We start from the raw sequence: 113,396 nt of genomic DNA, 5'->3' as shown, positions 1-113,396 counted from the left end.
CGGAATGACACCGAGCTTGATCTCGGGCTGGCCGAACTTCGCGGTATCCGAAGCGATGATGAAATCGCAGAGCATCGCCAGCTCGCAGCCACCACCGAGCGCGTACCCGGAGACAGCCGCGATCAGCGGCTTACGAGCTGCTGCGACGCGGTCCCACGGGGTGAAGAAATCTTCGACGTATGCGTCCATGTACGTCTTGGACTGCATTTCCTTGATGTCGGCGCCGGCGGCGAAGGCGCGCTCGGAACCGGTGATCAGGATGGCTCCGATCCCGTTGTCCGCTTCGAGGTCGGCAACCGCGGCGACGACCTCGTTCATCAGCTCGGAGTTCAGCGCGTTGAGAGCCTTCGGGCGGTTGAGCGTGATGACGCCGACGCGACCCTTACGCTCGAGGATGATGGTGTTGAAGTCGGTCACTACTGTCCTTCGGTCGAACGGTCACGGATGTCGTTGATGATGGCAGAGAAGTCCTGACCGCCACCGCCCGCGGCATGGAAGCGACTGTAGAGTTCGGCGGCCTTGAGCCCGATCTCTGCATCGACGCCGTTGTTGCGCAACGCATTTGCGGCCAGACCCAGGTCCTTGTCCATCAGCGCGACAGCAAAGCCGGGCCGGTAGTCGTTGTTGGCCGGGCTGGTGGGCACCGGTCCCGGAACCGGGCAGTTGGTGGTCAGTGCCCAGCACTGTCCCGAGGCGTTGGACGCCACGTCGAAGAGCGCCTGGTTGCTCAGGCCGAGCTTCTCGCCCAGCACGAAGGCTTCGCTGATCGCGATCATCGAAATGCCGAGGATCATGTTGTTGCAGATCTTGGCTGCCTGGCCGACACCGGCGTCGCCGCAGTGAACGACCTTGCGGCCCATCACGTCCAGCAACGGTGACGCGGTCTGGAAGTCAGCTTCGGAACCGCCGACCATGAATGCCAGCGTGCCTGCGGTAGCCCCGACGACTCCACCGGAGACCGGTGCGTCGACGCTGCGGTGACCGGCCGCTTCGGCTTTGTCGTGTGCCTCGCGGGCGTCGGCGACGTCGATGGTGGAACAGTCGATGAACAGCGTGCCCGGTGTCGCCACCGGCAGCAGTTCCTCGTACAGACCGAGAACGTGCTTACCACTCGGCAGCATCGTGATCACGACGTCGGCACCGCGAACGGCGTCGACAGCCGAATCCGCTACCGATGCACCGTCTTTGACTGCCTGCTCCAGCGCCGCAGGTGCCAGGTCGAAACCGACGACCTTGTGTCCGGCCTTGACGAGGTTGGCCGCCATCGGGCCACCCATGTGACCGAGTCCGATAAATCCAATGGTGCTCATTAGTGATGCTCCTTCGGCGGTGATCAGTTGCCTTGCGGTTGGGGGGTCAGTCCGAGCTCGTTGTCGCCCAGCGGAGCGAAGTAGGCATCGACGGATTCTGCCGTGACCTCGTCGAGAGTTGCCGGCGACCACTTCGGGTTTCGGTCCTTCTCGACGACCTGAGCGCGAATGCCCTCGACCAGATCGTGTGAGGCGAGCGCAGCCGTCGAGACCCGGAACTCCTCGTTGAGGACCTCCTCCAGGCCTGCCGCTTCTTTGGCGTGTCGCAGGGATCGCAGGGTCACCGACAACGCGATCGGGGACTTGCCGAGAACCTGCTCCGCCGCCTTCTCCGCCTCGGGGATTCCACTCGAGCGAAGACGCTCGACGATGGTGGAGACGTCGTCAGCCGAGTACGCGGCGTCGATCCAGCTCTGCTGGGCCAACAGCTCCGACACCGGAGCCGGCTCCGCGTACTGCGCCACGGCGCCGGCAACCGAGGACGACGCGAGAGCGGCGATGAACGTCTCGATGTTCTCCGACGGGATGAAGTGATCCGCGAAGCCCGCTGCGATGGCATCCCCGGCGCTCAGTCGCGCCGTGGTGAGCGCGATGTGCGTTCCGAGTTCACCGGGAGCACGCGAGAGCAGGTACGTTCCGCCCACGTCAGGGATGAAACCGATTCCGGTCTCGGGCATTCCGATCATCGAACGCTCGGTCACGATGCGAATGTCGCCGTGTGCGGACACTCCGACGCCACCACCCATGACGATCCCGTCCATGATCGCGACGTACGGCTTCGGATAGTTCGCGATCTCGGAGTTGAGGATGTACTCCTCACGCCAGAAGTCGAGCGAACCGGTCTTGCCGTCCTTGGCGTCGTGGTAGATCGAGACGATGTCGCCGCCCGCGCACAGACCGCGTTCGCCGGCGCCCGTGAGTACGACTGCCTTGACGTCGTCGTCGGACTTCCATTCCTCGAGTGCCTTGGCCATCGCCTTGACCATCGAATGGTTGAGGGCATTGATCGCCTTGGGCCGGTTGAGGGTGATGAGCCCCAGTCCGTCACGCTTTTCGATCAATACCTCGAGCTCGTCGCTCATGCTGCTCCCTGCTTTCCCTGACCTGATGCGACCACGCTGCGCGCGATGACCACCCTCATGATCTCGTTGCTGCCTTCGAGGATCTGATGAACCCGAAGATCGCGGACGATCTTCTCGATCCCGTACTCAGCAAGATAGCCGTACCCGCCGTGAAGCTGGAGAGCCTTGTTGGCAACGTCGAATCCGGTGTCGGTCGCGAAGCGCTTGGCCATCGCACACAGCTCCACGACGTCGGACGCTCCGTCTTCGAGTGCTGCGGCGGCGCGCCACAGTAGTGTCCTGGCCGCTTCGAGTTCTGTTCGCATGTCGGCGAGCTGGAACTGCAGGGCCTGCGACTCGATCAGCGCCGAACCGAAAGCCTTGCGGTCCACCAGATATGCGACCGCTTTCTCCAGCGCAGCTTGAGCTCCACCCACCGAGCAGGCGGCGATGTTCAGTCGGCCGCCGTTGAGACCCTTCATGGCGATGCGGAATCCACTGCCCTCTTCACCGAGCATGTTGGCAGCGGGAACGCGCACGTCTTCGAAGATCACCTGACGAGTGGGCTGTGCGTTCCAGCCCATCTTGACCTCGTTGGCGCCGAACGACAGTCCGGGTGAATCCTTGGGCACGATGAACGCCGAAATGCCCTTGGCACCCGCAGATCCGGTGCGCGCCATCACGACGTACACGTCGGAAGTGCCTGCGCCGGAAATGAACTGCTTGACGCCGTTGAGGATGTAGTCGTCACCGTCGCGAACGGCCTTGGTACTCAAGCCAGCAGCATCGGAGCCAGCGCCGGGTTCGGTGAGGCAGTAGCTGCCCAGTTGATCCATCGAGCAGAGTCCGGGCACCCACTTGCGGCGCTGGTCGTCGTTGCCGAACTGGTCGATCATCCACGTGACCATGTTGTGGATGGAGATGTACGCGGCGATCGACGGATCGCCCTTGGCCAGCTCTTCGAAGATCCGGGCAGCGTCGACGCGGCTCAGTTCACTGCCACCCACGTCTTCACGAATGTAGATACCGCCCATCCCCAGGGACGCCGCCTTACGGAGGACGTCCACCGGGAAATGCTTGGTCTGATCCCACTCCACTGCGTTGGGCGCCAGATGCTCGGCCGCGAAGTCGCGGGCAGTGTCGCGAATCGCCCGCTCGTCATCGGTCAGAGTAAACATGGAAAGTGTTCCGATCAGTTCATCGTGGGGATGACGAAGTGGTTGTCAGGAGCGGAGTCTACGGAGCGACCCTCCTGACCTGCTTCCTTCTTGCCGGAAGGCCAGCGCTGCGTCACGGTCTTGGTCTTGGTGTAGAAGCGGAAGGAATCGGGACCGTGCTGGTTCAGGTCACCGAATCCGGAGCGCTTCCAGCCACCGAACGTGTGGTAGGCGATCGGGACCGGGATCGGCACGTTGACGCCGACCATGCCGACGTTGACGCGGGCGGTGAAGTCACGTGCGGTGTCGCCGTCGCGGGTGAAGATAGAGACACCGTTGCCGTACTCGTGTTCGGTCGGAAGACGCAGCGCCTCTTCGTAATCGGCAGCGCGGACCACCTGGAGGACGGGTCCGAAGATCTCTTCCTTGTAGATGCGCATGTCCGAGGTGACATTGTCGAACAGGGTTGCGCCGGCGAAGAATCCGCCTTCGTGGCCTTCGAGAGTGAAGCCGCGGCCGTCGACGACTGCCGTTGCGCCCTCGTCGATGCCGATCTGCACGTAGTTGTTGACGCGGTCGAGGGCATCCTGGCAAACGAGCGGGCCGAAATCGACACCTTCGTCGTCACTGCGACCGATCTTGAGCTTCGCGACGCGCTCCTTCAGCTTCGCGACAAGAGCGTCCGCGGTCTCCTCGCCGACAGGAACGGCAACCGAGATGGCCATGCAACGCTCGCCGGCGCTGCCGTAGCCGGCACCGATCAGGGCGTCGGCAACCTCGTCGAGGTCGGCGTCCGGCATGACGATCGCGTGGTTCTTGGCGCCACCGAAGCACTGTGCGCGCTTGCCGTGAGCTGCGGCCGTCTCGTAGATGTACTGAGCGATCGGCGTGGAGCCGACGAAGCCGACAGCCTTGATGCGATCGTCGGTGAGCAGGACGTCGACAACTTCCTTGTCACCGTTGACCACGTTGAACACGCCCGCGGGCAGTCCTGCTTCGAGGAACAGCTCGGCCAGGCGCAGCGGGACGGAAGGGTCACGCTCGGAGGGCTTGAGGATGAAGGCGTTACCGGCGGCGAGGGCGGGACCGGCCTTCCACAGCGGGATCATCGCGGGGAAGTTGAAGGGCGTGATACCGGCGACGACGCCGAGCGGCTGACGCATGGAGTACACGTCGATGCCGGTGCCGGCACTCTCGGTGAATTCACCCTTGAGCAGGTGCGGAGCGCCGACGGCGAATTCGATGACCTCGAGGCCACGCTGAATGTCACCCTTGGCGTCGGCGACGGTCTTGCCGTGCTCGGACGAAAGCAGGCGGGCCAGAGAATCCATCTCGGCCTGGGCGAGCTGCAGGAACTTCATCAGCACGCGGGCGCGCTTCTGCGGGTTGTACGCCGCCCACACCAGCTGCGCCTCTTCGGCATTGGCGATGATGGCTTCGGTCTCGGCCTTGCTCGCGAGGGGGACGCGGGCCTGCACCTTGCCGGTGTTGGGATCGAACACGTCCGCAAATCGATCAGATGTCCCGGGAACACGCTTGCCACCGACGAAGTGCGTCAACTCGTGAACCGTCGCATTTTCAACCATTGTGCTAACCCGTTCCTTGCTCGTATGGACCGCCGAAGAGGCAGCAGTGAATATGTCTACCATCCTATAGTTGGATGTCCATGTATGTCTAGAGCCCAAGGGCCGTGAGTGGTTAAGGAGTCCCAGGGCTCTCTAAGCACTCACAGCGCGGAGCGCTAACGCAGCCTCGCGCGCAATTCCGGCATCGGTGACGTCGTATCCGTCCGATCCTCCGCCCGGGCCCCCGGACGCTGCGACAACCTTGCGTGCCGAGAGATGCACCGCATCGACGCCGACGGCAGTGATTGCCGCGATGTCGTCGACGGTTATTCCGCCACCCGCCATGATCTGGATCCGGCCCGCGGCATGTTCGACCATTCGTCCGATCTCTTCGAGCCCCTCGCTGCAGGTGTCTGCACCCCCGGAGGTCAGCACGCGGGTCACGCCCAGGTCGATCAGTTCGTCCAGCGCGGTCAGACGGTCGGCAACCACATCCATCGCACGATGCACCGTCACCTCGACCCTCGCCCGGTCCACGCATCCGACGATCCGACGCAGCACGACTGTGTCGATCAAATTGTCCTCTGTCAGAGCGCCGATCACGACACCGGAAGCTCCACCGGCCACCGCAGCACGGACGTCGTGCTCCATTACCCACACTTCGTCGGGCGAGAACACGAAACCTCCAGCGCGCGGACGGATCAGCGGGTGAACCGCGATCCCCACTTCTGACGCCGCCTCGATCACTCCGATGCTGGGCGTCACTCCCCCCGTCGGGCCGAGGGCCGCACACACCTCGACTCGAGTCGCTCCTACCGAACGGGCGATCCTCGCCCCCCGCACGTCCTGCACAGCCAGTTCCAAAACGGTCATGTCAGAAGGACTGCCACGACGGCTTGTGTTCGAGAGCGTACCGGTAGTAATCAGCCAGTTTGAGCGAACCGGCCGCGGCTTCGTCGATCACGACGGTGACATGGCGATGCAATTGCATCACCGAAGCCGGGCAGAACGCAGACAACGGACCTTCGACGGCGGCGGCGATCGCATCGGCCTTGCCTTCGCCGGTCGCGATCATCACCAGATGCCTTGCATCGCTGATGGTTCCGAGCCCCTGAGTGAGCACGTGGTGTGGGACGTCGTCCACACCGTCGAAGAACCGTGCGTTGTCGATCCGGGTCTGCTCGGTCAGCGTCTTCACGCGAGTTCTCGAGGTCAACGACGATCCGGGCTCGTTGAAGCCGATGTGGCCGTCGGTGCCGATGCCGAGCAACTGCACGTCCACTCCCCCGGCCGCCGCGATGCTCTGGTCGTACCGGGCGATCTCCTGCTCCGGGCAAGGCGCTTCACCATTGGGGCTGGACACCATCGCCGGATCCAGGTTGACGTGGTCGACGAACTCCGACCGAATCACCGAGTAGTACGACTGCGGATGGCGTTTCGGCAATCCCAGGTACTCGTCGAGCAGGAAGGCACGGGCAAGCGAGAAGTCGAGTTCGGCGTCGCGATGCCTCGCTGCCAGTTCACGATAGGTGCCGATCGGCGACGACCCCGTTGCAAGCCCGAGCGTCGTCGCCCCAGCTCTGAGGTAGCCGTCGACGATGTCCGCGACGGTCGAGTCGACCTCCGCGGGTGTCGGCTGAATTACGATTTCCATGAATGTTCCTTTCCTGCGGCTTTTCCGCCGAGCAGTACACGCCCCAGGCGCAATTGACGATCGGTGACCAGGATGTCGGCTCGGCAGCCCACGGCCAGCGTTCCGATCAGGTCGCCAACCCCGAGCAGACGCGCTGGGCTCCGAGTTGCCGCTGCGACAGCGTCTTCCAGCGCGACGCCGCCTTCGAAGACAGTGCTGCGCAGCACGTCGAGCAACCTCGCGGTCCCTCCGGCGATCGCGCCGGCCGAGCCGTCGGTCGTCGCGAGCCGTGCGACGCCCGCCTGTACGGTGACGTCGAGCGCACCGAGTTGGTAGTCGCCGTCGTCCATTCCCGCGGCGGCCATCGAGTCACTCACCAAGGCGATCTGGTCCGGGCCGACAGCATCGAACACCATCGACACGGTCTCGGGTGCAAGATGCACTCCGTCTGCGATCAGTTCCACCACCATCTCGCCTCGCGCCGCCGCCGCCAGGCACGACGCTACGGGGCCCGGCGATCGATGGTGCAGCGGCGGCATGCCGTTGAAGAGGTGCGTTGCGCTGATCTCACCGCCCCACTCCCCGTGCACTGCAGCATCGATGCGCGCCGACGTCGTTGCCGCGTCGGCATCGGTGTGACCGAAACTCGGCACGATGTTGCGATGACGCATGATCGCGAGCAACTCTTCGAAATTCTCGGTCTCCGGTGCCAGAGTCATGGACCGTACGGTCCCCCGCGCGGCGTCGCACACGGCTTCGAGCAGAACCGGATCACCGGGAATGATCGCCGCCGGATCCTGTGCACCGCAGCGGACGCCGTTGATGAACGGCCCCTCGAGGTGGATACCCAGGAGTTCACCGCGTTCGACCAGATCGGCGAGCATCGCTGCTTGCCGCACCAGATCTGCGCGCGGCGCGGAGACCAGGCTGGCCAACATTCCGGTCGTGCCGTGCTCACAATGATGCGCTGCCGCGCGGCTCGCTCCATCCGCGTCGGTGTTCGGAAAACCAGCACCCGCTGCGCCGTGACTGTGGACATCGATCAGTCCAGGCATGATCAACGAGTCGGAACGTTCCGGAATGGCAAAGACGGGCGCCGACGCGACATAGTCCGCTGCGGAGCCGACCCAGCTGATCTTCTCACCGTCCACGACGACAACACCGTCGTGAATCTTGCCGATCGGTGACCCGATCACCGTTCCCCGCAGAACAATCGGATTGATTACCGTGGCCGAGCCTGGCGTGCTCATGCGGACTCGCGAATCCGCGCGACGGCCGCTCTACCCTCGTTCGGGTTTCGCGCGCCCCGCGCCGCCGCTGCCATGTCCTTGCACACCGCCAGATCGAGTGACGCCAACTGAGCGCGCACGGCGCCCAACGCCGGGACCGACATCGACAGGCTCGTGACGCCCAAACCCACCAGAACCGGAGCCAACAGCGGATCCGACGCGGATTCACCGCACACGCCAACCGGTTTCCCGGCGTCGACGCCCGCCCGACCGACCATCGCGATCAGATCGAGGATCGCCGGCTGCCACGGATCGAGCAGTTGCGCCAGGCCTCCGGCCATACGATCCACGGCGCAGGTGTACTGGCTCAGATCATTGGTACCGATACTGACGAAATCGAGATGTCTCAGGAGGTCCCGCGCCCGCAACGCGGCAGCTGGAATCTCGATCATTGCTCCCACTTTGCCGATGCCCCGCGAACGCGCAAGTTCTGCAAAGCTTTTCGCCTCGTCGGCCGTGGCTACCATCGGCGCCATGACCCACAGATCGGCGCCCGTCGCATTGCCTGCCGCCGCGAGAGCGTCGAGCTGACTGATGAGTGTGTCGGGATAGACGGCGCCGACACGGAGTCCGCGGATACCAAGGGCTGGATTCTCTTCGACCCCGAGATCGAGAAACGGCAACGGCTTGTCCGAACCCGAATCGAGAGTGCGGACCACGACCTTCTGTCCGGCGAAGTGCCCCAGCACCGACGCGTACATCTGCGCTTGCTCCTCCACCGAAGGAGCGTCGTGACGCCCGAGATACGAGAATTCGGTACGGAACAGTCCGACGCCCTCACAATCCGCCGCCCCGGCCCGCGCGGCGTCCTCGAGGGTTCCGATGTTGGCCGACAACCTCACCGCGAACCCGTCACGCGTGCGTCCTGGACCATGCGCCGAAGCCGATTGCTCAGCCACGAACGATGCTTCACGGACAGCGCGCTCGCGCATTTCTTCCGAGGGATCGATGGTGACCGTCCCGGTGGTGCCGTCGAGGATGAGGAGTTTGCCCTCCATCAGCAGGTCGGTTCCCGAGCAGTTGACCACGGCCGGGATTCCGAGCGACTTCGCCAAGATAGCCGTATGGCTGGTCGGGCCTCCTTCCGAAGTCAACAGTCCGACCGCGTCGCTGTCACCCAGCGTCGCCGTATCCGCCGGCGCCAAGTCGCGCGCCACAAGGATGTACGGGTGACCCGGAGTGGGGATTCCGGGCATCGGCTCACCGCGGAGCACGGCAACCGCACGCTGTCCGAGATCACGCAGATCGGTTGCCCGTTCGGCCATGTAACCGCCGAGCGCTGTGAGCTTTTCGCAGAATGCGTCGAAGGCAACTGCGACGGCGTGTGCGGTCGGCAGCCCCGATTCCAGGTTCGCCTTGGCCGCCTTCACGATGCCCGCATCGCGCGCCATCGCAGCCGACGTCGTCAGAATCTCCGCCGAGACGCCCTCGACTGTCTTTGCACGCGAGAGCAGTTCCTCCGCGACGGAGTCCAGTGCCTCACGGATCCTGATCAGCTCCGCCTCGGGACTGCCCGTGATCGGGTCCGACGCCGAAGTCGGCTCAGGCGTGGAGAATCGCAACCACGGCGCACAGACCGAACCCGCGCTCACTCCGATACCCGCGATGCGGTAGTCCACACTCGCCGTCATCAGGCTTCGTCCAGTTCGGATGCGAGAAGCTCTGCGAGCGAACCGACTGCAGCATCGGCGCCGTCACCGTTAGCGCGCAAGGTCACCGAATCCCCGAATGCGGCACCGAGAGTCATGACAGACAACATGCTGGAGGCATCGACAGGTTCGCCGTCGCCGAGCGAGATGGTGACATCTACCGGCAGGTCGGCAGCGGCGCGCGCGAAGAGCGCTGCGGGTCGTGCGTGGAGTCCGACTCGGGATCCGATTGTCGTGGTTGCGATCGCCATGTTCAGCGTCCTTCCAGTTCCTTGTCGAGCTTGTTTTCCAGTTCGGCGACGAGCGGGGCGTCGGTGCGGCTGTCACCTTCGGCAGCAAGTGCCAGTTCGGCCTCGAGCAGCGCGGGGTCGGGCTCACCTGCTGCCACCTCGACCTCTTCTTCTCGTCCTGGCGTGCGCAGATTCCACTTCTTGATGACGAAGCTGAAAAGGAAGTAGTAGATCACGGCGTAGCCGAGTCCGATCGGGATCAACATCCATGCGTTGGTTGCCTTGCCGAAGTTCAACACATAGTCGAAGAAGCCTGCAGAGAACGTGAATCCGTCGTGAATCCCCAGCGCATTGACCAAGGCCATCGACGTTCCGGTCAGGAGCGAGTGGATGACGTACAGGGGCCACGCGACGAACATGAAGGAGAATTCGAGCGGCTCGGTGATACCGGTGAGGAAGGCGGTCAGGCCGGTGGAGAGCATGATGCCGCCGACGAGCTTCTTCTGAGAAGGCTTGGCGTTGCGCCAGATCGCGAAGGCCGCAGCGGGGAGGGCGAACATCATGATCGGGAAGAAGCCGGTCATGAACGTACCGGCGGAGGGGTCACCGGCGAAGAACCGGTTGAGGTCGCCGCGAACGATCTGCCCGCTCCCGTCCTGGTAGTCGCCGATCAAGAACCACACGGCAGAGTTCAAGATGTGGTGCAGGCCGGTGGGGATCAGGAGGCGGTTCGCTGCACCGTAAATGCCGCCGCCCACAACGGTATTGGAAGCAACTGCTTCACCGACCCAGTTGAGGCCGGAGTTGAACAACGGGTACACGAATGCCATCAGGACGCCGACGACGAGACCGGTGATCGCTGTCAGAATGGGAACGAGCCTGCGCCCGTTGAAGAATCCGAGATAATCGGGAAGTTTCGTTCGATAGAACCGCTGCCACAAGATCGCCGACAGCAAGCCCATCACGATGCCGGCGAGCACACCGTAGTTGATCAGGGATTGATCCCCGTTCGGGTCGGTTTTCCCTTCGAGGACGATCGGCGACATCGCCTTGAACACACCGTCGATCACCATGTAGCCGACGACGGCTGCCAAGGCGGTCGAGCCGTCGGCCTTTTTGGCCCAGCCGATCGCGATACCGACGGCGAAGATCAGCGGCAGCCACGTGAAGACTGCTTGCCCTGCCGCAGAGATCACTGCCGCGGCACTGTGCATGGAACTGAATCGTCCGAGCAGGTCGTCCTGGCCGAGGCGGAGCAAGATTCCCGCAGCCGGCAGAACGGCGATCGGAAGCATCAAGCTTCGACCGAGGCGTTGAACCCCGGCGAACACTTTCGATTCCTTCTTCGGGGTGTCTTCGACAGTCATCAAGGACCTTCTTCGTTCGCCGGGCCGCGTCGCGATCGGCCGCTGGTTCTGGAAATTCGGGTGTCGTGCATGTGCAGGTTTCGTGAAAATGCAGGTCACGGTTCATGCTCGGAAGGTGAGGGCAAAACCGTTTTGTCGAAACTGTTGTGGAGCCGGACTTCCAACGGGTACTGTCCGGTCATAACCAGTTGTAGTTTTACCTGGTGGAGGCGAGTTGTCAACACCCGAATGTGACATACGTAACCGGGATAGCCTTGACCAGCAACTAGTCAGCCCACCTGTACGGCCGTTCAACGATCACGACCAACCCGACAATCAGGAGCAGCAAATGTCGAAAGCGGAAGCAATCATCAAGGGCCTCGGCGGCGCAGAGAACATCGTCGAGATCGAGGCTTGCATCACCCGTCTGCGTACCGAGGTCAAGGACGGAGCGAAGGTGAACGAGTCCGCTCTCAAGGCTGCCGGCGCACACGGCGTACTCAAGGCCGGGACAGTTGTGCAGGTCATCGTCGGGCCCGAGGCCGACACCCTTGCCGAGGACATCGAGGACATCCTGTGACGGTCGTCCTCGCCCCGCTCCCCGGTCGGGTCGTCGCACTCGCTGACGTACCGGACCCGGTGTTCGCTCAGCAGATGGTCGGCTCGGGCGTCGCGATCGAACCCGCCCGCGGTCAGGGCCCGCTCACGGTCGTGGCGCCGATCAGCGGAAAGATCCTCAAACTACACCCCCACGCATTTGTAATCTTCGGCGAGAAGGCCACGGGCGTGCTGGTCCATATCGGCATCGACACGGTCAAACTCGAAGGCGACGGATTCACCCTCATCGCCGCCGAGGGTGACACCGTCGATGCGGGTGATCCCATTGTCAGCTTCGATCCAGCGCACATCGACACGACCGGCTACTCGGCGATCTGCCCGGTAGTGGTGATGGATTCCAAACCGGACACCGTCGAATCCCCTTCCGTCGGTGGTGACGTCTCCACAGGCGACACTCTGTTCGACTGGTCGGCGTAACGCAAAGGGCGGGCACACCGGAAGGTGTGCCCGCCCTTTCGCTTCGAACGATTGCTACTGGTCGCCCCGTGTCTTTGGCCGCGCTTGACCCTGGACTTCCATTTGCAACTGGTAGCGGTCGGATCGGTACCAACTGCGAGTGTGCTCGACCGGCGCAACCTCGCTGAACGACACTCGATCGAAGTACAGAACCGGAGCGCCTTTACGAGTGCCGAGGAGAGTCGCGATCTCCGTACTCGCACCGTCAGCACTGACCGTCTGTTCTGCCCGATCGATCGGCCTGTCGTATTTGTCGGCGGTTGCCCGGTAGATCGAACCCGTCAAGTCCATGTCGAGTAAACCCGGCAAGAGTTCGGGATTAAACCAGCCGTCGTCCACGCTCACCGGCTCGCCGTCGGCAAGGCGCAAGCGCTTGACGTGATAACCGTCGGAACCCGGTCGCATATTCAGTGCGGCAGCAGTGTTTTCGGGGACCGGCCCCTGCTCACTGACCAGGACCACTGTCGTGGGATGGTGCCCCTGGGCGCGCATTTCCTCGGTAAAAGACGCAAGGTGCAGCTTGGACTGGACGGCACGGTGCGCCACGAAGGTGCCCTTGCCACGCACACGCACGAGATGTCCGTCATTGACCAGTTGCCCGATTGCCTCACGAACGGTGATCCGACTGACACCGTAGTCCTGCATCAGGTTTCGCTCGCTGGTCATCAAGTCGCCAGGCTGGAGTTCTTGGGTGCACTTACGCAAGAGAATGGTGCGCAACTGCTCATGTTTGGGTATTGCGCTGTCGCGCAAATGAACGGGCATCACAGCGACTGTCCCTCCGAGAAATGAATAGTCGTCTATTCGCCGACGATAACGATGTGAAATCGCAGGCAGGTCCCGACCGGACCGGTCCAATTGACGATACTGGAATTCATGACAGGAAACTAGCACCAGTCCGGAGTTGTCCGTTTTCAACCGTTCATCCGACGGTAGATGGACCGTATTTCCTCCAAGGCGACGTTCTGCTGAGCCATGTCCAATCCCAGCGCCGCGACCGCCTCGCGCAGCCGTCGAACATCCAGATCGTCGATCGCCGCACGAAAAGGCACCCTCGGTAGCGTCGGCAGTGCGGCCGCGATTCCGAACCAATTCTCGACGTCGACCGGAACCGTCGACTCGTCCTCCACTCCCCCGATCAACCGTTCCAGGTCGACCCCCCGAAGTCTCAGCAACCTCAGCGGATCGGTGTCGATCCGCTCGGCGGTCAAGAACGCAACGGCCGCAGCGTGTTTGCATGGCCAACCGACATCAGGGCAGGTGCAGTCGAAGCGAAAAGCCGACGGGCCGTCCGGTATCAGTTGAGCGGCAAGCATGTCCGGGACAACGCCGGACACCAGTGCGGCAAGGCTTCCCGGCACTCGGCGGATCTTGGTGATGATGTCGTCGATATCCGATTGATCAAGGGTGTCGATCGACAGCGTGGAAACGAACGGTTGAAGTTGGCTGCCCTGAACCTCGGCCGTCACCACTCCTGGTTCGATGTCGAGCGCCAAGACCTGACCCGAACGCGCATACGTACGCCCACGCGTGACACGAGGTTTGTCGCCGATCTCTTCGACGACGCGGACAAAAGCCTTGCCCCAGAACGTCCTCCCGAACGCTGGACGGGGCTTGACCGGCGCGGGTGCTCGCCGTCGAGGCCCGGTGTACTCGCTGAAATCGGGGCCCTTACCGCGCGGACTCATTCGCCCACCGCGTCGTCGCCGAGTCGCAACAACTCGTCCAATTGCTCGACGCTCATCTCCGTCACCCAGTTCTCACCGGTCCCGACTGCAAGTTCGGCGAGTTCACTTTTACTCGCGATCATCGTGTCGATTCGCTCTTCCAAGGTTCCGACGCACACCATCTTGCGCACTTGCACGTTCTTTCTCTGACCGATGCGGAAGACACGGTCCGTCGCCTGGTTCTCCACCGCGGGGTTCCACCATCTGTCGAGGTGAACCACATGGTTGGCTGCTGTGAGATTCAGGCCGGTGCCGCCGGCCTTGAGCGAGAGCACCATGATGGGCGGTCCGCCTGCGCCTTGGAATGCCTCGACCATCGCGTCGCGTCCAGCCTTGGACACTCCGCCATGGAGAAACGGAACCTCGGTGGTGAACCGGTCGGCCAGGTACGGCACCACTAATTCCCCGAACTCACGAAACTGTGTGAACAACAGAACCTTCTCGTTGTCGGCCGTGACCGACTCGACGATATCTTCGACCAGGCCAAGTTTTCCCGAACGGTGTTGCCCGCGGCGCATCACCGGCGAACCGTCGCGCAGGAAGTGCGCCGGATGATTGCACACCTGTTTGAGTTTGGTCAGCGCAGACAGGACGGCGCCTTTGCGCTTCATCCCTTCCGTTCCCTTGATCTGCGCCATCATCTCGTCCACCACGGCGCGGTACAACGCCGCCTGTTCCTCACTGAGATTCGCTCGAACCGTCATCTCCAACTTCTCCGGGAGATCCGCGATCACGGAGGGATCGGTCTTGACCCGTCGCAGCACAAAGGGGGACGTGACGGCTCGCAGTCTCGAGACGGCAAGTTGATCTTTTTCCCGCTCGATCGGTACGACAAACCGTTTGCGGAACATCTGCTCCGAGCCGAGTACCCCGCGATTGGCAAAATCGAGGATGGACCGCAACTCGTCCAGCCGGTTCTCCACCGGCGTTCCGGTCAGAGCAACGCGGTGGTCCGCAGGAATGCTGCGAGCAGCGCGGGCCTGAGATGTCTTGGCGTTCTTGATGTGTTGAGCTTCGTCAAGCACCACGCGCCGCCAGTCGAGATCCTTGAGCGCTGCGACGTCGCGGGTCATGAGCGCGTAGGTGGTGATCACCAGATCACTCTCACGAACTGCCTGTTCCAACTCCGCCCCGGTAGCGCGATCCGCACCGTGATGAACGTAGATGCGCAGGCTCGGCACAAATCGCGCCGCTTCACGCTGCCAGTTTCCCACGACCGACATCGGGCACACCAAAAGTGTTGCTGTCTTGGACTTCTCGTGCGCAAGTAACGCCAACAGCTGCAGCGTCTTACCCAGACCCATGTCGTCGGCCAGAACCGCGCCGAGCCCGAGAGCACTCATGTACGCCAACCAGTCGAGACCGCGTCGTTGATACGGACGCAAAGTCGCGTTAACCGTCGACGGTACCGCGACCTGCCGCGGAGCCACCGACTGGTCGAGCAGTGCCGAGGCCCATCCGGTTGCTTTCACTTCCTCGACCGGCAGGTCTTTGAGGTCGTCGGCGATCAAATCCTTGATCAGATCGACAATCGCTCGGTCCCCGCTCGAATGTCGCTGATTGACAAAACGAGCCGCACGGGCCAGGACGTCTTTGTCCGCCTGAACCCACTCGCCTCGCAACTGGACGAGATCGGACTTCGCATCGACGAGTCGGGTCATTTCCTCGGCGGTGAGAACCTTGTCTCCGAGTGCCAATTCCCAATCGTATTCCAACAATTGATCCATACCGACCGTGCGATTCTCCGCCACGATCGGAGATGCCGCCGAGGTCACCCGCACACGCAGTGAGGGAGATACCACGTTCCACGCACGCGGGAGCAGCAGCGTGATCCCTCGCTCCCGCAAGACAATCGCGCCGTGTCCGACCAGGTCCATCACGACCGGAGTCGGCAGCAACAGGTCGAGACTGTCCTCGTCGCGCGGCACGTCGCGAAAACGCGGGTAAGCCTTGATCGCCTCTTCGAGCTTGCGGCTGCCGAGCTGGATACGTTTGGGATCGGCCCGGTGCAGTCGAACACGCTCGGGCGCTTCACCTTCCGGACGCAAACACACTTGCAGACGCCACAGTGCATCGTCGTCCGGATCGGAATTGTCGTCGAGTTCAGGCTCGATCAGCCGCAGAACCAGGTCCGGCTCTCCGGCTGTGAACGTCGACCCCCATTCGGCGAGTCCCTCGGCCGCTCGTACCGACACGTCGTCGAAAGCATCCCCGGACAACACGGCCTGCCACAGCGGGGTCTGCACCACCGGATGCGAGTCACCGAGAACACGACGGACGATCGGGTCCGTGAGTTCGTTCGTGATGTCTTCGATCGTCGCCCGCGGCGAGCCGACCGCCCGCTGCACCGGCGGCATCGCCACTACCAGTTCGCCGATCCAGGCGCGCTGGCGTTCCCCCACCGACAACTGCCACCGCGGCCACCAACTCCCCTCGGCGCGCGTCAGCGCCGGGACCACCCGCCCGGCACGTACCCACCGGTCGATCCCTCGCGCCACGTGCACGAGAAAGCGCAGGTCGCCGGCGATTCGCTGGTCGTCGGCCTTGAACCGCAGCAGGAGATCGACTGCGTCTGGCGGTGCCAACGCAACAGCTGCGTACTCACTCTGCAAAGGCCCGCCAGGCACGGGCGGCATAGCGACATTCACACGATGACGGAATTTGCGATGCAGGACGGCACTGACCGGATCACGGGGATCGTCGGTCCCGGCACCGTCGTGACCGTCGACCCACAGTTTGAGCCCCGATCCCGGCGACCAGAGTCCATGCAGCATCCGACCATCCAATCAGGTGCCACCGACACCACTGCTCCTCCCCACCCTTCCGGGCAATAGGCTGGCAGGCATGACGACCGCATACGGTTTCTACCGTTGCGCTAAGTCTCCCATATCGAGGGAATAGGCAGGTCAATCGCCCTGTTGATTCCGTCACGAACCCAACAGACCCCGGAGGCCCGAGCCATGAGCAGTGACGAGCGAAAGAGCTGCCCTCAGTGCAGAGAGCCGATTCCGAAGGGTAAGCGTGCCTACGAGGATTCACTGCGAACGAGACCGGGTATCACGACGTAATGAGTCCACAAGAAGTCCGAAATCTGCCCTACGACGCTCCGCGTGAGAGGCAGATCGTTCGCTCAAGCGGCGAAATAGTGATGGTTCAGGTGACAGGCCAATTCGTCAAACTGGAAACTGGTCGAGGGAACTCCCACATCGTCGGATTCACATTGTTACACGACGGGAGGGAGACGACACTGAGTCAGCTACAGCTGGATTGGGGCGATGATCGAATCGAACTGGAGAACTGGCCCGAGTTAGAACTCTGACGCGATACACCCAAAACCTCTGCACCCCTGTTGGCTTCGGCTGATGGGGGTGCATCTTTTGTGCGCATATTGAGATGCCGAGGTCGCCCAGGGCACGAAGAAGCCCCCGATGCTGAAAGACACCGAGGGCAATTCCGTGTGGAGGTGACAAGCCTGCCAAGGATGATCAACCCACTATTCTGCGCCCGCATTCGACGTAACGCACTCCCGAGTATATCCGAAATCCGTTGTCGCACTTATGGCACACGGTGCAGGAATGCGGCCCCTTGCATTCTCGGCTTGCCTGTGGCTTACTGCGCCGCCGTCAATTTTAGAAGCCCTAATCCGTTGCCCTGCAAGGCATTCACGACTCCGCGTTAAACGCACCGTGACGGTCTCGTGGTGTAGAACTGTGTTCATAGCCCACGAGGGGCGGCGATCCACAAGGGAGGCACCAATGCCGAAACAAACCAAGACGCATTGCGTCAACGGACACGAACTCACCGACGACAACGTCCTGTGGCGACGACGGGGCGGCATCCCACTTTACAAGCGCTGCAAGGTATGTCAGTACGCGGCCAACGAGCGATCCATACAGCGCAAGGTTGCCGCGTACAAGGCAGAGCACGGAATCGAATCGTGAGAAGCATCGGCCAGTACGGAGGGACTCACTACCCCAACGGATTCGAGTACCCGACCGACGAGCCAGCGAAGGACATTCCGCATTGCGCCGATGCTCAGGGTTGTCACTACAAGATCCATGCAAGCGGACTCTGCCGGAAACATTGGCTCGCCCACAGGAAAGCACGAAAGGAGGAAGAGGAAACATGACATGGACACGCATACCTGACGATTGGATCGAGCGGGTTGACGATGTGGATCTGTCGAGGGACGCCGAGCTACTGCATATCCGCGCGCTACTCGAATGCAACCGCGCGGGCAACGACGGACTACTCAAAGCGCGGGCGCTGGCTCGCATCCTCTCAGGGTTCGAGAACGGCCCCGAGCTGGTGGCCGAGCTAGTCGAGAAGTGGGGGTGGGAACCGAAGGAGGTAGGCGCGCACCAGGTTCCGTGGGACGAGCAGGAGGCAGCCGAAGCCGTACAGAAACGCCGCGCGAATGGCCGCGAACGGAACCGCCGATACCGGAACCGGGGAATCGAGATGGCCGCCGAACGACTCGCGTCACAAGATGCGTCACCTAACGCGTCACAAGACACGAAGAATGGAAAGGGCCAGTTCACAGCACATCCCACAGGGAAGGCCAAAAAGCGTGACGCATCTTGTGACGCGTTAGGTGACGTGACCACTACCCTTCCCGTCCCGTCCCGTCCCAAAGACGGGTTAAGGGACAAGGGAAGCCAGAACCTGGACTCGCCCGCGCCTGGCGGCGCAGCTCGCCCAGAACCTGGCCCGAGCGAAGCGGGTGCTCTTCCTGTGGACGACGAGCCGCTGAGCAAACCGTGGGAGGCGATCATCTGATGTTGAACCTCAAAGTTGCCGCGACCGAGCCGAGGTTCGAGGACGAGACGGTATTGCGCTACGACTTGCAACCACCGCTGAGGTTGTTCACGATCACCCGCACCGTGTGGACCTCGCAACCGCCCGTTGAGTACGACGCCCGCGACTGGTTGCACCCCGACCGGATCGAAGCCCGGATCTTCGCGAGGATGGCCGATTTGCTTCGCACGAGACTGCCGAGCGCAATCGGCGGGTACAACGTGCGGTCGGTTCCCGGTTCGGGAGGTAACGCGCTCACTGTGGGACTCCAGATCTGGCTACCGATCCACCTGGTTGGTTGGCACTACGTACCGACCGAGGAAGCCATGCGGAAGATCACCGAAGCCAAGACCCGAGCTGTGGACGAGCAGCTGAACGCGATTCGGGAGTGGCTGGTTTATCGCGAGGGGGCCGAGAATGCGCACTAGGTCACCGAAGTAAGGGCAGACAGAAAAACAGCCCCCAGAATTGATCTGAGAGCCGTTTCCTGCCAAACTGCCTAGAGCGTGCACATTACGTCGCCCTCGACTTCGCCGGTCTCAGGGTTCACGTACTCGCCCGGTTCGTACCAAGTAACCCCGTCGATCTTGTAGTCGGGGACGAACCAGGTAGTGGTTTCGGGACGAGTTTCGAGTGCAGCAGTCATGGCTGATTCCCTTCGAAGATTGCCAGACGCGGGTAATCCGGCAGCACTAATAACTATACCGGTTAGCGACCGATCGACCAAGTGCGATTCCACAGGGCAGCGGCTTCGCCGCCAACTGCAGCTCACTTCGCTCACCCAAGATAAACGGTTGCATCCCTTGGGATCTCACCGACAACTGAACAGCGCTTGTCCTCCCTGTGGCCGAAATCGGTTGCAGGTCAGCGAATGAAGGAGAAGGCGAATGATCACCAATAACGGCAAGCGCCACTGCAACGATTGCGGCAAGAGGATCGAAACACTGCACGGCATACTACTTTTGGCGCCTAAAGACAGTGAGCACTACTGCCTCAAGTGCTACCGAAAACACTTCGCTCCGATCGAACTCGAATACCTCGACACACGCATGACCGAAGTCTTTCGAGCCAAGATCCTGGGTATCCCTACGCCTCAGGATGTGAAGAACGGTGGCCCGCTGGTCGAGTCGGTGCCGACAATCGCAGACCGATCGTGACCAGATCCCCTGTGGCCGAGGCGCTCCGCGTGATCGTGGCACTGAAGGCCGCGCCGGGAGCCTTAACAGCGTCCGAACTGGCATCCCGGACCCAATTACCCTTGCCGATCGTTCTCGACGCTCTGGCGGCAAGCGAGGCAGCGGAACTGGTTGCCCGAGTGCCGGACAGCCGCCGAGGGTTTGCGAGTCGGTGGCGCACTACGGAATCGGTCTGGCTGTGACGGCGACCTGGAATGACCCGAGGTACGGCGACATAACCAAGCTGGACGTGACCGCCGAGACCAGACGACGCCGATCGAAGAAACTCGACAAGGCAGCAGACCGTCGCCGCAAGCTCGAATTCGCGATCGTGGAAACACTACGGCGACACCCGAACCTGACACGCGGAGAGATTCACAAGCAATTGGCTACGGATCGAGTACGCGCAAGCCTAGCGGGAGTTGTTGCAGCCGTAGAGAGACTGAGCGTGCAGCTACGCATCACCTACGAAGTGCAAGGCACTCCAGCGGTACAGGTCTACCGATTGAACGAAAACTACTACTTCCAGTGAAAGGGAAGGCAAGACAATGAGCGATCTGGAAACTGACCACAATTACACCGACAGTGGGGCCGATCTCTTCGGCTGGAAGATACGAAAGTTGTTGACTCATGCACTCGACCGGCTACCGGAAGAGGATCGTGCAGTCATCGCGGCAAAACCGGGAATGCGCGCCTACCCGCAAGGCGAATCGGTGGAGTTTCGCGCCGACGCGATGCCCGATCGAATCATCGCCGTTGCGAGTGCTGTCTGGCTGTACGACGACACCGATTGCAGCTTCGAGGCGGAGTGGGTGCCGACCGACGACATAACGCCCGACATGTTCGATTGACCGATTACCTGTGGCCCCCAACGCAGCCCGCACTGCCGAGGGGGCCACTTCTCTCGCGCAATTCCAAATCCTTAGCTATGCTAAAGAGGCTAGGTCGAGCGGCCCCTGAGCCGAAACCGCCAGCACGAGCAGATCGAACGCCGGAATCCATTGCGGATCACCACGTAAAACGTCCTGCAGAGGTTCTGGAGTGGCCTGGTTCCCTCCCTCTGTTAAGCGACGAAAGACACTGCCATCATGAGAAATACATACACTCGCGCACTTTCCAGCGATCTCGAAATCCGCAGTACCGGCGACGGTCGCACGGTGCACGGGATCGTGGTTCCCTACGATTCTCCGACCATTATCCGTGACGTTGACGGAGAGTATGAAGAGACATTCAAGCGCGGGGCCTTCGCCAGATCCATTGCCGAGCGCGGCGACCGGATCAAATTCCTTTCCCAGCATCAACGCGCCAACAACCCTCTGGGCCGCGCGGTATTGCTCAGGGAAGACGAAAATGGTCTGTACGGCGAATTCCGAGTCAGCGCCACTCAGGCTGGAGACGAAGCCTTGGAGCTGATCAAAGATGGCGCGTTGGATTCGTTCTCAATAGGCTTCCAGGCGATCCGCGAACAATGGACCCGGAACCGCTCGGAGCGCACACATTACGAGTCGAAACTCCTGGAAGTATCCGTGGTGTCGTTCCCTGCGTACGAACAGGCGCACATCGCGGGCGTACGGGCAGCTCAGCTCTCACAGCTCGACTCAGCACAACTAGCGGCCCGACTAGGGCTACTCAAAGCAACGTACGGGCTGTAAAGCCCTCTCTCTCAAAGGAACAGTTATGAACGTCGACTTCAAAGACAAGAAATTCGACCATCTTCGCGGACTCAGCAATGAAGCCCGCGCAGCGAAGCTCACCGAGCTGAAGGAATTCATCGAGCCGTACACCACGCGCTCCGAGGGCATCAACGCCGAGGAATCCGAGCGACTCGCCACTGCCCTAGACGAACTGGAGTTTCTGGGCCATCTGAAGGAACAGCGCGAACGCCTGTTGAACCTCCACGATTCGGGCAGCCGCGAGAAAGGCACAACCTTCGAGACCACCAAGGTACGCAAGGACACCGATCCCACGAGGGACGCCGCACTGACGAATATCGAGCGCTCTCATAAGGCCGGACGACTCACCGACGCCGCTGCAACGCTTTCCGAGGCACTGGTAGGCACCGATTCCACTGTGGCCCGATTGGCAGCTGTGACCGGCAGCGAGGCATACCGCAGTGCGTTCGCAAAGCTGGTAGTCAACCCCGAGCGTGGTCACTTGCTCTGGGATGGGGCCGAGTCTCAGGCTTACCGTGACGCCGACCAGGTTCGCGGACTCATCGAGGGTGCAGCAGGTACCGGAAAGCACTTGGTGCCCTTCGATCTGGACCCCAGCATCATCCTCACCAACGCGGGCAGCGTCTCTCCGCTCCGCGCAATTTCGCGGGTAGTGCAGACGACTTCCAACGCGTGGAATGGTGTTTCGAGTGCTGGTGTCAGCTCCGAGTGGTTAGCCGAAGCAGCCGAGGCCGCCGACGCAACGCCGACGCTGGCACCCGAGCCGATCCCGGTTCACAAGGCCGCATCGTGGGTGCCGTTCTCTATCGAACTGGAAGAGGATGGTTTGCAGTTGCTCAGCCAGTTGCAGGCATTGCTCGCTGATTCGGCGTTGCAGCTCGAAAACGCGGCCTTTGCAACGGGATCGGGTACCGGGCAGCCCACAGGTCTCATCACTGCCCTTGTGGCCGCTGGTGGATCTGTGATCGTTCCAGCAGCTGGTGAAGCACTCACGAGCGCAGACATCTACACCTTGCAGGGCGCTCTGGGATCTCGCTGGCAGCCCAGCGCATCGTTCGCGGGCAACCTGGCGATCCTGAACACCATTCGGCAGTTCGAAACCACCAACGGCGCGCTGAAGTTCCCAGGGGCGCAGGCAGTACCGGCGAACCTGTTGAGTCGCCCTCTGTACGAAATTTCGGGTATGGACGGCACGATCAATGCAGCAGTGACGGCAGCCAATTACGCGCTGGTCTACGGCGACTTCTCGAACTTCGTGATCGTGGATCGCATCGGCACGACCGTCGAACTGGTACCGCACCTCTTCGGGGCCAATCGTCGCCCGACCGGTGAACGCGGACTTTGGATGCACCGCCGTGTTGGTTCCGATGTGTTGAACGCCAACGCATTCCGGCTCTTGAATGTGGCGACCACGGCCTGATGAAAGCTACCGGGTCGGTCATCTGGACTTCCTCGCACGGAGTTCACCAGTTTGATCGGCCCGGTTAGGTAGTGGCGGCCCCTCGTCTCCATATCAGCCGAGGGGCGCGGCATCATCTACCCACCAAAGGCTCTGGCTCTTTCACAATGGGAGCCAGAGCCTTTGGCGTATCGAAACCTATAACGTCCTCACTACAAAACCTGCTACACATATTGAAACCTGTTGGAAGGCTGGGAATATCATGTCGGACTCGTGGTGGTTGAAAGATGCACGTTGGGTCGCCATACGCAAGTGGTACAAGGACAACACACCTGCCGGGGGCTGGACGTGTCATCTCTGCAAGGAACCCATCAACCCAAATGTCAGTGGCCGCACCAGGTTCGGGCTTTCAATTGATCACATCGTGCCGGTCAGTCGTGGTGGTGCTTTGTTCGATCTAGCAAACACCGCTCCCGCACACGGTAAATGCAACTCAGGCAAGCGTGAGGGACGCAACCTGGTTGCCACCGTGGCCGCGCCGTATCAAGCCCCGTTCCGACGCCGAGCACGCCGTGCACCAGGTACAACACCGAAGGCCAAGGCCGTAACAACGCAGCCGATATTTGTGGAACCTGTTGGCCCCGACGACGTGACTGGTAGCCAGATCTGGTAGCCCACAGTGCATCTCACTGCATCACAAACCATCACACAACCAACTAACTTGCATTGCTTCACATCACACACATTGCTTCACTACTGACTGACACCATGCTGCATGCCTTGCCTACTGCACACCATGCATGCTACTCAGATCCCTTGCACCTCAAGATGTCTTGCACCTTCTGTCACTGCACTGATGCATGACCACACTGCATGCTATGCCTTGCTGCTACCTACCACCCAACGATGCACTGCCATCAGCACGTTGCCCAACGCATGCCAACCACCAACGCAACGCATGTCTCTGTATCGCAACTGCCTTGCATCACACTGCACTCCATTGCCCACGATCGCTGGACCATTGCGCACCAAGCTGCCGACGACGACGAGCACAGCCAGCAGCAGTGCAGCAGCGACCGCGAACGATACGACTGTGAGACCAACGCACGCTCGAAGTGCCATCCATGCGAACCGCTGTGCCGCAGCTGCGCTCGGTAGCTCCTGCCGTACTAATGCAGTCCAATCGCCTACCGCTGATGTAGTAGTCATTGGTCGCTCACCTCTTCCAGTTGGTGATATCCGAATGAATAACGCTGCAATGAATGAGGTTATTCCTTACCGATAACTCGACACTAATACCTATTCGAGAATAGCGCGAGCGACACAAAAAGAATGGTGTAGGTAGGCCGCAGTGGGCCGAGGGTAGGGGGGCATTCGTTTGCCGTGGTTCCCACATGCCTAGCGAGACCCTGCCTCCGATCGCTTCTCCCTCTAAGTTGAAATTTTCAACGATGTTGCATAACCGCAGGTCAGGACCTTTTTCATGCGCTGCATGTGGCTTGCGGGAGGGTCCAAAAGAGAATCTGCCATGGGATCGCGAGAATCGACCCGAGAAGTTAGCCGGGAAACGCCATTAAAAGAATCCAATTTTCTTATAGGCATCCTGGGTGAATTATCAAACTCTCACCGAACTCCACCATTTCGATGTGTGGTTATCACCGTCTCTGTGGTCCGAAGCATATTGCGCTTCGTTTTCGGATATTTGCGGATTGGTTTAAACCGCTGTGCATATCCAACTATTGCCGTTCCATGCGGAATTGGGCTCAGCTTTTCGTCTCGAATTGTCCACACGAGGCACCCGTGAGCTTCGACGCGTGCCGGGAGGTCCGGGCCGTCAAATACATCGCGATGCCCTTCGTAGTTCAGATTGACCGAACGATCCTCCGAGCGAATACCGATGTTCGCGACAGTCGTCGCTTCGGCTCCCTGATTGAGAACGACGAACGTAAATTCATCTTCCACCGTTCCCGTGGCTGGAGTCGGTGGGGGGCCATCACTTTGCGCGGAAGATCCCATGCTCACGATTGAGACAATGGTCGGCACATTGATAATTGCCGATTGCCGGATGACTACTGCAATCCTTGGCCACTTAAGCCATGTCAGGGCGAAGCCCCAGACCAACGCGATTATCGACAACACAAGGGCGGCAACTGACATGCGCGAGAGCCTACCGCCTAGTCCGTCTTCCACCAGTCAGAGTCAATCGAAATCATCTTCTTCGGCACGATTTCCACAGTGTCGGGGTCGAATACTCGACGCGGATTGCGCACCTTCACTCTCAGAATCGTCACCTTCAAGCACTCTCTGACGACCTCGCGCCTGTCCAGAATGTCGAGAGAATCCCACACGGCTTTTGTGTCTCCATCAGCGAATTTCTGCAGTACCGGATTACCTACCTGGCGCGCTCTCGCTTCGGCGGCTTCGATCTTCGGCAGTAGTGACTGCTCCATATGCTCTGCCATACGTGCCCGTGTGGACGCCGAGATATTGGCGTTGGTCAGCTCCAGAATTTCGGCGTCGAGTTGCTGCCTGAGTTCGCGGGCAAGTTCGGCAGCTTCCCTGGCAGCTTTGTCGTCGCCGTACATAGCGGCAGCAGCCCGCACATGATCCGAAAAGAACTCCACTACAGCCGATTCCACATGCTTGTCCAGCTCGTCGGCAGCGCGCTTCACGTGACTGTCTGGGCAACGGTATCGAGGCCGAAGGTCTGACTTCATATTGGAATGCTTGACTCCCTGGCCGCACACTTCACAGGTAGCTATGCCCGAAAGTAAATGCGTTACTTGACTTCCCCAGGTACGGGACCGAGAGGGGTCGGTGAGCATGGCAACCAGCCGAGTGTGTTCGCCTTCGGTTATAAGCGGTTCCCAATCGCCCCGTGTACGTGAGATCTCGACCCGTTCGCCGGTTTGCTTGTCGTGCCGCCGACGTACGTGGATTCCGGCATAGGTCGGACTCAGGACCATCGAACGCAAACCCTTCCCGCCGATCTTGGCCCAACCACTCCCTTGCCTACCGACACCACGACTAGGCGCGGGCACTCCGCGCTCTGCGAACTCTTTTGCCAGGCTTCGCAGTGAATCACCCGCCAGCAGTCGGCGCACCGCCTCTTGGACGATCGGCGCGGCTTCCGGGTCCACAGTCCAACCATCGGGGCCGCGCACATATCCGAAGGGCATCCACCCGTTGTGTGTCCCTGTGGCAGCGGTCCGATCCTTCGCCCGCATGATTCGCTTGCGTGACAGCGCTACCTCTAGTTCGGCATTCTGAGCCGCGATACCGAGCATGTAGTTGTCGTTCGGATCGTTCAAGTCGTACAGCCGCCCGCCGACGAACCACTGCACGCCGAGGTCTGCGCAGAAATCCCGTAGCTCTGCGAACTCACCGAGCTTGCGCGTGATCCGAGACGACTCCCAGGACACCAGGACAACGCCACGCCGCAGTAGAGCACGCAGACGTAGAAACCCCGGACGAGTGCCCTGGGAGTATCGAGACGCGCCTATGTCGTTGTCGACCACCACGTCAATGACCGGCCACCCTTCGACCTCGCACGTGCGCCTGCAATCGGCTTCCTGCTCCGACACCGACCTCGCACGGCCTGACTGGTCACTGGACACGCGGCAGTAGATGACCGCGCCTTCGATCGTTGCCATGACTGACGCCTTCCCAATCGTTGCGAATGCCCTGGTCACATGGTAGTTCTATATGGGTGACTTTCGCATACGGATTCACCGAGTACGGCGGACCGGACACACAGTCCTACTTCGACGTCACCCTGCCTCCGCCGGGTGCCGGCCAACTGTTGGTGTCGGTCCGAGCGGCGGGAGTCAACCCAGCCGATTGGAAGGTTCGCGCTGGTACGCGAAAAGACACCGTCCCGGTGACGCTGCCTGCGGTTCTGGGCCGCGAAGTGTCCGGTGTTGTCATCGGAGTAGGTCCGCGGGTCACCGAGTTCAAGGTCGGCGACGACGTGTTCGGCGCTACCGCCACCGGCTTCGGCGGCTACGCCCAATCGACCATGCTGAACGTCTCGTCGACAGCGCACAAGCCACCTACTGTGTCGTGGGCGGATGCCGCGGTGCTGACCGTTGCGGCAGGAACGGCCTACGACGCTCTCCACGATCTCGGGCTGAAGCCCGGGGCGACACTCCTGCTCCTCGGCGCCGGCGGCGGCGTGGGTCGCAGCACGATCGCGCTTGCACTGGCGCGGGGTATCAACGTGATCGGTGTCGCGAGTGAGTCCAAGAGAACCGCAATCGAGGAAGCGGGAGCACGTTGGGTTGCGTCGGGGGACGGATGCGCAGACGACGTGTCCGCGTTGTCCTCAGTCGGAGTGGACGCGGTTTTCGACCTGGTCGGCGGGGACACTCTCACCCGCGGTGCCGCGCTCGCGCGATCAGGCGCGCCGATCCTGAGCATCGCCGATCCGCTGGCGGCGAGCCGACTCGGCGGCGGCGGAGTCGAACGCCGAAGGACTACAGCAGTATTCACAGAGGTGGCGGCACTCGTGGCCGATGGGACCCTGAACCCGTCAGTGTCGGGTCGCTACCCCTTCTCCCGCGCTGGGGAAGCGCTCGCTGCAGTCGAAGACGGCCATGCCGCAGGCAAGGTGGTGATCGAGTTCGGGTGACGAAGTGCTTCCACAATCTCCGCGATCAATCGAACTGCCCCATCAATCCTTCCATCGTCGCGGCCTTGATACTCGCTTGCACATCGGGACAACGACTCAAGGCCGGATGCGAGTCCATGGAAGCTGTCAAGGACGGGCACGACCGGGAGGTCATACCGCTCCACTGGACTGAAGTCTGGTGCCAACTCGATTTCTCCACCGCCACCGATGCCCGGCACCGACGACACTCGACGTGTGTCAACGTGACACCTCTGCCGATCGGAGCGCAAGACCCTCCGACACAACTTCGCGCCAGGTGTCGACCGGCGTGGTCATGTCGAGTTCGAACTCGAAGCGTTCGACCATGTCAGCACTGATGTCAGAGACATCGACGTAAAACTGTTCGTACCAGCGGCGTAGTTGATAGACGGGACCGTCGCCATCGCACAGTAGCGGATTCTCGATTCGGGTTTTGTTCTTCCAAATCTCGATGTCCTGTTCGAAGCCTTTGGTGATGTATCTCCCCATACTCTCGGCCATGTGCTCGCTGGCGCGCCGATCCAACAGCGGGGAGTGCTTGACGAGTACCCCGTAGATGAGAACAAAGCTGTCTACGTCGATCGGATAGTGGCAGTTGATCAGGACAGACTCCATGTCGAATTGGTCGTAGTGATAAGTCAATTCGTCGATCATGAAAGCGGGGCCGTAGTAGGCGGCCTTCGACGTGTTACCGATCAATAGCGGCGCCCCTCCGGCGGCAACCGGTCGAATATCCTCTCGTGCAAGACCGTTCATGTACTGCGCAGCAATATGCCCCTCGAAGACGTTCCGGAAGTGCGTCGGGAACGATCCGTGAACATAAAAGAAGTGGGCCATATCCACGTTGTTGTCGATAAGTTCACGACAATTTGTCTGTACAACTATCTGCCTGAACCCCTTCCAATCGGTCCAATCGTCGGATGCAACTCCGGGAATTCGAGGAGGCGTGATCTCGACCGGAGGCATGTTGCCTTCCGGATCGTTGTAGACGAACAACATTCCGTCCTGGTCGAGAATGCTCCAAGAACGAGTTTTCGCAATCGGGGGCACTCGACGGGCATAAGGAATTTTCGTACACCGTCCGTTCCCACCCCAGCGCCAATCATGAAACGGGCAGGCGATCGAATTGCCCTTGACCTCACCCTGACTCAGATCGCCGCCCATGTGACGGCAGTATGCGTCCAAGACGGAAAGCTCGCCCTCCTCGCCTGCAAAAACGACGAGCTTCGTTCCGAAGGCACGGACCGAATGCGGCTTGCCGTCCTTGTACGGGGCGGACAAGCCCAGACAATGCCACCCTCGGGCGTATCGATCACGCGGTGCAACAGAGTCGATTACACGGTATCCACTGTTCTCGATATGCTCCATGACCACAGTTAAGCGAAATCGCTTAACTGTGTCAAGGGTAGATTCCGTCGCATGGCTGTCGACTCACTTCTCTCCGCCGCCGAACGTGTGTTTGCCGAGCGAGGCGCTGACGTGTCGCTCAGAGACATCGCGATCGCCGCGGGTCAACGCAATAATTCCGCTGTGAACTACTACTTCGGCGACCGACAGGGTTTGATCGACGCGGTCGTTCGTCGTCGCTTGGCGGCCGTGGAGGGCTCGGCAACTCGACTACTCGAGGCTGCCGACACGCAAGACAACAGGCACTTGACCGGCATTCTGGTGGGTGCACTCCTGGAAGCAACCGAGCAGCAAGGGGCAACTCACTACTTCCGGTTCCTCGAGGTCATGCGCCACCAAGTCAAGATCTGGCCTGCCGACGAAGGATCCTCCTGGTCTACCATCACGCAGGCGCTGTCCGAACAGCTGAGCGAAGGAACGGTATACGAACGTACGAGCAGGATTTCGTCGATGGCCACGACGCTTTTTGCACTTCTTGCCGATTACGAGCGCTCCAAAGACGGCGAAGGAGTCCTGGCGTCACTCGGACCAACGCCCGCTCAGATCGTGGAAATGGTCGTGGCACTACTTCAAGCGCCGATGCATCCGAGGTAAATCCCGCAGGTGGCCAAGTTCGGCTGATCTCTGTCGGGCTCCGATGGTTCAATCACCGTCTACGACGGGCGGGGGCACAGGTGATTGCACGGCTATCTGCGATGCTGTCGACGCTCGTGCTCGCATGTCTTGTCGCGTCCTGCGGATGGTTCGGAGACGAGCGTCTCGATTCGGCCCCTGGCAGCCCGACGCGATCGGAACTCGAAGAGTTGCTGTCCCGTACCGCAATCGTGAACAACCGCCCACGTCCGGGTGGATACGAGCGCGGCTGCGGTAACGGCGAGGCCTGCGTCTTCGGACCCGCTTGGTCCGACGACCAGGACGCGCCAGGTGGCCACGACGGGTGCGATACCCGCAACAACGTTCTGGCCCACGATCTCTCGGACGTAGTGTTCAAACCGGGAACACGTGACTGCGTCGTATTGTCCGGCGTGATGACCGACCCGTACTCCGGTGACCGCGTCGAATTCGAACGAAGCCGGGCCAAGTCCGTCCAGATCGACCACGTCTTCCCACTCGCCGCGGCCTGGGACTTCGGCGCGAACTCCTGGACGCCCGCGCTTCGGATGAGGTTCGCGAACGACACGTCATTGAACCTGTTGGCCGTCAACGGCCCCGACAACCAGTCGAAAGGCGACAGCACGCCCAGCGACTGGTTGCCGCCCAATCCTGCGTACCGATGTTTCTACGCAGGCAAGTACTTGACCGTCGCGATTTCCTATGGCTTACCGGTAAGCCGAGCAGATCATTCAGCGCTGACGGATCTTGCCACTCGCTGTTGATCTACCGACGGTCCTTCACCACTCGACCGCTCTGAACGACGAGTGCGATGAGCTCACGATCGGCGAAGATGGACGGATCCGTCAACGGATCGCCGCGGAAGGCAACGAGGTCGGCGAACTTACCGACTTCGATTGTGCCGACCTCCTCGGCGATGCCGAGAATGTCGGCGTTGATCCGGGTAGCGGAAACCAATGCGTCCATCGGGGTTTCGACCTGGGCACGCAGGACCAACTCCATTCCCCGGCCCGTTTGATCGGTACCGATGAGGTCCGATCCCAATCCCACTCTGACGCCGGCATTTCGAGCGGCGAGGAGTCCGTCGATCTGACCCTGCATCATCTGGCCGATGCGCGCCGAAATCGATTCGGGTAGACCCGCTGACGCCGCGCTGTCCGAGAGCGCCTGCACCACAGCCAAGGTCGGTACCAAAGCGACGTCGTGCTCGGCCATCAACTTGGCCGTCTCGTCGTCGATGTCGGAACCGTGCTCGACGCATTTCGCGCCGGCGGTAACCGCGTTCCGGATTCCCTCGTTGTTGTGAGCGTGCACCGTGACATACGTACCGCGCGCATTGGCTTCCTCGACGGCAACTCCGATCTCGTCGACCGTGAACTGCGTGTCGGTGAGCTTGTCATGAGTGGATACCACTCCCCCGGTAACGCACAGTTTGAGGAAGTCGGCACCTCTGCGGAACGTCTCACGAACGTTCTTTCGCATTTCGTGCGGGCCGTCGGAAAGCAGAGACATACAACGCAATCCGGGGATGTCGTGATCGGACCAGTCCGAAGTCGGCTCCCACTCGGCCGCCAGGTGTCCGTGTCCGCCGGTCTGGCATTGGATCGGGCCACACTGAATGATCCGCGGCCCCGGAATCTTGCCAGAGGCGACAACTCCGGCGAGTCCACCGTCGATTCCGCCGCAGTCACGAACCGTGGTGAATCCCCCGTCGAGAGTAGACGCGCAGGTCGCGAACATGTCTGCGGCCAGTTCGGCTACCGATATCTGACGCCGCAGGCTCGGGGCGAGATCACTCGATCCACCGAGATGAACGTGTGCGTCGATCAGTCCGGGCGTGATCGTCAACCCGGTGCAGTCCAACACCTCCACCCCCTCGGGCGGCGTGCCACCGATCGCACTGATGCGTCCGCTTTCCACAGCAACAGGGCAGTTCTCGATGGGGTCGGCGCCCGTACCGTCGATGATCGTTGCACCGGTCAGCCATACGACAGACATATTGAATGTTCCTCCGACGTGTACCGATCGCCGGAAGATTCCGCCGACATACCGAATAGGGTTCGGTTAGTATGGTGCATATCGGCTCCTGAAATCAAGGAGTCGTCATCAATCGATCCAATCCAAGATTGCCGACGAATCCCTCACCAGGAGAATCGATGCCGCGTCCCACCCAGCCGATACTGTCCACGGGCAACATCACCGACGCCGCCCTGGATGCTGTCGACGCGACCGGTGACTTCACCATGCCCGGAATCGCCAAGCAATTGAACGTGACTCCGTCTTCGCTCTACACACACGTTTCGGGTCGATCCGAGATCGTCGAACTCATGCGCATCCGCGTGATGTCGTCGATCTCGGTCCCGCAACCACCCGCAGGGTGGAGCGAGCGGGTCAGCGCATGGGGGTGGGCCTATCGCCGAGCTGCGGTCGAGCATTGGCGTCTCATCCCGCTGCTCATGACGCGAAGCGTCCGCACCGAGGTGACTTTCGACATCGATACCGCACTGGTCCAAGCATTTTCGGATGGCGGGTTCGATCCGATCGACACTCGTCACGCAATTTCCACGCTGGACAGTTTGGTCCTCGGATCAGTCGTCAAGCTGTCGACGCCGGATGTCGCGTGGACTCTATCCTCGAACCCGAGCGAGATCACCCGTGAGGCCACGACCCCACTGCGAACCGACGACACCTTCGACTTCGGCCTGAGAACCCTGATCGCCGGATGGATGGCCCAGTGCGTCGTCCGCCTGTATACCGAATCCCATTCGGATCTACCTGTCACTTCACCGTGAACGACCTCGTGTGCCATCCCGTGGCGCCACCGGGAATCGGCGGAGTGCGCTCTTCCACCTGAACGTTCCCGTCCAAATCCGTCGCCCTGACCTGCACGGTGTGCAAACCCGAGCCTGCATCCCACATCCACGACCATTGCCGCCAGGTGTCGATCGAGTACTCCTGCGCCAGTGTCGCGGGTTGCCATTCGCCGTTGTCCACGCGAACCTCGACCTTCTCGATCCCACGATGCTGGGCCCAGGCAGTTCCCGCCACCAGCACCTGGCCCGGCTCGATCGGCGCCAGAGCTGCCGGTACCTCGATACGCGACGACGTCTTGATCGGTGCCTGCGCACCCCAACCGCGCTGGGTCCAATAGGCCTCGACCTTGTCGAAACGCGTGAGTTCCCACTCCGTCACCCATTTGGTGGCGGAGACGAAACCGTAGAGGCCGGGAACCACCTGCCGAACGGGGTAACCGTGCTCGAACGGCAACGGCTCACCGTTCATCGCCACGGCGAGAATCGCGTCACGACCATCGGTGACTATCTCGACGGGAGTGCCGACCGTGAAGCCGTCGACGCTGGTCGAGAGAAGCATGTCCGCGTCGGGATGGACACCGACTTCGTCGAGCAGGTCTTTCATGGGATAACCGATCCACTTCGCGTTCCCAGCCAGAACGCCACCCACCTCGTTGGAAACACACGTCAGCGTGATCACCCGCTCGATGGGCGTTCGCGCCACCAGATCGTCGAACGACAACGTCATCTCGCGGTCGACCATGCCGTGAATCCGCAGTTCCCATGAGTCCGTCGTCAATTGCGGAACGAGGAGAGCGGTGTCGATGCGATAGAAGTCGTCGTTGGGCGTGATGTACGTCGACGCGCCCGCAATCCCGATGTCCGCACCCGCCGGAATCGGCGGCGCCGGTTCGGCGGCGGTGGGTACGACGAAGTCTTCACGATTCGCCACTGCGCCGGCGATTCTCTGCCCCACGAACTTTCCGGCTGCGCCCGCTGCCGCAGCCACTGCCAACGCCGCACCTGCCAGCAGAAGGAACTGGCGACGAGGCAACCACGAGTCGGCGACGCCCGGCGAGAGCGGCACCTCCAGTTGCGTGATCAGCAACCGCAGAGTCGCGACACCCGCGACCACGCCGACCAGCGTCGGGAACACGTACATCGCGTCGGCAGTCGGGCGTTGCAACGCCGCATACACGCCAACCGCACCGAGCAGAATGAGGATGAGGCTGCCGATCGGGCGGCGTCGCCGTTCCAGGAGCCCGGCCACCGCGCCGAGCAGAACGATCAAGATCGACATTCCGATAAACAGCGCCGGCTTGTCGTTGGTACCGAAGGTGTCGATCGCGAACTCGCGAGCCCAGGCCGGCGTTCGGTCGACGGTAGTTGCACCGACTGCGTAGAAGGGCGACGCGTCCGGGTTGATCGGCAGGGCCACCAGTTCACCGACGCCCAGGACGACAGCGGCGGCCAACACGCCGGAGATCGCGTGTGCTGCCCACCTACGACGCGGTGGGCGAGATTCGGTGCTCGGGTGCTCGTCGATGTTCTGTGTGACCATGTCGTCTCGGCTCTGTCGGTGCGAGTGGTGCTTCGATCGGGTACCCGGCATTCGGCGCTGCGCGACGTCCGGATGGGTGCACTCCTCCATCAAGAACTACTCCAGACACGCGATTAGAGTGGGAACGATGACCGTCGACCTCAACAAGGACACGCTCCTGTGCATGTCGCTCTCCGGGCGACCGAGCAACATCGGCACCAGGTTTCACAATTACCTCTACGAGGAATTGGGCCTGAACTTCGTCTACAAAGCCTTCACGACCGAAGACGTACCCGCGGCGATCGGCGGCATACGAGCACTCGGGATTCGAGGCTGTGGGGTGTCGATGCCGTTCAAGGAACAGGTCATCGAGCACATCGACGTCATGCACGATTCGGCCAGCGCCATCGACTCCGTCAACACGATCGTCAACGAGTCCGGAGTGCTGCACGCCTACAACACCGACTATCAGGCGGTGGCCGATCTGCTGCGTGACAACGACGTCGATACGAGCCTGTCCGTCGCTGTCGCCGGCAGCGGCGGCATGGCCAAAGCAGTCGTCGCCGCGGTACGCGACACCGGATTCACCGACGTCACCGTGATCGCCCGAAACCAGGAAGTAGGGTCGGCGCTCGCCGAGCAGTACGGCTTCGACTGGCAGGCCGAACTCGGTGCGCTTCGTCCCGGTGTGCTGATCAATGCGACCCCGATCGGAATGTCCGGCGGCGCTGAAGCCGATGCACTGTCGTTCCCCGAAAAAGCAGTTCGCGCAGCGGAAGTTGTCTTCGACGTCGTCGCGATGCCCGCGAACACTCCTCTGATCGCGTTGGCCACCGAACTCGGCAAGACGGCGATCACGGGAGCGTCGGTCATTGCCCTTCAGGCCGCCGAGCAGTTCGTTCTCTACACCGGTGTGCGTCCGAGCGCGGAGCAGATCCACCGAGCGTCGGAATACTCACGGGCCTAGGACCACGCCACAGTGAACGAGACCGGGGAGACTCCGCCTCAACAACTGGCGCAAAACTTCACGCAACCACTTGATGACCGTGATACTTGTGGCCATCTCGTTCGGGTTCCTGATGGCGCCCGCTGTCTGGCACCGTGCGCCGCGATCATGTTCACGGCCCTGTGGTTCCTCGTGCCGTCCTTCATCGATCGCACCAAGAGCTGACTCAGGCTCCGGTTTCGACGGCGCGAGTGCTGTCGTTCGACCACTGTGACCACGAGCCCGGGAACAACGTCGCGTCGTAACCTGCGATCGTGAGCGCTGCAATCTCGTGCGCTGCAGTCACTCCGGATCCGCAGTACACCGCCACCTTGTCTCCGACGCCCAGTCCGGCGAATCGCTCACGCAGGTGGGTTGCATCCAGGAACCGCCCGTCGCCGGTGATGTTCTCGGCGGTCGGCGCGCTCACCGCACCGGGGATGTGCCCTGCGACGGGATCCATCGGCTCGACCTGTCCGCGGTACCGCTCCCCGGCTCGGGCGTCGAGAAGGACACCGCCCTCGCTCGTCCAGTTGCCGACGCCGTCGATGTCGACAGTCGGCATGTTGCCTCCGGTGAAAGTCACGTTGCCCGGAGTGACGGACTCACCTATACCGGCCGCCAACGGCAGTCCCGCGGACTCCCAGGCCTGCAACCCGCCGTCGAGGAGTCGGACGTCCGAGAGTCCGGCCCACCGCAGAAGCCACCAACCGCGGGCAGCGGCAGTATTGCCGGTGGCGTCGTAAAGCACCACCGAATCACCGTCGTCGATTCCCCAACTACGCGCAGCCTCCTGCAGGTCTTCGAGACTCGGCAGCGGATGCCTTCCCTTGTCCGGCGACGGCGGCGAAGCAAGTTCCTCGTCGAGGTTCACGAATACCGCGCCGGGAATATGGCCGTCGCGAAAATGCTGCTCGCCGTTCGAATCACCCAGCGCCCATCGGACATCGAGCAATCGCGGCGCAGCGCCGGCCTCGATGAGAGCGGACAGTTCTTCGACGTCGATCAGCACGGGAAGTGTCATGAGCTCATCCTGACACGACCTCTCACGCAACCCCGAAGAAGGCACCGAGACCCACCAACAACACTCCAGTCACGACATCGATGCGCTTGCCGACGCCAGGACGACGCAGCTTCTTGCCGGCTCCGGCCGCCATCACCACCACGATCGCCCACCACAGTGCCGCGGCGACCACCGTCGCTCCCGCCAACATCAGTGTCCGCAGCCCTGCTCCTTCACCGGGCTCGATGAATTGTGGGAGTAGCCCGAGAAAGAACAACAACGCCTTCGGGTTCAGCAAGTTCGAGAGGAAGCCGTAACGAAACGCCGTGGTGACCGCGATCGGTTCTTTCGCTGCCGGAAGTCCCTCGTCCGAGGCGCGGGCCTTGAATGCACTTCGAATCGCGGAGATACCGAGCCAGGTCAGATATGCCGCCCCGGCGTATGTGAGCGCGGAGAGCAACTGCGGACGCGTCGCGACGAGGGCGGAGAGACCCAGTGACGCGGCCGCAGTGTGAACGAAGAGCCCGGAAATCACGCCGGCGGCCACCACCGCGCCGGTCCGTCGATCTGCCAGAGAATGACGCAGGATCAGGACAAAATCCGGTCCCGGCGTGAACAGGACGATGGATAGCAGGGAGCCGAAAGCAAGCCATTGACCAACACTCATCCGAAATACCTCACACCCGAGCTGATTCGAGACACAAATTCATGCCAGGAGTGTGCAACTGGATCCGGGAACTTCAAAACGACTCCGGATATAGTTCGGCAGATGACAAAGAATGAGCCTCTGGATCCGGTGGACTGGAAGATTTTGGCCGAATTGCAGAACGACGCGTCGATCACCAACAAGGTTTTAGCCGATCGTGTCGGCTTGGCGACGTCCTCGTGCCACGAGCGCGTACGACGCCTCCGTGCCAACGGGACGATCAGCGGCATCCATGCGGTTGTCGACCCGGCTGCCGTGGGTCGGTCGATGCAGGCGATCATCGCCGTGCAATTGCGCCCGCATCGACGCGACCTCGTCGACCGCTTCACGGCCGACGCGCTCGCGCTGCCGGAAACCCTTGCACTCTTCAACGTCTCAGGCCCTGAGGACTTCTTCCTCCACGTCGCCGTCCGTGACAGTGCGCATCTACAACGGGTATTGATCGACCACCTCGCCGCGCATCCCGAGGTCTGGCACGCCCAAACACACCTCATCTACGGCAAAGCGGTCACCTCACCCATCCGACCGGACAGGTAAATCGGGCCTCGAGCGGGTCGGGCAGAATCACTGACCATGTCGGACTCCACAGATACCACCGAACCGGAAGCCGTTCGCAGCAACTCGCAGCCAATGAGTGCAGGCATCGTCACGGCCCTCGTCGGCTTCACCAGTTCGTTCGCGGTGGTGCTCACCGGCCTCGCAGCTGTCGGTGCAGACGCGACCGAGGCGGCGTCCGGACTGCTGGTTCTGTGTGTGACCCAAGCGTTGGGAATGCTCTGGCTCTCACGCCGGTACCGGATGCCGATCACCCTCGCCTGGTCGACGCCCGGTGCCGCTCTGCTCGCCGGCGCGGGTGCGGTCGAGGGTGGGTGGCCGGCCGCGGTCGGCGCCTTCGTCGTCGTCGGAATCGCGATCGTGCTGACCGGACTGTGGCCGACGCTCGGAAGGGTCATTTCGGCAATCCCGACGCCCCTCGCGCAGGCGATGCTTGCCGGAGTTCTGATGCCGTTGTGCCTGGCGCCGATCATCGCCGTCCGGGACGCACCGGCAGCGGTCGCGCCGGTCATCCTGGTTTGGCTTGCGGCGCAGCGCTTCTCCAAGCGATGGGCGGTTCCGCTCGCATTTCTCACCGCAGCGGTCGTGATCGGGATCAGCCTCGTCACGTCGGATCGAGTGCTCGACGCCGGCGCCATGATTCCCCGCATCGATCTCACCGCGCCGTCGTGGACCTGGCAGGCGATGATCGGCATCGCCGTTCCGCTCTACATCGTCACGATGGCTTCGCAGAACATTCCCGGTGTGGCGGTGATGAATTCGTTCGGATACACCGTTCCCTGGCGACCGTCGATGATCGTGACGGGTATCGGCACCATCGTCGGCGCTCCGGCCGGTGGCCATGCGATCAACCTTGCGGCGATCAGCGCAGCCCTGGCCGCCGCCCCCACCGCGCATCCGGATCCCAAACGTCGATGGATCGCTGCCTTCACCGCAGGCTGGGCGTATCTCGTTCTCGCTGCGGGCGCGGCCGCCGTGGCCGCCTTGGTAGCTGCCGCTCCGGCCGGCGTCGTGGAAACTGTTGCCGGACTGGCACTCCTGGCGACACTGGCCGGTGCCCTCACTTCGGCACTGAGCGAGGCGAGTGAGCGTGAAGGCGCAGTGGTCACGTTTCTGATCGCCGCATCCGGTGTCAGTATCCTGGGAATCGGTTCGGCATTCTGGGCACTGTTGGTGGGACTGATCGTGCGCGCCGTCCTGCAGGGCACCACCCTGCCCTCACTCTTGCGAAAGTCCTCACTACAGTCGAAGCCGTGAGCACAGCGCAGATGCCCCCGTCGATCAGCGAGTTTCCCGTCCTCTGGCCCGTCCCGACGCGGTGGGACGACAACGATCACTACGGCCACGTCAACAACGTAACCTACTACTCGTACTTCGACACCGCGGTCAACGCCTGGCTGATGTCGTCCACGGGAACCGACATCCGCAACCTGCCTGCTATCGGCGTCGTCGCCGAGACGTCGTGCCGGTACCTGAGCGAACTGTCGTTCCCCGAGCAGTTGCAGGTGGGTATCTCCGTCGAAAAGCTGGGCACCAAGAGCATCGTCTACTCGCTCGCGATTTTCCACGAGGTCGACGGCGGCAATTGGGAACCCGCTGCCAGCGGACGCTTTGTCCACGTCTACGTCGACGCCGACACCCGCAAGCCGGTGGAGATCCCGGCCGCCATCAGAGCGGCAGCCGGGACCTTGATCGAAAACTAGCTCAGACCGAGCTGATCTGCCGTCAAGACGGCGCGTGCAACGATTCCGTCGATCAGCGCGACCGTCGGCCCGCCGTGCTCAGCCTTGTTGCGCGGATCGTCGAGGATACGGCGCAGCACGCCCTCGGCGATGATCGAGAGCTTCCACAGAGCGAGTACATGCCAGTATCCGACGGCTGACACGTCGCGGCCAGTCGCCTCGACGTAGGCAGCGACCAGCTCGTCACGGTTCGGGAAGCCTTCCAGCGTGGACGCCATGAACGGGCCGGCAACCTTGTCACCGGCTTCCGGCCAGTACGCGAGTAGCGCACCGAGATCCGCGAGCGGCTCCCCCAGCGTGCACAGCTCCCAGTCGACAACGGCAACGATGCGCCCCTCGGCCGGATCGGTGATGACGTTGTTGAGGTGGAAGTCGCCGTGAACCAAGGTCACTTCGTTCTGTTCCGGAATGTTTCGGTGCAGAATCTCGGCCAACCTGTCGACGTCCGGAACATCGCGGGTCTTCGACTTCTCCCATTGCGCCGACCACCGCTTGAGCTGACGCTCGGCAAACGGCGTCCGGCTGGCCAGATCATCCAGCCCGGTCTCTTCCAGGTCAACCCCGTGGATGCCTGCGAGGGTTTTCGGCATCGCCAATCCGACCGCGCGACGCTCGTCCTCGGTCAACTTCTGAGCCACCTGAACGCCGTCGATCACAACGCCGTCGATGTAGCTCATGAGGACCAGCGGAGCGTCCGTGATCTCCGGATCTTCCGTGATGCCGAGGATCTTCGGAACCGGCACTTTGGTTCCCTGGAGCGAGGACAGGATGCGGTGCTCGCGAACGACGTCGTGCGCGGACGCCAACAATGTTCCCAGTGGAGGTCTGCGCAGTACCCACCGTCCTCCGCCCGCATCCGTCACGGAGTAGGTCAGGTTCGATTGCCCGTTACCGATCCTCTCGAAAGTCAGTGGTGTCGTGGCGCCGACCCCCAGTTCGGCGATCCACGCGGAAACAGCTTCTTCGTTCAAACCGACTGCAGTCACCGCACCGATGCTAGCGGTTGAAGTCCGATCGGTTGGCCGTACCGACACGTTTGTTACTCGCCAGTTCACAATTCCGGCCCTGATACGGCGGCGAAAACACTTGCGGATTTCCCAATCAGGGGGATCCTGAGGGTAGAGCGACAACTGCATACAACACATCGGGATTGTGCGGCGTACTCACGAGGCGCGCCGGGCATGAGCAGAAACCGAGGTGAGCGAAGATGGTCGACAACCTCGATTATCCGGTCCAACTCATTCAACCGAACGGCGCACGTGTGTGCCGTCCCGAATTCGACCGTCTGATAACAGACATCGGGCCTGACGAACTGCTGTCGTTGTATCGCGATCTCGTCGTGAGTCGCCGAATCGACACCGAAGCTGTTGCCCTGCAGCGCCAAGGCGAAATAGGGTTGTGGGCTCCGATGCTCGGCCAGGAAGCCGCGCAGGTCGGTTCCGCGAGAGCACTTGCCGCCGACGACTTCGCCTTCACCAGCTATCGCGAACATGCCGTCGCGTACTGCCGCGGAGTTCCACCCGAATTGCTGACCACAATGTGGCGCGGAATCTCCCATTCCGGTTGGGATCCAAAACAATTCAACGTCACCAACCCGGCGATCGTCGTCGGCTCCCAAGGTCTGCACGCCACCGGATATGCGCTCGGCGCCCACCTGGACGGCGCCGAGATCGCAACGATCGCCTACTTCGGTGACGGCGCCTCGAGCCAAGGCGATATCGCCGAGGCGATGGGCTTTGCCGCCAGTTTCCGTGTCGGCGTTGTCTTTTTCTGCCAGAACAACCAGTGGGCCATCAGTGAACCGGTATCCCTCCAGTCACGCACACCCATCTCACATCGGGCGATCGGTTACGGCATCCCCGCGATCCGCGTCGACGGTAACGACGTCCTCGCCGTTCTCGCAGTCACGCGCTCGGCGCTCAATCGCGCACGGGAAGGCAGCGGCCCGACGTTCATCGAGGCGATCACCTGCCGGATGGGTCCGCACACGACGTCCGACGATCCGAGCAGGTACCGCGCCGATACGGATATGTCGGAGTGGAGGAGCCGCGACCCCCTCGAGCGAATGCGCCTGCTCCTCGGCCATCGCGATCTTCTGGGAGAGAACGAACTCACCACCATCGCGGCGGCCGCCGACGACGTCGCCGCTGGACTACGACGCGCAACCATCGCGCTCGCCGATCCGCCCCCGTCAGCGCTCTTCGATCACGTCTACATCGAGGCACACTCGTTGATCGACGCTGAACGCGAAGAGCATCGCGCGTATCTGGGCAGCCTGGAAGGGGCTCTGTCATGACCGTCATGAATCTGGTGACCGCACTCAACACCGGCCTGCGACGGGCACTGGAAGACGATCGTCGCGTGGTGATCATGGGAGAGGACGTCGGCCGTCTCGGCGGTGTATTCCGGGTTACCGACGCGCTGCAGAAAGATTTCGGCGATACCCGGGTGATCGACATGCCCCTCGCCGAATCAGGCATTGTGGGAACGGCTTTCGGCCTGGCTTTGCGCGGATACCGGCCGGTCTGCGAGATCCAGTTCGACGGTTTTGTCTACCCGGCTTTCGATCAGATCGTGTCCCAGGTGGCAAAGATCCACTACCGCACCCGAGGCACGGTGACCGCACCACTGACGATCCGGATTCCCAGTGGCGGCGGAATCGGTGCGGTGGAACATCATTCGGAGTCACCGGAAGCATACTTCGCTCACACCGCAGGACTGCGGGTCGTGTACCCGAGCAATCCGGTCGACGGTTTTCACATGATCCGCCAATCCATTGCCGCCGACGACCCGGTGATATTCCTCGAACCCAAACGGCGCTACTGGGACACCGCCGACGTGGATACCGATGCTGCGCCCGAGCTTCCGCTCCCCCGCGCCCGCGTCGCGCGCTCGGGAAACGACGCGACAGTGGTCGCGTACGGATCCATGGTCGCCACCGCACTCGATGCCGCGCGGATCGCCGAAGAAGAGGGCCATGATCTGGAGGTGGTAGATCTGCGTTCACTCTCCCCCGTCGACTTCGACACGATCGAGGCGTCGGTGAACAAGACAGGCCGGATGGTCGTCGTCCACGAGGCGCCGAAGTTTCTCGGCGTCGGCGCCGAAATCGCAGCACACGTCGCGGAACACTGCTTCTACCAGTTGGAGTCGCCGATCCGGCGGGTTACCGGATTCGACATCCCCTATCCGCCTGCCAAGCTCGAGCAATTCCACCTTCCGGACGCCGATCGGATCCTCGCGGCGCTCGACCGAACGCTGGCAGCATGAGTACGACGCACGAATTCCGGTTGCCGGATCTCGGCGAGGGCCTGACGTCTGCCGACCTGGTCGAGTGGACGGTCAGGGTCGGTGACACCGTGGCACTCAATCAAGTTCTCGCCCAGGTCGAGACAGCCAAAGCTCTTGTCGAACTGCCGTCACCGTATGTCGGCGTTGTCAGACAACTTCTCGTCGAACCTGGCACCACGGTTCCGGTCGGTACTCCGATCATCCGTATCGAGGGTTCTGAAGATCCACATGATCCACAGCCGCCGAGTGTGCTGGTCGGGTACGGACCCGCGGCCGAGAGACCGAGCCGGCGACGGAGCGGGATCACGCCGTACTCGCAATCCGCGGCGAGTACCACGCGTCGGCCCGCAACACCCTCGACGCGGCGCGCGGCCCGCGAAGCCGGCATCGATCTGAGCGAAATCACCGGAAGTGGATTCGACGGCGCCGTCACGGCAGCTGACGTCGAAGGCGCGCTTGCCTTGAAGGCGCCTTCGGATGACGCGACACGCCTGGCCTCGTCCGGCATACGGAAACAAATGGCGTCGGCGATGGTTGCCAGCGTCCGCGCTCCGCAGGCCAGCGTCTTCCTCACCGTCGATGTCACGCCTTCGATGGAACTGCTCGGCAAGCTCCGTTACTCGGACGCGTTCACTGGACTTTCGCTCACTCCGCTGACGCTCGCGGCCAAGGCCCTGGTTACGGCGATCTCGTCGCACCCGATGGTGAACGCGCATTGGGACGAGGCCCGCGGCGACGCCGTCATCGACGATCACGTGAATCTCGGCATCGCCGTCGCCTCCGAACGTGAGCTGTCCGTGCCCAACATCAAGAGCGCCGAGACCTTGAGCCTGGTCCAACTCGCACGCGCGGTGACCGAACTGACCGTCGCTGCCCGCGCAGGAGTGACCGATGTCCGTCACCTGACCGGTGGCACCGTCACGATCACCAACGTCGGAGTCTTCGGCGTCGACGGGGGCATTCCTCTCCTCAATCCGGGAGAAGCCGTAATCCTCTGCCTGGGCGCAGTGAGCGAGCGTCCGTGGGTAATCGAGCGAAACATCGAAGTGCGGAGCGTCGTGACACTGACGTTGACGTTCGACCACCGCGTGCTGAGCGGTGAGCAGGCCGCGAGATTCCTCTCATTTGTCGCAGAGATGCTCGCGAACCCGGACCTGTTGCTGACTCACCTGTAGAAAGGAACGAGTGAGCGTCAACCCCACCGACCGCGCAGTCCCCACCTCCGCCCTGGTGCGCGCCCGCGCCGGCATTTTCGGCATTTTCGGCATCAACGGATTTCTCCTCGCGATGTGGGTCGTCCACATCCCGTCCATCGAACACCGAGTGGGGATCAGTCACTCGACGCTCGGCTCACTGCTTCTCCTTCTTGCAGTCGGAGCCATTGCCGGCATGCAATTGAGCGGCCCGCTCGCCGATCGATACGGCAGCAGACGCATGGTCGTCCTGGCGGGTAGCGGGCTGGCATTCGCCACTCTCGGCCCGGGGTTTGCCACGAACACCTGGCAACTGGGCGCTGCACTTGTCGTGTTCGGCTTCGCGAACGGTGCATTGGACGTCTCGATGAACTCGCAGGCCGTCGAAGCCGAACAGCTGTATCGGCGCCCGATCATGGCGGCGTTTCACGGCATGTTCTCGGTCGGTGGCGTGTTGGGGTCTGTCATCGGATTCGGCACTCTCGCACTGGATCTTCCGCCGTACGTCACGCTCAGCATCGCATCGGCAATCGGTTTGCTGGCGGTCTGGCTGTGCTCGCGGCCCCTGCTCCCCCACGTCCACGTGCACGCGGAAACGGCGTCGACTGCCGGAAAGACGCACGGCAGATTCTCGGCTCGCGTGCTCGCGCTCGGAACCCTCGCCTTTGTTCTGATGCTGGCCGAGGGAGCGGCAAACGACTGGAGTGCGCTGCAGGTCAAGGAAGATCTCGGCGTTTCGAATGCCGTTGCCGCACTGTCGTTCGGCGCGTTTTCCGCCACGATGACCGTCGGCCGGTTCACCGCAGATCGGATCAGCGCGGCAGTAGGCCCGGTGGCTGTGGTTCGCTACGGCGCGTTGCTCTCGTCGGTCGGCATGCTGACCGTCGTGGTGTCCGGCTGGCTACCGCTGACGCTGCTCGGTTGGGCACTGTTCGGCGCAGGCCTGTCGGGATGCATTCCGCAGATCTTCACCACCGCGGGAAATCTAGGCTCAGGTTCGGCTGGTACCAACATGTCTCGCGTCGTCGGCATGGGATACATCGGATTCCTCGCCGGCCCGGCAACCATCGGATGGGTCACCAAGCTTGTGCCTCTCACCACAGCGATGTTGATACCGTTTGCATGCGTCCTGGTCGCAGCGGGTTGTGCGGGTGTCGTTCGGCGCGATTCTCCGACCGCCTACAGACCTCACAGCTGATCCTCACGATCGGCACAGACTCAACAGGGATGCTGGTACTCGTGACCGTCTCGACCTCCACCCAGCACCCCACTCCCTCCACAACCACTCGCTTCATCGTTCTTGCTGCGATCGCCGTCGTAGCGTTGGGCATCTTGTATTTTGTGCGACCCACCTCGCCCGGTTTGAGCGTCCCGGATCACGTGCGCACACTTGCCGAGTGGACGGTAGGCCGATTCGACGTCACCGCTGTACTCGCAGCCACTACCGCTTTGGCCGTCGTCTCGATGGTCCGCGGACTGCCATACGGCATCGGCGCGATCCTGCTCCTCGGAATGGGCGCCAACCTCACCAACGCGGCATTCGGCTCCTGGCTCCCTGATGTGCCCCAGGACCTATTGCCCAGCGGTCACGTGGCCGCTGCGACTGCCCTGTACTGCTCGGCGATCTTGATCTCCGCCCCGCAGTGGCGTCCGGTGGTCGCCGGACTCGGGTTCGCCGGAGTTGCTGCGATCGGTGCAAGCGCGCTCGCCGCCGAGCTGAGCGGCCTTTTCGGAGTGATAGCTGGCGTTCTGATCGCTCTGGTATGGGCCTGTGCCGCAGCCATTTTGATGGCACGATCGCCCATCGCCGCGAAACGTGAAGAGCTACGCCCGGATACGGCTGCAATCGCGTTCTCCAGGCACCGGAGCATCCGACTTTAGTCCTAAATCTTTGGGATCCAGAGATTTTCACCGATAGCTCTCCCGCGACGCTCGGACATGACGTATGTTCGGAAATGTCCGAATCAAGTAGTTCCACAGCGAAGGAGTCTTTACCGTGAGCCTCGAAGATCTGAACCCGCTCGAACTGATCCAGAAGTTGATCGAACTACTTTCCGGCTTCTCCTCCGACCCCGAAACTCCCGAGGTCCCGTAAACGTCACCAGAGGCGCCTGATCCGAGTTTTGTCTCGGACCAGGCGCCTTTGTCGTTGCAGCACAAGAAGCCGTTGCGACACACGGCCACGAAAAAGGCGTCCACTCGCAGTTACGAGTGGACGCCCCTTCCGAGTACCAGCGCTACAGCGCCTTGAGTTCCTCGGTAACTTCGGAGACCGACTTCTTGGCGTCACCGAAGAGCATCGAAGTGCCCTCGGCGAAGAAGAGTGGGTTCTCGATACCGGCGAAACCGGAGTTCATCGAGCGCTTGAGCACGATGACCGACTTCGACTGGTCGACGTTGAGGATCGGCATTCCGTGAATCGGTGAGCTCGGATCGTTGCGCGCTGCCGGGTTGGTGACGTCGTTCGCGCCGATCACCAAGGTGACATCGGTACGCGCGAACTCGTCGTTGATATCGTCCATTTCCTTCATCGCGTCGTACGAGACATCCGCCTCTGCGAGAAGAACGTTCATGTGACCGGGCATACGGCCGGCGACGGGGTGAATGGCGTACTTGACCTCGACGCCCTTCGACTCGAGCAATTTCGCCATGTCCTTGACGGCGTGCTGAGCCTGCGCGACGGCAAGTCCGTAACCGGGTACGACGATGACCTGGTTGGCGTAGGCCATCTGGATAGCCGCGTCGGCCGCCGAGGTCGCCTTTGCCGTGCGCACGACGCCGTCGGAGGAAGGCGCTTCTCCGCCGCCGCCACCGAAGCCGCCGGCGACGATGGCCGGGATGGACCGGTTCATGGCCTTGGCCATGAGGTTGGTCAGGATGGTGCCCGAAGCACCGACGATCATGCCGGCGACGATCATCGCCTGGTTGTTGAGTGCCAAACCTGCAGCAGCAGCCGACAAACCGGTGAGAGCGTTGAGCAGCGAGATGACGACGGGCATGTCCGCGCCGCCGATAGGCAGCACGACCATCAGTCCGAGGACGCCCGAGAGCACGAGCACGCCGACGATCCACAGCGAGCTGGTCGGGCCTTCCGGCGCGATCGCCTTGATACCGATGATCACCGAGAACGCGATTGCGGCAATGAGCAGCAGAGCGTTGAGCGGCTGCTGGAGCTTACCGATTCCGATCGGACGACCAGGCAGAGTTTCCTGCAGTTTCAGGAACGCGATCACGCTGCCCCAGAAGGAGATCGATCCGATCACCGCTGCAAAGAGCGAAGCGATGACGATATGCACCGTCGGCGACTCGCCATGCTGGAATGCGGTGAACCCGTCCGAGTCCAGGAATTCCGCGTACGCGATCAAGGCGACAGTGCCACCACCCACACCGTTGAACAGTGCGACCAACTGCGGCATGGCCGTCATCTTCGTGCGGAGCGCCGGCGGGACACCGAGCACGACACCGATGACCAGGCCGGCAGCGATGAGGATCCAGTTACCCATCTCCGCATCTCGAATGGAGATCAGAGTTGCAACGACGGCGATGAGCATGCCGACCGCGGCGATCTGGTTGCCGCGGACTGCTGTCTTTGGGCCGGTAAGACCCATGAGGCCGTAGATGAACATCGAGAACGCGACAATGTAGAGCGCATTGACCAGGTATTCCATTACTGGTCACCATCCTTCGACACAGACTTGGCGGCCGGCTTGGCCTTGAACATCGCCAACATGCGGTCCGTGACCACAAAACCACCGACGACGTTCACGGTTCCGAAGACGAGCGCGACGAACAAGATGATCTGCAACCCGATCGAGGGGTCGTGCACCTTGCCCAGGACGACCAATGCACCCAGGACGACGATGCCGTGGATGGCGTTCGTACCGGACATCAACGGGGTGTGCAGGGTGTTCGGAACTTTGGAGATCACAGCGAAACCGACGAACCCGGACAACACCAGGATCGCGATGTTCGCCAGAAGTGATGTGTACATCAGGCGCCCTTCTCTTCACGGGTGACGCACGCACCGGCCAGAACCTCGTCGGAGAAATCAGGCGCCAATGCACCTTCCACCAACATCAGTTCGATCAGCGCGGAAATGTTCTTCGAGTACAACTCGGACGCATGCTCAGGCATGGACGCCGGCAAATTCAGCGGAGAGCAAATGGTCACGCCGTGCTTGACGACGGTTTGACCCGGCTCGGTCAGCTCGCAGTTACCACCGGTTTCACCCGCGAGGTCGACCACGACACTGCCCGGCTTCATGCCTTCGACCGCGGCAGCGGTGACCAGGCGCGGCGCGGGACGACCCGGAACCAGAGCCGTGGTGATCACGACGTCGAAGCCCTTGATCGCATCTTCGAGTGCCTGCTGCTGTTTCGCGCGCTCCTCGTCGGTCAGCTCGCGGGCGTATCCACCCTCGCCCGCCGCATCGATTCCGAGGTCGAGCCACTGTGCACCCACCGAGCGCACCTGGTCGGCGACCTCAGGGCGCACGTCGTACCCGGTAGCGCGGCCACCGAGACGTTTGGCCGTCGCCAGCGCCTGCAGACCTGCAACACCCACTCCGAGCACCAGAACCGTCGCAGGCTTCACCGTGCCTGCAGCGGTGGTGAGCATCGGGAAGAACCGCGTGGACTCCGATGCCGCCAACAGAACAGCCTTGTATCCGGACACGTTCGCCTGTGAGGACAACGCGTCCATCACCTGCGCGCGGGAGATGCGGGGAATCGCCTCCACGGCGTATCCCTCAATGCCGGCGGCCTTCAACTCGGCGATGCGGTTGTCCGCATTACGCGGATTCAGGAAACCGATGAGCTTCGCGCCGGTACTGATCCGGGCGATCTCTTCAGTCGACGGGGGCGCAACCTTGACCACGACGTCAGCAGTCCACGGATCGCCGATCTTCGCGCCCGCAGCGGTGTACAACTCGTCGGGAATCAACGCCCCCAGACCGGCCCCGGACTCGACGACAACGTCGACACCCTTGGCGATCAAAGCGGACACAATTTTCGGCACCAACGCGACCCGACGCTCACCGTCACTCGATTCTCGAGGGACGCCGACCGACGGACGCACTTGTGCGCTCTTCGATGTTTCCATTTTCCATTACCTTCTGCGGTTGGTGGTTCGCCTGCTGCGACGAGCGGCAACCAGCATGTGATGAGCGGAAGATGACCCGCTTTTGGGTGAATGGTGACTGATAGTAGCCAGAGTTACCGCGGCGTAGGGAAACCGACGACGCACTTTCTCCATCTGAATCGAGTCCGAACAGTATGTTTGGACTTAGTTGAAGAAGCCTACTGTGAGGCCGATCACACTCGAATGGCGGGCTATTCCACTATTTGAAACGTCCGAAAGACGCAAAAGGCATCAAAATGACACGCCGAATCATCAGGGTCGAGCGAGTTTACGAACCCACTTCCGAATGTAACGCCGTCCGACTCCTCGTCGACCGACTCCGGCCACGCGGCGTCAAACGCGAAAACCTGCAGTACGCATCGCGCCGGCATCGAATGCTCGACCCGTTGTTCTACTGACAGCAAGCGAGGACCTGCCATACAGCCACGCGCAGGTCCTTGCCGACTATCTCGCAGAATTACTCTGATGTCCTAGCATTTCCCCTGAAGGTCAATTGCTCACATATTGAGACCGCAACTTGTGTTTCACGAGTTTTCCTGTCGCGGTCCTAGGCAATTCGTCGGCAAAGTCAATACTTCTCGGAGCTTTGAAATGTGCAACCTGGCTGCGAACGTATTCCAGCAATTCCTCGGCGACATGGGCACTCGGCTCGATCCCGTCCGCTAGTTGGACAACCGCCTTGACCTGCTCGCCCATTTCCTCATCGGGAACACCGATGACCGCCACGTCGAACACCTTCGGATGCAAGGTAAGTATGTTCTCGGACTCCTGCGGATAGATATTGACGCCACCAGAGATAATAGTGAATGCCGCGCGGTCGGTCAGATAAAGAAAGCGCTCGGAATCGATATAGCCGATATCACCACTCGTCGTCCACGTCGGATGATCCGGATGCTGCGCGGCGGCCGTTTTCTCGGGATCGTTGTGGTAACGGAACGGCAGAGTCTCCCGTTCCCAGAACACGGTACCGATCTCACCGACCGGAAGATCGCGCCCGTCGTCGTCACAGATGTGCACGAGCCCCATCACACCGTCACGACCGACGGAACCCGGATGAGACAAAGCCTGCTCGCTGTTGATGAAAGTGGCGCCCGAGCCCTCGGTCGAGGCGTAATACTCGTGGATCACCGGACCCCACCAGTCGATCATTGCCGTCTTCACTTCGGGCGGGCAGGGAGCAGCCGCGTGAATGGCGACTTTCACCGTCGAGACGTCGTAACGATCGCGGGTCTCCTTCGGCAGTTTCAACATTCGAACGAACATCGTCGGTACCCACTGACTGTGCGTCACAGCGTATTTACCGATCAACTCCAGCGCGGTTTCGGCTTCGAATGCATCCATCAAGATCACGGTTCCGCCGACCGAATTGATCACGCCGCAAAAGCGCAGGGGCGCCGCGTGATAGACCGGAGCTGGGCACAAATAGACTGTGTCGGAATCGAACCCGTACATCGGCGCGAACACCGCGGTGTACGGATCCATGGTGGTGTCCACCTCGCCCTCCGGAAGGTCCCCCTTGATTCCCTTGGGCCTGCCGGTGGTTCCGGACGAGTACAGCATGTCAGCCCCACGTGGCTGCGAGTCGAGCGGATCGGCGGACTGAGCATCGACCGCATCCTCGTAGTCGTCGAAACCCTCGAGAGCGCCGCCGTACACCAACCGATGGCGAACACGTGGAATCAGCTTCTCGTCCAACGGAACTGCTGCCGACGCCTGCCCCGACGCCACCAGAATTGTCGCCTCGCAGTCGTCGACGATGTAGGCGGCCTCCGCAGCCGTGAGATGCCAGTTCACCGCAGTGATGTAGAGACCGGATCTTAACGCTGCCCAGTACACCTCGAACGCGCGGAGATCGTTGTTCGAGATGAGAGCGACGTGGTCTCCAGGCTTGGCCCCGACACTTCGGAAGTATCGCGCCAACTGCGTCGACCGTTCGTCGAGTTCCCGATAGGTGATGGACTCACCCGTGGCGGGGCGAATGACGGCGGGCCTGTCCGGCGTGGACTGGACAAAATTTCCTGGAAACACGAAGACTCCTCTGTCGGGTACGACGACGCCGCGTGAGTCTGCTTCGGCGTCGACAATCCTGGTCTACCACAGGAACTCTGCTTCCCTCGGAGGTTTGGCGACACCGACTCGAGGCCTGGGAATGCCCGCTCACTTATCCGGCGCGACATACAGTGAGGAGAACCGAACCGTCCGAAACAGGAGATGTCCACATGAGTGGTTGGCCCAAGGACTCAGTAGTCGACGCGTTGACCGAAGAATGGCGAGTCATCGACGCACTGCTTGCCGAACTCGACGGCGACCAGTGGTTGGCACCGTCGAACCTTCCGGGGTGGACGGTTCACGACATCGTGTCGCATCTGATCGGTACGGAATCGCTGCTCTCCGGTATCGAACCACCGTCGATCGACCTCGACGTCCACGCATTGCCCCACGTCCGCAACGAGATTGCGGCATTCAACGAGCGCTGGGTCGAAGGCCTGAGGCGGACACCGCACGCGGACCTGTTGGCGCACTACCGCGATATCACCGCCAGGCGAACCGACGCACTTCGCTCGATGACGAATGAGGACTGGGACGCCGAGACACAGACTCCTGTCGGTCTTGCGCCCTACGGCCGGTTCATGCGTATTCGGACCTTCGACTGTTGGATGCACGAACTCGACATCAGAGATGCAGTCGGTATTCCGGGCGAAGAAGGCGGATTGCGCGCGGAGACTGCATTCGCCGAAATCACCAGCGCGCTCGGATTTGTCGTCGGAAAACGAGGAAAAGCACCCGAGGGAGCACGGATCACTTTCGAACTCGAAGGGCCACTTGCTCGTTCACTTCATGTCTCCGTCGACGCACGTGCAACGCTCGTCCCGGAACTGGACGGACCGGCGACAACGACCATCACCATGAGCTCACCGCTCTTCACCCGAATTGCCGGTGGCCGTGTCCACGCGTCCGATCACCGAAGCGACATCTCGCTTCGCGGTGACACCGCGGTGGGCACCCGCGTCGTCGACAATCTGGCTTTCACGATTTGAGGGCTGGGTGGGTAGGTCGCGAAGGTACTGAGAAGTGAAACTGTTTCTCTCGTCCTACCGATTCGGCGAACACCGCGAGGCTTTTGTCGATCTCGTAGGCCGCGGCGCTCGCATCGCGGTTATCGCCGCGGCTGCGGATTCGTGGCCCGTCAATGTCCGCAGTTCAGCGGTCACCAGCGAATTGACCCCGCTACGGGCAACAGGCTTCACCGCTGAGGAAGTGGACGTCCGCGACTTCCTGGGTGCACCGGAAGCACTCGAAGCCCGGCTTCGCGAATTCGACTGCCTGTGGGTCCGCGGCGGAAATACGTTCGTCCTGCGTGCACAGTTAGCCCGAAGCGGCGCAGATCGGGTCATCGAGATGTTGGTTCGTTCAGGCGTCGTGGCCTATGCGGGATACAGCGCGGGAGCGTGCCTGGCGACTCCGACTCTGATCGGGCTCGACGCGTCGGACGACCCCGCTGAAGTCATGCCCACGTGCGGTATCGACCCGATCTGGTCCGGGCTCGCGCTGGTCGACTTCGCGATAGTGCCGCACGGCGGCGATTCGCTACTCGAAGATCCACAGGTGACCGCGCGGACGGTTGCGGCGCTGACCACTGCGGGCGCGCAATTCACCGTGCTTACCGATCAAGAGGCGATAGTCGTCGAACGCTGATCGTGACGCAGACTGAGCAGTCCGCTTCAGCCGGACTGGATCAGCCGTGCTCTGCCACTGCGGTTCCGGCTGCCGGCGACTGACGCTCGAGCCGCGTCCACGCAATCTCCCAGCGCTTGACCGAGACCTCGTCAGCGTCCTCGAGAAGGGCGTCGAGGAGCAGGCGCGGGTTTTCGCGCCATGCCAGTTCAGCGGCATGAACTTCCGCAGCTGAGAACAACCCGGAAGCCTCGAGATCACGAATCCATTCGCAGATCTCGCCTCGGTGGATCCGTGCGATGGTCTCGTATCCCAAACCTTCGTCAAGGAAGTCGTACGAAAAAATTGCGGCAAAGTAACTGTTCGACTCACGCTGCCCGAAAATCATGTGCGTTCCTTCCTCGAAGTTGTCCGACGAAGACTCGAAATCGAACCGTTGCGAAGCCGCGCCAAAGTTTTTTTGGCGAAGTTGTAACGCTTCTTCTATCCCCGACGATTCAAACGCTAACCCCCCGAGCGGGTCTTTGGGATCACGTCCGAGAAACGATCTGATGACCAACGCAATACCCCTGGGGTTTCCGGGCGCTCACACCCATCATCGGCACGCAATCAGCGCCCCGCTGACCTGCAATTTGCCCGTTTCAGGCCCTCCACTTAATCCATCCGAACAGATGACAAAAAACTTTGTGACGAGTCCCACATATTGGGATGTTTACGATCGCGATGCATATGTATCACCCATTGTGGGCACAAAATTACGGGCAAATCGGCACGTGCAGACCAGTTTTGTTCGTTACGCGCAGCGACGAAGGCCCCTTGAACGGTCGTCCAGTTGTAGTTGCGCTAAGTAACGGAACTCACGGCGGCAACCGATATTGCGGACGGCCTGCCAGGTAGCGTGACTCCACAGAACGCAGACGCGGCGCGCCGCAACCGGCCGCCCTTTCGAAACGGAGCCCGAAGATGACCGAGACAGTGGCGCACAATCCCGCGGAAACGCGGTTCGAGATCCGAGTCGACGGCGAACTCGCCGGTTTTGCCGAGTACTCGGACCATTCCGGCGTCCGTGATTTCCACCACACGGTGACCTATCCGCAGTTTCGCGGGCGCGGGCTTGCCGCCATCGTGGTGCGTGAAGCGCTCGACCAGACCCGGAACGAGGGATTGAAGATCCTTCCGACATGCTCGTACGTCGAGAAATTTGTTGCGGAGAACCCCGTTTACCAGGCATAACCGAACGAGGACGCTCCGCGAAAAATCACTCGCGGACCTGCAGACCCCGCTGCTAGCGTCGATGGTGCCGTCGTCGAGATCCCAGGCGGCACCGTCTCGGGGAAGGAAAGAACGTGGTCGCCTCAGCAGATCGGCGTCCACCTGCGTCCACGGACGTAGCTACCCCCAGCTATCTCCCTCTCGTCCTAGTCAATCTCGCGACGCTGTTCTCGGCGATCGGCAACGGTATCGCCATCGTCGTGCTCCCTTGGCTGGTTCTCGAACGAACCGGCAGGGCCACCGACGCGGCAATAGTTGCCGGCGCCGCAGCCATTCCACTACTCGTGTCGAGCCTGTTCTCAGGGACCTTCGTCGACAAGTTCGGACGTCGTCGAACATCGATGATTTCCGACGCTCTCTCGGCGATGTCCGTTGCAGCGATCCCGATCATCGCGGCCACCGCGGGCTTGACGATCCCGGTGATCGCGGCGTTGGCCGCGCTCGGTGCGGTGTTCGACCCCGCCGGAATGGCGGCGCGGGAGTCAATGCTGCCTGCAGCAACTCGGACCGCCAAGTGGAAGCTCGATCGAACCAACAGCGTGTACGAGGCCAATTTCAACGTCGCATATCTGATCGGCCCTGGCATCGGCGGTGTCCTGATCGCAACGATCGGAGCGGTGAACACGCTCTGGGTGACTGCGGCAGGTTTTGTGTTCTCGATCGTCGTGGTGGCCTTCATCCGGCTTCCCGGCGCCGGAGTGCCCGAACACGAACATCGTCCGAAATCGATCTGGCACGGCACACTCGACGGTCTTCGGTTCGTCTGGAACAACAAACTGCTGCGCACTCTGGCGCTGATCGACATGGCCGTCGTCGCGCTCTACATGCCGGTGGAGAGCGTCGTGTTCCCGGTGTACTTCACGGAGTTGGACCAACCGGCCCAACTCGGATCGGTGTTGATGGCATTGGCGATCGGCGGCATCATCGGCTCTCTCGCCTACGCCCCGCTGGCACCGATCATGTCCCGGCGCCTGATCATGATTCTTGCTGTCGCCGTCCTCGGCATAGCGATGCTGGCCATGGCGCTTCTACCGCCGCTGTGGGTGATCCTCGTACTCGCCGGACTACAGGGTCTCGTCTACGGACCAGTCGGCCCGATCGCCAACTACGCCATGCAGACGCACAGCCCGGAGCACATGCGCGGACGCGTCGTCGGTGTCATGACGTCGACGGCCTACGCTGCCGGCCCGCTCGGCTACCTCGCGGTCGGCCCTCTGCTCGATCAACTCGGAATCGCGTCGACCTTTGTAGCCCTGTCGATTCCGATCATCCTGATTGCCGCGGTCTGTGCCTCCCTGCCGGTGCTTCGCGAACTGGATCGTCCGCGGCACTCGACCGACGTCAGTTGAACCCCATCACGTCGTTGCCCCAGGCGACGCGCAGTCCGTGATCGGGGTCGCTGACGAGGGTGTCGGCCGAGTCGATCAACAGCGTCGACCGCTTCTCTTCCTCGTACGGCGCCCAATGTTTCGAGCCGTCGAGAGCTGCCGGCACGGCATGCCTGGCGAAGGCCAGCCATCGCCGTTGGATACGGCCGGCTACCTCCATCGCGGCCTTCCGCCCACCCAGCCAGAACGTGGGGTCGACGTTCAGGGTTCCGAAATTGCCGAATACATAGGGTAATTCGGTCGCATGGCCCGCGCCGATCCGTGCGGCCTTGAGCATCGGCGTCGCGTGATCGAAGCGGTACACCCACGTAGGGGAATGCCTGCAGTGGGCGTCGGCAATCCACAGAGTCGGCATGCGAAACGCCGCGTCCCGTGAGAGCGCCAGCGCGCCACTCGGTTTCGCGTGATCTGGGTAGGCCGACATGATCTCGGCAAGTTTGGTCGCGGAGATGTCGGGGTGATCGTCCGCCAGTAATTGGAGCATTGCCTCGACGGACTGTGCGCTCACCGGCATCAGCGGCGACTTCATGAACTTGAAGATCGACGCCTCGTCCTTGTTGGAACCGATGATCAGTGGGATTCGGTGCGCGTATCCCTTCTGGAAAGCCGCAACCGGGTAGTGCGGCACCAGATCGCGATCGACGACGGGTGCCATTGCCAAAGTTCCCGGAATCCGTGTCGGAATCTCGTTGACCAGGTCATCGCTTGCCTTCACGAGAAGTTCGAGATCCGTGGTCAGCAGATCGCCTGCGTCTTCAGGGTCGATCGAGAGCAGTTCGAGAAACCGCTCTGCCACGGTCTTGGCGCGCTCGGCCCCGTAGACGGAGGTCGCGGGAGGACTCTGGGCAATCGCACGATGGAACAGACCTTCGGCGCTCGGACAGGTCATGAGCGTCGTGATGGATCCTGCGCCTGAGGACTCACCGAACACGGTCACCGCACTCGGGTCACCACCGAAGGCGTCGATGTTGTCTCGAACCCATTCGAGCGCCGCAATCTGGTCTCGCAGACCACAGTTCGATTCGAAAACGGTATCCCCGGTGGAAAACGCGGACAGGTCCAAGAATCCCAGTGCGCCGACGCGATAGTTGAAGGAGACGAGAACGACGTCACCGGTTTCAGCCAGATGACGGCCGTCGTAGATCGTTTGGGCGGCAGACCCGAGGCAGTAGGCGCCGCCGTGAATCCACACCATCACCGGTCGAGGCGTGCCGTCGGGTCGCGGGGCCCAGACGTTGATCGACAAGCAGTCCTCGTCGATCTTGAAGGCCCGATCGATCGGAACCGCCGGACTCTGGCCTTGCGGCGCGATCGGCCCGAATTCACGACAGTCGCGCACCCCGTCCCACGGCTCTGCGGGTTGCGGCGCGCGGAACCTCCGTGCACCTACCGGCGCTGCTGCGTAGGGCATGCCCTTCCACGCGAACACACCGCCATCCGGATACCCGCGGGCTTCACCGCCTCTGGCACGGATCACCAGTGTTCCGTCCTCGCCGAGATTTGGTCGAACGTCGGTCTCCATGTCTGAATCCCCTCCCGACCCGCGCGTGTGGCAATCAAGACCAAACCTACCAATCTCGGACCGGTGTGCGCCGAGTACACAATCCCTCGGTGTTAAGGTCGCCTAGTTCTGACACGGGGTGCTCCGCATGGGCGGGGCTGAGAACACACCCGGGAACCTGATCAGGTAATGCTGACGAAGGGATGTCATGGCTACTACGCAGCCTGCATACAATTCTGCCGAAAACTCGGTGGCCACAGCGCCGTCGACGGATCGGTTCACCGATCGACTCTGGGCCGAGACGAAGGTCCTCCGCGAGTCGATCGACTCGCTCGAGTTCCTCCGCCGCCTCGGCGACGGAACATTGCCTCTCGACGCGTTCCGCACATACATCGAGCAGGACAAGCTCTATCTCGAGGGATACTCGAAGGCGTTGTCCCTGGTCGCGGCCCACGCCCCGGATCCGCAGTCCGCGGGCTTCTGGTCGAATTCCGCGTCCACGGCAGCGACAGTGGAATCTGCGCTTCACGACGGCTTGCTGACCGGTGGAATTCTCCCCGCGGGATCGGGAAAACTGGAGCATTCGCAGGCCTGCCTGGGATACGTCTCGTATCTGACGGCGACTGCGGCAACGGCGCCTTATCCAGTGTCCGCAGCGGCAGTACTCCCCTGCTTCTGGATCTATGCCGAGGTCGGCCGCGATCTTGCCGCTTCAGCGCGCGAGGTACTCGACGCCGATCCGTCGCATCCGTACGCACAGTGGGTCACAACCTACGACGCACCCGAATTCCACGAATCGGTAGCGCAGGCTCGCGTACTGGTCGATGCTGCGGCTGAAGCTGCCACCGAGACAGAGCGAGAGGCGATGAGTGAAGCGTTCCGCATCGCCAGTCGCTACGAGCTGATGTTCTGGGATTCCGCACTCCACCAGCAGCCTTGGCCGGCGTCGTGATGTCGTTCGCGGCGCTACGCCGCACGCTTGCCACTTCTGCCGCGATCGCAGCCGCATTCACAGTTCTGACCGGATGCGCCTCTGACACCGGCTCTTCCGACGGGACCATTCGGTTCGCACTCGACTGGACACCGAACACGAACCACACCGGTTTGTACGTTGCACTCCAAGAGGGCTACTTCGAGGACGCCGGTCTGGACGTCTCGATCCTGCCGTACAACAACACCTCGCCCGACACCCTCGTCGACGCCGGTAACGCCGAGTTCGGCATCAGCACACAGAGTCAGGCCACGTTCGCCCGTGCGGCCGGCGCCGCCACTACGTCCGTCATCGCGCCACTTCAGCACCGCGCCACCGGCATCGGCGTGAAGGCGGATCGTGCGGACATCACGCGTCCGCGTGATCTCGACGGAAAGACGTACGCGGGGTTCGGCGATCCGGGTGAAGTCGAGACGCTGCAGCAGATCATCCGCAACGACGGCGGAACCGGGAACTTCACGACGGTCACGCTCGGAACGTCCGCGTACGAAGCCGTGTACTCGGGCCAGGCAGACTTCACCGTCTCCTACTTTGCTTGGGAAGGCCTCGAAGCGGAGCGAAACGGAACCCCGATGCGGTACTTCCAGTACACCGATTACGGCTTCCCCGATGCGTATTCGATCGTGATCAACGGCAACCAGCAGTGGTTGAAGGACCATCCCGACGAGGCACGCAAGTTCGTCAAGGCCGTTCAACGCGGTTATCAGACTGCTGCCGACAACCCGGACCAGGCCGCGCAGGACCTCATCGACGCGAATCCCGGAGCATTCACCGACGAAGACCTCGTCCGTGAGAGCCAGCGGATGCTCGCCGCCGACTACATGAAAGACGCCAACGGAGTCGTGGGCGCCCAGAATCTCGAAACCTGGTCGGGCTACTCAGGATTCCTCTTCGACAACGGGTTGCTCGCCGGACCGGACGGGAAGCCGTTGACCCAGAAGCCGGACTGGTCGGAGTACTTCACCAATGAGTATCTCGACGCGTCCTGACGTGAGCGGGCGATTGGTCTCGACCACGCGGCGGGCGCTTCCCGCGCTCGCCGTGGTGGTGCTCCTCGTGGCGGCATGGCAGATCTACGTCGAGATCAGTGGGATTCGGCCGCAAGTACTCCCGTCTCCGGGTCGCGTTGTTTCCCAGGGTTGGGACAACCGCGAGATCATCGCCGGCCACGCCTGGTCGACATTGCAGGTCACGTTGGTCGGCTTCACCGTTTCATTGGTGTTGGCCTGGATTCTTGCTGTGGTCGTGGACTTTTCGCCGTGGTTGTCACGCGCGCTGGTACCACTTTTCGTCGTCTCGCAGACGCTGCCGATCATCGCCATCGCGCCACTGATGATCATCTGGTTCGGCTTCGGGTTGCTGCCGAAGGTGTTGGTGATCGCACTTGCGACGTTCTTCCCCATGACCATCGGACTCATCGAGGGATTTGCCGCGGCCGACCGGGAAGCGGGCGCTCTCCTGCGCAGTATGGGCAGCACTCGCTGGCAGGAGTTCCGCTACGTCCGCCTTCCTTCGGCGATTCCGCGATTCTTCACCGCCCTGCGTATCGGTATCACGTATGCGGTCGTGGGCGCGGTGTTCTCCGAATACGTCGGCGCAACTTCCGGTTTGGGTATCTACATGAGCACCCAAAAGAACTCCTTCCGCACCGACCTGGTGTTGGCGGCCGTACTGGTGACCGCGTTGATTAGCGTCACGCTGTACTTGCTGACGTTCGCCATCGAGCGCATCGTTGCACCATGGGCAATGAACGAAAGGTCGCGGACATGACTGACCCGATGGTCGAGGATGCAATGGTCGAAATTCAGGACCTGACCAAGAGATTCGACACGGCCGGAGAATCGCGTCTCGTGCTCGATTCGGTGTCCTTCCGCGCCGACGCGGGCGAATTCGTGTCGGTGATCGGGCCGAGCGGCTGCGGCAAGAGCACGATCTTCAACGTCCTGGCCGGGCTCGAATCCCCGACCTCGGGTTCGGTCCGTGTGGGCACGCGCGCAACTGAATCCGAAGCAGCCGCCGAGGTGCACACCGCGTACATGCCGCAGAAGGATCTTCTGTTCCCTTGGCGCTCGGTACTGGACAACACGGCCCTCGGTTTGGAAGTGCAGGGAGTCGGCAAGAAGGAAGCACGCGAGCGCGCTCGTGAGTTGTTCCCCGCGTTCGGCCTGTCCGGATTCGAGGACGCCCGGCCGTCACAGCTGTCGGGCGGTATGCGCCAGCGAGCGGCGATGCTGCGCACCGTTGTTCAGGGCAAACCTGTCCTGCTGCTCGACGAGCCGTTCGGCGCACTGGACTCGTTGACCCGCACCGAGATGCAGGCTTGGCTGCAAGACGTGTGGCAGCAGTACCGGTGGACCGTGCTGATGATCACCCACGATATTCGTGAAGCGATCTATCTGTCCGACCGCGTGGTCGTTCTGTCTGCGCGTCCGGCAACGGTCAGGTGCGTAGTCGACGTCCCCTTGCCGAGACCACGCGAACTGGACATGATCACCACGCCCGAGTTCGCCGACGTCGAGCGTGAACTGCTTGCCGTTCTCCACGACGAGACGCGCAAGTCGCTACGCCCCTAGTAGTTACTGATAATGCAGTAGTTACTGATAATGCGCTGAGAGAGTTTCGAGTTCACCTGGAGTTCAGGAGAACGCGCACCGAAACCTGACGAGGTCACGTACCATGATCCGGCGCTTTCACCCAAAACGCCTTAATATCAGCAAGATCCGAACGCTCGACACGCAGTCCGCCAACGCTGCACAATTCTCCGTACTCTTCGGTAACGTACACTCGGTCGCCTACGAGACCAACGGCCAGAAGGTAACTGGACGGTAAAGCGGAATCGTGGAGGCACAGTCATCGCAACAGATTTGGAAAGGGACAGCGTGAGCACACTGCAGTCAGGTCAGAGCCTCGGAGTCGGCCAGGAACTCAAGTCCGACAACGGCGCATACACCCTCACTTTGCAGGACGACGGCAACCTGGTTCTGTCCGAGGGCGGACAGGCTGTTTGGGCCGCAGGCACCAACGGATCCGGCGCCAACCGCGCCGAGGTGCAGGCTGACGGAAACTTCGTCATTTACAAGGACTCCGACGCCGTGTGGGCATCGCAGACCGCAGGCAACGACGGTGCCTCCCTCTCGGTTCAGGACGATCGCAACGTCGTTCTGTCCGCCGGTGGAAATGCTCTGTGGTCTTCGGACACTGCAATCGAGGCTCCGGCCGCCGAGGCTGCCCCGGAGCCCGCTGCGGCACCCGAGCCCGAGCCTGCACCCGCCGCTCCGGCAGCGCAGAGCTACACCGTCGAAAGCGGCGACACCCTGTGGGCGATCGCAGAGCGTTTCTACGGTGACGGCAACCAGTACCAGCGCATCGCGGATGCAAACGGCATCCCGAACCCGGATCTCATCAACGCCGGTCAGGTACTGACGATCCCCGCCTGATTCACTGCTTGACCTGGCCCTGGGTGCCGACGTCCGCGTCGACACCCAGGGCCTTTTGTGTTCTACGCCACACAGATTCGCGTCCCGCCCAGCAGGCCCTGATACTCCATTGCGGCATCCTTTCGCCTACAGTACTTCCGTACTGCTCCCAAAGGACAGGTGTGCATGAAAGACAGAACAGTCATGATCGGCGCTGTCGCAGTGGCCGCTCTCTCTCTGACATCAGGCCTCGTTTTCGGCGGAGCAGCCGGCGCATTCGGTTCCGGCGGCCCTGTGGTGAAGCCTCCGGCTCTGGTCTCGTCGCTTTCCGTGGAGTCCGTCGCCGGGATCGAACCGGCCGCGTTCTACAGCTCGGTTGCAGTCCCCACGGTTGTCATCCCGCCGACGCCGACCTGGCGAATCGCCGACGAGACGACTGCTCCTCGTAATCAGCCGCTGGTGGTGACCGCGACAAGCACGAACTCCGCTACGTCCACTACGACTGCAACGAGTACGACAACACCGGTCTCGTCCACGACCACCGCGTCGGCTACCGCGACCTCGTCACCGACCGCGACAGCCACGACCACCAAGACCAGCACCACCCCAGTTGTCACGACCGGGTCCACGCCGCCCGTCGTCGAGGTCTCGCCCGTTCTTGCCGGATAGTCCTCGCTCTTTCGCCTGCATACCGCCTGGCGTGACGGCGGTTACAGGCACACTTCAGTCGCCGCTCTCGAATAACCGATCTACCTGCGACTACCTTCCTCGTCGTCACGGTTCGTGGCCCGCTGCAAACCGGTCGACCGGAAAAGGACAGCAGCATTGTCGGAGCCTCGCGATACCGTAGAGGTCTGAGCTTTTGCGGAAGGAGGTGGCTGATGAGCGCAATGGGCTTCGATCTCGATGTCAGTGTCGACCGGGCGTGGGCAGAATTTCAACGTCGCCTCGGCGATCACATTTCCATCATGGTCGACGGCGACGTGCTTGCCGTGGAATCGTCCACCGGCGACTTCGATCCAGCTGACGGCGCAGCGCCATGCGTTCAGTTCCTCGTGTGGGACGAGAACACAGTCCGCTGCGAGGTTCCTTCCAACGACTTCCTTCATCCACGCTATCGACTCGAAGATGCCGACGAACAAAAATTGATCGCACTCGGCTGGAATCCGCCTTCCGAGAATCTCGAGGATCCGAACAACTCCCCCGCCTTCTGCGTCGACAAGGCACAGAACTGGGCCGATCAGCTCGCAGCGATGACTGTCGCTGCATTCCGTGATGTGTTCGGTGTACAGCACCCGGCATTTCTATCCAGCGACCTCACCGGCAACGAGCAGACTCCGGATTTCGATCCGTCGGTTGTCGAGTCGACAGAACTTCCGACACTCGACCCCACCGCGGCCTACATGCCCAACGACATCGACCATCTCAAGGAGTTGGTCACTCTCGCTTTGCTTCCCATGCTCGGCACGCTTCCCGAGCGGGACAGCGACGGGGACATACCAATTCGGGTCGGTTCGACTGTCATGTTCGTCGGTCCGCTTTCCGAGTCCATGGACGTGCAGTTGTTCTCCCCACTCGTTCAGGACATCAGCAACCGCACCCGTGCAGCCGAGGTCATCGCCGATCTCAACCGCAAGTGGTCGCGCATCAAGTTCGTCTTGATCGACGACCGTCTGTCGGTGTTTCTCGAGGTGGCGGGTTCACCATTCGTTCCCAAGCAACTCACCGATACGTGCGCCGCCCTGACGTCGTTCCTGCGTACCGTGGACGACGAGTTCGCCGCACGCGTCGGCGGAGACCTCTTCTTCGCGAACAAGAGCGGTGACTCCTCCTCGCTGCAGCCCGATCTGACGGCCGAGGACCTGCCTCCCGAACTCGAGACCCTACTGCACCTCGATCTGGACGTGGCCGAGGATCTCGACGCGGTAGCCGATGTCTGTGGTCGTGATCGCGATCTGATTCTTCAGCTCCTCCACATCAGCAACGAATGGCAGATTCAGCTGCGTAGTCAGGCTGTGGACGCCCACAGTCGCGGAGACGCCGAAGAGGCTGCGGGATACGAGGATCAGGTCGGCGGGTGGGAACTCATGGTCGACCGTCTGCGAGGGGCTTTGCGACTGGTGGTCCTGCCCAATTCTCGAACCGAGACGCCGGCAAAGCCGCAACCTGAGCAGATGGGCTTGTTTGCCGATCCCTTGCAACAGAGCCTCTTCGACGATCCGTCCTGATAACACGGATCGGCTTTCCCGCTATTCGAAGTGGGATTTGAAGATCTGTCCGTGGACGCCCACGGTTCGATCGACTACCTGCGAGACCGTGAAATCGGCTGCGGCAGAAAGATACGCGTAGGCCGTCGCTCGATCCATACCGCGATCATGCTCGAGGAAGTCGAGTGCGTTGACCACCGCACGTCGCATGGCACCGTTGAGGTCACTGTTCTGCCCATCGACCGAACCGTTGGGGTCGGACAGGCCGATCGGAATCCAGGCCTCCTCGGTCTCGGCGAACGGGTATCCGAAAGCCACCGATGGAGCCTCACCGGAGTTCTTCTTGCACACGCTTAGTCGGAACGTGCCGCGCAGCGAACCTTCCATCGCCGTCAGCGCTGCCTCGCCGTCGCCCATGGCCATGTGGGGGTCACCGACGTAGAAGAGGGTGCCTTCAGCGAATACCGGCAAATAGAAGGTTGATCCGACACCGAGATGCCTGATGTCGATGTTTCCGCCGCCCAGGGTCGGAGGAATGGAGTTCGACGACGGGGATGTCGGGTCTGCATCCGCAGAATAGGCAACTCCCATCATTCCCATGAAGGGCCGCAGGGGAAACCGCACCTTCGACTGTCCGAAAGGCATCACGCCCTTGCCGTCTTCGATCGCCGTGAAAGTGGAAACACCGCCGTACTGCAACGGATCCTTTGTTGCGCGCCCGTCTGTGGCGACCGGCGGCATGACTTCGTCCAGAGTGATTCCCGCTGGAGCGGTTCCGTCTGCTGTGACGGCGAGAGCGCCCTTGCCGTGTCTGCTCGACACAACGCCGTACGGCACGCGGGGAATGGCTTCGAGAGTCTCGATCTTGAGTACGTCTCCAGGCTGGGCGCCTTCGACGAAGACCGGGCCGGTGACGACGTGCGGTCCGTCCTTGTCGAAGTTTCGTTCGGTTCGGTTGTATTCGGCCGCAACGGCAATCGCATCCTCGAGCACGTCCTTCTCGGAAACGCCTTTGCTACCGAAGTATTCGAGAGGATTGCGCCCTTGATCCTCGAGAATTCCCTCGTGCGAGAGTGCGTCGATGGTTACGGTCTGTCCCGACTTCATCCGCATCACCTCGCGGGAATGAATGTTGGGCACATAGCCCCACATGACGTCCGACGGATCCGAACTCAGATAGTGGTCGCCGCTGACGTTTCCACTGCCCGGTTGCAGAATCGGCACACCATCGGCGAACGGCAGCGCAGAGGAGGATGATCCAGCCGGCGATGCGTTCGAGTGCGCGCATCCCGAAGCCACACCCGCAACGCCTACTCCCGCACCGAGAGCCGCGACTGCCCTCATGAATCCGCGTCGGCCAAGACCTTTCGTCAGGTCCTCGGCTGCGTTGCGGGCAAGAGTGTTTTCCATCGAGATCCCTCCGGAGTGCGTGACGATGTGCGACTGCGAAGAAAGCTAGACCCGATTTGTTACTCGTTCATTACCATTTCATGGCAGGGAAATACCGTTGACTGAGAATGAATTCAGCGATGGCGAAGCCGCCACAGCGACGTCGTTTCACGTGCTCTGGCGGCGTGAAGCGCATCGGTTCGGTCACTGACCTTTGCGTGCGTCGGTTTGACGTCGATGCGATCGACAACAGTGAGCCCACCGGCCGCAATCAGGTCGTGTAGTTCGGATCGCGTTCGGAGGCCGAGGTGTTCGGCAATGTCCGAGAGGATCAGCCACGCTTCTCCCCCGTCGTCCAGATGCGCTGCGACACCAGTCAGGAAGCCCTTCAGCATCGCTCCAGCAGGGTCGTAGACGGCGTATTCGATGGGCGAGGTGGCCTTGGCCGGAATCCAGGGAGGATTGCAGACCACCAACGGAGCGGTGCCTTCGGGAAAGAGGTCTGCTTCCACCACGTTCACCTGATCGCCGTAGCCAAGCCGCGACAGGTTGGTGCGCGCGCATTGCAATGCCCGGGGGTCCTGGTCGGTGGCCGTCACTGTCTGAACTCCACGCCGCGCCAGGACGGCAGCAAGAACGCCGGTACCTGTTCCGATATCGAAAGCAGATTCCGTCGACGGTAGCGGAGCAGACGCGACAAGATCGACATACTCCCCGCGGACGGGTGAGAACACTCCGAAGGCGGGATGCACTCGTGCGTCGAGAGCCTCGATGAAAACACCTTTGCGGTGCCACTCGTGAGCGCCGATCGCGCCGAGGATGTCACGCAACGAGCGAACCGACGGCTCACCGGTAATCCCGAAGGCTTCGGTCAACGCTACTTGCGCGTCCGGGGCTCGCCGGAGTGGAATCGACAGATCTGCATCCAAGGGAATGAGCAGCATGCCGAGAATCTGCGCGCGGCGTCCTTGGGTCTGCCTGTGGAGATGGAAGGCTTTGGCTGGGTCGTCGGACGCTCGGCGCGGCTTGCGGTCGATGCGCGACGCGACGGCCTTCGACAGTTGGCGAGCGTTCTGAAAATCTCCGCGCCACAACAACGCCGTGCCTTCGCATGCCAAGCGATAGGCGTCGTCGGCCTTCATCGTGTCGTCGGCGACGACGATGCGCTTGGGCGCCGGGGCGTTGCTCGTCGAACCCCAACGGGCCGATTGCTCGGCGTCGTTCTCGGTCCACACAGCGAATTGTTCAGTCATGTAAGCCCTTCCGGCGTCCGACGCATAGCGGCCGGTCTACCGGCTGATGTGGTCCAGATCTGCAAAATCTGCTTGTCTGGTGTCCACACTAGTCGGGACCGGCCGCGCTACATGACTGCGAGAAGGATGTCAGCCCTTGGCGACGCGAGCTGCCTCGGCGATCCGAGCCTCGGCGACCGCGTCAGCAGCCTCGCCGGCGAGGATTCCGTCCTTCTTCGACTTCGCGAAGATCTCGGTGACCGTGTCGAAGATCTTCTCGACCTTGAGCTTGACCTCTTCGGCCGAGTTGCCCTTCAGCTCGCCGGCAACCTGGATGAGGCCGCCGCCGTTGGCGACGTAGTCGGGGGTCCAGGTGATGCCGCGGTCGCGGAGGATATTCTCGACCTCGGGCACGGTGAGCTGGTTGTTGGCAGCGCCGCAGACAACCTCGGCCTTGATCGAGCGTGCGGTCGTGTCGGTGAGGGTTGCGCCCATCGCGCAGGGTGCGTAAACGTCGAGATCGGCGTCGATGATGCTCTCGACGATGCTCACCTGCGGGAAGTCAGCCTTGACGCGGTCGAGCGCTGCGGCGTTGACGTCGGTCGCGAGAACGGTCGCGCCGTCTGCGAGGAGGAGCTTGATCAGCTCGTAGCCGACCTTGCCTGTGCCCTCGACACCAACAGTCTTGCCTGCGAGCGACGGAGTGCCCCAATGCGACTGTGCCGCGGCGCGCATCGACTGGAATACGCCGAGGGCCGTCATCGGAGCGCTGTCGCCGGAACCGCCGACTGTAGCGTTGCGGCCGACGACGAAGTCGGTGTTGCGGCCGATGATGTCGAGATCGTTGGAGTTGGTTCCGACGTCACCAGCGGTGATGTAGCGGCCGCCGAGGGTCTGGACGAATTTTGCGTAGGCGCCGAGCAATTCGTCGGTCTTGGCCGTTGCGGGGTCGCCGATGATGACAGCCTTGCCGCCGCCGAGGTCCACGCCGGCAACCGCAGCCTTGTAGGTCATGCCACGCGAGAGACGCAAAACGTCTGTGACTGCGGCGGATTCGTCGGAGTACGGGTAGAAGCGCGTTCCGCCGAGTGCGGGGCCGAGCGTCGTGGAGTGGATGGCGACGATGGCCTTGAGGCCGCTCGCGGGATCCTGGAAGAAGCTCACCTGCTCGTGGGGGTAATCGCGCAGGTAGTCGGCGCGATCGAACACGCCCGCAGTGTCGTCATGGGAAACAACGGAGTTCACGGGCTCGGCGGTGAGAGTCATTGTGGGATAGACCTTTCCGAAGAATATACGGGGCGCAGTCGAAATATTGGGGCGAAATGGCCATTGGGTACTATTGGGGACAAATAACCCAAAGAGAATCCCGCTGAGCAATTCGTGGAACCAATGCTCTGCCTGAGTTACGATTTGGTCAATGCAAATCTCTTGAACTAGTCAATTCGATCATCCAGTGACTCAAATCACTGAGGAGAGGTTCACAAAGTGCTCAGCATCGACAAGCTCGACGTCCAGTTGCTCGGACTGCTCAGCAAGGACTCGAGGATGAGTGTGGCCGAGTTGGCCAACTCGTTGGGCGTCGCCCGCAACACCGTCCAGTCGCGAATGAAGCGCATGGAATCCAACGGACTTCTCACCGGGTTTCGGCCGAATCTCAATCTCCCCGAGGTCGGTATCCCGATTCAGGCATTTGTCGGACTGGAACTCGAACAGGGCAAGATCAGCGCAGTCGCTCGCAGTCTGACCGAGTTGCCCGAGGTGATCGAAATTCACGCCACAACCGGTCGCGAGGATTTGCTCGTTCGCGTGGCCACGTCGACGCACGCGGCGTTGCAGAAGTTGGCCGAGCAGATCGTCTCACTTCCAGGCGTCACGCATTCGACCACGACTATCGCTCTGACCAATCCCCTTCCGTACCGGATTCAGCCTCTCCTCGAGCACCTCACCAATGACGCCGGCTGGGGTCGTTCGACTGCCTTCCCCCGCCAGCAGGACTAGGACGGGTGGTCGCGTCGATGCTTCCCGGTGCGCTAGTTTCATGGTTATGAGTGAGATCCAGGGACAGCGCATCGCGTTCATTCAGGCGACGTGGCATCGCAACATCGTCGACCGTGCACGCGACGGATTCACCGACGCGATCGTCGAGCTCGGCTACCCCAAGGACACGGTTGATTTCTTCGAGGTTCCGGGAGCTTTCGAAATCCCGCTGCACGCTCGGAGGTTGGCCAAGACCGGCCGCTACCAGGCGATCGTCGCCGCAGGTCTGGTCGTCGACGGCGGTATCTACCGGCATGACTTCGTTGCAACGGCTGTTATCGACGGTCTGATGCGCGTGCAGCTCGACACCGACGTTCCGGTCTTCTCGGTGGTCTTGACACCGCATCACTTCCACGAGCACGCCGAGCACGTCGACTACTTCAGCACGCATTTCGTGAAGAAGGGCGCCGAGGCTGCTCGCGCGGTCGACGCCACCGTCAAGTCGTTGAAGGCCCTGCCCACCAGCTAGTCGTTACCCAGCCTCGCTGAGTCGAATGCCATCGGCTCAGCGAGATTTTTTGTGTCTATCGAGGGGTCTCGGTACTTGCGAGTGCCGAGGCGTTCGAGTCGTCGACTTCGCCGTAGCGGTCGACGCATTGCTGGAAGAAGTCCCGCATCTCGGTGACCACTTGGATGTGGCTGTTCAATGACTTCTCCAACGAATCTTCACCGCCGACGGCCTTCTTGGAGAACTTCGCGGCGAGGTCCTGCCCTGACTTGAGTGTTCCCATCGCATCGAGAAACTCAAGTGACGCTGCCTCTCGTTCGACGGCCCACAATTCGATCAACAATTCAGAACACGACGCGACCAAACCTTGTGCCGCCTTGAGATCAACACTGATCTGATCTGCCTGCCAACCGCCAAAGAATCCGGTCATTTCGTTCCCCTCTAGTGTTCCGCTACCCGCAGTCAGTCCTCGCTCTAGCGTGGCAAGGCCCCCTCCAGCGCCTCGGCATATCTGGAAGCAATGGAACACATTGAATCCTCTTGTTGCTGAGAATTTTTTGCGTCGGCCGCTATCCAAATCGAACCAAGTGATACGTCCAGACCCACGTAACAACGATCGATATCTGGGTCACTGGCACTGTGAAACCGAAGCGCCGGCCGACCACCGATCGACAAAGTCTCAAACCCCGCAAAGCTTGCATTTGCCTTCGCATCGTCAAGAGAGTTCTCGCCGGAGAAGACGATCACGTAGTACCCGGACTGAGTCCACGAGCAAATCTTCCAACCCGGTTGCTCGACGCCGGCGATGTCAACTTCCTCGGTAGCCGGATCAAGTCCAACTTCTTCCAACACCGAGTCCGGAATGTCCTTGCACGGATCGAACAAGCCCGCTTGGCCGGATGCAGGCTCAGCCGCCCCCTCCACGGCTGAGCTGCATCCTGCCGCAGCCCACACCAACATCCCAGCCATGAGCAGTCGCCCAACCCCCACCGACCCCCGCATGGCACCCCCTGTTGATGTGGACCCACACTATTAGATGCATCGGAGGCCCGATCGGTTCCGGCAATCTTCAAATTCCCAGTTCACGGTCCCCGGTTCACTCAGAGCGCATCGCTAGCGATTGACGCTCAGCTCAGCAGTCGCATACTTGAGAGGTTGACTACAACTTCGGGAAGGCACCGAGTGAGCGCACCGAAAGCCCCGGCCAAACCAGCGATCCTCAGCGTCGACGACGATCCTGGTGTTTCGCGTGCCGTCGTTCGAGACCTCCGGAAACGGTACGGCGAGAAGTACCGAATCATTCGCGCGGAGTCCGGCGACCAGGCGCTCGAGACCTTGCGTGAAATGAAACTTCGCGGCGATGCAGTCGCTGTGATCGTCGCCGATTACCGCATGCCCGGTTTGAGTGGAATCGAGTTCCTCGAACAGGCAATGGACCTGTATCCCGTAGCTCGTCGCGTTCTCCTCACCGCGTACGCCGACACCGATGCTGCGATCGACGCCATCAACGTCGTCGACCTCGACCACTACCTCCTCAAACCTTGGGATCCGCCGGAAGAGAAGCTGTACCCCGTCATCGATGCACTGCTCGATGCTTGGGCGAGCTCGAGTCATCACCCCGCCGAGGAAACCAAGGTGATCGGCCATCGTTGGTCCGAGCGATCATCCGACGTTCGAGAGTTCTTGGCACGCAACCAACTTGCCTATCGCTGGTACATGTCGGACGAGCCTGAAGGTCAACGACTTCTCTCGGCTGCCGGCACCGACGAACTGCGACTTCCCGTCGTCATCGCATCCAACGGAGATGTCCTAGTCGAGCCCACCGACGCCGAACTTGCCGACAAACTCGGGTTGAGTACCACTCTCTCCGAAGACTTTTACGATCTCGTTGTCATCGGCGGCGGCCCTGCGGGTCTGGGGGCTGCCCTGTACGGCGCTTCGGAGGGGCTTCGGACGGTTCTCATCGAACGGCGAGCGACAGGCGGTCAAGCCGGCCAGAGTTCGCGGATCGAGAACTACCTCGGCTTCCCCGACGGAGTCTCCGGCGCACAGTTGGCCGATCGCGCACGACGCCAGGCAACCAAGTTCGGCGCCGAGGTCATCACCGCGCGAGACGTCACCGGTTTGGAAATCAACGGTTCGGCCCGCACCGTGCGTTTTGACGACGGTTCGTCGGTCGACGCCCACTCGGTCATATTGGCGACCGGTGTTTCCTATCGCCAGCTTTCGGCACCGGGGCTCGATACCTACACCGGCCGAGGGGTCTACTACGGGTCAGCTGTCACCGAAGCCGCTCGGTGCAGCGAACAAGATGTGTACATAGTTGGCGGCGCCAATTCGGCCGGCCAAGCTGCGGTCTACCTCTCCCGAGGAGCTAGGTCCGTCACCATTCTCATTCGCGGAAACTCGCTCGAAGCCTCGATGTCCTACTACCTGATTCAGCAGATCGAAAAGAACCCGAAGATCACCGTGCGCACGTGCACGGAGGTGATCGGAGCCGAGGGTGACGATCACCTCGAACGAATCACACTACGTAACAGATCTACCGGAGAAGAAGACACTGTCGATGCTCAGTGGTTGTTCATCTTCATCGGTGCCGCTCCCCTGACCGACTGGCTCGGCGACGTGGTGGTCCGCGATGGCAACGGATTCGTTCTCGCCGGCCCGGACCTTCCCTCCGAAGGTGTCACCCCGGACGGGTGGCCGCTTGATCGCGCCCCACATCATCTCGAAACCAGTGTCCCTGGAGTGTTTGTCGCCGGGGACGTACACGCCGAATCGGCCAAGCGCGTCGCGTCGGCCGTCGGAGAGGGCGCGATGGCCGTGATGTTCGTCCACCGCTATCTCGCTCAACAATAGGGAGATTCGATGTCCATTCCTGAATGCAGCCCAGACTTGCTTCGCACCCTGTTCCTGTTCGAGAAGCTCACCGACGATCAGCTCGAATCACTCTGCCAGGCAGGCCATATCACCGAGATCGATCGAGGTCAGGTCTTCCTCGAAGGTGAGCCTGCCACCTGCTTCTACGTCCTCATCGAGGGCGAGGTGGTGCTGTCCAAGCTGTCGGGCGGCGAAGACATCGAGATCAACAGGACCACCCAGCGCGGCGTCTACTCGGGAGGCTGGACGGCGTATCTCGGCGATCGTGTACCGCAGGTCTACGCGGGGTCGATGCGAGTGACGACTCCTTCGACGTTTTTCGTCCTGGACGCCGACAAGTTCGGCAACGCGATGCGCGAGTGGTTTCCAATGGCGGTTCATCTACTCGAAGGTGTTTTCTTCGGCAAGAAGAACACTCAGCAGATCATCGATCAGCGAGAGCGACTCCTTGCACTCGGATCACTTTCGGCCGGGTTGACTCACGAGCTCAATAACCCTGCAGCCGCAGCGGTTCGAGCGACCGCGTCTTTGCGCGAGCGTGTCGCAGGTATGCGTCACAAACTGGGAATGGTTGCATCTGGCACCTACGACCGCGATGCCCTCGTGACGCTCATGCGGCTTCAAGAGGAAGTTGCAGAGGTTGTCGCCAAGGCGCCGACGCTCACTCCCCTCGAAGCCTCGGATCGAGAGGATTCGTTGGGTGAATGGTTCGAGGATCATTCGATTCGAGAGGGTTGGGATCTGGCTCCGACCTTCGTGCAGGCTGGTCTCGACACCGCTTGGCTCGAGAATGTTGCTGCAGCCGTTGACGAGTCCGTACTCGAAGGCGCAATTCGCTGGCTGAATTACACCATCGAATCCGAACTCCTGATGAACGAGATCGCCGACTCCACAACGAGGATTTCGACTCTCGTCGGTGCAGCCAAACAGTATTCTCAGATGGACCGCGCACCCTTCCAGACCATCGATGTCCACGAACTACTTGACAGCACGTTGATCATGCTGAGGCAAAAAATCGGAAGCGGAATCGAAGTCGTCAAGGAATACGACCTCGCGCTACCACCGATCGACGCCTACGCCGCCGAACTCAATCAGGTGTGGACCAACCTGATCGACAATGCGGTGTCTGCCATGGACGGATCGGGAACACTCACCGTTCGGACAAGCCGCGATGGCGACCGCGTGTGCATCGAGATCTGCGACACCGGCGCCGGGATTCCCGATGACGTCATCGACAGGATCTTCGAACCCTTCTTCACGACTAAGCCTGTCGGTGAGGGAACCGGTCTCGGCCTTGATATTTCGTGGCGAATTGTGGTCGGCAAGCATCGTGGTGAGCTTCGGGTCACGTCAGAGCCTGGTAACACCCGGTTCAGAGTTTTGCTGCCCATCGCGGGCCCACCGCGGGATACGCGCGACGACTAGTCGCCCTTGCACGGCCGGTAGGCAAAGCGCACGATGAAATGACCGACTTCAGTCAGCGAGAGGGTGGACCATGACCGACGGACTTCCAGCGGGGATCGATCCGAGCGTGCCGCCCAGTGGCGCGGGATGCGTCGAATGCGATGCGAGCAGCGGTTGGTGGGTGCACCTGCGTCGATGCGCGCAATGCGGTCACGTGGGGTGTTGCGACTCCTCACCGTCACAGCACGCGAGCAAGCATGCGGCCTCGACAAAGCATCCGTTCATGCAGAGCTACGAACCCGGTGAGGATTGGTTCTGGAGCTTCGAAACCAACGAGGCGTACGACGGACCTGAATTGGCGGCGCCCACTTCACATCCCGTAGATCAGCCGACGCCGGGACCTAAGGGTCGTGTCCCAGCCGATTGGCAGCAACACATCCACTGACTCAGTTCGGTTGGTCGATCGACCTCAAAGTCGAGACGTTCGACGACTCCTGATCGAATGCGTTGTCGATGCAGGCTTGAAACTGAGCCTGCATCGCCTCCACGACCGCGATATGACTCGCCAAAACATCGACGAGCGCATCGTGGCCACCGACGGCCTTCTCCTCGAACTTAGCCTGTAGGGCCTGTGCGGATCCTAGGGTTCCAAACCCTGTCAATTGACCGAGTAGTGCGGCGGAGTTCAATGCTGCCTCGAACTGCGCGCGGAGTTCAGTGCAAGCCGCGATCAGCTCGCCGGCGACTTTGGCATCGAGATACAAATTCGACATGTGACTCCTGTATCCGAGGGTGCAGCTGCAATCAGGACCGCTGTCACGGGAGCAATGGAATCACTGTCTCGGCGATTCGTTCCACCAGCGTGCACGGCGTCTCGGGGCGCGCCAGACCGACCTTGGCGCCGACGCGGATCATCGCAGTGGATTGAGAGGTCGCGAAGGCGACGTTGCATGCAGAATCTGTTTTGTCATTGCGTTCCTGGTATTTCAGGACTTCGCGCCCGGCGATTTGGGCTCGATGAAGGTCGCGCATGACTGGATTCTGTTCGACCTCTACGAGCGAATGATCGGTCGATGTCAGAGACAAGAAGTACCACTCACCGTTCCACGAGCAAATGTTGAAACCATCGATATGCGTGTCAACGATGTCAACCTCTTTCGTTGCCGGGTCAACTCCGACTTTCTCCAATTCCTCATTGCTGAGAACCTCACACGGATCAAACATCCCAATCACATCGACAGGGAAAGCCTCACCCTCAACCGTCGACGAACAACCCCCAACCAACAACGCGGCCGCGACCAAGACCACTGCACCCCTCACTCCCACAGCACTCCCCTCATTCGCGGCCCGCTCACAGTATTGGACGCTCCCCAGGACCGATCGGTTCCACCCCATTGCATTCCGTTGCAACCCTTCACCCACGCCAACAATCGGCCTAACGTCGATCTACCAGGGGATTCACAACGAAGTGAGGTGCGGATCAATGAAGGCAGCACGGTTCCACGGGCAGAAAGACATCCGGATCGAAGAGATTCCTGAGCCCGAATTGCGGCCAGGAACAGTCAAGCTGAAGGTCGCATGGTGCGGAATCTGCGGCACCGATCTCCACGAGTACCTCGAGGGACCGATCTTCATCTCCGCACCCGGACACCCGCATCCACTCTCACACGAGAATGCGCCGGTCACGATGGGCCACGAGTTCTCCGGCACCGTCGAAGAGGTCGGCGAAGGTGTCACGGACGTCGAGGTCGGTGAAAATGTTGTCGTCGAGCCGTATTTCGTCTGCAACGAGTGCGCCCCGTGCAAGGCGGGCAACTACCACCTGTGTACGAAGATGGGGTTCATCGGCTTGGCCGGCGGAGGTGGCGGGCTCAGCGAGAAGGTCGTCGTCGACCGTCGCTGGATCCACAAGATCGGCAACATCCCGCTCGACGAGGCAGCTCTCATCGAACCGTTGAGCGTCGCCCATCACGCCGTCGTGCGCAGTGGAGCCGAAAGCGGCAACGTCGCCATCGTGGGCGGAGCCGGACCGATCGGACTCCTCGTTGCGGCAGTCCTCAAGGGTCTGGGTGTCACGACGATCGTCACCGAACTCAGCGAAGCCCGCAAAGCCAAGGCCCTCTCCAGTGGAGTCGCCGACTACGTCATCGATCCCACCACCGAAGACGTCAAAGCGCGCGTCCTCGAACTCAGCGGAGGCATCGGCGCAGACATCGGTTTCGAGTGCGCAGGCGTCAACGCAGTACTCGACACCATGCTCGACACGGTCAGGCCTGCTGGAGTTGTTGTCAACGTGTCGATTTGGGGCAAGCCCGCGACCATCGACATGCAGAAGCTGGTCCTCAAGGAGATCGATCTACGCGGAACCATCGCGTACGTCCGTGACCATGAAGCGGTCATCAAGATGGTCCAGGACGGTGTCGTCGATCTGGCGCCATTCATCACCGGTCGTATTCAGCTCGAAGAGTTGATCTCCGAAGGATTCACCACTCTGATCGAGCACAACGACACTGCGGTCAAGATTCTCGTCAGGTCGTGACCGGACGGGGCACCTCGGGACCCACCGCGGTCAGCGACCCTGGTGCCCGCCCCTTGCCCCATCCGATCTTCTCTCGGTAGCGGCCGATGTGATCGTCCTCGATCACATCGGCCGTTTCCAACGGTGTGGATTGCGGATGCACATACAGCGCATCCGTCGGGCAATAGGCCTCACACATAAAGCAGGTCTGGCAATCCGATTGGCGCGCAATCACCGGGACGCCCGAGGGCGTCCGGTCGAAAACATCTGTGGGACATACATCTACGCATTTGTCGCAGCCGATGCATGCCGGCGCGGACACCCGCTCGATCATGACGCCACCAGTGCAGACCCGACAGATTCAGAAGTCCGAGTCCACACCGAATCCAAACCGCCGGTAAGAACGTGATGGTGCTGCGTCACATCGAGTTCGGGAAAATCGTCCCGCTTGCTCATTCCCCGAGTCTCGGTCCGCGCCAGCGTCGAGTGGTACATCCAGCGACCGACGGCCGTGATCGCAGCAGCCTGCCGCGCCGCCATCCGACCTGCTGGATCCGCGCCCAGATCCGCACTCACTGCACCCCACAGCGATTCGAGCTCACCGAGCGCTGCGGATACTCGATCACCGCTGCGGAGGTAGTTCTTGTCGAAGGGAATCAGCTGCGCTTGAGCAGCTTTCACCACATCGTCGGCAGCAAACCCGGTTCGTGCCGGATTACGCAATCCGACGGTTCCGGCTCCGCGAAGACCACTGGCAGACCCGCGTCCGAGCGACAGCGCATACCGCGCAGCACCGGTTCCTGCCCATGAACCAGAAGACATCGCCCACGCGGCGTTGTGACTTCCCCCGCCGGTAAACCCTCCGCAGATTCGCTCTCGGGTCGCAGCGTCCCCGGCGGCAAACAGTCCTGGAACCGATGACGCGCAATCGTCGTCGACCACGTTGATTCCCCCAGTGCCGCGCACCGTGCCTTCAGCGAGCATGCCGACCTCGAATTTGTCGGTGAAGGGATCGATTCCGCGGCGATCGAATTGCAGGAAGAAGTTGGGTTGCCCCAGTCTCATTCGACGCTGCACCTCAGCGTCGGCCCGATCGATCTGCGCGAAGACGGGCTCGTTCCGCAACGTGCTGGCGATGACGGACCTCCCCTTCGCCGAACCGGCTCCTTCGAGCACTCTTCCGTCTGCATGGAAGAACGTCGCGTACGCGTAGTAGGCAGTTTTGGTGATCGTCGATCCGGCCGCTGCGATTCCGTACGCGTTCGAGAACTCCATTCCGGAGAACTCGGCTCCGACTTCGGCTGCCATCAATGCACCGTCACCGGTATCGACGTTGGTACCCAACGCACCGGAGAGAAACGCACAACCTCCGCTGGCGACCACTACCGCGCCTGCCGAGACTCGGTAGTCCTGGTGCTCGTGGCGTTGGTAGCCCGCAGCTCCGCGAACTCGCCCGGCGTCGTCCACCAACAGCTCCAGCGCCGGCGAATGGTCGAGGATGCGCACCCCGGCTCGACGAATCCAGGTGCGCATCCGCCGCATGTATTCAGGCCCCTGCAAGCCGGTGCGTACCTGCTTGCCCGTGCTGGGGTCGACGGGGAACGGATATCTGCCCTCCACCGCGAGGAGATCCATGTTGGAGTAGGTTTGCTCGAGGACGCGGTCCATCCAATGGTGGTCGGCCAGATATCCGCCGAGCGCCTCACGACCGGCCTTTGCCCGCTCACGGGCAGTCGTATCCGGTTCGACGTACCAAACACCCGTTCCGGATGGGGCCGTCGCGCCACTCGTTCCGCAGTATCCCTTGTCGACCAGGACGACGTCTGCACCGGCCTTGGCCGCACGCAACGCTGCCCACGCGCCGGCGGGGCCACCACCGATCACCAATACATCGGTGGAGAGTTCGAGGACGTCCGTCACTGGCCAGCTCCTGTCAGAGGTCTACGCAACACTTCTGTTGCCGCAATATTCCTCGAACGAACTACCCAGCGCCACAGTCAGAATCACTGTGAACTCAACCAGTCACCGCCGCATCGACAGAGCGCTACGACGCTTCCCGCTCCTCGTCGGTGCACAACGCGGAGTACTTGGCGAAGGCTTCCTGCAAGGTCAGCGATTTGCGTCGCTCGGTGATGTCGCGGGGCTTTCCCTGCACAACACATCGACGAGCATGTTCGATCACAGCTTCACGTATGACGCTGGAAATGTCCGCGCCCGTGAGCTCTTGGAGGGTCTCTAGGGCCCTCAGTTCCTCTACGTCGAATCTCACCGTTACCGATCGTCTAGCCACGCTCAGGATGTTACTTGCGGGTACACCAAATTTGGTGAGTTACATATGCGTCGAGTCGAATATCTTTGGGCGCCAAAACCTTCGAATTCCGATCTACGTGGGTAAATAGTTTTCCACTCACGGCACTCATGTAACGCAACGCACACGGCGCTAGCCAGCGTGCCGACGGACACTGTCGCTGTCTATGCTTGCGAAACACTGCCTTCGATCGGAGATATACCGCGTGAGCATCGACCACATCGTTTCCGCAGTCGACGGCGACGCTGCCGAGCGAATCAAGACAGCTCTGGCCGAGAGAGCCGCAACGTCGACGGACACGACCACGCTGGTGTTCGACGGCGTGAGCATCGAGATTCCGCCATCGGTCGGCGACGCCGTCGTACAGCTCCTGACCTACCTCGCGGCCGGCGACAGCGTCGCTCTCGGGCCCGTCGCAGAGCTCCTCACCACCTCACAGGCAGCAGAGATCCTCGGCGTTTCGGACACGTATGTACGCAAACTCGCCGACGCCGGGAAACTCCCGATCGAACTACGAGGCACCCACCGCAGGTTCCGCCTCGATGACGTGATGGCTTACCGCGAGCAGTTCCCCAAACGCGCCTAGCTCTTTGCGTACATTCCTTCGATCTCCTTCGAGAACCGATCGACGACGACATTGCGCTTGATTTTGAGCGTCGCTGTCATCTCACCGTCTTCCTCGGTCAGATCGCGATCGAGAATGACGAACTTCTTGATCGACTCCGCATGCGAGACAGCAGCATTGGCGTCGTCGACAGCCTTCTGCAGCTCCGCTCGAAGGTCCTTGTCGTCACGTAGTTCGGCGACGGTCGCGCCAGAAGGCTTACCGTTCTCCGCCTTCCACTTCTCGAACACCTCGGGGTCGACGGTCAGCAGCGCCGTGATGTAGGTCTTCCCGTCGCCGACGACGACTGCCTGCGAGACGATGGAATGCGAACGGATACGGTCTTCCATCGGACCGGGCGAGACGTTCTTGCCACCCGCCGTCACCAGAAGATCCTTTTTACGTCCTGTGATGGAAAGGTAACCGTCGCTGTCGAGTTCACCGAGATCACCGGTTCGCATCCAGCCGTTGACGAATGTCTCTTCGGTGGCCTTGTCGTTCTTCCAGTATCCCTTGAAGACGACTCCACCGTTGAGTTCGATCTCGCCATCCTCGGCGATGCGAACCCCGTTGCCGCCCATCGGCTGTCCGACGGTTCCGATCTTCTGAGCACCTGGGACGTTGACGCAGTGCGCCGCAGTGGTTTCGGTGAGGCCATAGCCCTCGTAGATCGGAACTCCGAGCCCACGGAAGAAGTGCCCCAACTCAGGAGTGAGGGCGCCGCCGCCGGAGATCGCGAACCAGCACTCGCCGCCGAGAGCCTCACGAAGCTTCGAATACACCAGCTTGTCTGCCACTGCGTGCTTCGCCTTCAAGATCAGCGAAGGACCGCCCTTGTCGAGAGCTTGGCTGTACTCCTTGGCGGTGGCTTCGGCGAAGGCGAAGATCGCGCCGGGAGTCTTTCCACCGGACTCCGCCTTGCGTGCTGCGCCGTCACGAACTTTTTCGAAGACACGCGGAACACCGAGGATGGTGTTGGGCTTGTAGCGCTCGAATTGGGTGGTGATGGTGGCAAAGTCGGACCAGTGGGCCTGCGACGCACCAGCTTCGAACGTCGCGAGGGACACCGCGCGAGCCAGCACGTGAGCGAGCGGCAGGAAGGTCAGGACTCGGTTTCCCGGAACCGCCACCTTGCCGATCGATGCCGTCAGAATCCCGCGCACCTCGGACAGGAAGTTGCGATGCGTGAGGATGCATCCCTTGGGACGGCCTGTGGTGCCGGAGGTGTAGACGAGTGACGCCAGATCGTCGGCCTTGATGCCCGCGAGTCGCTTCTTCAGCTCGGTGTCGTCGACGTCGGCGCCCTGTGCGGTCAGCTCTTCGACTGCTCCGTCATCGATCTGCATGACGGCCTTGAGAGAGCTTGGCGCGTCCTGGAACAGCTGCTCGTGCGCGCCGGTTTCGACGATCGCGATGACGGCCGCGGAGTCTTCGAGGATCCAGCTGACCTGCCCCTGAGACGACGAGTCGTAGATCGGAACGGTAGCGGCGCCGGCAGCCCAGATGGCGAAGTCGAAGAGGGTCCACTCGTATCGGGTCGCGGAGAGGAGTGCGACGCGGTCGCCTGCCTGCACCCCGGCTGCAATGAGACCGTTTGCGACGCCGGTGACCTGCTCGGCGAACTCTTTGGCTGTGACGTCTACCCAACCCTCTCCCTTGGGGCGGGAGAACACCGTCAGTTCGGGCGTGCGCTCGGCGTGAGTGAAGACGGTGTGCACCACAGACTCATTGTCGGAGATGGTGAACTGGGCTTTGGCGCTGTACTCACTCACAGGGTGTCATCTCCGTTGGTCTGCGATTCGATGCTGATTCTGAAGCGGTGGAGTGCGCGGGCGAAGTCTGCGACCTCGGACTCGGTCCAATCGTGCAGCCTGCCGGCGACTTGGTCGAGCCGACGCGCGTCGGCGGCGTCGAGGTATTTGCGGCCAGCCTCCGTGAGGTGCAGCGGATTGCCCTGACGAACGGATCCCGGATCGGCAGACACCCAGCCTGCCTCGATGCACCCGCGCACTTGGCGCGAGATGGTCGAACGATTGACGCCGAAGACTTCGGAGATCTCCGTGGCCTTACAGCCGTCGTTGCGGCCGATGAAGGAGAGGAAGGAATGTTGCGCGATCGACGGGTGGTCATCGGAATGCCGATCCCCCGTCATCAGCTGCCGCGTGAGGTGCACCAGCTCGTCATGAACGGCTGGTGGACCGGTGAGCGCCATTGCTCCGTCGTGTTGCACTGAGCAACTATAACGCCGACCCCTGTGTCCGACGCAATATGACCGCCGCCACCGACAAGAAGTCCGTCGGTGGCGGCGTGAAGAGTTAGACCAGATCCTCACCGTTGCGGCGAGCAGTTGCCCAATCCTTGAAGAATCCCTTGCTGATGACTCCCAGCACGACCAAGACCAACGCCGGCCAGATCAGAACATAAATGGTCAGTAGGGCTGTACTCATTCGTATTCCTTCTACTTGTCTCGACGGTTACTTTCCGGAAGCTCCGACAGCAGGAAACTCCTCCTCGTCGAAGTCTCCGGTCCGCTGCTTGATGAGTTCGAAATCGAACGTCTCACGCTGATTGACGGACATCGCAAAGCACACGACGGTACTGACGGCATAGGCCACCAAAGATCCGCTGAGCGTTGGGTAGTCGTGCAGGAAGCCGATCGCGAACGGGGCGGACAGCACGATCGCCAGGCCACCGACGATCTGCGCAACCTTCAGACCGAAGAATCCAAATGTCATGAGCCCCAGCACCACTCCGATACCGACAACGGCAACGATGTCGGAGAGAATCCCGAACATCCCATCCATCGGCACCCAACTGAATCGGACGGGCAAGAAGGCAGCAAGAGCCACCAGCACCGACACAGTGAAGGCCTTGTTGGTGACCTTTCCCCAATAGAAGCTCGCAATAACCGGGAACACCAGCGCGCCCCACAGCGCGCCGACGAACACCAACAGATCCAGAATGCTCAGTTGCAGACTTGCCAAGGAGATAGCCGCCGCCGTGGCAACTATCATCGTTACTCGGCCGATGAGCAGCATCCGTCGAGGGTTCGCATTGGCCTTGCCTGCGACGGCTTGGCCGTAAACGTCGGTCATCACGATGGACGAGAGCGCAGCAAGGTCCGAGTCTGCCGTCGATGACAGCGCGCCGATGATCATGACAAAGAAGACGGCCAGCAAAATTCCGGGCAGGTACGACGCGGCCATCTGCGGAATCAGGTTGTTGACGTCACCATCCATCGGCTCGATTCCGAGGTACAGAGCGAGAACACCCAGCATTCCGACACCGATGACCGTTGCGCCATATCCCACGGTTGCGGTGATGAAGGTGGGCTTGATCAGGTCTTCGCGGACCGCGAACAGACGTTGGGCAATGGTCTGGTTGCCGATTGCGTAGGCAAGAACTGCCGCGATGTACGGCGCGCCCTGCTCGAAGAAGGCAACGCTCGAGAAGAAGTTGCCCTGCTCAGCAGTAAGGTTGCCTGCCCCGGATTCGAAGGCTGCCGGGAACCCCGCCGCAAAGAAGATGAACGGCACCAAAACCGCTACCGCACCGAGCATTCCGATCAGCTGAACGAAGTCGGTCAACACCGAAGCGCGGAAGCCCGACCACAGCGTGTACAGCAAAACGCCCAGCGCAACGATGAACACACCCTGGATGAAGTTGAACGGCGAAAGCAATGCGATCAGCAGACCACCAGCGAGGAAGTTCGACATCAAACTGATGAGACTGCCGACGATATTGGAACCCGCGAGCATCAGCTGACTCGAGCGTCCGTGCCGCGCGTACATGACCTCAGCCAGGGTGTGGGCTTTCGGCGCTACTTTACGAATTCGCTGGCCGAACGGATAAATGAAGAGAATCATCAACGCGCCCCACAAACCGTAGTGAATGGGGCCGGAGATTCCGTAGGTGTAGCCAGAAGTGGCAGATGCGTACATCGACGACGCCCAAATCCAGGTGGCCGTCATACTCGCGGCCGAAACACCAAATCCTAACTTGTTTCCGGCGGTCATAAAACCGTCGGCATTTTCCTGCTTCTTACCAATACGAAGAGAAATCAGAAAAGTTCCACCATAAAAAGCAACAAGCAGTGAAACAATTACCAAGGTACTGAACTGGACCATGTCGGACCCCGTCACATGCCACATCCTTCGCACATAATCGGCAGAACAAAGCACAAAACCCCTGTTCAGGATCTTTGCGCTTCGTTTCTGCACGCCCTAGGAGCGACCGCCATACCAACACCGGTCACATATTCAATTGACTAGCAACACGCACTTCGTCTTTTCGGAAACCCAACCTCCACAAAATAAATCTTCTGCGCAAGCTTTTGGCTCGACCACGCAATTCAACAACTGAGAATCGACCATAGCATGATGGCAATTTCGAACAAAAACTCCAATATTTTCCCACCCGAAAATATTCATGATTCCGCCGCAGAAAAATCGTGCGCTTCCAGCGCATATAACAACTCCGCATCGATTGAAATCGATGCTCGATTCGATCGCTTAGCTACATCGACAGGACCATCCTGGCAAACCGTCGGCCCCACTCGGGGTCGGCGGAAACATGCTGGTCCAGCGGATTGGAGACAATCGCCCCGATCATTCGCAGGTACAAGAGGGTGTCTCGCACCATCCACGTCCAATCGTCGTCGCCGAGGCGGGTTCCGTCTGTTGTCGACCAACCCAGTGCCGTGAGGCCTTCGATCATCACTTCACTACGTTCGAACTCCGACAAGCCGGCAGCCAACGTAAGGAACAGAATTCGGCCGGCTTCCTGCCCCAACTCGCCCTTTCCCAACGGCATGGCCGACACGATATGACGCCACAGCTCGCCTTCATATGCAAGCACTGACGCGCCGAGTCGAGTCAGAATCAATGTGCCTCGGAGTTTCCGGACAAATCTCAGCGTCTTTGCGACTTCAACGAGTACTGCTAATTGCGAGTCACTCCCTGCCGTGACATCGATCCAGTCACTGCCCCAATCGAGTTCGTCTCGGGCGGCCGCAACATGGTCCGAAGGAAGTGACCCGGATGCCGTCAATACAATCCCACCACCTCGCGCGGAGTTCAGTAGCCACAGCAGCTGGCGGGTTGCTCCCTCACGCATCACCTCGAAATAGTTGTCATATCCGCCACGAAGCTCCGATTTGGCAACTGCGGCAAATAGTTGCGGCGCGGAATGAACCGACAGGCGACGCAAGAACTTCTCGAACAGCGAACTGCCCACAGGCGGTGACCTATGCAGTGCCACCGACGTGGCGACTGCCGCATTGGACACTGTGAGAACAAAACGTTCGGGATCGAACAGTCCGGTACTCGCCTGCGCGTTCAGGAACTCGCGATACCCGACCGGACCGCCAGAATCCTCCGGCGGACACGCTCTCGCGCCGCCGAGACAGGATGGCGCAGAAATCGGCTGGTCTTCGACAATCTGCTCGAGAACCAACGTGTGGCTCCACCTCGCGCGGACGTTGTACTCGTATCGGACGTAGTCCCCTACCCCGGTGACCGCCTCGTCGATCCGGACTTCGTCCTCACCAAACTCGTCTTCCTGGTATCCGTCGCGCTCGATCACTTCTCGCGCGATATACCGATCTGGGCCATTGTCCGTTGAATGATGGACACTCACCCACTGATGAGCGTGTTGATCTCCCCATCCCATCACCGCCTGCACAATCGAATGAAGTTGGTCCAGCTCGATATTCGACGGAACCGAAAACCGTCTCCAAATAGGCGGCGTGATGCAGTCGAGTTCGATCCGCAGTACAAAGTTCGCCACCTCCGGCCGTCGACGCTGATTCCGCATCTGCCTCGGCGTAAGGACCTTCATCTGGCTTTGCGCCGCTTGATATGCAGGTACCAAACGCAGATGTGAAGCTCGCCGAACTCGCTGACCCGTCATGTTTGGAGGCTAGATCTACCTACCGACAGCCGAGATACTCACTGCCACAAGGCTGCCCGATTTGTCGGGGCTCGCATCTCGTCGCTGGTCGGCTGTCAAGTCCTGATCAGCGCGGACCTGCGCAGGCATTGTTGATCATCCACTGCGCGGACAATAGTGTGCGCCGATTACCGTAGACCTGACAGCTACCGCACGAAAACAGTGGCCAGCGCCTGCTCGGACTGCCACAGAACATGAGGATCCATGAGCGACCAAGACACGACCGCCGACCAGCCCCTCCACATCAACGGCGCAATTGCCTTGGTGACGGACGAGCGCGACGAGTTGGTTCGCCTGTGCGTCCAGACCCTCGCCGAACTACTGGGCAGTGAGCCTGCCACCGATGACGATGGCGACATCGTCGTGCCGGTTCACGGATTTGTCGTCTACGTGACCGTCGCCGACGACGGACCCCAGATCAACGTCTGGTCCTCGGTTCTGACCGGCCTCGGCAATCCCTCGCATGCTGCGACTCGACTGATCGAGCTCGCGCAGGAATGGCCGCGCCTGCGCTTCGCCTTCAGCGGCGACCACCTACTGGTCTCCACGATGCTCGACGCGGACCCCTTCGTTCCACAACATCTGCTCAACCTGATCGACGAGGTCCACGACTTCACTCACGAACTCGACGACGATTTTGCTGAATCCTTCGTCGGGTCCCTCGACTGCGACGCCGATGACGACAGCTACGCCGGCGACTGCAATCCCGGAGGTTGCGGCGGAGACTGTGACTGCGCGTGCGGCGATGAAGCAGACGCCGCCGACGGTGATCTTGGTATTACCCCAGTCAAATAGACTGGCCCTCTTCGATCAGCTCCGCAGAGCACTCGCTGGAGTTGTCACGAAGCGACATAGATCTGCGTGCGGTGCCAGTCCAGATACACGACATCCGGACGCTCCGCTTTGTCCGGCAAGATCAATCGGTCTCTCAGAGGTGGCTTTCCGAGTGCGGCGCGAAGCGGACCTTCGATTTCCATATCGCTCTCAACGCCGGGCGCGTAATGGAGGTTCAAGTCCTCGTCGACGGTGATGAGCCCCGTATCGAAGGCGATATCGTGTGTCGGGCACGCGGTGAAGCCGTTGCGATGATCAAGTCGCTCTTTGTCAGTGCTGTCCCGCCAGGGCTTGATATGACTTGCAGTAAGGAGGCGCGGCCGGCGTCGGCCACCGATGTTCGCGCTAAGGCCGCAGAACACGCAGCGGTGCTCGTGATTGCTGAGTACGCCAGCGGCGAACCGGTGCTGGCCGATCCGAACTCTGGAGGTCAGCAATCGCTGAGTGGTCGCGATGGGGATATCGTTACGTTCGCTCGACCACTTTTCGAGCGACTGCTCCAAGGATCTCTCGATCTCACTTTGGACTAACTCTTCTTGTCCCGCCAACCACAGCGTTTCGCCGCTTTCCAATTCCAGGAAGTCCGGCAACGCATGTTCGTCAATTCCGTGGGAACGCGCCGATCGCAGAATTCGAAGGTATACGTCCTGCATCAACACGCTGTCCGAAAGCATCAACGACGCGACCTCGACCTCATGTCGCCCGCCATGACTACGTGTTCCATCCAGGTTCGCCATCTTTGCGATAAAGCTCGTGGGCCGACGCTTGAACAAACTCGCAAAATGCTGGACCGGCATTCCCGCACGATGTGCAGAAGAGCTACCGAACCGGCGATGGTCAACCAACAGCGATGCACAGAGCGACAACACGACCTCGCTCGGAACGAACGGCACCTGTCGGCTTCCCTTCGGCACCTCCTGGCGTGCGAGTACCGATTTCCATTGCGTCGCCAGCGCGGTGGGCGATGGATCAAGAAACTCGGAGATCACCGAAGGTGCCACTTTGCGCCTTCCTGGTAGGTGTCCAACCCGCAAGTTCACACACTAGCCGGCGCCGCGCGGAATCATTCGCAGCCACTCGTGCGGGAGCGCCATCCACCGGTGAAGGAGTTCGGCGAACCCGTGCGCCTATCTGGCAGCCCCAAGGACCACAACGGTGCACGGGGAGGCGGAGCCCCTACCGGAACGCACTCCCCTTCGAGGTCAGTGCCTTCACACGCTCGACGGTCCAGGCCGCAAGCACATCCACCTTGCGCTTGCGACCCGTCTCCTTGTGCGTGTCGATCTCCTGCTCCGCGATGATGTCCTTGATACCGTCTGCGTCGAGAGCTGAAAGACGTTCCAACAGAACTTCTTCCCCTTCAACCTTGAAGACCTCGAACGGGTCGAAAGCGCCGGGCTCCCGCTTCACCTTCGGAGCCGCAGCACGACGGCGCGGCGCCGGCACTGGGGCAGCTACCATAGCGACTGCTCCATCGGACGGAACTGCGAAAGCGCTTTCGATTGCCTTCGCGAACCGCGGGGTACGGGCAGCTTCCTCCGCGACGACCTGAACCAGCTTGGCCAGCAACACCGAGGCCGAGGCATTAGTTGCACCCAACTTCAAGAGCGCGGCACCGGTCTCCTGCACCTGCACGCGACGACGCGCCTCATCGATACCCGCACTCATAGCTTCGCCTGCGCTTCCGTGAGAATGTTCTGCGTGATCGCACGCATCTGATCGAACTGACCTGCGTTGCCGTACTTCACTTTCAAGGTGCTGTACGGGTGAAACTCCGCCGACGCGGCAATCTGATTCGACTCCGCGAGATACTCCGGCAATACGTGTGGGACGTTCGGATCGCGCCGAAGGTTCCGCACAGTCGTGCGGTGCACCGCCGAGTTGGACTTGTACTTGGTGATCACCAACCCGAGTTCGAAGAGTTCACGGCCGAGTTCTTTGCCGAACTTCGCGATGTGCGTCTGGATCTGCGGAATGCCGTACGTGGAGAGTACATCCGGGATCGTGGGGATCACGTAGCCGTCAGCCATGGCCAATCCGTTGAGTGTGATCGGCCCGAGATTCGGTGGGCAATCGATCAGAACGTAGTCGTAGTACGGCATCACCGGGGCGACGGCATCCCTCAACAATTCAACCGGCTTGGTGGAGTTCCGATCAGCAACCCGAAGGGCACTGATCTCCTCCTGCAGCTCGATCAAATCGAGAGATGAGGGAAGCAGATCCACACCCGTCACTCGCTTGACCGGCGAGACTCCGCGCTGAATCGAGGCTTCGAGATCGAAGTTCGACGTTCCATCGACAGCGTCACGGAAAATGGTTGCGCTGGTCAGCCCTTGCTTGTTGAGTTCGAGCCAGTGATCCTCACTGATCATCATCGTCGTCAGATTGATCTGCGCATCGAGGTCGATCAACAGCACGCGCTGACCGAATTCGAGCGACATGAACTCGGCCAACCCCGCGGTGATCGTCGTCTTACCGACGCCGCCCTTGAGGTTGATCGTCGCAATCGTCTTAGCCATCAGAACCCATTCCTGTCTCCCACCACAACACACCTAGTTCGCATCGACGATCGCCCCTGTCCCTGACTGCTTCACCCGAAAACCGATTCGCCCCAACGGCTCCGCCGCGTGCGGAAGCGCGTACGAGAACAACGTCGCAAAATCGCGCGAGTCCACGGGACCAGCCTGTGCCCGTTTCAACTGACGAGGAGCCGGATCGTTCGCAAATACCAGAATCAATGCACCGCGAGTCTTCCGATGAAGAGCACCCGCAAGCGGTCCACCGTTCTTCTTCGGGCTGCCCGCAATGTGCTCGATCGCATCGCGCTCACGAACGGCCGTACCGGTGAAACCTGTTCGGTACTCGCGTTCCTGGCGTTTGCGATTGACGATCGGAAGTTTCTCGTGCCAACCCTTGATCTCGATCGGCTCCCGGGTCTTGGGGTACGGAAGCAGAACTGCGAAGTCTTCGAGCAATCCGGATTCGATTGCGGTCGAGAGCGCTTCGCGGTGGGGACCGAAATCCCACCCGTTCGCCCACTCGAACTGGTCGACGGCCTCCAACACCACATGGGCAGGGACGATGCCGTATCGCGCAGTGAACGATCGCGAAACGTCATCCTTGTCAACGAAATTGAAGGACCCTGTTTCGTCCAACGACTTCAATAATGGTGTAACCGCGTCGAAGTGCCGAGCGTTGATCGAACCGTCGCCTCGCGGGGGCTGCATCGTGAAGCTGAAACTTTCACCACCCATGCCTCGATAAACCAGATCGGCGTTGAACATCTTGTTTCGAGCCGTTGGCCTGAGCCACGGCAGCTGCTGAAACACCATCGGCGGCACATCGCGTGGAGTGACCCACGGTTCGCCCTTCTCATTCACGCCGCTGAATCTGGTGAGCTCATTCCGAAACTCCTGCTCGTCCCGAACGATCGCCTCGAACGCCTTGTACATGTCGTAGTCCGCGCCGGCAGGTCCGCCAACCGTGCGGCCGATGAACAGGCGCACCAGGTCTCGGTACCCGGGGCGGAATCCGAACCATCGTCCCATCTGCATCAATGTGTCAGCTTGGCCTGTTCGACGCGTGTAATAAGTGATGGTCAGGCCCTCGACCGTGAATCCGCGACTCAGCTTCGTTCCGCCGACAAGGATCTTCCACACTCCCCGTTCTTGGAAATCGAGGGAATCCTGTTTGTAGTCCTTCTCGGCTGCCCCGTTGACCACGATGACGGGGCTGGTTCCCTCCGAGATCCTGTCGTAGGCGGCGCCGATGAACTCCTCCAAGTCGCCAAACGAGCTGGGATTAGCCAACTCGCTACCACGCGCAGCACTCACCACTGCAAAGTCCTCGGCCCAGAGCTTTTCCAGCCTCGAGAGACTCTTTGCCTGGCTGTACCCCGCCGACTTCCACAAGGCCTTGAAATCGTTGGCCACCGCGTCGTGCTCGGCCTGCTTCACCGATTCGTGCACCAACATCGTGTGGTGCCGATACGGCTTGGCGCCCTTCGATTCCCGGAAAAGCTTGATCGCCCCGGTGAGGACAAACGAGTCGAGAGCCCGCAATTGTTCGGCAGAACGATCCTCGTCGCACTCGGCCCGTAGATCCCGGACGTACGCTTTCTCGTTCGAATTGGCCGGAGTCTTGTCGTCGTCTTCGACGTCGTCGAGATCGTGGAAGTCCGCACCACCCATGTACGGGCCGGGCCGCTCAAGACTGACGATGAAGTCCGAAGGAAAGACGTTGACGCTGTCTTCCGGATCGACAAACACATTGGCAAAAGGTGTTGCGGTGTAACCGATGTACTGGGCACGCTCGAGTAGACCGAGGATCTCAGCGATCTGTCCGTTGATCGCCGTCCGCTCGATCTGCTCGGTTTTCATCTTCTTCGGATCAATTGTGTTCACCGATGCCTGATCGGCTTCGTCGTCGATGATCAGGGCAGGGATCTGATCGAGCTCGGTCGGGACTTTCTTCAGATCGGCCACCAGCTTCTTGAGGCTGGAGACGTTCTTCTTCACGACCGCGATACGAATATTGCTCGGGTACAGATTCTTCGGATCATTGAGTGGAAGAGAGTGATCCACGGTTTCGAAGTGCAGTGCGCTCAAGCCCGCGAGCAGACTCTTGTAGTCAAAGGTCGAGGTGGTGAGCCGGCGGATAGCCGGGATTTCATTCGTCTTGTTCGGATCGATTTCGTGTTCGAGAAAGTTCCCGTTTCGCCAGTCCTCGTCGTTGGCGTAGTCGTCGTCCACACCGGCACTGATGTTTTGACGACCGACCAATTCCATGTCGAGGCGTCGCTGAGTCTGGCTCCGGAGAATCTCGATCGTGCCGGTCAGAACGATGACCAAGCGGTACCCAGCGTCGATCGCCTTGGCTACTACGCCACTGAAATTCGCCGTCTTTCCGCTCTGGACGTAGCCGACCACCAAACCTTTGGACTGATACGGCTCCGGCCGGGTTGGGTCGGCGAGTCGATGCACAACCTCGGTCGTTGCGACGTCCAGCTTTCCGATTGTCGCTTCGTCCCAGTTCTTGTCGGCTAAAACTCGCTTGTAAGCGCGCCAATAGAAGTCGTGCTCGCGCCGGCGCTCGGAGGTGTACCAGGGGTCCCACGGCTGCTGAGCCGCAATGACAACGGGCCCACCTTCGCGAGGGAAGCGCGCATCCATCTCGGCGTGCGCGTCTACCGGCAGTCCCAACAGGTCGTAGATCCGAGCTCGCCGTTCCGGGCTCTGCCGGGTAGTCGAACCTACCCATGTCTCAACACTTTCCGCATCCCACTGCCGCAGACGCGAGGTGAGCGCCGTTCGTACACCGACAGCACTGTCGTCGAGGAACACATCGATGACGTCCGCGATGGTCAGGCCGTCCGGATAGCTCGCTCGCAGGCGCGCGTTGACCGGGTAGAGCACGTTCTCGGGCGGAAACCCGTCACCGAGTTCACGTGCAACCGCACGGAATACTTCATCACTCACTGCACTACCTGCTCCCGGTGCGCTGCCACTGCGGAAATCAACACTTCCTGCCACGCCTGCATCTTTTCCCTCTGACGAGCGCCGATTCTCGTTCCTTCGAACATCTCACTCACCAACAGGAAGACAAGAGTCTTGAGCACCGGAGCATCAGCCGGGTCGAGACTGCGGCGTCCGAGCAGATCACGCCGAAAACGCGCATTGATCCACAAAGTACGAGTCTTGAGGTCGACTTCGAAGAACTGATCACGCGCCAAAGCTCGCCAACCCACGGCAACAGGATCATCGCCGACACTGAATTCAAAGGCGTCGCTGAAGGAATCGAGCACGTCTTCCGGAAAGCCGGATGCCGGCTCGATGACGCTGATCGGCCGTGGAGCAGAACTACGAGCCGCGCGCACTACCCGCTCGGCGTCGGTCAAATACGAGCGAAATCCACCGTCGCCCTCGCCGAAGGTTGCCCCGTCGACGGCAGCCGACGCAGTGGCGTCGAGCGTCACCCCCGATTTCTCGGGATTGATGGTGATGTGCTGCAGCAGAGAATCGTTCAGGTCGACAGCAATTCGTGCCAATCCGTAGTCCGGTCGGCCCCGCACTATCGCGTTCCAGCCGCCGATCTGCAGGAGTCGATCGTGCCGATAGAAGTAGAGCCCCTGCTGGTCGCGGCCGGGGGCGCCGTGGATGCGAAATTCCGGTGCATTGCTCCGGGCGGGCCACATGTGAGCTTCGGCGGTTACTGTGACACCGGCGATCGACACGGTAAGTGTCCGAGGGTAGCTGGGGTCGCCGGTGCGCGGATACCGGAACGGGTCGATGGCACTGACTGTGCGCAGCGCGCCGGCGCGTCCCGCTTCGACGTCGAAGACATCGACAGTCAGAGCGATCCGGCCGGATTCGATGAGACGGTGAAATACGACGCCGAGATGACTGCGCACGTCGTTGATGGCCTGTTCGAGCCAGCTGGTCTGCTCGTCCGCGTGTGCGGACATGAGAAAGGTTGTGATGCCGCGCCATTCGACAACAGTTCCGGTGTCGAACGGAAAGCGAGGCGTGACTGCGTCGAAGAATTCGGCGGCATGGCGGTCCTCGATCACCGAAACTGACTGACGCCCCTGCACTGAGGCGGAGTCGATCTCGCGGCCCTGCGTCGGGTGACCCGACTTTCGAGACCACACTCGGAGCAAACGAGCCTGACTCAACGACGCTGCCTTCATCCCCACACCGAAATGACCCAGGTCCTCGGCGGCGTAGTCGCGTCGACGGCCGTAGGTCATCGCAGCATCGATGGTGTCACTGTCCATGCCGGAACCGTTGTCGATCACCATCATCGACACGATCCGTGTGCCGTCCTGAACGAACCTGATCAGCACGTGGGAGGCCGCGGCGTCGAGGCTGTTGTCGATCAGATCGGCGAGCGCTGTCGCGATGGTGTGGTGCAAGCCAATGGCGCCGGCGAGGGACTCGTCCGCCGCAAGGATCTTGGTGCCCACTATGCGGGTGCCCGCGACGTCAGTCATGAGATGCATCCTTACCGTCTGCCTCGTCGATTTCGGATGCTTCGCCGCGCCTCCACGCCGCCTCCAAGAAGTCCAGAATCACGTCCTCACCACGATCTTCGTACGCGCGCAGTATCTTTCGTGGACGGTCTTCGCCGTCCAGACACACGGCTTCGGCAAGGATCCGCACAACATGTCTCTCGGCAGTTCGCAATGGCTCGCGATTGCCAACCTCTGCGAGTGCCTGACGTAGTGGGTCGATGTCAGAGTGGACGATCGCCGGTCGAACCACGCGGAAGGTTCCGTCTTGCCACAGCTCGAGCAGCACGTCTTCGCCCTCGACAGCGGAGAGTTCACGCAGGAATCGGCGGATAGTGCCGAACGTCGGCTGCGCTCCGGTCCACCGAACTGCTTGAACGCCGAGGTGGCTCTCCAACTCGATGGTCTCGCCGCGCGCACAGCCCGCAGCGACCGCAACACCGGCGGGCACCGCAAACCCGGAACCCCGTAGATGATCGGAGGTCACGGTCAGTCGATACCGCCACGTACTGCCTGACCGGTACAGGCGGCGAGTCAACTCTGGCGTCTTCGCAGTGTTACGTGTCCGCTTGCGCCGGACGATCCCGTCACCACCAATGTTGAACTCACTGGTTCCTTCAGCCTCTCCCGAAGAAACCGATTCCTCCCCAACGGAATCCGCACTTCCCCAGGCGTGCAGCCGCCACACTGCGCCGTCGAGCGCCACGCGATCGTCGGCCTCGAGCGCGCGCTCGATCGACCGCTCACTGCGATCGGACTTCAGCAAGTCCACTAGCTCGACGACGGACTTCGGCGATCCGACGGCTTCGAGCGCGCCGACTGCCAGATCGGAGATCCGACGCGCACGCGTCAGCGCAGACTCCGCCACTACGACGACCCCGCACCACGCAAGCCACTTCTCCAGTTCGCCGCGTGACATCGACACCACTTCGGCGACGTCGTCGAGCGCAACCACACCGTTGGGGGACTCAAAGTCTTCCAGCAAGGTCTGAGTGCGTTTCTTGGCCGCCGCGACGCCCGGAGCGGCAGCCCAACCGTCAGTCACCTCGAAGTAGTCGTCGAGGCGGTCCAGAACCAACCACAGCGGAACTCCGTAACCAGGCACCTCCGCCGCGATGCTCGGATGCACGTCGAGGAGGCGATCAAGCGAAGCTACCGGCTGAATCTCGACACGCAGGCTGGCAAGCAGGTTCCCCACCGCCGTCCCGAATCCGCACGCCGCGTTGAGTTTGGCTTTCACGTCGGCCTCGATCTGCCCGACTCGCCCCGAGCCCACTCCGAGCTTGGCTCCGATCGCTCCCCTGCGCTGCGGAACTCGCGCCACGATCCGCTCACGCAACACCAACGACTCCCGCTCATCCAGCTGCGAGAAGAGATTGTCGATCTCGTCCATCGCGTCGGTACGGTCGGTGTCGGGCAAGTCGTTCGGCGTCAGAGCCGAAATCCGGGCGGCAACTTCCTGAATCGAGGCCGGAGATTCGTCGTCGATCTCGACGGTGACGAGCGGTCTGCTGTCCTGGCCACGAACCCGTCGCCACATTGCGAGCTGAGCGAGATCGTCGAGCAGCGCCGTGATCGCGGGTGGGGCAACTGCTTCCTCAGCGGTCTCGACGCGGGCGAGCGGAGTCGTCATGACCGCACAGACCAACAGGTTGAGCACTATGTCGTGCACCGTCTGTTCGCTCGTTCCGCGCACGCCGAAGATCTCAGCGGTCGTGTGCGTCAGCAGTCCGCCGATTGCCTTGTCGGTGGTGAGCCGAGACAGTGCCGTCACTGCCCGATTATCGAGACTCAACGCCTCCAGCGGGAGATCTTCACCAAGGAGCGGAAAGCTCACTCGTAATACCGCTGCCGCGTGGTGGGCGATGTAGAGAGACGCCAGCTCGGAGAGAACCTTCTCGAGATCGACCTCGAGAACAGTGAACGACGGCGCTTCGCTGAACCACCAATCAGGCGACGGGGCCAGCGGCTCGAGCAGCGCAGCACGATCGGATACGTAGTCGTCCAGCCAAGGAAACAGATCGACCCACAGCGTCTGACTCAGCTCGTTCGCGGGAAGCGAGTTCACACCCAACGTCAACGCACTACTCCCACTCACGGATACCTTCATTGCGGTCAAAACCGACCGCGATGTCGGTAACAAGTTACTGCAGCTTGTGAGTGGTCGCAGCGCCGGACCTGCTTACCCGACCGTCAGACTTCTCCGCTCAGTCGACGGCGGTGAAACCCTTCGCCCGATCTTTGTCGGCCGAGGTCCACAGCGTCGTCGACAGTTCGGCCTTCACCAGCGGGATAACCTCTTCCGCAAATCGGCGCAGGGTGTCCTTCTGATGCTCGAAGTCGAGCACGTGATTGACCGACACCGATTGGAAATCGTGGCCGTAGCTCGCGTGATAATCGAGGATCTTCTCGGCGACCCGCTCCGAAGACCCGACCAACGCCGGCCCGCGGTCGACGGCTTCCTCGATCGTCCGGAAGCTCGTCGACTTTCCGACAGCTTTGGGGTCGTGCTTGCGTTTGTCGGCCTGCACAACGGCGCCTTCGTAGATCGGACGGAACTCTTCGATCGCCTGTTCGGTCGTGTCGGCGAGGAACAATCCGCCCGAACCCGATCCGACGTACGCCTTGGACGGGTCGTGCCCGTACGCCAGGTACTGCTCGCGGTAGTGGTCGATCAGCACTTTGTAGTTCTCACGAGGCTGGAAGGCGTTGGCGGTGACGATGGGGTCGCCCCACTTCGCCGCCAGTTCGACGGCCTCGAACGAGGTAGCCGATCCATGCCAGATACGGAACGGTCCGTCGTAGGGACGCGGTAGCGTCGTCGCGTCCTCGAGCGATGGTCGGTGAGTCCCCACCCACTTGACGTTTTCCTCGCTGATCAGCAGTTTGAGGAGTTCATAGTTCTCGGTGAGGTATTCGTACTGCTTGGCGATATCCAACCCGAGGAGCGGGTACTGAAGGACCTCGTTGCCCTTGCCGATCACGATCTCGAGGCGTCCCCGGCTCAGCTGATCGATGGTTCCGAAATCTTCGGCGACTCGAATCGGGTCGAGTAGCGACAGAACGGTGACACCCGTCGAGAGCAGGATTCTGTCTGTGGCCTGCGCAATTGCCCCCAAAACGACGGTTGGCGCCGACGAAAGAACCGGCCCGGCGTGGCGCTCACCCACCGAGAACGAATCGATACCTAGTTCTTCGGCGAGAACCGCCAGTTCGACGACGCGGTTGAGCCGATCGGACGGGGCAACTTCCTCGCCGGTCACTGGATGGGGTGGGTTGAAAATGATGTCCAGAACCTGAAAACGCATGACCCGTCTTTCTCGATAACCGCACAGCGCGCCTGTCCCTCGGAGGCTAGTGCGCGACTGCTCGACGGATCCGCGATCCGAGGACGCGCCCATTGCAACGAATTCGCGAAACACGCTATTCAGCAGAATCTTTCGACTCAATGAGACCATTCAGTCGATAAAACTCTCACCGATCCGAAGTCGACCCAAAACATGCCGAACTCCCGCCAGGCAGGACCTGTGTCACCGACCAATCAAGCGCACGGTAAACATGAAGTACTAAGAGTGCGTTCCCTTACTCGTTAAGAGGTACTTGTTATGAATGGTGCGGCAGCCATCGGTGATGGCATATTCCAGATTCCTGTCCCGATCACGGACAACCCGCTCGGGCACACGCTCGTCTACGCCATGGAATCCCCCGGCGGACTGATCTTGGTCGACGCTGGCTGGGGTGACGACAACGGCTGGCAGGGCCTCAACGCGGGGCTCGCCGAGATCGGGCATTCGGTGACCGACATCGAGGGCGTCGTGGTCACGCACTTCCATCCGGACCACACCGGACTGTGCGGACGGGTCCGCGAGGCATCCGGCGCTTGGATCGCCATGCACGAGGACGACCACTACCTGTTCGATCAGATGGCCACTGCGCGTAACGAGGAGTGGATGGCGTACCAGCTCGACAACATGGAACGTGCCGGAGCGCCCACAGCTGACCGTGATGCCTTCCGACTGGCTGCCGCGGGTGAGTCTCCGGTGGGCCCCGAGTCCGCTCCCGACCGCCTTCTCGTCGACGACGAGATCATCGCACTCACCGGCCGCGGCCTCCGCGTTGTCTACACCCCCGGCCACACGCCTGGTCACGTCTGCTTCTACCTCGACGACGCCGACGTCATGTTCACCGGCGACCACGTCCTGCAGAAGACAACACCGCACGTCGGCAACTTCGTGTACCCCCTCGACGAGCGTGACGCCCTCGCCGATTTCCTCGACTCGCTCGCACGGGTGCAGAACATGAACATCACCCGCGGTCTCGGCGCTCACGGCATTCCGATCGACGACGTCGGAGGTCGCGCCGGCGAGTTGATCGAGCATCACCAGGAGCGACTCGATCATCTGCTCCAGGAGTTCGCCGACGACAAGCTCACCGTGTGGGACGTCGCGGCAAAGATGAAGTGGTACAAGCCGTGGGCCGAGATCTCCCCGATGGGAAAGACGATGGCGTTGTCCGAAGGCGCAGCTCACCTTCGCCATCTGGTTGCCCGAGAGCAGGTCTCTCAGGTTCCCGGCTCCGAGCCCGCGCTCTTCGCTCGCTCCGTCTGAAAGATCAGGGCCGACAAGCACTCCGCTCGTCGGCCCTGATCTCTATTCCGCTTCGGCCTGATCGACTATTCGGGTCGACGCCGATCGCGGGACCACCACCACCGGAACCGGCGAGTACCGCACGATCTTCGCTGCCCGACTGCCGAGGAACACCCGCGCCAGTGGACCTGCCTTGCTCGAGCCGACTGTCAGAACGTCACCTCGATCCCACTCGACGCCCTCGAGCGCCTCGGCCCAGTTACGACCATGGCTGATAACCGATTCCATGACGTCAGGTACTTCGGGCAGTGCACGCACTCTCTCGAAGGCAGCGTTGGTCTCGCGCTCGACCACCTCGGCCCACTCGGAGATGACCGGTGAATCCCCCTCGGTCCCGAGCGTGGTCGTGTACTGCGCGTTCGCACGAACTGCAAACGCCGCCAATCTGAGTCCGGCATCGACACGCGCAGCCACCGTCGCGGCAGCGAGCACCAGATCGTCCTGATCGGGTGTGCCCGAGTACGCGGCGGTGACGCGGCGAACCACCTCACCCGGCTTGGTTCGAAATCCCCTCGGCGCCAGCGCGACCGGAACGTCGGAGCTGTGCAGCAAGCGTGAAGTGACGCTGCCGAGAGCCACGTGACCGAACACCCCGGCCGTCGACGAGTCCAGGACGATCATCTTGGCTTCGTGCTCGTGAACGAGATCGAGCAGGCCACTCGACGTCGACTGAGCCTCATGCACGACATAGGTCACGTCGACGTCGGAGGGCATGTCGGCCCGCGCTTTCGCCAGCGCCGCTTCGGCTTCGGCTCGCAATTGCTGGTGGTATTCGGCGTCGACACGCGCCATTCCGGGCGGTGGCGGCGAGGGAATCACCGCGCAGATCACCAGCGGTTCACCGGACGAGCGCGCCAACAGCGTTGCCAGATGGACGGTTCCGGAACTGTCACCGTCGGGTGCGTATCCCGCGAGCAGCGTCATGACTCGGACTCCGATCCCAATTCGGCGCGGTTCTTCGCGCCGAGCGGCGAGTGCTTCATACCGTAGGCGAAGTACCAGATGATCGCGACGGTCACCCATACGAGGAACACGTAGATCGTGACGGTTCGGAGGTCCTTGATGATCCACAGGCAGCCCAGGATCGAAAGGATCGGCGTCACCGGATAGCCGGGAACTTTGAAGCTGCGCGGCAGGTCCGGGTCACTGCGGCGCAGGATGATGACCCCGATCGAGACCACGAGGAAGGCCACCAGGGTTCCGATACTGGTCATTTCGGCGAGGAAGTTGATCGGAATGAAACCGGCCAGAATGCTGATGACGACGCAGACGATAATGGTGTTGGGCACCGGCGTCAGAGTCCGCGGGTTCACCTTGTGGAAGATCGACGGAATCATGCCGTCGCGTGACATCGCGAACAGGATGCGGGTCTGACCGTAGATGACCACGAGCGTGACGCTGCAGATCGAGATCACCGCACCGGCGGCCAGAAGTGTTCCCGGCCAGGTAGATCCGGTCACCTGTTCGAGGATGGCGGACAGTCCGGCTTCCTGACCTTCGAATGATGCGGAATCCTGTGCACCGATCGCGACGGCGACAACGGCGATGTAGATCGCGGTGACGGACACAAGTGCAATGAGGATCGCGAGGGGGAGATTGCGACGGGGGTTCTTCACTTCTTCGCCGGCGGTGGACACGGCGTCGAGGCCGATGTAGGAGAAGAAGATGATTCCGGCGGCGGACATGACGCCGCTGAATCCGAACGGTGCGAAGTCGGCGAAGTGATTGCTGTTCCATCCGCCGATGCCGACCACGATGAAGAGCAACAGAATCGCGAGTTTGATCGAGACCATGATGGCGTTGGCCTTGGCTGATTCACTGGCGCCGCGGATGAGCAGAACGCCGCACAGGCACACCAGGATCACTGCGGGCAGATTGATGATGCCGCCCTGCTCCGGCGCTTGTGACAGCACATCGGGGATCTGGAACCCGAAGAGGTTGCCCAGTAGCTGGTTCAAATATTGCGACCATCCGACGGACACCGCCGCGGCAGATACTCCGTACTCGAGAAGCAGACACGCTCCGACGGCCATGGCCGGAAGCTCTCCGAGCGTCGCGTAAGCGTAGGAATACGACGAGCCCGACGCCGGGACAGCTCCGGCCAACTCCGCGTAACAAATCGCCGTGAGTCCCGCGACGACACCGGCAACAACGAAGGAGATGATGACTGCCGGACCCGCAACCGGGACTGCCTGCGAGAGGACGAAGAAGATACCGGTGCCGATCGTGGCGCCGATGCCGAACATGGACAACTGCGCTAAACCGATACTGCGGGTCAGCTCGCCGCCGTTGGTATCTGCGCCGGTCTCCTGGTCTATCTGCAAAGCCGGCTTGCGCCGAAGTACGTGTTTGACGAGAGTAGCCATCGACGCTCCTCTAGAGTGCCTGGTAGGAAACTGTTGTATCCTTATACTGCACGTAAGTGTCCTACGACACAACAGTTGGAGCAAAGTTGTCCAGCTCACGCCAACCGTCCGGTCCGAAATGCCCGGATCGTGAACCGCCTTCGGAGAAAACGGGGAGATCATGACCGGACCGACCATCACCGTCGACCTGCGTCGTATCGAACAGAATGCGCGCGTCCTCGTCGAGGCGTCCAGCGCTCACGGAATTTCGGTGGCCGGCGTCAGCAAATCTACGTGCGGCTCCCCCAAGGTGGCACGAGCAATGGTCCGCGGCGGCGTCGCGCAGATCGCCGACTCCCGCCTGGACAACCTGGCCCGCATTCGCCGCGACGGCATAACCGTTCCCCTGATGCTGATCCGTGCACCGTCGCTGAACGAGATCGACGACACGATCCGCTACGCGGACATCAGCCTCAACTCCGAGTTGACGACGATTGTTGCTCTGGGCAGAGCAGCACGGGCGCGAGGAGTCGTCCACGACATCGTGCTGATGATCGACCTCGGAGATCTCCGCGAAGGAATCCTGCCGGCGGAGGCGTTGGACGTAGTCGCCGAAATCCTTCCCATCGAGGGCATCAGACTGATCGGAATCGGCGCAAATCTCGCGTGCGTCGGCGGCATCCAGCCGACCGTCGACAACCTGTCGAATCTGGTCTACCTAGCCGACGAAATCACGAAGCGGTTCTCGATCGAACTGCCGATCGTTTCCGGCGGCAATACGTTCTCGCTGCCACTACTCGAGACGGGCACGATGCCCGGGGGGGATCAACCATCTGCGTTTGGGCGCCAGCATCGTACTGGCCGAATCACCTACTCCCCCCGGACTGTACGAACTGCTGAACAACGATGCCTTCACTCTCACCGCGGACATCATCGAGGCGAAGGTCAAGCCGTCGCGGCCGTATGGAGTCTCAGGCGAAGACGCATTCGGCCGACGCCCCGTCTTCGACAACGAGGACAAGCCGAGCCGACGCCTGATCTTGTCCATCGGCCGCGAAGACATCTCGCCGGAAGGCTTGACCCCGATCGATCCGCGCCTGAAGGTGATCAGCGCCAGCAGCGATCACCTCCTCGTCGACGCCGGAGAAACAGGTGACGAATACCGACTCGGTGGCACGGTCGACTTCACGATCGACTACGGCGCGCTCTTGATGGCGATGACATCGCCCTACGTCGAAAAGCGCTACGTCCTGGGCACCGAACCGATCGATGCCAATGCGACCGTCGAATTGATCGACCTCGAAACTACCGGGCTGGCAAGCCATCTCCTCGATCACGGTCTACGTGACGACATATCCGGAATCGGTTTCAACTGCGTTCAAGCCGAGAACGCCGCCGCGGATCTCACGACGCTGCCGCTGTGGCTCACTGCCGAGGCCTGGCAGAACACCAGAATTCCGATCGCCACCGAACCCGGAACCGATTTGGGTGCAATCATTTTCGCCTCCCACGGCGATATCGAACAATTGCTGTCGTCGGCGGCGGACCTGCATGGCCCCAGTTTGGAGAACACCGTCTTGGTGGGCGTCAAGAACGCCACGGTCGATCACAAGCGCGCACTCGACGAGTACGGGGTACTGCTGGTGACGATCGACGAGATCGATCGCCATGGCATGGCGGCCTTGATGCCTCGCGTCCTCGCCGCGGCTGGACAGGGTGTGAACGGCGTCCACGTCCACTTCGACATGGACATCATCGACGGGCGTGTTCTCGGCGTCGACGACACGACGCATCTGGGCGGCCTCACATTCCGAGAAGCCCACCTCGCCGCCGAATTCATCAGCGAGACCGGCCTGACGAGATCGATTTCGATCGGCAGCGTCGCGGCGGCGGACTCCGATCCTCTCGGCCGTCAGGCGACCTTCGTCGACGGATTGGTTGCATCGCTGCTCGGGCGCAAGGTGGTCAAAGCCTGACGTTGTCGGCGGCGGCCGAACACATCCCGAAGCCGAGACGGGAACTGATGCGAACGGCCGCCGGATCTGGAAACGCCAAGATTGATCAGTTGACGGCGAAGCCGGGAAGCCGATCGATGTCCGCGATGATCGAATACTCCGTGGCGTCGCCCTGGAGGATTCGACTCGGCTCGCCGTGGACGTCGACGGGAACGTCACCGGCCAACGTCACCCGATGCACGCTACGTGCCTGAGATCCGTAGTCGGCGATCCCGTAGTGCTGAGTCGCCTGGTTGTCCCAGATCGCCAGGTCGCCTTCCGTCCAGTTCCATCGAACAGTGTTTTCCAACTTGATGATTCGCGCTTGCAGCAGCTGGTAGAGAGCAACCGACTCCGACGGCTTGAGTCCGACGAACTCCTTGAAGAAGTGACCGAGCAGGAGGGTCTTCTCCCCCGTCGCCGGATGGATCCGCACCACCGGGTGTTCGGTCTCGTAGATCTCACGAGTGAATTCGGCGTAGTAAGCCAGGCGCTGCGCGTCCACTGGGTTCGCCTGATCGACAACCTCGGCGTAGTCGTAGGCATTGGTGTGAACGGCACGCAGATTCTCGACGAATACCTTGAGCGAAGGCGGCAGTTGGTCGTACGCAGCGGTTGTCGACGCCCACGTGGTCGCTCCGCCGTACTCGGGAATGGTCGTAGCTCGCAGAATCGATGCTTTCGGGATGCGGTCGACGAACGTCACATCCGTGTGCCAACTGTTGGCAGCACGGTCGAGCACCAACAGCTTGTCGCCCCTGGACTTCACCGTCGGATGCGGGGTGGTCTGGGTGCCGAGTTTTCGGCGAATTCGTACTGCGACGTGTCGTCGAGATGCTGCTGCCCACGGAAGAACACAACCTTGTGCGCTGCCAGCGCATAGTTGATCGCGTAGGCGGTCTCTTCGGACAAGTCACCGGCGAGACGGACGCCGTCGATACGGGCGCCGATCAGCTCGCCTACCTTGTGGACGGTGATTCCGCCGGCGGCGTAGATCTGCTCCGGGGTCTGGGTGACACGTTCGAGGTCGGTGACGGACATGGCGATCTCCTGTGAGTCGGTCAAGCCTACGGGCGCGGCAGTCGTCATGGCGCTGCCTACTGTGAACACTCAATCATTTACGCTACGAGCTCGAATACGATTGAACTCGAGGTGATCTCAAAGTTCGTCGCTCCCTCGTTGGAGAATATTGCCGCTCAATGGGACGACGCCGTCGTCGTTGTCGTCATGAGCTGTAGCGTGCGATCTGCCGCACCCACGTCTACGGAGGACAGCATGCAACCCGAGGGCCCTGCCGAACAGATTCGTTCAACGCTCGCTCGCATCGCGCATCTTGCCGATACCGGCTCGGTCGAGGATTACGTGGAGCAGTTCACCCGCGACGCCGAATGGAACATGCCCGCCAATCCCGATCGCGGTATCCCCGCACAGGTACGACGTGGCCGCGAAGAAATTGCTGCTGGAGTAGTCGAGCGTCGAGCAGCCGGCATACAAGGCCCGGGCACATTCACACGTCACGTCACCACAGCGATCGCCGTGGACGTGACCTCAGAAACGACAGCCCGCGCGGATGCGGTGTGGGCGTTCTACGTCGACACAACCACGTCGCCCAAACTCAGCGGCGTCGGGAGCTACGCCGACGAGTTCGAACTCGAAGACGGGCTGTGGCGACTGTCGCGACGGGTGATTTCGCGCGGCTGACGCTCAGTCTTCTTCGCCGGTGATCGCCTCACACCAATCTTCGACCTGATCGATCCCCTCTTCCGTCCATTCCGGGCTCATGTCTTCCAGTGCGTCGAAGAGCACCTCGCAGGTCAGCATCTCCGGTGAACCCTCCGACCCCGCCGCCTCGGTTCGCTCCGCAGACGCTGTCGCAACTGGGCCGGCAGCCAGCGCAACCGCCATCGCCCCGTTCCGACCATCGCTTTCACACGCATGGGAACTCCTCCTTCACTCTCGCTTCGGTCCTCGGGGTACCCGACTCGCCCCGCGCTACCCATCCCCGTCACTCATGTCCGACTTTCGGCGCCGACGACATAGACTGAGCTCGTCGCCACCACGTTCTCGCAGCGTCGGGGGCGACAGATACACAGCTGGATCAGAATCGGAAGGCATCCCATTACAGAATCTCCCGCTCCGCACGACATCTACTTCGTACCCCCGGAGCAGGACAGCCCCAATCCCGTGGAACCGGCGTCGGCCGCGTCACGCGCACGGATGGGTGAACTACCCGAGACTGTCCGATTCAAGAATCGTTTTGCCCTCGCGATCACGACCACCACGCCGCTCGAAGCGATGGTCGAAGATCTGCTGTTCATCCGCGGCATCCTCGACGCCGCAGGAATCGAGTATCTACTCGTCCGCGGAAACGACGAGCGCCCGGTCATCGCGGTCAGCTGGACCGAACGCAAGAACCTGCGGCAGGCACTTGTCGAGGGATGCGCCAACGCACCCTTCTATTCCAAAACTGTCGACGCGAAGAAGAGCCCAGCGCTCCTTGTCGCGGACGGTGCCCTGTCGAAGACCAACAAGTCACGGATCTTCCGTTTGTTCCGGCCGAGGGTTCACGTCGCAAGCGGCATGAACTACGGCGCGAACATCGGTGTTCAAATCGAACTGTGGTCGATCTCCGACGAAGAAATCGTCCTACCCGTCGAGAACTCACTGACACGACGAACCGTACTCCCCGAAGAAGCTGTCCGAGGAACCGTCGAACGATTCGGCCGGATCTGGCCGACTATCGAGAACATGTTCGCCGATCATGCCTCCGATATCAGCTTCGATATCGATCTTGTCTTTTCCTGGGTCGACGGCTCCTCCAAGGAGTTTCAGGCTCAGCGCGCGAAGCGGATGCAGAACTACATCGTCGGTGAGGGGGACGAATCAGAAGCGCGTTTCCGTCAGATCGACGAACTCAAATACGCGCTGCGGTCCATCCACATGTATGCACCGTGGATCCGGCGTATCTTCGTCGCGACCGATTCCGATCGTCCGGACTGGCTTGCCGACGATCCGCGAGTAACGTTCATGCCCAGCGAAAAGTTCTTCGCCGATCCAAGTGTGTTGCCCACCCATAATTCTCAAGCTGTCGAGTGCCAGCTGCACCATATTCCGGGTCTGGCGGAGCATTTCCTCTACTCCAATGACGACATGTTCTTCGGCCGCCCCGTCGGCCCGGACATGTTCTTCTCCCCCGGTGGCATCAGCATGTTCATCGAGGCCGACACCAGAATCGGTTTGGGACACAACGACAACGACCGCAGCGGGTTCGAAAATGCGGCACGCGTCAACCGCCGGTTGCTGCAGGACCGCTTCGGTCTGATGACCACCAGACATCTGGAGCACGCGGCGACGCCACTGCGTAAGAGCGTGATGGCCGAGATGGAACGCGAGTTCGCCGAAGACTTCGCGGCAACTGCAGCAAGCACCTTCCGCGCGAGTTCCAATATCTCGGTGACCAATTCGCTATATCACTACTACACACTGATGAGTGGACGGTCGGTGGTACAGAAGTCCGCAGCCGTCAAGTACGTCGATACGACGGTCAAAGCCGGTTTGCGCGACATGGACTCACTGCTCGCCAAGCGCTCCATGGACTTCTTCTGCCTCAACGACGGCAGCGCTCCGGAGATCGATCTGGAACTTCGCACACGCAAGATCACGGAGTTTCTGGAGAGCTACTACCCCATCCCTGCTCCCTGGGAGGCCTAGACGAAGCGAGGGCCCAGCCGATTTCGGCTGGGCCCTCGCCACTTCGGTCGATCAGCGTGCTGTCACATACTCCCGCTGCACCGGAATGGGCAGACCGAGATTGTCACGCAACGTCGTTCCTTCGTAGTCGCTGCGGAGAACACCGCGCTCCTGCAGCAACGGCACCACGTCGTCGACGAACTCGTCGAGTCCCGTCAGTACCAGGTGCGAGCCGAGGATGAATCCGTCCGAACCGTCGTTACCGACAAACGAATCGATTTTCTCGGCAACCTGCTGCGGCGTACCCACGATCGGTCCACGCTCGAACTGATCGATCACCACTTCGCGCAGATTCAACTTCTTGCTCTCGGCTACCGCGCGCAGTTTCGCGACGGGCTCGAAACGATCCTGGTGAATGAAGGCGCGCCCTGCGCGACCGCCCGGCAATCACCCAGAACTGCGCCAACGCACCGGAAACCGCCTGCCACCTCAGATGATCGAGCGTGCCGCCTTTTCGCTCTCGAGGATTCGAATACCGGCAGCGCTGAGCCTCCGGGCTCCCTCGGCCGCGTCGACAGGCTCACCGACCGTCACGTGCGCGCCGAGTGGAACGACCGAATGAACAATCGTCTCGTCGTAGACGTGCACCAAATTGCACCCCTGAGCCCCGTCACGACCACGCTGACCACCGACTTCCACGTTCAAGTCCTGGGTGTAACACGTCGACGACGCCACGGACACCGGAATACCGGCAAACGTCGCCGTCGTCGAATAGTGCAGGTGCCCAGCAAGAATCGCCCGGATGTCGCTGCCCCGCAAGACGTCTGCCAACCGGGACTGATCGCGCAACTCCACCAGGACCGCGAGATCCTGAATGCACGGAACCGGCGGATGATGCAGCGCCAGAATTGTTCCATCGGGCGCCGGCACCGCCAATTCTGTGCGTAGCCAATCCAATTGACGATCCGAGATCTCACCGTAGTGGTGACCGGGAACCGATGAATCCAGGGTGATCACCCGCAGTCCGTCAAGGTCGTAGACGTTGTCGACGGGATGATCGGTGGCGTCCTCGCCCAACAGCAATGATCTGAAGGTGGGGCGGTCGTCGTGATTGCCCATCGCCCACACAACCTGCGCATCGATCTCGGCCGCCACAGGTTCCACGATGGCTTTCAATTCCGCGTATGCGTCGGGGTGTCCCTGGTCGGTCAGGTCGCCGGTGAATATCAGTGCATCCGGGCGTGCGCCCGAGGCCACGATCCCGCTGAGCACTTCCCGCAATCTCGTCGACGCATCCACGGCGTCGTACAACTCCCCCTGAGCCACCAGATGCGTGTCACTGAGGTGCACCAGGAAATGCTTCGGACGCGGGTACTCGGCATTCCGAACGCTCATCGGTCTCTCGCTTCCGCTTGCCGACGCTTAGGTGCCGGTGCGGCACCTACTGATCGTCGAGACTAGTCAACCGACCAACAGTGACTGATCGGGGCACGCCCGACGAACACGAAGCGAACTCCCGCGGCGACCCTCGGGATCGAGTAGTTGAAGCTGCGAGTAGTGTGTGGACGGTGTTGTTCCTGACCAGTCGGCGTTACGTCGACCTTCGCCTGCAGGCGAGCGCAATGTGTACGCGCTCGCTCTGACCTGACGCGTACCAGGAAACATTTCTTCGAATCTGCCCGGCCTCTGGTGCCGCGCTGCATTTCGCTCCCTTGATTTTCGAAAGGCATAGTCATGCCCAGCTCCACCTCCACCGGCGTGCCGGAAAAGTCCACGTCCCGTTTTCCGTCCTGGGCGACGGCATTCGGACCGCAGATCGTCGCCGGCCTCGTACTCGGTGTCATCATCGGTCTCGTCGCCCGGGCAATGCCTGATGCAGCCGACGGAAACGTCAACTGGTTGGTCGGCACCGTGCAGACCATCGGTTCGAGTTACGTCAAGCTGCTCACCGTTGCGGTGATCCCGCTCGTGTTCACCGCCATTGTCAGCTCCATCGCCAACCTGCGCCAGGTCGCCAATGCAGCTCGCCTGGCCGTGCAGACCTTGCTCTGGTTCGCGATCACCGCTTTCATCGCTGTGATCATCGGCATCATCGTCGGCCTGATCACCGATCCCGGTTCACGGACCGACGTCGCCGTCGAAGCAGCGAAGGAACCCAAGAGTTCCGGCTCGTGGTGGGCGTTCATCACCGGACTGGTTCCGAACAACTTCCTGGGGCTGGGCGCAAAGACTTCAGTCACCGAAGGCGTGGCGACTACATCGCTGAGCTTCAACGTCCTGCAGCTGCTCGTCATCGCCGGCGCGATCGGCATTGCTGCACTCAAGATCGGACCCAAGGCTGCTCCGTTCCTCGAGTTCAACGCTTCGCTGCTCGCGATCGTCCAGAAGGTCCTGTGGTGGATCATCCGCCTCGCCCCGATCGGCACCGCCGCGCTGATCGCCAACGCTGTCGCCACCTACGGCTGGGATGCGATCGGCTCGCTGGGCGTTTTCACCGCAGCCATCTACATCGGTCTGGCCATCGTCTTCTTCGTGGTCTACCCCATCCTGATTGCCGCGCACGGCCTCTCGGTCCGAAGCTTCTTCTCCGGTGTCTGGCCTGCAACTCAGCTCGGCTTCGTCTCGCGCTCGTCGATCGGCACTCTGCCGCTGACCGAACGCGTCACGGAACGCAACCTCGGTGTTCCGCGTGAGTACGCCTCGTTCGCCGTTCCGCTCGGTGCCACCACGAAGATGGACGGTTGCGCTGCAATCTATCCCGCGATCGCGGCAATCTTCGTCGCCGGCTTCTACGACGTCCCGTTGACCTTCACCGACTACCTGCTGATCGTCGTCGTCTCGGTCATCGGCTCAGCGGCAACGGCCGGAACCACCGGTGCGACAGTCATGCTCACACTCACACTCTCCACCCTTGGTCTTCCCCTGGCCGGCGTCGGACTGCTCCTCGCCGTCGAACCGATCGTCGACATGGGCCGTACCGCAGTCAACGTCACCGGCCAGGCACTGGTCCCGGTCATCGTCGCAAAGCGTGAGGGCATCCTCGACAAGGAGCGCTTCGACGCTCCCCGCAACGGTGATCCCTTCGCCGAAGAACTTGTCGACGCGTAACCCTCGCCGACAACAGCAGCGTCCCCGCACCCGAGCAATACGGTGCGGGGACGCTGCTTTTCACCCCAGATTTCACCCTTACCGAAATAAACCATTTGGTCGTTATGGCCAGTATGCTCAGCCGGCACAGCCCTCAGAAGTGGAAGGGCTGCCCAGTTGAACACGAGGTCACATGAAGCTCCGCCGTCTGGCATTCAGCGTCGCAGGTTGCGCCGCAATCACTCTGGTTGCCGCACCCGCCGCTCAGGCATCCACGGTTTTCGATTTCCTACCGATCGAGATCGCACGCATGATTCCGACTGGCTCTGCCGACGCAGTCCAGCCGTTCCTTCCACCCGTCTTCGCACCGCCGGCACCGCCCGCTCCGCCCGCTCCGCAGGCGCCCCAGAATCAGCCGGCGCCGCAGAACACTCCCGCACCCGCGCGGTACTACCAGAACTGCACTGCCGTGCGTAACGCCGGCGCAGCTCCGTTGTACCGGGGCCAGAACGGATACGCCCCGCATCTCGACCGGGACAACGACGGCATCGCCTGCGAGTGATCCAACGCTCGGGTTGTGGTGCACCCACAACCCGAGCACTGTTGCCGAACTGTCAGACGCCCAATGCGCGGGACAGAGTCGGCCACGCCTTCGGCAGTCGTTCACGCCAATACGCCCACGCGTGTGTGCCGTTCGGCTCGTAATCCACCTGCGCCGGTATCTTCAGCTCCTGCAACCGAGCGTCGAACATCTTGGTGCAGGCATGCGCAGCAACCTCGATGCCGCCGCCGATCACCAGACGCTCGAGCAGTTCAGGGGTCTGCAGCGTCTCGTCAGATCCGGGACGCCCATTTGCCGTCGACACGTAGATTTCCTTGCCACGCAGTTTCTCTGCGTTGATCAACGAATCGTGCGCCTCCCACTCCGGGCCTCCTGGCACACCCCAGATGTTGGCCGGATCTCCGCTTCGCGAAGAAATCGTGGCCTGGACGGCAGTTCGGCCGAGCGGATCCATCGTGGAGTAGCAGCCACTGAAAACCGCGACGCCACGATACATGTCCGGAAAGCGTTGGGCGAGCATCATTGCGCCCATCGCGCCCATGGAATTGCCGGCAACCGCGTTGATGCCGTTGGTCTTGAGTCGTGCGTCGATCAGCGGTGGCAACTCTTCGGTGATGAAGGTTTCCCACTTGTGCAGTCCCAGCCGCGGATCCGGATTCTCCCAGTCCGAGTACAGGCTCGCGATCCCACCGTTGAGCATCACGACGTTGACGTTCTTGTCGGCGAAGAACGCCGGAGCGCCGCCGATCGTCATCCATCCGCTGCTTTTCTCACCGGCGTCGACACCCTCGAGCATGTACAGCGCTGGGCGCGGAACCGAATTATCGGCGGGTAGCAAAATCTCGACGCCGACTTCGCGTCGGAGTGCGGGCGACGCCACCGTCAGCCTGACCGCCTGCGGTGCGGTCACCTTCTCGCCGACGATGGCCGGGACGACGATGTCGTCGCGTAGATCCGGCTTGGGGCCCGGATCCTCCTGAAGTGGTCCTGGGATCGTCGACCCCGAGCTCACGCTGCCCTCGACGCTGCCCAGACTTCCCGAGTTTCCCGAACTACCCGAGCTTCCGGAACTCGGCGCTGCCGTCGACAGTCCGCCCAATTGCAAAGAAAGTGCACAGACGGCCAAACACACCGCACCTGTGCGCGCAGATCGGATCCACGCACGCCGCTCAGTCCTCATGAAACTCCCAAACCAGTCAAAGATGTTCCCGTGAACATACCGTGCAGTTCGGACTTTCTTGGACAAACGACCACGACAAGATCTGTCGGACGCCGCCACTAGGCTGGCCCCGTGCAACCGGACTCAGTCAAGGCCCTCGACCTCGACCGAGTTCGCGCTGTCGTCGGCACGACAACCTACGACCGCGGACTTACCTACCTGCGGCAGAATGCGGTCGTGTCCATCAGCTGGAACGGCATCCCGGATACCTTGACCGGGGCCGTGGCGGGGACCGCGCGGGAGCCGTACGCCTGCACGATTTCGATAAGTCACAGCGCGACCGGTGCTGCCACTTTCACGCGTGGGCTCTGCACGTGTCCAGTGCGAATGAACTGTAAACACGTGGCCGCGTTGGTACTCGCAGCGGTGGCCGAGGCGAACACGACGCCACGACAACTCGGGTGGGACGGCGCGCTCGAGGAGTTGCTCCGACCAGACCCCGACGGCCGCACAACTCCCGGACTCGGCATTCAATTCATCGCGCGAACCAAAGGCACATCGACACGGCTCCTCGTCAAACCAGTGCAACCAGGAGCGAGAGGGTGGATCTCCGGCGGACTTGCCTGGAACAAACTAGGAAGCACCTTTCAGTTCCCTGCCGACCACATCCGGGTTCTACGCGACATTCATCTCCTCCACAGCGCCGGCAACCATTACCGAAATCAGAATGCCGCGGAGATCGATCTTGCCGGGTTTCCGAGCCCGCAACTCTGGTCGCTTCTTGACGAGGCGATCAGCGTCGGCGTTTCACTCGTTCACTCGAAGGCCGGCCTCGGTAACATCTCCCTACTCGACGACGCCAACATCTGCCTCGACGTCCACGGAGCGGAAGACAACAATCTCCGTCTCACGCCCCGAATTCAGACCGATGGGCACATCATCACCCATTCCGACTGGGGACTTGTCGGTACGCCGGCACATGGTGTCTTCGCGCTCGACGCCGCTAACGCGATCACGCTCGCACCACTGCACACGCCGGTCACCCGCCAATTGCGGCAGTTGATCGACTCCGGAAAGACAGTCGACATACCCGCCCAGCATCGGGATGCGTTCACTTCGCGGTTCGTGTTCAAACTCGGAAACCTCGCTCCCGTCATATCTTCCGACGGCGCCTACAACCCACCGACTGTGTCCGGCCCTCGGCTACAACTGGTCGCCACTTACGAAGACAACCATCGCATCGACATCGAGTCGGCATGGAAGTACACCGTCGATGCCGACGAACTGATCATTTCTACCGCCAATGCAACCACCGAGGAGTCCGAGGTCCGCAATCACGCTGCCGAAGATGCCATCACCAACAGCCTCGGCGCGGCCGCGGTAAAGGCCACTCTCGCGGGAACGCTGACCGGCCTCGATTCCATGCAGTTCACACTTGACCTCCTCCCCCAACTCGAATCGCACGACGCCATCGACCTCACGGTTCCAGGAACCCCCGCAGACTACCGGCCTGCAGACGACGCTGTCGTGATCGGCATCGGCGCATCAGCACCCGACGGGGACAGCGGATCCGACTGGTTCGACCTCGATGTCACCGTCGATGTTGCGGGACAAAGCGTTCCGTTCACAACATTGTTCTCCGCTCTGAGCAAGGGCGAGACTCACATACTGCTACCGGACGGCGCCTTCTTTCGGCTCGACGCACCTGAACTACTCGGCCTACACCGTCTCATCACCGAAGCGCGGTCGCTACTCGATCGGCCTACCGGCAAACTCGCGATCAGCAAATTTCAAGCCGGGCTGTGGGAAGAATTGGCGGCGCTCGGAAGAGTCGAACATCAAGCAGCAGCATGGAAGAAGCAGATCGCAGGATTGCTCGGCAGTTCGGGCATCGATCCCGTCGAAGTCCCGGACACGTTGACGGCAACGCTGCGTCCTTATCAGGTCGACGGATTCCGTTGGCTCAATTTCCTCCGCCAGCACAGTCTGGGCGGCATACTCGCCGACGACATGGGCCTGGGTAAGACCCTGCAGACTCTCGCAATGATCTGCGCTGCGCGGCAATCGAATCCAGCGGCGCCGCCTTTTCTGATCGTTGCTCCCACCAGCGTGGTCTCCAATTGGAAATCCGAGGTGGCCAAGTTCGCACCAACCCTCCACACCGCTGTCATCACGGACACGCTGCGCCGCAGAAAAACCGATCTGGCAGCACTCGTCGACGGGGCGGACATCGTCGTGACGTCGTACGCCCTCTTTCGCCTCGACACCGATGCGTATTCCGCGGGCCGCTGGTCCGGACTGGTACTCGACGAAGCCCAATTCGCCAAGAACCACAAGTCAAAGGTCCACCAGTGTGCGAGGGCAGTGAACGCACCTTTCAAACTCGCGATCACCGGCACACCCATGGAAAACAATCTTTTGGAGTTGTGGTCGCTGCTCGCGATCACTGCACCAGGACTGTTTCCCAGCCCCACCACGTTCACCGATGTCTACCGCACTCCCATCGAAAAAGAAGGCGACACAGAGCGATTGGCGCAACTTCGGCGGCGCGTCAAACCGCTGATGGTTCGGCGCACCAAGGAACAGGTGGCTGCAGACTTGCCGCCGAAGCAGGAACAGATACTCGAGATCGAGTTGCATCCGAGCCATCGCGCGATCTACGACACCCACCTGCAACGCGAACGGCAGAAGATTCTCGGACTGCTCGATGACGTCGACAAGAACCGATTCACGATCCTGCAATCACTGACGATACTGCGCCAACTCAGTCTCGACGTCTCACTCGTCGACGAGGAAAACGGACCTGTCCCGTCGGCCAAGGTCGACGCTGTCGTCGAGCAATTGAACGACGTCATTGCCGGCGGACACCGAGCGTTGATCTTCAGTCAGTTCACCGGGTTCCTCGGCTCGGTGCGCACCCGACTCGACGCGGAAAACATCCCGTACAGCTATCTCGACGGTTCGACGCGGAATCGCGGTGAAGTGTTGGAGGAGTTCAAATCTGGCTCAGTCCCAGTCTTTCTGATCAGCCTCAAAGCTGGTGGCTTCGGCCTGAATCTCACCGAGGCGGACTACTGCTTCATTCTCGACCCTTGGTGGAACCCGGCCGCCGAGGCACAAGCGGTCGACCGTACTCACCGCATCGGGCAGACGCGAAACGTCATGGTCTACCGCCTCATTGCCAAAGACACGATCGAAGAGAAGGTCATGGCGCTTAAGGCCAAGAAGTCGGCATTGTTCTCGAATGTCACGGACGCCGAAGGCACACTCGGCACCGGACTCGACGCCGAGGATCTTCGCGCGCTGTTCGAGTGAGGTGCCTATTCGGTCGAACCTCACCTACCTACCCACGGTAATGTGAGTGCAGAACAGACAACACAGAACTCCCGAACGAAGAAATCCACTTCGTTCGAACGAGAGGAACCTGAATGGGCGTCACACTTGCCAAGGGCGGCAACGTATCTCTGTCGAAGGCCGCACCCAACCTGACCAAGGTCGCAGTCGGCCTCGGCTGGGATGCACGCAGTACCAGTGGTGCCGACTTCGACCTCGACGCCAGCGCGTTGGTCACCGGTCCGGAACGCAAGGTCCTTTCCGACCTGCACTTCGTCTTCTACAACAACCTTCGCTCGCCCGACGGATCCATCGAGCACACCGGCGACAATCTCACGGGTGAAGGCGACGGCGACGACGAAGTCATCAACGTCGACCTCCCTGCTGTACCGCCCAACGTCACCAACATCTTCTTCCCTGTCTCGATTCACGACGCCGATGCCCGACTCCAGTCCTTCGGACAGGTCACCAACGCCTACATCCGCGTCGTAGATCTGTCGAACGGCTCAGAACTGGCACGCTACGACCTCTCGGAAGACGCTTCCACCGAGACCGCCATGCTTTTCGGTGAGCTCTACCGCCACAACGGCGAGTGGAAGTTCCGCGCAGTCGGACAGGGATACGCATCCGGACTCGCCGGCATCGCCCGCGACTACGGCGTCAGCATCTGATCTCTACCAGGACACGAAACGGGGTTGGGGGCGGGCGGTGCGGGGGCGACCCCCCGGGTGTTTTGGTGTTTGTGTGTTGGGGTTTAAAGCGACAAAGACGCACCCGGGATTTTGCGCCCCACCCCCAAAACACTTTGTTGGCGACCGAC

General features: G+C 61.4%; 111 protein-coding genes, 2 pseudogenes and 1 riboswitch (1 of these 114 cut by a window edge). Of the genes and pseudogenes, 54 read left to right on the top strand and 59 right to left on the bottom strand.

Annotated features, from left to right (window positions below):
• From R4P65_RS27520 to R4P65_RS27470, 11 genes are all read right to left on the bottom strand, one after another.
• On the bottom strand, positions 1-417 hold the 5' portion of the coding sequence (locus R4P65_RS27520; RefSeq protein WP_003941374.1) for an enoyl-CoA hydratase. The gene continues 360 nt to the left of window position 1, outside the view; only the first 417 of its 777 coding nucleotides appear in the window; it begins with the start codon at positions 415-417; its stop codon lies off the left edge, out of view.
• Entirely contained in the window at positions 417-1,310 is an 894-nt protein-coding gene (mmsB, locus tag R4P65_RS27515) for a 3-hydroxyisobutyrate dehydrogenase (protein ID WP_317828869.1), read from the bottom strand. Before mmsB ends, R4P65_RS27520 begins: the two co-directional genes overlap by 1 nt.
• A 23-nt stretch (positions 1,311-1,333) precedes the next feature.
• Positions 1,334-2,392: an enoyl-CoA hydratase/isomerase family protein gene (locus tag R4P65_RS27510; RefSeq protein WP_317828868.1), complete on the bottom strand. Its 1,059-nt coding sequence runs from the start codon at positions 2,390-2,392 to the stop codon at positions 1,334-1,336.
• Complete coding sequence (locus R4P65_RS27505) at positions 2,389-3,549, bottom strand: isobutyryl-CoA dehydrogenase (protein WP_317828867.1); 1,161 nt, start codon at positions 3,547-3,549, stop codon at positions 2,389-2,391. Before R4P65_RS27505 ends, R4P65_RS27510 begins: the two co-directional genes overlap by 4 nt.
• A 14-nt stretch (positions 3,550-3,563) precedes the next feature.
• Positions 3,564-5,114, bottom strand: coding sequence for a CoA-acylating methylmalonate-semialdehyde dehydrogenase (locus R4P65_RS27500; RefSeq protein ID WP_317828866.1), 1,551 nt, complete (start codon positions 5,112-5,114; stop codon positions 3,564-3,566).
• A gap of 132 nt (positions 5,115-5,246) precedes the next feature.
• Positions 5,247-5,966 (bottom strand): copper homeostasis protein CutC, encoded by a 720-nt coding sequence (locus tag R4P65_RS27495; protein WP_230817028.1) that lies wholly within the window; start codon positions 5,964-5,966, stop codon positions 5,247-5,249.
• A gap of 1 nt (position 5,967) precedes the next feature.
• Positions 5,968-6,747: a glucosamine-6-phosphate deaminase gene (gene nagB, locus R4P65_RS27490; RefSeq protein WP_317828865.1), complete on the bottom strand. Its 780-nt coding sequence runs from the start codon at positions 6,745-6,747 to the stop codon at positions 5,968-5,970.
• Positions 6,735-7,976, bottom strand: coding sequence for an N-acetylglucosamine-6-phosphate deacetylase (locus R4P65_RS27485; RefSeq protein ID WP_317828864.1), 1,242 nt, complete (start codon positions 7,974-7,976; stop codon positions 6,735-6,737). The genes nagB and R4P65_RS27485 overlap by 13 nt, the downstream gene beginning before the upstream one ends.
• Positions 7,973-9,646 carry a phosphoenolpyruvate--protein phosphotransferase gene (gene ptsP / locus R4P65_RS27480; protein ID WP_317828863.1) on the bottom strand — a complete coding sequence of 558 codons (1,674 nt, stop codon included), beginning with the start codon at positions 9,644-9,646 and terminating at the stop codon, positions 7,973-7,975. Before ptsP ends, R4P65_RS27485 begins: the two co-directional genes overlap by 4 nt.
• Entirely contained in the window at positions 9,646-9,915 is a 270-nt protein-coding gene (locus R4P65_RS27475; RefSeq protein WP_230817024.1) for an HPr family phosphocarrier protein, read from the bottom strand. Before R4P65_RS27475 ends, ptsP begins: the two co-directional genes overlap by 1 nt.
• 2 nt (positions 9,916-9,917) lie before the next feature.
• Positions 9,918-11,261 (bottom strand): PTS transporter subunit EIIC, encoded by a 1,344-nt coding sequence (locus R4P65_RS27470; RefSeq protein ID WP_317828862.1) that lies wholly within the window; start codon positions 11,259-11,261, stop codon positions 9,918-9,920.
• A 328-nt stretch (positions 11,262-11,589) separates the two neighbouring features.
• On the opposite strand from R4P65_RS27470, the gene R4P65_RS27465 reads away from it, so the two are divergent.
• A complete protein-coding gene (locus R4P65_RS27465; protein WP_003941324.1) occupies positions 11,590-11,820 on the top strand; it encodes a glucose PTS transporter subunit EIIB in 231 nt (76 codons plus the stop codon).
• Positions 11,817-12,275, top strand: coding sequence for a glucose PTS transporter subunit IIA (locus R4P65_RS27460; protein WP_317828861.1), 459 nt, complete (start codon positions 11,817-11,819; stop codon positions 12,273-12,275). Before R4P65_RS27465 ends, R4P65_RS27460 begins: the two co-directional genes overlap by 4 nt.
• Positions 12,276-12,329: 54 nt before the next feature.
• Here the strand turns inward: R4P65_RS27460 and R4P65_RS27455 are convergent, their stop codons facing one another.
• The 3 genes from R4P65_RS27455 to R4P65_RS27445 all read right to left on the bottom strand — a co-directional run bounded on the left by R4P65_RS27455 (position 12,330) and on the right by R4P65_RS27445 (position 16,815).
• On the bottom strand, positions 12,330-13,079 hold the full coding sequence (locus R4P65_RS27455) for a GntR family transcriptional regulator (protein WP_317828860.1): 750 nt from the start codon (positions 13,077-13,079) through the stop codon (positions 12,330-12,332).
• Between the two features lie 149 nt (positions 13,080-13,228).
• Positions 13,229-14,002, bottom strand: coding sequence for an SWIM zinc finger family protein (locus R4P65_RS27450; protein ID WP_317828859.1), 774 nt, complete (start codon positions 14,000-14,002; stop codon positions 13,229-13,231).
• On the bottom strand, positions 13,999-16,815 hold the full coding sequence (locus R4P65_RS27445; RefSeq protein WP_317828858.1) for a DEAD/DEAH box helicase: 2,817 nt from the start codon (positions 16,813-16,815) through the stop codon (positions 13,999-14,001). Before R4P65_RS27445 ends, R4P65_RS27450 begins: the two co-directional genes overlap by 4 nt.
• A gap of 981 nt (positions 16,816-17,796) precedes the next feature.
• On the opposite strand from R4P65_RS27445, the gene R4P65_RS27440 reads away from it, so the two are divergent.
• From R4P65_RS27440 to R4P65_RS27430, 3 genes are all read left to right on the top strand, one after another.
• Positions 17,797-17,982, top strand: a complete 186-nt coding sequence (locus R4P65_RS27440; RefSeq protein WP_317828857.1) for a hypothetical protein — start codon at positions 17,797-17,799, stop codon at positions 17,980-17,982.
• A gap of 184 nt (positions 17,983-18,166) precedes the next feature.
• Positions 18,167-18,820 (top strand): hypothetical protein, encoded by a 654-nt coding sequence (locus tag R4P65_RS27435; RefSeq protein ID WP_317828856.1) that lies wholly within the window; start codon positions 18,167-18,169, stop codon positions 18,818-18,820.
• Positions 18,820-19,266: a hypothetical protein gene (locus tag R4P65_RS27430; RefSeq protein WP_317828855.1), complete on the top strand. Its 447-nt coding sequence runs from the start codon at positions 18,820-18,822 to the stop codon at positions 19,264-19,266. The genes R4P65_RS27435 and R4P65_RS27430 overlap by 1 nt, the downstream gene beginning before the upstream one ends.
• Positions 19,267-19,337: 71 nt before the next feature.
• On the opposite strand, the gene R4P65_RS27425 is transcribed toward R4P65_RS27430, so the two are convergent.
• A complete protein-coding gene (locus R4P65_RS27425; RefSeq protein WP_317828854.1) occupies positions 19,338-19,484 on the bottom strand; it encodes a hypothetical protein in 147 nt (48 codons plus the stop codon).
• A 241-nt stretch (positions 19,485-19,725) separates the two neighbouring features.
• Here R4P65_RS27425 and R4P65_RS27420 point away from each other — a divergent pair, with 241 nt between their 5' ends.
• The 7 genes from R4P65_RS27420 (at position 19,726) to R4P65_RS33225 (ending at position 23,758) form a co-directional block, all read left to right on the top strand.
• Positions 19,726-19,995 carry a hypothetical protein gene (locus tag R4P65_RS27420; RefSeq protein ID WP_317828853.1) on the top strand — a complete coding sequence of 90 codons (270 nt, stop codon included), beginning with the start codon at positions 19,726-19,728 and terminating at the stop codon, positions 19,993-19,995.
• Positions 19,992-20,216, top strand: coding sequence for a hypothetical protein (locus tag R4P65_RS27415; protein ID WP_143538668.1), 225 nt, complete (start codon positions 19,992-19,994; stop codon positions 20,214-20,216). Before R4P65_RS27420 ends, R4P65_RS27415 begins: the two co-directional genes overlap by 4 nt.
• Positions 20,186-20,545, top strand: a complete 360-nt coding sequence (locus R4P65_RS27410; protein ID WP_317828852.1) for a hypothetical protein — start codon at positions 20,186-20,188, stop codon at positions 20,543-20,545. Before R4P65_RS27415 ends, R4P65_RS27410 begins: the two co-directional genes overlap by 31 nt.
• A gap of 16 nt (positions 20,546-20,561) precedes the next feature.
• Entirely contained in the window at positions 20,562-20,864 is a 303-nt protein-coding gene (locus R4P65_RS27405; RefSeq protein WP_317828851.1) for a hypothetical protein, read from the top strand.
• A 237-nt stretch (positions 20,865-21,101) separates the two neighbouring features.
• The gene (locus R4P65_RS27400) at positions 21,102-21,665 is read left to right on the top strand and encodes an HK97 family phage prohead protease (protein WP_317828850.1); all 564 of its coding nucleotides are present in this window, start codon (positions 21,102-21,104) and stop codon (positions 21,663-21,665) included.
• Positions 21,666-21,690: 25 nt separating this feature from the next.
• Complete coding sequence (locus R4P65_RS27395) at positions 21,691-23,106, top strand: phage major capsid protein (RefSeq protein WP_317828849.1); 1,416 nt, start codon at positions 21,691-21,693, stop codon at positions 23,104-23,106.
• Positions 23,107-23,347: 241 nt separating this feature from the next.
• Positions 23,348-23,758: an HNH endonuclease gene (locus R4P65_RS33225; RefSeq protein ID WP_411742594.1), complete on the top strand. Its 411-nt coding sequence runs from the start codon at positions 23,348-23,350 to the stop codon at positions 23,756-23,758.
• A 203-nt stretch (positions 23,759-23,961) separates the two neighbouring features.
• On the opposite strand, the gene R4P65_RS27390 is transcribed toward R4P65_RS33225, so the two are convergent.
• From R4P65_RS27390 to R4P65_RS27380, 3 genes are all read right to left on the bottom strand, one after another.
• Positions 23,962-24,294, bottom strand: coding sequence for a hypothetical protein (locus R4P65_RS27390; protein WP_317828848.1), 333 nt, complete (start codon positions 24,292-24,294; stop codon positions 23,962-23,964).
• A gap of 414 nt (positions 24,295-24,708) precedes the next feature.
• Complete coding sequence (locus R4P65_RS27385) at positions 24,709-25,242, bottom strand: hypothetical protein (RefSeq protein ID WP_317828847.1); 534 nt, start codon at positions 25,240-25,242, stop codon at positions 24,709-24,711.
• Between the two features lie 17 nt (positions 25,243-25,259).
• A complete protein-coding gene (locus tag R4P65_RS27380) occupies positions 25,260-26,738 on the bottom strand; it encodes a recombinase family protein (RefSeq protein ID WP_317828846.1) in 1,479 nt (492 codons plus the stop codon).
• Positions 26,739-26,764: 26 nt separating this feature from the next.
• On the opposite strand from R4P65_RS27380, the gene R4P65_RS27375 reads away from it, so the two are divergent.
• Positions 26,765-27,715 (top strand): NADP-dependent oxidoreductase, encoded by a 951-nt coding sequence (locus R4P65_RS27375; protein ID WP_317828845.1) that lies wholly within the window; start codon positions 26,765-26,767, stop codon positions 27,713-27,715.
• Between the two features lie 237 nt (positions 27,716-27,952).
• Here the strand turns inward: R4P65_RS27375 and R4P65_RS27370 are convergent, their stop codons facing one another.
• Entirely contained in the window at positions 27,953-29,107 is a 1,155-nt protein-coding gene (locus R4P65_RS27370) for a Rieske 2Fe-2S domain-containing protein (RefSeq protein WP_411742593.1), read from the bottom strand.
• Between the two features lie 45 nt (positions 29,108-29,152).
• On the opposite strand from R4P65_RS27370, the gene R4P65_RS27365 reads away from it, so the two are divergent.
• Together R4P65_RS27365 and R4P65_RS27360 are read left to right on the top strand one after the other, a co-directional pair.
• Complete coding sequence (locus tag R4P65_RS27365; RefSeq protein ID WP_317828843.1) at positions 29,153-29,734, top strand: TetR family transcriptional regulator; 582 nt, start codon at positions 29,153-29,155, stop codon at positions 29,732-29,734.
• 80 nt (positions 29,735-29,814) lie between these two features.
• On the top strand, positions 29,815-30,516 hold the full coding sequence (locus R4P65_RS27360; protein WP_317828842.1) for an HNH endonuclease family protein: 702 nt from the start codon (positions 29,815-29,817) through the stop codon (positions 30,514-30,516).
• A gap of 1 nt (position 30,517) precedes the next feature.
• Here R4P65_RS27360 and R4P65_RS27355 read toward each other — a convergent pair whose 3' ends face one another.
• Positions 30,518-31,750, bottom strand: a complete 1,233-nt coding sequence (locus tag R4P65_RS27355; protein ID WP_317828841.1) for an amidohydrolase family protein — start codon at positions 31,748-31,750, stop codon at positions 30,518-30,520.
• 158 nt (positions 31,751-31,908) lie between these two features.
• Between R4P65_RS27355 and R4P65_RS27350 the strand changes: the two genes are divergently transcribed.
• Entirely contained in the window at positions 31,909-32,544 is a 636-nt protein-coding gene (locus R4P65_RS27350; RefSeq protein ID WP_317828840.1) for a TetR/AcrR family transcriptional regulator C-terminal domain-containing protein, read from the top strand.
• On the opposite strand, the gene R4P65_RS27345 is transcribed toward R4P65_RS27350, so the two are convergent.
• Complete coding sequence (locus R4P65_RS27345) at positions 32,531-34,105, bottom strand: molybdopterin-dependent oxidoreductase (RefSeq protein ID WP_317828839.1); 1,575 nt, start codon at positions 34,103-34,105, stop codon at positions 32,531-32,533. The genes R4P65_RS27350 and R4P65_RS27345 overlap by 14 nt on opposite strands.
• Positions 34,106-34,232: 127 nt before the next feature.
• On the opposite strand from R4P65_RS27345, the gene R4P65_RS27340 reads away from it, so the two are divergent.
• Positions 34,233-35,051, top strand: a complete 819-nt coding sequence (locus tag R4P65_RS27340) for a shikimate 5-dehydrogenase (protein ID WP_317828838.1) — start codon at positions 34,233-34,235, stop codon at positions 35,049-35,051.
• Between the two features lie 205 nt (positions 35,052-35,256).
• On the opposite strand, the gene R4P65_RS27335 is transcribed toward R4P65_RS27340, so the two are convergent.
• Positions 35,257-36,093, bottom strand: a complete 837-nt coding sequence (locus R4P65_RS27335) for a sulfurtransferase (RefSeq protein ID WP_317828837.1) — start codon at positions 36,091-36,093, stop codon at positions 35,257-35,259.
• Positions 36,094-36,115: 22 nt separating this feature from the next.
• On the bottom strand, positions 36,116-36,739 hold the full coding sequence (locus R4P65_RS27330) for a LysE family translocator (protein ID WP_095971546.1): 624 nt from the start codon (positions 36,737-36,739) through the stop codon (positions 36,116-36,118).
• Positions 36,740-36,841: 102 nt separating this feature from the next.
• On the opposite strand from R4P65_RS27330, the gene R4P65_RS27325 reads away from it, so the two are divergent.
• The 3 genes from R4P65_RS27325 to R4P65_RS27315 are packed head-to-tail and all read left to right on the top strand — an operon-like array spanning position 36,842 to position 39,036.
• Positions 36,842-37,315: an Lrp/AsnC family transcriptional regulator gene (locus R4P65_RS27325; protein WP_003941284.1), complete on the top strand. Its 474-nt coding sequence runs from the start codon at positions 36,842-36,844 to the stop codon at positions 37,313-37,315.
• 36 nt (positions 37,316-37,351) lie between these two features.
• Positions 37,352-38,590 (top strand): benzoate/H(+) symporter BenE family transporter, encoded by a 1,239-nt coding sequence (locus R4P65_RS27320; protein WP_317828836.1) that lies wholly within the window; start codon positions 37,352-37,354, stop codon positions 38,588-38,590.
• Between the two features lie 11 nt (positions 38,591-38,601).
• Positions 38,602-39,036 carry a thioesterase family protein gene (locus R4P65_RS27315; protein ID WP_317828912.1) on the top strand — a complete coding sequence of 145 codons (435 nt, stop codon included), beginning with the start codon at positions 38,602-38,604 and terminating at the stop codon, positions 39,034-39,036.
• Here the strand turns inward: R4P65_RS27315 and R4P65_RS27310 are convergent.
• Entirely contained in the window at positions 39,033-40,061 is a 1,029-nt protein-coding gene (locus R4P65_RS27310; RefSeq protein WP_317828835.1) for a phosphotransferase family protein, read from the bottom strand. The genes R4P65_RS27315 and R4P65_RS27310 overlap by 4 nt on opposite strands.
• 221 nt (positions 40,062-40,282) lie before the next feature.
• On the opposite strand from R4P65_RS27310, the gene R4P65_RS27305 reads away from it, so the two are divergent.
• The 5 genes from R4P65_RS27305 to R4P65_RS27285 are packed head-to-tail and all read left to right on the top strand — an operon-like array spanning position 40,283 to position 45,440.
• Positions 40,283-41,371, top strand: a complete 1,089-nt coding sequence (locus R4P65_RS27305) for a thiamine pyrophosphate-dependent dehydrogenase E1 component subunit alpha (protein WP_317828834.1) — start codon at positions 40,283-40,285, stop codon at positions 41,369-41,371.
• Positions 41,368-42,345 (top strand): alpha-ketoacid dehydrogenase subunit beta, encoded by a 978-nt coding sequence (locus R4P65_RS27300; RefSeq protein ID WP_317828833.1) that lies wholly within the window; start codon positions 41,368-41,370, stop codon positions 42,343-42,345. The genes R4P65_RS27305 and R4P65_RS27300 overlap by 4 nt, the downstream gene beginning before the upstream one ends.
• Entirely contained in the window at positions 42,342-43,541 is a 1,200-nt protein-coding gene (locus R4P65_RS27295; RefSeq protein ID WP_317828832.1) for a dihydrolipoamide acetyltransferase family protein, read from the top strand. Before R4P65_RS27300 ends, R4P65_RS27295 begins: the two co-directional genes overlap by 4 nt.
• Positions 43,542-43,551: 10 nt before the next feature.
• Positions 43,552-44,757 (top strand): MFS transporter, encoded by a 1,206-nt coding sequence (locus R4P65_RS27290; protein ID WP_317828831.1) that lies wholly within the window; start codon positions 43,552-43,554, stop codon positions 44,755-44,757.
• Between the two features lie 29 nt (positions 44,758-44,786).
• On the top strand, positions 44,787-45,440 hold the full coding sequence (locus tag R4P65_RS27285) for a hypothetical protein (RefSeq protein ID WP_269068690.1): 654 nt from the start codon (positions 44,787-44,789) through the stop codon (positions 45,438-45,440).
• 356 nt (positions 45,441-45,796) lie between these two features.
• On the opposite strand, the gene R4P65_RS27280 is transcribed toward R4P65_RS27285, so the two are convergent.
• The 3 genes from R4P65_RS27280 to R4P65_RS27270 are packed head-to-tail and all read right to left on the bottom strand — an operon-like array spanning position 45,797 to position 48,659.
• Positions 45,797-47,227 (bottom strand): NAD(P)(+) transhydrogenase (Re/Si-specific) subunit beta, encoded by a 1,431-nt coding sequence (locus R4P65_RS27280; RefSeq protein ID WP_317828830.1) that lies wholly within the window; start codon positions 47,225-47,227, stop codon positions 45,797-45,799.
• On the bottom strand, positions 47,227-47,550 hold the full coding sequence (locus R4P65_RS27275) for an NAD(P) transhydrogenase subunit alpha (protein ID WP_003941319.1): 324 nt from the start codon (positions 47,548-47,550) through the stop codon (positions 47,227-47,229). The genes R4P65_RS27280 and R4P65_RS27275 overlap by 1 nt, the downstream gene beginning before the upstream one ends.
• Positions 47,550-48,659, bottom strand: a complete 1,110-nt coding sequence (locus R4P65_RS27270; RefSeq protein ID WP_317828829.1) for a Re/Si-specific NAD(P)(+) transhydrogenase subunit alpha — start codon at positions 48,657-48,659, stop codon at positions 47,550-47,552. The genes R4P65_RS27275 and R4P65_RS27270 overlap by 1 nt, the downstream gene beginning before the upstream one ends.
• A 275-nt stretch (positions 48,660-48,934) precedes the next feature.
• Here R4P65_RS27270 and R4P65_RS33220 point away from each other — a divergent pair, with 275 nt between their 5' ends.
• Positions 48,935-49,096: a hypothetical protein gene (locus tag R4P65_RS33220; RefSeq protein WP_411742592.1), complete on the top strand. Its 162-nt coding sequence runs from the start codon at positions 48,935-48,937 to the stop codon at positions 49,094-49,096.
• A 91-nt stretch (positions 49,097-49,187) separates the two neighbouring features.
• On the opposite strand, the gene R4P65_RS27265 is transcribed toward R4P65_RS33220, so the two are convergent.
• Positions 49,188-50,726 (bottom strand): AMP-binding protein, encoded by a 1,539-nt coding sequence (locus R4P65_RS27265; RefSeq protein WP_317828828.1) that lies wholly within the window; start codon positions 50,724-50,726, stop codon positions 49,188-49,190.
• A gap of 191 nt (positions 50,727-50,917) precedes the next feature.
• On the opposite strand from R4P65_RS27265, the gene R4P65_RS27260 reads away from it, so the two are divergent.
• Together R4P65_RS27260 and R4P65_RS27255 are read left to right on the top strand one after the other, a co-directional pair.
• A complete protein-coding gene (locus tag R4P65_RS27260; protein ID WP_317828827.1) occupies positions 50,918-51,736 on the top strand; it encodes a maleylpyruvate isomerase family mycothiol-dependent enzyme in 819 nt (272 codons plus the stop codon).
• A gap of 34 nt (positions 51,737-51,770) precedes the next feature.
• Positions 51,771-52,394 carry a Type 1 glutamine amidotransferase-like domain-containing protein gene (locus R4P65_RS27255; RefSeq protein ID WP_317828826.1) on the top strand — a complete coding sequence of 208 codons (624 nt, stop codon included), beginning with the start codon at positions 51,771-51,773 and terminating at the stop codon, positions 52,392-52,394.
• 40 nt (positions 52,395-52,434) lie between these two features.
• Here R4P65_RS27255 and R4P65_RS27250 read toward each other — a convergent pair whose 3' ends face one another.
• Positions 52,435-52,761, bottom strand: coding sequence for a hypothetical protein (locus R4P65_RS27250; RefSeq protein ID WP_003941297.1), 327 nt, complete (start codon positions 52,759-52,761; stop codon positions 52,435-52,437).
• Between the two features lie 575 nt (positions 52,762-53,336).
• On the opposite strand from R4P65_RS27250, the gene R4P65_RS27245 reads away from it, so the two are divergent.
• Together R4P65_RS27245 and R4P65_RS27240 are read left to right on the top strand one after the other, a co-directional pair.
• Complete coding sequence (locus R4P65_RS27245) at positions 53,337-53,606, top strand: GNAT family N-acetyltransferase (RefSeq protein ID WP_007726096.1); 270 nt, start codon at positions 53,337-53,339, stop codon at positions 53,604-53,606.
• 203 nt (positions 53,607-53,809) lie between these two features.
• The gene (locus R4P65_RS27240) at positions 53,810-54,994 is read left to right on the top strand and encodes an MFS transporter (RefSeq protein WP_317828911.1); all 1,185 of its coding nucleotides are present in this window, start codon (positions 53,810-53,812) and stop codon (positions 54,992-54,994) included.
• Here R4P65_RS27240 and R4P65_RS27235 read toward each other — a convergent pair.
• A complete protein-coding gene (locus R4P65_RS27235) occupies positions 54,987-56,555 on the bottom strand; it encodes a carboxylesterase/lipase family protein (protein ID WP_095971533.1) in 1,569 nt (522 codons plus the stop codon). The two genes, R4P65_RS27240 and R4P65_RS27235, sit on opposite strands and share 8 nt — an antisense overlap.
• Before the next feature lie 104 nt (positions 56,556-56,659).
• A riboswitch (TPP riboswitch) is annotated at positions 56,660-56,755 on the top strand.
• Here R4P65_RS27235 and R4P65_RS27230 point away from each other — a divergent pair.
• The 7 genes from R4P65_RS27230 to R4P65_RS27200 all read left to right on the top strand — a co-directional run bounded on the left by R4P65_RS27230 (position 56,743) and on the right by R4P65_RS27200 (position 63,169).
• A complete protein-coding gene (locus tag R4P65_RS27230; protein WP_317828825.1) occupies positions 56,743-57,486 on the top strand; it encodes a TenA family protein in 744 nt (247 codons plus the stop codon). (Overlaps the previous riboswitch by 13 nt.)
• Positions 57,486-58,514, top strand: coding sequence for an ABC transporter substrate-binding protein (locus tag R4P65_RS27225; protein WP_095971618.1), 1,029 nt, complete (start codon positions 57,486-57,488; stop codon positions 58,512-58,514). The genes R4P65_RS27230 and R4P65_RS27225 overlap by 1 nt, the downstream gene beginning before the upstream one ends.
• The gene (locus tag R4P65_RS27220) at positions 58,492-59,295 is read left to right on the top strand and encodes an ABC transporter permease (protein ID WP_296555768.1); all 804 of its coding nucleotides are present in this window, start codon (positions 58,492-58,494) and stop codon (positions 59,293-59,295) included. The genes R4P65_RS27225 and R4P65_RS27220 overlap by 23 nt, the downstream gene beginning before the upstream one ends.
• Positions 59,296-59,303: 8 nt before the next feature.
• Positions 59,304-60,098, top strand: a complete 795-nt coding sequence (locus R4P65_RS27215) for an ABC transporter ATP-binding protein (RefSeq protein ID WP_041816070.1) — start codon at positions 59,304-59,306, stop codon at positions 60,096-60,098.
• 306 nt (positions 60,099-60,404) lie between these two features.
• The gene (locus R4P65_RS27210) at positions 60,405-60,962 is read left to right on the top strand and encodes a LysM peptidoglycan-binding domain-containing protein (protein ID WP_230816995.1); all 558 of its coding nucleotides are present in this window, start codon (positions 60,405-60,407) and stop codon (positions 60,960-60,962) included.
• Positions 60,963-61,127: 165 nt separating this feature from the next.
• Entirely contained in the window at positions 61,128-61,610 is a 483-nt protein-coding gene (locus tag R4P65_RS27205) for a hypothetical protein (protein ID WP_317828824.1), read from the top strand.
• Positions 61,611-61,822: 212 nt separating this feature from the next.
• Positions 61,823-63,169 (top strand): T3SS (YopN, CesT) and YbjN peptide-binding chaperone 1, encoded by a 1,347-nt coding sequence (locus tag R4P65_RS27200; protein WP_047270244.1) that lies wholly within the window; start codon positions 61,823-61,825, stop codon positions 63,167-63,169.
• 21 nt (positions 63,170-63,190) lie between these two features.
• Here R4P65_RS27200 and R4P65_RS27195 read toward each other — a convergent pair whose 3' ends face one another.
• From R4P65_RS27195 to R4P65_RS27185, 3 genes are all read right to left on the bottom strand, one after another.
• A complete protein-coding gene (locus R4P65_RS27195) occupies positions 63,191-64,558 on the bottom strand; it encodes an acetamidase/formamidase family protein (protein ID WP_317828823.1) in 1,368 nt (455 codons plus the stop codon).
• Between the two features lie 113 nt (positions 64,559-64,671).
• Positions 64,672-65,790, bottom strand: a complete 1,119-nt coding sequence (locus R4P65_RS27190) for a class I SAM-dependent methyltransferase (RefSeq protein ID WP_317828822.1) — start codon at positions 65,788-65,790, stop codon at positions 64,672-64,674.
• 129 nt (positions 65,791-65,919) lie between these two features.
• Positions 65,920-67,035, bottom strand: a complete 1,116-nt coding sequence (locus R4P65_RS27185; RefSeq protein WP_317828821.1) for a Glu/Leu/Phe/Val family dehydrogenase — start codon at positions 67,033-67,035, stop codon at positions 65,920-65,922.
• Between the two features lie 219 nt (positions 67,036-67,254).
• Here R4P65_RS27185 and R4P65_RS27180 point away from each other — a divergent pair, with 219 nt between their 5' ends.
• Both R4P65_RS27180 and R4P65_RS27175 read left to right on the top strand, forming a co-directional pair.
• Complete coding sequence (locus R4P65_RS27180; RefSeq protein ID WP_003941343.1) at positions 67,255-67,767, top strand: Lrp/AsnC family transcriptional regulator; 513 nt, start codon at positions 67,255-67,257, stop codon at positions 67,765-67,767.
• A 46-nt stretch (positions 67,768-67,813) separates the two neighbouring features.
• The gene (locus tag R4P65_RS27175; protein ID WP_003941401.1) at positions 67,814-68,275 is read left to right on the top strand and encodes a 6,7-dimethyl-8-ribityllumazine synthase; all 462 of its coding nucleotides are present in this window, start codon (positions 67,814-67,816) and stop codon (positions 68,273-68,275) included.
• Positions 68,276-68,330: 55 nt separating this feature from the next.
• Here the strand turns inward: R4P65_RS27175 and R4P65_RS27170 are convergent, their stop codons facing one another.
• Both R4P65_RS27170 and R4P65_RS27165 read right to left on the bottom strand, forming a co-directional pair.
• Positions 68,331-68,684, bottom strand: a complete 354-nt coding sequence (locus R4P65_RS27170) for a hypothetical protein (protein ID WP_317828820.1) — start codon at positions 68,682-68,684, stop codon at positions 68,331-68,333.
• Between the two features lie 44 nt (positions 68,685-68,728).
• A complete protein-coding gene (locus tag R4P65_RS27165; protein ID WP_317828819.1) occupies positions 68,729-69,223 on the bottom strand; it encodes a DUF3558 domain-containing protein in 495 nt (164 codons plus the stop codon).
• Between the two features lie 213 nt (positions 69,224-69,436).
• On the opposite strand from R4P65_RS27165, the gene R4P65_RS27160 reads away from it, so the two are divergent.
• From R4P65_RS27160 to R4P65_RS27150, 3 genes are all read left to right on the top strand, one after another.
• A complete protein-coding gene (locus tag R4P65_RS27160; protein WP_317828818.1) occupies positions 69,437-71,113 on the top strand; it encodes an FAD-dependent oxidoreductase in 1,677 nt (558 codons plus the stop codon).
• Between the two features lie 9 nt (positions 71,114-71,122).
• Positions 71,123-72,559, top strand: coding sequence for an ATP-binding protein (locus tag R4P65_RS27155; protein ID WP_317828817.1), 1,437 nt, complete (start codon positions 71,123-71,125; stop codon positions 72,557-72,559).
• A 70-nt stretch (positions 72,560-72,629) separates the two neighbouring features.
• On the top strand, positions 72,630-72,983 hold the full coding sequence (locus tag R4P65_RS27150; protein WP_020970111.1) for a UBP-type zinc finger domain-containing protein: 354 nt from the start codon (positions 72,630-72,632) through the stop codon (positions 72,981-72,983).
• Between the two features lies 1 nt (position 72,984).
• On the opposite strand, the gene R4P65_RS27145 is transcribed toward R4P65_RS27150, so the two are convergent.
• Positions 72,985-73,311 carry a hypothetical protein gene (locus R4P65_RS27145; protein ID WP_211919260.1) on the bottom strand — a complete coding sequence of 109 codons (327 nt, stop codon included), beginning with the start codon at positions 73,309-73,311 and terminating at the stop codon, positions 72,985-72,987.
• A 43-nt stretch (positions 73,312-73,354) separates the two neighbouring features.
• Positions 73,355-73,846 (bottom strand): DUF3558 domain-containing protein, encoded by a 492-nt coding sequence (locus tag R4P65_RS27140; RefSeq protein ID WP_317828816.1) that lies wholly within the window; start codon positions 73,844-73,846, stop codon positions 73,355-73,357.
• Positions 73,847-74,021: 175 nt separating this feature from the next.
• On the opposite strand from R4P65_RS27140, the gene R4P65_RS27135 reads away from it, so the two are divergent.
• The gene (locus R4P65_RS27135) at positions 74,022-75,077 is read left to right on the top strand and encodes a 2,3-butanediol dehydrogenase (RefSeq protein ID WP_003941279.1); all 1,056 of its coding nucleotides are present in this window, start codon (positions 74,022-74,024) and stop codon (positions 75,075-75,077) included.
• Here the strand turns inward: R4P65_RS27135 and R4P65_RS27130 are convergent.
• From R4P65_RS27130 to R4P65_RS27120, 3 genes are all read right to left on the bottom strand, one after another.
• Complete coding sequence (locus R4P65_RS27130) at positions 75,067-75,390, bottom strand: ferredoxin family protein (RefSeq protein WP_317828815.1); 324 nt, start codon at positions 75,388-75,390, stop codon at positions 75,067-75,069. The two genes, R4P65_RS27135 and R4P65_RS27130, sit on opposite strands and share 11 nt — an antisense overlap.
• The gene (locus tag R4P65_RS27125; protein WP_317828814.1) at positions 75,387-76,976 is read right to left on the bottom strand and encodes an FAD-binding protein; all 1,590 of its coding nucleotides are present in this window, start codon (positions 76,974-76,976) and stop codon (positions 75,387-75,389) included. Before R4P65_RS27125 ends, R4P65_RS27130 begins: the two co-directional genes overlap by 4 nt.
• A 124-nt stretch (positions 76,977-77,100) precedes the next feature.
• On the bottom strand, positions 77,101-77,346 hold the full coding sequence (locus R4P65_RS27120; RefSeq protein ID WP_223257939.1) for a hypothetical protein: 246 nt from the start codon (positions 77,344-77,346) through the stop codon (positions 77,101-77,103).
• Positions 77,347-77,569: 223 nt separating this feature from the next.
• Here R4P65_RS27120 and R4P65_RS27115 point away from each other — a divergent pair, with 223 nt between their 5' ends.
• A complete protein-coding gene (locus R4P65_RS27115; RefSeq protein ID WP_003941392.1) occupies positions 77,570-77,950 on the top strand; it encodes a helix-turn-helix domain-containing protein in 381 nt (126 codons plus the stop codon).
• Here the strand turns inward: R4P65_RS27115 and R4P65_RS27110 are convergent.
• The 5 genes from R4P65_RS27110 to R4P65_RS27090 all read right to left on the bottom strand — a co-directional run bounded on the left by R4P65_RS27110 (position 77,947) and on the right by R4P65_RS27090 (position 83,782).
• On the bottom strand, positions 77,947-79,740 hold the full coding sequence (locus R4P65_RS27110; protein ID WP_317828813.1) for a long-chain fatty acid--CoA ligase: 1,794 nt from the start codon (positions 79,738-79,740) through the stop codon (positions 77,947-77,949). The genes R4P65_RS27115 and R4P65_RS27110 overlap by 4 nt on opposite strands.
• Positions 79,737-80,198, bottom strand: a complete 462-nt coding sequence (locus R4P65_RS27105) for a MarR family winged helix-turn-helix transcriptional regulator (protein WP_317828812.1) — start codon at positions 80,196-80,198, stop codon at positions 79,737-79,739. The genes R4P65_RS27110 and R4P65_RS27105 overlap by 4 nt, the downstream gene beginning before the upstream one ends.
• Positions 80,199-80,283: 85 nt before the next feature.
• Positions 80,284-80,415: a putative transporter small subunit gene (locus R4P65_RS27100; RefSeq protein ID WP_003941363.1), complete on the bottom strand. Its 132-nt coding sequence runs from the start codon at positions 80,413-80,415 to the stop codon at positions 80,284-80,286.
• A 27-nt stretch (positions 80,416-80,442) separates the two neighbouring features.
• Entirely contained in the window at positions 80,443-82,095 is a 1,653-nt protein-coding gene (locus R4P65_RS27095; RefSeq protein ID WP_192804481.1) for a sodium:solute symporter family protein, read from the bottom strand.
• Between the two features lie 388 nt (positions 82,096-82,483).
• The gene (locus R4P65_RS27090; protein WP_317828910.1) at positions 82,484-83,782 is read right to left on the bottom strand and encodes a plasmid pRiA4b ORF-3 family protein; all 1,299 of its coding nucleotides are present in this window, start codon (positions 83,780-83,782) and stop codon (positions 82,484-82,486) included.
• Positions 83,783-84,121: 339 nt separating this feature from the next.
• Between R4P65_RS27090 and R4P65_RS27085 the strand changes: the two genes are divergently transcribed.
• The gene (locus R4P65_RS27085) at positions 84,122-84,712 is read left to right on the top strand and encodes a T3SS (YopN, CesT) and YbjN peptide-binding chaperone 1 (protein WP_317828811.1); all 591 of its coding nucleotides are present in this window, start codon (positions 84,122-84,124) and stop codon (positions 84,710-84,712) included.
• 44 nt (positions 84,713-84,756) lie between these two features.
• Here R4P65_RS27085 and R4P65_RS27080 read toward each other — a convergent pair whose 3' ends face one another.
• The 7 genes from R4P65_RS27080 to R4P65_RS27050 all read right to left on the bottom strand — a co-directional run bounded on the left by R4P65_RS27080 (position 84,757) and on the right by R4P65_RS27050 (position 95,068).
• Entirely contained in the window at positions 84,757-85,341 is a 585-nt protein-coding gene (locus tag R4P65_RS27080) for an HNH endonuclease (RefSeq protein ID WP_317828810.1), read from the bottom strand.
• Between the two features lie 586 nt (positions 85,342-85,927).
• Positions 85,928-86,419, bottom strand: a complete 492-nt coding sequence (locus tag R4P65_RS27075) for a hypothetical protein (protein ID WP_317828809.1) — start codon at positions 86,417-86,419, stop codon at positions 85,928-85,930.
• A complete protein-coding gene (locus R4P65_RS27070; protein WP_003940667.1) occupies positions 86,416-87,270 on the bottom strand; it encodes a ParA family protein in 855 nt (284 codons plus the stop codon). Before R4P65_RS27070 ends, R4P65_RS27075 begins: the two co-directional genes overlap by 4 nt.
• Positions 87,271-87,303: 33 nt before the next feature.
• Positions 87,304-90,228 (bottom strand): Z1 domain-containing protein, encoded by a 2,925-nt coding sequence (locus R4P65_RS27065; protein WP_317828808.1) that lies wholly within the window; start codon positions 90,226-90,228, stop codon positions 87,304-87,306.
• Positions 90,225-91,742, bottom strand: coding sequence for an ATP-binding protein (locus R4P65_RS27060; protein WP_317828807.1), 1,518 nt, complete (start codon positions 91,740-91,742; stop codon positions 90,225-90,227). Before R4P65_RS27060 ends, R4P65_RS27065 begins: the two co-directional genes overlap by 4 nt.
• Positions 91,735-93,858 (bottom strand): hypothetical protein, encoded by a 2,124-nt coding sequence (locus R4P65_RS27055; RefSeq protein WP_317828806.1) that lies wholly within the window; start codon positions 93,856-93,858, stop codon positions 91,735-91,737. The genes R4P65_RS27060 and R4P65_RS27055 overlap by 8 nt, the downstream gene beginning before the upstream one ends.
• Before the next feature lie 109 nt (positions 93,859-93,967).
• Positions 93,968-95,068, bottom strand: a complete 1,101-nt coding sequence (locus R4P65_RS27050; RefSeq protein WP_317828805.1) for an LLM class flavin-dependent oxidoreductase — start codon at positions 95,066-95,068, stop codon at positions 93,968-93,970.
• Between the two features lie 297 nt (positions 95,069-95,365).
• Here R4P65_RS27050 and R4P65_RS27045 point away from each other — a divergent pair, with 297 nt between their 5' ends.
• Positions 95,366-96,367: an MBL fold metallo-hydrolase gene (locus tag R4P65_RS27045; protein WP_317828804.1), complete on the top strand. Its 1,002-nt coding sequence runs from the start codon at positions 95,366-95,368 to the stop codon at positions 96,365-96,367.
• 42 nt (positions 96,368-96,409) lie between these two features.
• Here R4P65_RS27045 and R4P65_RS27040 read toward each other — a convergent pair whose 3' ends face one another.
• The gene (locus R4P65_RS27040) at positions 96,410-97,330 is read right to left on the bottom strand and encodes a universal stress protein (RefSeq protein ID WP_317828803.1); all 921 of its coding nucleotides are present in this window, start codon (positions 97,328-97,330) and stop codon (positions 96,410-96,412) included.
• The gene (locus tag R4P65_RS27035) at positions 97,327-98,772 is read right to left on the bottom strand and encodes an amino acid permease (RefSeq protein WP_317828802.1); all 1,446 of its coding nucleotides are present in this window, start codon (positions 98,770-98,772) and stop codon (positions 97,327-97,329) included. Before R4P65_RS27035 ends, R4P65_RS27040 begins: the two co-directional genes overlap by 4 nt.
• A 160-nt stretch (positions 98,773-98,932) precedes the next feature.
• Between R4P65_RS27035 and R4P65_RS27030 the strand changes: the two are divergent.
• Positions 98,933-99,478 (top strand): annotated as a pseudogene (locus tag R4P65_RS27030) (alanine racemase); the annotation flags it as partial.
• Positions 99,479-99,590: 112 nt separating this feature from the next.
• Complete coding sequence (locus R4P65_RS27025) at positions 99,591-100,727, top strand: arginase family protein (protein ID WP_317828801.1); 1,137 nt, start codon at positions 99,591-99,593, stop codon at positions 100,725-100,727.
• A gap of 85 nt (positions 100,728-100,812) precedes the next feature.
• Here R4P65_RS27025 and R4P65_RS27020 read toward each other — a convergent pair.
• Positions 100,813-101,786, bottom strand: a pseudogene (locus tag R4P65_RS27020) (TauD/TfdA dioxygenase family protein).
• A 111-nt stretch (positions 101,787-101,897) separates the two neighbouring features.
• On the opposite strand from R4P65_RS27020, the gene R4P65_RS27015 reads away from it, so the two are divergent.
• The gene (locus tag R4P65_RS27015; protein ID WP_317828800.1) at positions 101,898-102,446 is read left to right on the top strand and encodes a nuclear transport factor 2 family protein; all 549 of its coding nucleotides are present in this window, start codon (positions 101,898-101,900) and stop codon (positions 102,444-102,446) included.
• A gap of 3 nt (positions 102,447-102,449) precedes the next feature.
• Here R4P65_RS27015 and R4P65_RS27010 read toward each other — a convergent pair whose 3' ends face one another.
• Positions 102,450-102,650, bottom strand: coding sequence for a hypothetical protein (locus R4P65_RS27010; RefSeq protein WP_317828799.1), 201 nt, complete (start codon positions 102,648-102,650; stop codon positions 102,450-102,452).
• Between the two features lie 312 nt (positions 102,651-102,962).
• On the opposite strand from R4P65_RS27010, the gene R4P65_RS27005 reads away from it, so the two are divergent.
• Positions 102,963-104,456, top strand: coding sequence for a stealth family protein (locus R4P65_RS27005; RefSeq protein WP_317828909.1), 1,494 nt, complete (start codon positions 102,963-102,965; stop codon positions 104,454-104,456).
• A 51-nt stretch (positions 104,457-104,507) separates the two neighbouring features.
• Here R4P65_RS27005 and R4P65_RS27000 read toward each other — a convergent pair whose 3' ends face one another.
• Positions 104,508-104,882, bottom strand: coding sequence for a hypothetical protein (locus R4P65_RS27000; RefSeq protein ID WP_411742591.1), 375 nt, complete (start codon positions 104,880-104,882; stop codon positions 104,508-104,510).
• A gap of 42 nt (positions 104,883-104,924) precedes the next feature.
• Positions 104,925-105,830, bottom strand: a complete 906-nt coding sequence (locus R4P65_RS26995) for a phosphodiesterase (RefSeq protein WP_317828798.1) — start codon at positions 105,828-105,830, stop codon at positions 104,925-104,927.
• A gap of 339 nt (positions 105,831-106,169) precedes the next feature.
• Between R4P65_RS26995 and R4P65_RS26990 the strand changes: the two genes are divergently transcribed.
• Positions 106,170-107,543, top strand: coding sequence for a dicarboxylate/amino acid:cation symporter (locus tag R4P65_RS26990; protein ID WP_230816962.1), 1,374 nt, complete (start codon positions 106,170-106,172; stop codon positions 107,541-107,543).
• A 172-nt stretch (positions 107,544-107,715) separates the two neighbouring features.
• Positions 107,716-108,084, top strand: a complete 369-nt coding sequence (locus R4P65_RS26985) for an excalibur calcium-binding domain-containing protein (protein ID WP_317828797.1) — start codon at positions 107,716-107,718, stop codon at positions 108,082-108,084.
• Positions 108,085-108,136: 52 nt separating this feature from the next.
• Here R4P65_RS26985 and R4P65_RS26980 read toward each other — a convergent pair whose 3' ends face one another.
• Complete coding sequence (locus R4P65_RS26980) at positions 108,137-109,264, bottom strand: alpha/beta hydrolase family protein (RefSeq protein ID WP_317828796.1); 1,128 nt, start codon at positions 109,262-109,264, stop codon at positions 108,137-108,139.
• Between the two features lie 111 nt (positions 109,265-109,375).
• Between R4P65_RS26980 and R4P65_RS26975 the strand changes: the two genes are divergently transcribed.
• Both R4P65_RS26975 and R4P65_RS26970 read left to right on the top strand, forming a co-directional pair.
• Positions 109,376-112,558: a DEAD/DEAH box helicase gene (locus R4P65_RS26975; protein WP_317828795.1), complete on the top strand. Its 3,183-nt coding sequence runs from the start codon at positions 109,376-109,378 to the stop codon at positions 112,556-112,558.
• A gap of 113 nt (positions 112,559-112,671) precedes the next feature.
• The gene (locus tag R4P65_RS26970; protein ID WP_230816959.1) at positions 112,672-113,247 is read left to right on the top strand and encodes a TerD family protein; all 576 of its coding nucleotides are present in this window, start codon (positions 112,672-112,674) and stop codon (positions 113,245-113,247) included.
• The last annotated feature ends 149 nt before the right edge of the window (positions 113,248-113,396 follow it).

This window comes from Rhodococcus sp. IEGM 1318, assembly GCF_033142465.1.
GTDB lineage: Bacteria > Actinomycetota > Actinomycetes > Mycobacteriales > Mycobacteriaceae > Rhodococcus_F > Rhodococcus_F qingshengii_B.
Note: the sequence above shows the minus strand (reverse complement) of the source record. Positions and strands in the feature narration are given on the sequence as shown.

What these genes read in the sequence shown, in the direction of transcription:
- R4P65_RS27325 (WP_003941284.1), top strand. Translation starts at nt 36,842, where the DNA reads ATGACAAAGAATGAGCCTCTGGATCCGGTGGACTGGAAGATTTTGGCC.
- R4P65_RS26995 (WP_317828798.1), bottom strand. Translation starts at nt 105,830, where the DNA reads ATGAGCGTTCGGAATGCCGAGTACCCGCGTCCGAAGCATTTCCTGGTG.
- R4P65_RS27345 (WP_317828839.1), bottom strand. Translation starts at nt 34,105, where the DNA reads ATGGTCACACAGAACATCGACGAGCACCCGAGCACCGAATCTCGCCCA.
- R4P65_RS27200 (WP_047270244.1), top strand. Translation starts at nt 61,823, where the DNA reads ATGAGCGCAATGGGCTTCGATCTCGATGTCAGTGTCGACCGGGCGTGG.
- R4P65_RS27305 (WP_317828834.1), top strand. Translation starts at nt 40,283, where the DNA reads ATGGTCGACAACCTCGATTATCCGGTCCAACTCATTCAACCGAACGGC.
- R4P65_RS27190 (WP_317828822.1), bottom strand. Translation starts at nt 65,790, where the DNA reads ATGACTGAACAATTCGCTGTGTGGACCGAGAACGACGCCGAGCAATCG.
- R4P65_RS27205 (WP_317828824.1), top strand. Translation starts at nt 61,128, where the DNA reads ATGAAAGACAGAACAGTCATGATCGGCGCTGTCGCAGTGGCCGCTCTC.
- R4P65_RS27245 (WP_007726096.1), top strand. Translation starts at nt 53,337, where the DNA reads ATGACCGAGACAGTGGCGCACAATCCCGCGGAAACGCGGTTCGAGATC.
- R4P65_RS27405 (WP_317828851.1), top strand. Translation starts at nt 20,562, where the DNA reads ATGAGCGATCTGGAAACTGACCACAATTACACCGACAGTGGGGCCGAT.
- R4P65_RS27445 (WP_317828858.1), bottom strand. Translation starts at nt 16,815, where the DNA reads ATGCTGCATGGACTCTGGTCGCCGGGATCGGGGCTCAAACTGTGGGTC.
- R4P65_RS27485 (WP_317828864.1), bottom strand. Translation starts at nt 7,976, where the DNA reads ATGAGCACGCCAGGCTCGGCCACGGTAATCAATCCGATTGTTCTGCGG.
- R4P65_RS27340 (WP_317828838.1), top strand. Translation starts at nt 34,233, where the DNA reads ATGACCGTCGACCTCAACAAGGACACGCTCCTGTGCATGTCGCTCTCC.
- R4P65_RS27175 (WP_003941401.1), top strand. Translation starts at nt 67,814, where the DNA reads ATGAGTGAGATCCAGGGACAGCGCATCGCGTTCATTCAGGCGACGTGG.
- R4P65_RS27450 (WP_317828859.1), bottom strand. Translation starts at nt 14,002, where the DNA reads ATGAGTCCGCGCGGTAAGGGCCCCGATTTCAGCGAGTACACCGGGCCT.
- R4P65_RS27090 (WP_317828910.1), bottom strand. Translation starts at nt 83,782, where the DNA reads ATGCGGAATCAGCGTCGACGGCCGGAGGTGGCGAACTTTGTACTGCGG.
- R4P65_RS27475 (WP_230817024.1), bottom strand. Translation starts at nt 9,915, where the DNA reads ATGGCGATCGCAACCACGACAATCGGATCCCGAGTCGGACTCCACGCA.
- R4P65_RS27150 (WP_020970111.1), top strand. Translation starts at nt 72,630, where the DNA reads ATGACCGACGGACTTCCAGCGGGGATCGATCCGAGCGTGCCGCCCAGT.
- R4P65_RS27035 (WP_317828802.1), bottom strand. Translation starts at nt 98,772, where the DNA reads ATGGCTACTCTCGTCAAACACGTACTTCGGCGCAAGCCGGCTTTGCAG.
- R4P65_RS27320 (WP_317828836.1), top strand. Translation starts at nt 37,352, where the DNA reads ATGTCGGACTCCACAGATACCACCGAACCGGAAGCCGTTCGCAGCAAC.
- R4P65_RS27505 (WP_317828867.1), bottom strand. Translation starts at nt 3,549, where the DNA reads ATGTTTACTCTGACCGATGACGAGCGGGCGATTCGCGACACTGCCCGC.
- R4P65_RS27430 (WP_317828855.1), top strand. Translation starts at nt 18,820, where the DNA reads ATGTTGAACCTCAAAGTTGCCGCGACCGAGCCGAGGTTCGAGGACGAG.
- R4P65_RS27335 (WP_317828837.1), bottom strand. Translation starts at nt 36,093, where the DNA reads ATGACACTTCCCGTGCTGATCGACGTCGAAGAACTGTCCGCTCTCATC.
- R4P65_RS27380 (WP_317828846.1), bottom strand. Translation starts at nt 26,738, where the DNA reads ATGGCAACGATCGAAGGCGCGGTCATCTACTGCCGCGTGTCCAGTGAC.
- R4P65_RS27510 (WP_317828868.1), bottom strand. Translation starts at nt 2,392, where the DNA reads ATGAGCGACGAGCTCGAGGTATTGATCGAAAAGCGTGACGGACTGGGG.
- R4P65_RS27185 (WP_317828821.1), bottom strand. Translation starts at nt 67,035, where the DNA reads ATGACTCTCACCGCCGAGCCCGTGAACTCCGTTGTTTCCCATGACGAC.
- R4P65_RS27165 (WP_317828819.1), bottom strand. Translation starts at nt 69,223, where the DNA reads ATGGCTGGGATGTTGGTGTGGGCTGCGGCAGGATGCAGCTCAGCCGTG.
- R4P65_RS27050 (WP_317828805.1), bottom strand. Translation starts at nt 95,068, where the DNA reads ATGCGTTTTCAGGTTCTGGACATCATTTTCAACCCACCCCATCCAGTG.
- R4P65_RS27100 (WP_003941363.1), bottom strand. Translation starts at nt 80,415, where the DNA reads ATGAGTACAGCCCTACTGACCATTTATGTTCTGATCTGGCCGGCGTTG.
- R4P65_RS27420 (WP_317828853.1), top strand. Translation starts at nt 19,726, where the DNA reads ATGATCACCAATAACGGCAAGCGCCACTGCAACGATTGCGGCAAGAGG.
- R4P65_RS27395 (WP_317828849.1), top strand. Translation starts at nt 21,691, where the DNA reads ATGAACGTCGACTTCAAAGACAAGAAATTCGACCATCTTCGCGGACTC.
- R4P65_RS27500 (WP_317828866.1), bottom strand. Translation starts at nt 5,114, where the DNA reads ATGGTTGAAAATGCGACGGTTCACGAGTTGACGCACTTCGTCGGTGGC.
- R4P65_RS26985 (WP_317828797.1), top strand. Translation starts at nt 107,716, where the DNA reads ATGAAGCTCCGCCGTCTGGCATTCAGCGTCGCAGGTTGCGCCGCAATC.
- R4P65_RS27365 (WP_317828843.1), top strand. Translation starts at nt 29,153, where the DNA reads ATGGCTGTCGACTCACTTCTCTCCGCCGCCGAACGTGTGTTTGCCGAG.
- R4P65_RS27130 (WP_317828815.1), bottom strand. Translation starts at nt 75,390, where the DNA reads ATGATCGAGCGGGTGTCCGCGCCGGCATGCATCGGCTGCGACAAATGC.
- R4P65_RS27070 (WP_003940667.1), bottom strand. Translation starts at nt 87,270, where the DNA reads ATGGCTAAGACGATTGCGACGATCAACCTCAAGGGCGGCGTCGGTAAG.
- R4P65_RS27330 (WP_095971546.1), bottom strand. Translation starts at nt 36,739, where the DNA reads ATGAGTGTTGGTCAATGGCTTGCTTTCGGCTCCCTGCTATCCATCGTC.
- R4P65_RS27215 (WP_041816070.1), top strand. Translation starts at nt 59,304, where the DNA reads ATGGTCGAGGATGCAATGGTCGAAATTCAGGACCTGACCAAGAGATTC.
- R4P65_RS27390 (WP_317828848.1), bottom strand. Translation starts at nt 24,294, where the DNA reads ATGACTACTACATCAGCGGTAGGCGATTGGACTGCATTAGTACGGCAG.
- R4P65_RS27010 (WP_317828799.1), bottom strand. Translation starts at nt 102,650, where the DNA reads ATGGCGGTTGCGCTGGCTGCCGGCCCAGTTGCGACAGCGTCTGCGGAG.
- R4P65_RS27095 (WP_192804481.1), bottom strand. Translation starts at nt 82,095, where the DNA reads ATGGTCCAGTTCAGTACCTTGGTAATTGTTTCACTGCTTGTTGCTTTT.
- nagB (WP_317828865.1), bottom strand. Translation starts at nt 6,747, where the DNA reads ATGGAAATCGTAATTCAGCCGACACCCGCGGAGGTCGACTCGACCGTC.
- R4P65_RS27375 (WP_317828845.1), top strand. Translation starts at nt 26,765, where the DNA reads ATGCCCTGGTCACATGGTAGTTCTATATGGGTGACTTTCGCATACGGA.
- R4P65_RS27195 (WP_317828823.1), bottom strand. Translation starts at nt 64,558, where the DNA reads ATGGAAAACACTCTTGCCCGCAACGCAGCCGAGGACCTGACGAAAGGT.
- R4P65_RS27085 (WP_317828811.1), top strand. Translation starts at nt 84,122, where the DNA reads ATGAGCGACCAAGACACGACCGCCGACCAGCCCCTCCACATCAACGGC.
- R4P65_RS27275 (WP_003941319.1), bottom strand. Translation starts at nt 47,550, where the DNA reads ATGTACACATCACTTCTGGCGAACATCGCGATCCTGGTGTTGTCCGGG.
- R4P65_RS27235 (WP_095971533.1), bottom strand. Translation starts at nt 56,555, where the DNA reads ATGGAGACCGACGTTCGACCAAATCTCGGCGAGGACGGAACACTGGTG.
- R4P65_RS27440 (WP_317828857.1), top strand. Translation starts at nt 17,797, where the DNA reads ATGCCGAAACAAACCAAGACGCATTGCGTCAACGGACACGAACTCACC.
- R4P65_RS27355 (WP_317828841.1), bottom strand. Translation starts at nt 31,750, where the DNA reads ATGTCTGTCGTATGGCTGACCGGTGCAACGATCATCGACGGTACGGGC.
- R4P65_RS27060 (WP_317828807.1), bottom strand. Translation starts at nt 91,742, where the DNA reads ATGACTGACGTCGCGGGCACCCGCATAGTGGGCACCAAGATCCTTGCG.
- R4P65_RS27075 (WP_317828809.1), bottom strand. Translation starts at nt 86,419, where the DNA reads ATGAGTGCGGGTATCGATGAGGCGCGTCGTCGCGTGCAGGTGCAGGAG.
- R4P65_RS27135 (WP_003941279.1), top strand. Translation starts at nt 74,022, where the DNA reads ATGAAGGCAGCACGGTTCCACGGGCAGAAAGACATCCGGATCGAAGAG.
- R4P65_RS27040 (WP_317828803.1), bottom strand. Translation starts at nt 97,330, where the DNA reads ATGACGCTGCTCGCGGGATACGCACCCGACGGTGACAGTTCCGGAACC.
- mmsB (WP_317828869.1), bottom strand. Translation starts at nt 1,310, where the DNA reads ATGAGCACCATTGGATTTATCGGACTCGGTCACATGGGTGGCCCGATG.
- R4P65_RS27270 (WP_317828829.1), bottom strand. Translation starts at nt 48,659, where the DNA reads ATGGAAACATCGAAGAGCGCACAAGTGCGTCCGTCGGTCGGCGTCCCT.
- R4P65_RS26990 (WP_230816962.1), top strand. Translation starts at nt 106,170, where the DNA reads ATGCCCAGCTCCACCTCCACCGGCGTGCCGGAAAAGTCCACGTCCCGT.
- R4P65_RS27230 (WP_317828825.1), top strand. Translation starts at nt 56,743, where the DNA reads ATGGCTACTACGCAGCCTGCATACAATTCTGCCGAAAACTCGGTGGCC.
- R4P65_RS27045 (WP_317828804.1), top strand. Translation starts at nt 95,366, where the DNA reads ATGAATGGTGCGGCAGCCATCGGTGATGGCATATTCCAGATTCCTGTC.
- R4P65_RS27435 (WP_317828856.1), top strand. Translation starts at nt 18,167, where the DNA reads ATGACATGGACACGCATACCTGACGATTGGATCGAGCGGGTTGACGAT.
- R4P65_RS27005 (WP_317828909.1), top strand. Translation starts at nt 102,963, where the DNA reads ATGGGTGAACTACCCGAGACTGTCCGATTCAAGAATCGTTTTGCCCTC.
- R4P65_RS33225 (WP_411742594.1), top strand. Translation starts at nt 23,348, where the DNA reads ATGTCGGACTCGTGGTGGTTGAAAGATGCACGTTGGGTCGCCATACGC.
- R4P65_RS27465 (WP_003941324.1), top strand. Translation starts at nt 11,590, where the DNA reads ATGTCGAAAGCGGAAGCAATCATCAAGGGCCTCGGCGGCGCAGAGAAC.
- R4P65_RS27400 (WP_317828850.1), top strand. Translation starts at nt 21,102, where the DNA reads ATGAGAAATACATACACTCGCGCACTTTCCAGCGATCTCGAAATCCGC.
- R4P65_RS27300 (WP_317828833.1), top strand. Translation starts at nt 41,368, where the DNA reads ATGACCGTCATGAATCTGGTGACCGCACTCAACACCGGCCTGCGACGG.
- R4P65_RS26980 (WP_317828796.1), bottom strand. Translation starts at nt 109,264, where the DNA reads ATGAGGACTGAGCGGCGTGCGTGGATCCGATCTGCGCGCACAGGTGCG.
- R4P65_RS27260 (WP_317828827.1), top strand. Translation starts at nt 50,918, where the DNA reads ATGAGTGGTTGGCCCAAGGACTCAGTAGTCGACGCGTTGACCGAAGAA.
- R4P65_RS27425 (WP_317828854.1), bottom strand. Translation starts at nt 19,484, where the DNA reads ATGACTGCTGCACTCGAAACTCGTCCCGAAACCACTACCTGGTTCGTC.
- R4P65_RS27295 (WP_317828832.1), top strand. Translation starts at nt 42,342, where the DNA reads ATGAGTACGACGCACGAATTCCGGTTGCCGGATCTCGGCGAGGGCCTG.
- R4P65_RS27145 (WP_211919260.1), bottom strand. Translation starts at nt 73,311, where the DNA reads ATGTCGAATTTGTATCTCGATGCCAAAGTCGCCGGCGAGCTGATCGCG.
- R4P65_RS27315 (WP_317828912.1), top strand. Translation starts at nt 38,602, where the DNA reads ATGCCCCCGTCGATCAGCGAGTTTCCCGTCCTCTGGCCCGTCCCGACG.
- R4P65_RS27455 (WP_317828860.1), bottom strand. Translation starts at nt 13,079, where the DNA reads ATGCCCGTTCATTTGCGCGACAGCGCAATACCCAAACATGAGCAGTTG.
- R4P65_RS27250 (WP_003941297.1), bottom strand. Translation starts at nt 52,761, where the DNA reads ATGATTTTCGGGCAGCGTGAGTCGAACAGTTACTTTGCCGCAATTTTT.
- R4P65_RS33220 (WP_411742592.1), top strand. Translation starts at nt 48,935, where the DNA reads ATGACACGCCGAATCATCAGGGTCGAGCGAGTTTACGAACCCACTTCC.
- R4P65_RS26970 (WP_230816959.1), top strand. Translation starts at nt 112,672, where the DNA reads ATGGGCGTCACACTTGCCAAGGGCGGCAACGTATCTCTGTCGAAGGCC.
- R4P65_RS27225 (WP_095971618.1), top strand. Translation starts at nt 57,486, where the DNA reads ATGTCGTTCGCGGCGCTACGCCGCACGCTTGCCACTTCTGCCGCGATC.
- R4P65_RS27155 (WP_317828817.1), top strand. Translation starts at nt 71,123, where the DNA reads ATGTCCATTCCTGAATGCAGCCCAGACTTGCTTCGCACCCTGTTCCTG.
- R4P65_RS27350 (WP_317828840.1), top strand. Translation starts at nt 31,909, where the DNA reads ATGCCGCGTCCCACCCAGCCGATACTGTCCACGGGCAACATCACCGAC.
- R4P65_RS27470 (WP_317828862.1), bottom strand. Translation starts at nt 11,261, where the DNA reads ATGACTGTCGAAGACACCCCGAAGAAGGAATCGAAAGTGTTCGCCGGG.
- R4P65_RS27495 (WP_230817028.1), bottom strand. Translation starts at nt 5,966, where the DNA reads ATGACCGTTTTGGAACTGGCTGTGCAGGACGTGCGGGGGGCGAGGATC.
- R4P65_RS27280 (WP_317828830.1), bottom strand. Translation starts at nt 47,227, where the DNA reads ATGGAATACCTGGTCAATGCGCTCTACATTGTCGCGTTCTCGATGTTC.
- R4P65_RS27170 (WP_317828820.1), bottom strand. Translation starts at nt 68,684, where the DNA reads ATGACCGGATTCTTTGGCGGTTGGCAGGCAGATCAGATCAGTGTTGAT.
- ptsP (WP_317828863.1), bottom strand. Translation starts at nt 9,646, where the DNA reads ATGACGGCGAGTGTGGACTACCGCATCGCGGGTATCGGAGTGAGCGCG.
- R4P65_RS27285 (WP_269068690.1), top strand. Translation starts at nt 44,787, where the DNA reads ATGCTGGTACTCGTGACCGTCTCGACCTCCACCCAGCACCCCACTCCC.
- R4P65_RS27385 (WP_317828847.1), bottom strand. Translation starts at nt 25,242, where the DNA reads ATGTCAGTTGCCGCCCTTGTGTTGTCGATAATCGCGTTGGTCTGGGGC.
- R4P65_RS27220 (WP_296555768.1), top strand. Translation starts at nt 58,492, where the DNA reads ATGAGTATCTCGACGCGTCCTGACGTGAGCGGGCGATTGGTCTCGACC.